96 protein-coding genes and 1 pseudogene (1 of these 97 only partly in view) are annotated in these 113,965 nt (G+C 71.0%); 42 read left to right on the plus strand and 55 right to left on the minus strand.

What is annotated here, in order from left to right; all coding sequences use genetic code 11:
* Positions 1–291: 291 nt before the first annotated feature.
* From ABZ725_RS39900 to aroF, 7 genes are all read right to left on the minus strand, one after another.
* Entirely contained in the window at positions 292–1,524 is a 1,233-nt protein-coding gene (locus ABZ725_RS39900; RefSeq protein WP_358807278.1) for an FAD-dependent oxidoreductase, read from the minus strand.
* On the minus strand, positions 1,521–2,831 hold the full coding sequence (gene larC / locus ABZ725_RS39905; RefSeq protein ID WP_358807279.1) for a nickel pincer cofactor biosynthesis protein LarC: 1,311 nt from the start codon (positions 2,829–2,831) through the stop codon (positions 1,521–1,523). Before larC ends, ABZ725_RS39900 begins: the two co-directional genes overlap by 4 nt.
* Positions 2,828–3,658 (minus strand): nickel pincer cofactor biosynthesis protein LarB, encoded by an 831-nt coding sequence (gene larB / locus ABZ725_RS39910; protein ID WP_358807280.1) that lies wholly within the window; start codon positions 3,656–3,658, stop codon positions 2,828–2,830. Before larB ends, larC begins: the two co-directional genes overlap by 4 nt.
* Positions 3,648–4,517, minus strand: coding sequence for an ATP-dependent sacrificial sulfur transferase LarE (larE, locus tag ABZ725_RS39915; RefSeq protein WP_358807281.1), 870 nt, complete (start codon positions 4,515–4,517; stop codon positions 3,648–3,650). Before larE ends, larB begins: the two co-directional genes overlap by 11 nt.
* A gap of 740 nt (positions 4,518–5,257) precedes the next feature.
* Positions 5,258–6,739, minus strand: coding sequence for an isochorismate synthase (locus tag ABZ725_RS39920; RefSeq protein WP_358807282.1), 1,482 nt, complete (start codon positions 6,737–6,739; stop codon positions 5,258–5,260).
* A 2-nt stretch (positions 6,740–6,741) separates the two neighbouring features.
* Positions 6,742–7,851, minus strand: coding sequence for a phenazine biosynthesis protein (locus ABZ725_RS39925; RefSeq protein WP_358807283.1), 1,110 nt, complete (start codon positions 7,849–7,851; stop codon positions 6,742–6,744).
* Positions 7,852–7,896: 45 nt separating this feature from the next.
* Positions 7,897–8,958: a 3-deoxy-7-phosphoheptulonate synthase gene (gene aroF / locus ABZ725_RS39930; protein ID WP_358807284.1), complete on the minus strand. Its 1,062-nt coding sequence runs from the start codon at positions 8,956–8,958 to the stop codon at positions 7,897–7,899.
* A 289-nt stretch (positions 8,959–9,247) separates the two neighbouring features.
* On the opposite strand from aroF, the gene ABZ725_RS39935 reads away from it, so the two are divergent.
* The 7 genes from ABZ725_RS39935 to ABZ725_RS39965 all read left to right on the plus strand — a co-directional run bounded on the left by ABZ725_RS39935 (position 9,248) and on the right by ABZ725_RS39965 (position 17,324).
* Positions 9,248–9,913 carry a cyclase family protein gene (locus tag ABZ725_RS39935; protein ID WP_358807380.1) on the plus strand — a complete coding sequence of 222 codons (666 nt, stop codon included), beginning with the start codon at positions 9,248–9,250 and terminating at the stop codon, positions 9,911–9,913.
* Between the two features lie 70 nt (positions 9,914–9,983).
* Positions 9,984–11,225 (plus strand): DUF362 domain-containing protein, encoded by a 1,242-nt coding sequence (locus ABZ725_RS39940; protein ID WP_358807285.1) that lies wholly within the window; start codon positions 9,984–9,986, stop codon positions 11,223–11,225.
* A gap of 1 nt (position 11,226) precedes the next feature.
* The gene (locus ABZ725_RS39945) at positions 11,227–12,594 is read left to right on the plus strand and encodes an aldehyde dehydrogenase family protein (RefSeq protein WP_358807286.1); all 1,368 of its coding nucleotides are present in this window, start codon (positions 11,227–11,229) and stop codon (positions 12,592–12,594) included.
* 44 nt (positions 12,595–12,638) lie between these two features.
* Entirely contained in the window at positions 12,639–13,754 is a 1,116-nt protein-coding gene (locus ABZ725_RS39950) for a hypothetical protein (protein WP_358807287.1), read from the plus strand.
* A complete protein-coding gene (locus ABZ725_RS39955) occupies positions 13,751–15,010 on the plus strand; it encodes an ATP-grasp domain-containing protein (protein WP_358807288.1) in 1,260 nt (419 codons plus the stop codon). Before ABZ725_RS39950 ends, ABZ725_RS39955 begins: the two co-directional genes overlap by 4 nt.
* A complete protein-coding gene (locus ABZ725_RS39960; RefSeq protein WP_358807289.1) occupies positions 15,007–16,245 on the plus strand; it encodes an ATP-grasp domain-containing protein in 1,239 nt (412 codons plus the stop codon). The genes ABZ725_RS39955 and ABZ725_RS39960 overlap by 4 nt, the downstream gene beginning before the upstream one ends.
* A gap of 23 nt (positions 16,246–16,268) precedes the next feature.
* Complete coding sequence (locus tag ABZ725_RS39965; RefSeq protein ID WP_358807290.1) at positions 16,269–17,324, plus strand: histidinol-phosphate transaminase; 1,056 nt, start codon at positions 16,269–16,271, stop codon at positions 17,322–17,324.
* Here ABZ725_RS39965 and ABZ725_RS39970 read toward each other — a convergent pair.
* Together ABZ725_RS39970 and ABZ725_RS39975 are read right to left on the minus strand one after the other, a co-directional pair.
* A complete protein-coding gene (locus tag ABZ725_RS39970; RefSeq protein ID WP_358807291.1) occupies positions 17,313–17,675 on the minus strand; it encodes a MazG-like family protein in 363 nt (120 codons plus the stop codon). The two genes, ABZ725_RS39965 and ABZ725_RS39970, sit on opposite strands and share 12 nt — an antisense overlap.
* Before the next feature lie 138 nt (positions 17,676–17,813).
* On the minus strand, positions 17,814–18,356 hold the full coding sequence (locus ABZ725_RS39975) for a DoxX family membrane protein (protein WP_358807292.1): 543 nt from the start codon (positions 18,354–18,356) through the stop codon (positions 17,814–17,816).
* Positions 18,357–18,497: 141 nt separating this feature from the next.
* On the opposite strand from ABZ725_RS39975, the gene ABZ725_RS39980 reads away from it, so the two are divergent.
* A complete protein-coding gene (locus ABZ725_RS39980) occupies positions 18,498–18,824 on the plus strand; it encodes a nuclear transport factor 2 family protein (protein WP_351916696.1) in 327 nt (108 codons plus the stop codon).
* 70 nt (positions 18,825–18,894) lie between these two features.
* Here the strand turns inward: ABZ725_RS39980 and ABZ725_RS39985 are convergent, their stop codons facing one another.
* Entirely contained in the window at positions 18,895–19,590 is a 696-nt protein-coding gene (locus ABZ725_RS39985; RefSeq protein WP_358807293.1) for an ABC transporter ATP-binding protein, read from the minus strand.
* 45 nt (positions 19,591–19,635) lie between these two features.
* Complete coding sequence (locus tag ABZ725_RS39990) at positions 19,636–21,132, minus strand: ABC transporter permease (protein WP_351916693.1); 1,497 nt, start codon at positions 21,130–21,132, stop codon at positions 19,636–19,638.
* A 248-nt stretch (positions 21,133–21,380) separates the two neighbouring features.
* On the opposite strand from ABZ725_RS39990, the gene ABZ725_RS39995 reads away from it, so the two are divergent.
* Positions 21,381–22,661: a serine hydrolase gene (locus ABZ725_RS39995; RefSeq protein WP_358807294.1), complete on the plus strand. Its 1,281-nt coding sequence runs from the start codon at positions 21,381–21,383 to the stop codon at positions 22,659–22,661.
* A gap of 241 nt (positions 22,662–22,902) precedes the next feature.
* Here ABZ725_RS39995 and ABZ725_RS40000 read toward each other — a convergent pair whose 3' ends face one another.
* Complete coding sequence (locus ABZ725_RS40000) at positions 22,903–23,673, minus strand: SDR family oxidoreductase (protein ID WP_358807295.1); 771 nt, start codon at positions 23,671–23,673, stop codon at positions 22,903–22,905.
* Between the two features lie 138 nt (positions 23,674–23,811).
* Here ABZ725_RS40000 and ABZ725_RS40005 point away from each other — a divergent pair, with 138 nt between their 5' ends.
* Positions 23,812–25,425 carry an alkaline phosphatase D family protein gene (locus ABZ725_RS40005; RefSeq protein WP_358807296.1) on the plus strand — a complete coding sequence of 538 codons (1,614 nt, stop codon included), beginning with the start codon at positions 23,812–23,814 and terminating at the stop codon, positions 25,423–25,425.
* Positions 25,426–25,581: 156 nt separating this feature from the next.
* Here ABZ725_RS40005 and ABZ725_RS40010 read toward each other — a convergent pair whose 3' ends face one another.
* Genes ABZ725_RS40010 through ABZ725_RS40020 form a run of 3 tightly spaced genes read right to left on the minus strand, consistent with a single transcriptional unit; the run spans position 25,582 to position 29,014 of the window.
* Positions 25,582–26,571 (minus strand): small ribosomal subunit Rsm22 family protein, encoded by a 990-nt coding sequence (locus tag ABZ725_RS40010; RefSeq protein WP_358807297.1) that lies wholly within the window; start codon positions 26,569–26,571, stop codon positions 25,582–25,584.
* Positions 26,572–26,603: 32 nt separating this feature from the next.
* On the minus strand, positions 26,604–27,770 hold the full coding sequence (locus ABZ725_RS40015) for a serine hydrolase domain-containing protein (protein WP_358807298.1): 1,167 nt from the start codon (positions 27,768–27,770) through the stop codon (positions 26,604–26,606).
* Positions 27,725–29,014: a multidrug effflux MFS transporter gene (locus ABZ725_RS40020; RefSeq protein WP_358807381.1), complete on the minus strand. Its 1,290-nt coding sequence runs from the start codon at positions 29,012–29,014 to the stop codon at positions 27,725–27,727. Before ABZ725_RS40020 ends, ABZ725_RS40015 begins: the two co-directional genes overlap by 46 nt.
* Positions 29,015–29,102: 88 nt before the next feature.
* On the opposite strand from ABZ725_RS40020, the gene ABZ725_RS40025 reads away from it, so the two are divergent.
* The 3 genes from ABZ725_RS40025 to ABZ725_RS40035 all read left to right on the plus strand — a co-directional run bounded on the left by ABZ725_RS40025 (position 29,103) and on the right by ABZ725_RS40035 (position 31,689).
* Positions 29,103–30,104, plus strand: a complete 1,002-nt coding sequence (locus ABZ725_RS40025) for a Gfo/Idh/MocA family oxidoreductase (RefSeq protein WP_351916681.1) — start codon at positions 29,103–29,105, stop codon at positions 30,102–30,104.
* Positions 30,105–30,173: 69 nt separating this feature from the next.
* A complete protein-coding gene (locus ABZ725_RS40030; protein WP_358807299.1) occupies positions 30,174–30,806 on the plus strand; it encodes a TetR/AcrR family transcriptional regulator in 633 nt (210 codons plus the stop codon).
* A 151-nt stretch (positions 30,807–30,957) separates the two neighbouring features.
* Complete coding sequence (locus ABZ725_RS40035; RefSeq protein WP_358807300.1) at positions 30,958–31,689, plus strand: bifunctional DNA primase/polymerase; 732 nt, start codon at positions 30,958–30,960, stop codon at positions 31,687–31,689.
* Between the two features lie 60 nt (positions 31,690–31,749).
* Here the strand turns inward: ABZ725_RS40035 and ABZ725_RS40040 are convergent, their stop codons facing one another.
* From ABZ725_RS40040 to ABZ725_RS40065, 6 genes are all read right to left on the minus strand, one after another.
* Positions 31,750–32,772, minus strand: coding sequence for a hypothetical protein (locus ABZ725_RS40040; RefSeq protein ID WP_358807301.1), 1,023 nt, complete (start codon positions 32,770–32,772; stop codon positions 31,750–31,752).
* Entirely contained in the window at positions 32,711–33,604 is an 894-nt protein-coding gene (gene efeU / locus ABZ725_RS40045; protein WP_358807302.1) for an iron uptake transporter permease EfeU, read from the minus strand. Before efeU ends, ABZ725_RS40040 begins: the two co-directional genes overlap by 62 nt.
* 3 nt (positions 33,605–33,607) lie before the next feature.
* On the minus strand, positions 33,608–34,843 hold the full coding sequence (gene efeB, locus ABZ725_RS40050) for an iron uptake transporter deferrochelatase/peroxidase subunit (protein WP_358807303.1): 1,236 nt from the start codon (positions 34,841–34,843) through the stop codon (positions 33,608–33,610).
* A gap of 10 nt (positions 34,844–34,853) precedes the next feature.
* Positions 34,854–35,993, minus strand: coding sequence for an iron uptake system protein EfeO (gene efeO / locus ABZ725_RS40055; RefSeq protein ID WP_358807304.1), 1,140 nt, complete (start codon positions 35,991–35,993; stop codon positions 34,854–34,856).
* A 189-nt stretch (positions 35,994–36,182) separates the two neighbouring features.
* A complete protein-coding gene (locus tag ABZ725_RS40060) occupies positions 36,183–37,001 on the minus strand; it encodes a heme ABC transporter ATP-binding protein (protein ID WP_358807305.1) in 819 nt (272 codons plus the stop codon).
* A 73-nt stretch (positions 37,002–37,074) separates the two neighbouring features.
* The gene (locus ABZ725_RS40065; RefSeq protein WP_358807306.1) at positions 37,075–38,190 is read right to left on the minus strand and encodes an iron ABC transporter permease; all 1,116 of its coding nucleotides are present in this window, start codon (positions 38,188–38,190) and stop codon (positions 37,075–37,077) included.
* A 71-nt stretch (positions 38,191–38,261) separates the two neighbouring features.
* Between ABZ725_RS40065 and ABZ725_RS40070 the strand changes: the two genes are divergently transcribed.
* Together ABZ725_RS40070 and ABZ725_RS40075 are read left to right on the plus strand one after the other, a co-directional pair.
* Positions 38,262–38,906, plus strand: coding sequence for a PhzF family phenazine biosynthesis protein (locus tag ABZ725_RS40070; protein WP_358807307.1), 645 nt, complete (start codon positions 38,262–38,264; stop codon positions 38,904–38,906).
* A gap of 106 nt (positions 38,907–39,012) precedes the next feature.
* Entirely contained in the window at positions 39,013–39,216 is a 204-nt protein-coding gene (locus tag ABZ725_RS40075; RefSeq protein ID WP_358807308.1) for a hypothetical protein, read from the plus strand.
* Between the two features lie 70 nt (positions 39,217–39,286).
* Here ABZ725_RS40075 and ABZ725_RS40080 read toward each other — a convergent pair whose 3' ends face one another.
* The gene (locus tag ABZ725_RS40080) at positions 39,287–39,934 is read right to left on the minus strand and encodes a biliverdin-producing heme oxygenase (RefSeq protein ID WP_358807382.1); all 648 of its coding nucleotides are present in this window, start codon (positions 39,932–39,934) and stop codon (positions 39,287–39,289) included.
* 131 nt (positions 39,935–40,065) lie between these two features.
* Positions 40,066–40,923, minus strand: coding sequence for a type I methionyl aminopeptidase (map, locus tag ABZ725_RS40085; protein ID WP_358807309.1), 858 nt, complete (start codon positions 40,921–40,923; stop codon positions 40,066–40,068).
* 57 nt (positions 40,924–40,980) lie between these two features.
* Here map and ABZ725_RS40090 point away from each other — a divergent pair, with 57 nt between their 5' ends.
* Positions 40,981–41,214, plus strand: coding sequence for a hypothetical protein (locus ABZ725_RS40090; protein WP_358807310.1), 234 nt, complete (start codon positions 40,981–40,983; stop codon positions 41,212–41,214).
* 85 nt (positions 41,215–41,299) lie between these two features.
* On the opposite strand, the gene ABZ725_RS40095 is transcribed toward ABZ725_RS40090, so the two are convergent.
* Entirely contained in the window at positions 41,300–41,902 is a 603-nt protein-coding gene (locus ABZ725_RS40095; RefSeq protein ID WP_351916656.1) for a hypothetical protein, read from the minus strand.
* Between the two features lie 103 nt (positions 41,903–42,005).
* Here ABZ725_RS40095 and npdG point away from each other — a divergent pair, with 103 nt between their 5' ends.
* Entirely contained in the window at positions 42,006–42,734 is a 729-nt protein-coding gene (npdG, locus tag ABZ725_RS40100; protein WP_358807311.1) for an NADPH-dependent F420 reductase, read from the plus strand.
* Positions 42,735–42,738: 4 nt separating this feature from the next.
* On the plus strand, positions 42,739–42,999 hold the full coding sequence (locus tag ABZ725_RS40105; protein ID WP_358807312.1) for a hypothetical protein: 261 nt from the start codon (positions 42,739–42,741) through the stop codon (positions 42,997–42,999).
* Here ABZ725_RS40105 and ABZ725_RS40110 read toward each other — a convergent pair.
* Positions 42,989–43,786, minus strand: a complete 798-nt coding sequence (locus tag ABZ725_RS40110) for a site-2 protease family protein (RefSeq protein WP_358807313.1) — start codon at positions 43,784–43,786, stop codon at positions 42,989–42,991. The two genes, ABZ725_RS40105 and ABZ725_RS40110, sit on opposite strands and share 11 nt — an antisense overlap.
* Positions 43,787–43,982: 196 nt before the next feature.
* Between ABZ725_RS40110 and ABZ725_RS40115 the strand changes: the two genes are divergently transcribed.
* Complete coding sequence (locus ABZ725_RS40115) at positions 43,983–47,543, plus strand: BTAD domain-containing putative transcriptional regulator (RefSeq protein ID WP_358807314.1); 3,561 nt, start codon at positions 43,983–43,985, stop codon at positions 47,541–47,543.
* A gap of 18 nt (positions 47,544–47,561) precedes the next feature.
* On the opposite strand, the gene ABZ725_RS40120 is transcribed toward ABZ725_RS40115, so the two are convergent.
* The 3 genes from ABZ725_RS40120 to panB all read right to left on the minus strand — a co-directional run bounded on the left by ABZ725_RS40120 (position 47,562) and on the right by panB (position 50,436).
* Entirely contained in the window at positions 47,562–48,395 is an 834-nt protein-coding gene (locus ABZ725_RS40120; protein ID WP_358807315.1) for an ABC transporter permease, read from the minus strand.
* Complete coding sequence (locus ABZ725_RS40125; RefSeq protein WP_358807316.1) at positions 48,392–49,417, minus strand: ATP-binding cassette domain-containing protein; 1,026 nt, start codon at positions 49,415–49,417, stop codon at positions 48,392–48,394. The genes ABZ725_RS40120 and ABZ725_RS40125 overlap by 4 nt, the downstream gene beginning before the upstream one ends.
* A 152-nt stretch (positions 49,418–49,569) precedes the next feature.
* On the minus strand, positions 49,570–50,436 hold the full coding sequence (gene panB, locus ABZ725_RS40130; RefSeq protein WP_358807317.1) for a 3-methyl-2-oxobutanoate hydroxymethyltransferase: 867 nt from the start codon (positions 50,434–50,436) through the stop codon (positions 49,570–49,572).
* 184 nt (positions 50,437–50,620) lie between these two features.
* On the opposite strand from panB, the gene ABZ725_RS40135 reads away from it, so the two are divergent.
* From ABZ725_RS40135 to ABZ725_RS40150, 4 genes are all read left to right on the plus strand, one after another.
* Positions 50,621–52,207 (plus strand): MFS transporter, encoded by a 1,587-nt coding sequence (locus tag ABZ725_RS40135; RefSeq protein ID WP_351916642.1) that lies wholly within the window; start codon positions 50,621–50,623, stop codon positions 52,205–52,207.
* Between the two features lie 67 nt (positions 52,208–52,274).
* Positions 52,275–52,913: a TetR/AcrR family transcriptional regulator gene (locus ABZ725_RS40140; protein ID WP_358807318.1), complete on the plus strand. Its 639-nt coding sequence runs from the start codon at positions 52,275–52,277 to the stop codon at positions 52,911–52,913.
* A gap of 181 nt (positions 52,914–53,094) precedes the next feature.
* Positions 53,095–54,168, plus strand: a complete 1,074-nt coding sequence (locus ABZ725_RS40145) for an endonuclease/exonuclease/phosphatase family protein (RefSeq protein WP_358807319.1) — start codon at positions 53,095–53,097, stop codon at positions 54,166–54,168.
* Positions 54,169–54,296: 128 nt separating this feature from the next.
* Positions 54,297–55,550: an MFS transporter gene (locus tag ABZ725_RS40150; protein WP_358807320.1), complete on the plus strand. Its 1,254-nt coding sequence runs from the start codon at positions 54,297–54,299 to the stop codon at positions 55,548–55,550.
* 69 nt (positions 55,551–55,619) lie between these two features.
* Here ABZ725_RS40150 and ABZ725_RS40155 read toward each other — a convergent pair whose 3' ends face one another.
* Positions 55,620–55,883, minus strand: coding sequence for a hypothetical protein (locus ABZ725_RS40155; RefSeq protein ID WP_351916702.1), 264 nt, complete (start codon positions 55,881–55,883; stop codon positions 55,620–55,622).
* Between the two features lie 307 nt (positions 55,884–56,190).
* On the opposite strand from ABZ725_RS40155, the pseudogene ABZ725_RS40160 reads away from it, so the two are divergent.
* Positions 56,191–56,571 (plus strand): annotated as a pseudogene (locus tag ABZ725_RS40160) (VOC family protein); the annotation flags it as partial.
* 318 nt (positions 56,572–56,889) lie between these two features.
* Here the strand turns inward: ABZ725_RS40160 and tgmC are convergent.
* The 6 genes from tgmC to ABZ725_RS40190 form a co-directional block, all read right to left on the minus strand.
* Entirely contained in the window at positions 56,890–58,020 is a 1,131-nt protein-coding gene (tgmC, locus tag ABZ725_RS40165; protein WP_358807321.1) for an ATP-grasp peptide maturase system methyltransferase, read from the minus strand.
* Positions 58,017–58,985, minus strand: coding sequence for an ATP-grasp ribosomal peptide maturase (tgmB, locus tag ABZ725_RS40170; RefSeq protein ID WP_358807322.1), 969 nt, complete (start codon positions 58,983–58,985; stop codon positions 58,017–58,019). Before tgmB ends, tgmC begins: the two co-directional genes overlap by 4 nt.
* Positions 58,985–59,248 (minus strand): putative ATP-grasp-modified RiPP, encoded by a 264-nt coding sequence (gene tgmA / locus ABZ725_RS40175; RefSeq protein ID WP_358807323.1) that lies wholly within the window; start codon positions 59,246–59,248, stop codon positions 58,985–58,987. The genes tgmB and tgmA overlap by 1 nt, the downstream gene beginning before the upstream one ends.
* Before the next feature lie 426 nt (positions 59,249–59,674).
* Positions 59,675–60,163 carry a DUF6415 family natural product biosynthesis protein gene (locus tag ABZ725_RS40180; RefSeq protein WP_358807324.1) on the minus strand — a complete coding sequence of 163 codons (489 nt, stop codon included), beginning with the start codon at positions 60,161–60,163 and terminating at the stop codon, positions 59,675–59,677.
* A 373-nt stretch (positions 60,164–60,536) separates the two neighbouring features.
* Positions 60,537–61,724, minus strand: coding sequence for a helix-turn-helix transcriptional regulator (locus ABZ725_RS40185; protein ID WP_358807325.1), 1,188 nt, complete (start codon positions 61,722–61,724; stop codon positions 60,537–60,539).
* A 79-nt stretch (positions 61,725–61,803) separates the two neighbouring features.
* Complete coding sequence (locus ABZ725_RS40190; protein ID WP_358807383.1) at positions 61,804–62,466, minus strand: HAD family hydrolase; 663 nt, start codon at positions 62,464–62,466, stop codon at positions 61,804–61,806.
* Positions 62,467–62,677: 211 nt separating this feature from the next.
* Here ABZ725_RS40190 and ABZ725_RS40195 point away from each other — a divergent pair, with 211 nt between their 5' ends.
* The gene (locus ABZ725_RS40195; protein ID WP_358807326.1) at positions 62,678–62,998 is read left to right on the plus strand and encodes a hypothetical protein; all 321 of its coding nucleotides are present in this window, start codon (positions 62,678–62,680) and stop codon (positions 62,996–62,998) included.
* Here ABZ725_RS40195 and ABZ725_RS40200 read toward each other — a convergent pair.
* The 6 genes from ABZ725_RS40200 to ABZ725_RS40225 form a co-directional block, all read right to left on the minus strand.
* Positions 62,964–65,177, minus strand: a complete 2,214-nt coding sequence (locus ABZ725_RS40200) for a protein kinase (protein ID WP_358807327.1) — start codon at positions 65,175–65,177, stop codon at positions 62,964–62,966. The genes ABZ725_RS40195 and ABZ725_RS40200 overlap by 35 nt on opposite strands.
* Positions 65,178–65,722: 545 nt before the next feature.
* Positions 65,723–66,661, minus strand: coding sequence for a MerR family transcriptional regulator (locus tag ABZ725_RS40205; RefSeq protein WP_358807328.1), 939 nt, complete (start codon positions 66,659–66,661; stop codon positions 65,723–65,725).
* Positions 66,662–66,856: 195 nt separating this feature from the next.
* Positions 66,857–68,611: an NAD+ synthase gene (locus tag ABZ725_RS40210; RefSeq protein WP_358807329.1), complete on the minus strand. Its 1,755-nt coding sequence runs from the start codon at positions 68,609–68,611 to the stop codon at positions 66,857–66,859.
* A 128-nt stretch (positions 68,612–68,739) separates the two neighbouring features.
* A complete protein-coding gene (locus tag ABZ725_RS40215) occupies positions 68,740–70,689 on the minus strand; it encodes a S53 family peptidase (RefSeq protein WP_358807330.1) in 1,950 nt (649 codons plus the stop codon).
* Between the two features lie 242 nt (positions 70,690–70,931).
* Positions 70,932–71,531 carry a DUF305 domain-containing protein gene (locus ABZ725_RS40220; RefSeq protein ID WP_358807384.1) on the minus strand — a complete coding sequence of 200 codons (600 nt, stop codon included), beginning with the start codon at positions 71,529–71,531 and terminating at the stop codon, positions 70,932–70,934.
* Between the two features lie 88 nt (positions 71,532–71,619).
* Positions 71,620–72,285, minus strand: coding sequence for a DUF3105 domain-containing protein (locus tag ABZ725_RS40225; RefSeq protein ID WP_358807331.1), 666 nt, complete (start codon positions 72,283–72,285; stop codon positions 71,620–71,622).
* Between the two features lie 176 nt (positions 72,286–72,461).
* On the opposite strand from ABZ725_RS40225, the gene ABZ725_RS40230 reads away from it, so the two are divergent.
* Positions 72,462–72,932 (plus strand): Rrf2 family transcriptional regulator, encoded by a 471-nt coding sequence (locus ABZ725_RS40230; protein ID WP_358807332.1) that lies wholly within the window; start codon positions 72,462–72,464, stop codon positions 72,930–72,932.
* Here the strand turns inward: ABZ725_RS40230 and ABZ725_RS40235 are convergent.
* Entirely contained in the window at positions 72,892–73,080 is a 189-nt protein-coding gene (locus ABZ725_RS40235) for a hypothetical protein (RefSeq protein ID WP_358807333.1), read from the minus strand. The two genes, ABZ725_RS40230 and ABZ725_RS40235, sit on opposite strands and share 41 nt — an antisense overlap.
* Positions 73,081–73,142: 62 nt before the next feature.
* On the opposite strand from ABZ725_RS40235, the gene ABZ725_RS40240 reads away from it, so the two are divergent.
* Positions 73,143–73,409 carry a hypothetical protein gene (locus tag ABZ725_RS40240; RefSeq protein WP_358807334.1) on the plus strand — a complete coding sequence of 89 codons (267 nt, stop codon included), beginning with the start codon at positions 73,143–73,145 and terminating at the stop codon, positions 73,407–73,409.
* A 24-nt stretch (positions 73,410–73,433) separates the two neighbouring features.
* On the opposite strand, the gene ABZ725_RS40245 is transcribed toward ABZ725_RS40240, so the two are convergent.
* On the minus strand, positions 73,434–73,868 hold the full coding sequence (locus tag ABZ725_RS40245; RefSeq protein WP_358807335.1) for a VOC family protein: 435 nt from the start codon (positions 73,866–73,868) through the stop codon (positions 73,434–73,436).
* 78 nt (positions 73,869–73,946) lie between these two features.
* On the opposite strand from ABZ725_RS40245, the gene ABZ725_RS40250 reads away from it, so the two are divergent.
* The gene (locus ABZ725_RS40250; RefSeq protein ID WP_358807336.1) at positions 73,947–74,507 is read left to right on the plus strand and encodes a hypothetical protein; all 561 of its coding nucleotides are present in this window, start codon (positions 73,947–73,949) and stop codon (positions 74,505–74,507) included.
* Positions 74,508–74,609: 102 nt separating this feature from the next.
* Here the strand turns inward: ABZ725_RS40250 and ABZ725_RS40255 are convergent, their stop codons facing one another.
* Positions 74,610–75,797 (minus strand): globin domain-containing protein, encoded by a 1,188-nt coding sequence (locus ABZ725_RS40255; protein ID WP_358807337.1) that lies wholly within the window; start codon positions 75,795–75,797, stop codon positions 74,610–74,612.
* Between the two features lie 321 nt (positions 75,798–76,118).
* On the opposite strand from ABZ725_RS40255, the gene ABZ725_RS40260 reads away from it, so the two are divergent.
* On the plus strand, positions 76,119–77,480 hold the full coding sequence (locus ABZ725_RS40260; protein WP_351916609.1) for a glutamine synthetase family protein: 1,362 nt from the start codon (positions 76,119–76,121) through the stop codon (positions 77,478–77,480).
* A gap of 127 nt (positions 77,481–77,607) precedes the next feature.
* Here the strand turns inward: ABZ725_RS40260 and ABZ725_RS40265 are convergent, their stop codons facing one another.
* On the minus strand, positions 77,608–78,042 hold the full coding sequence (locus ABZ725_RS40265; protein ID WP_358807385.1) for a VOC family protein: 435 nt from the start codon (positions 78,040–78,042) through the stop codon (positions 77,608–77,610).
* A 156-nt stretch (positions 78,043–78,198) separates the two neighbouring features.
* Between ABZ725_RS40265 and ABZ725_RS40270 the strand changes: the two genes are divergently transcribed.
* Positions 78,199–81,195 carry a bifunctional [glutamine synthetase] adenylyltransferase/[glutamine synthetase]-adenylyl-L-tyrosine phosphorylase gene (locus ABZ725_RS40270; RefSeq protein ID WP_358807338.1) on the plus strand — a complete coding sequence of 999 codons (2,997 nt, stop codon included), beginning with the start codon at positions 78,199–78,201 and terminating at the stop codon, positions 81,193–81,195.
* Between the two features lie 202 nt (positions 81,196–81,397).
* On the opposite strand, the gene ABZ725_RS40275 is transcribed toward ABZ725_RS40270, so the two are convergent.
* Positions 81,398–82,339, minus strand: coding sequence for a DMT family transporter (locus tag ABZ725_RS40275; protein ID WP_358807339.1), 942 nt, complete (start codon positions 82,337–82,339; stop codon positions 81,398–81,400).
* A gap of 72 nt (positions 82,340–82,411) precedes the next feature.
* On the opposite strand from ABZ725_RS40275, the gene ABZ725_RS40280 reads away from it, so the two are divergent.
* Positions 82,412–83,353, plus strand: a complete 942-nt coding sequence (locus ABZ725_RS40280; RefSeq protein WP_358807340.1) for a LysR family transcriptional regulator — start codon at positions 82,412–82,414, stop codon at positions 83,351–83,353.
* A 33-nt stretch (positions 83,354–83,386) separates the two neighbouring features.
* Here the strand turns inward: ABZ725_RS40280 and ABZ725_RS40285 are convergent, their stop codons facing one another.
* The gene (locus tag ABZ725_RS40285; RefSeq protein ID WP_358807341.1) at positions 83,387–84,007 is read right to left on the minus strand and encodes a TetR/AcrR family transcriptional regulator C-terminal domain-containing protein; all 621 of its coding nucleotides are present in this window, start codon (positions 84,005–84,007) and stop codon (positions 83,387–83,389) included.
* 188 nt (positions 84,008–84,195) lie between these two features.
* On the opposite strand from ABZ725_RS40285, the gene ABZ725_RS40290 reads away from it, so the two are divergent.
* Complete coding sequence (locus ABZ725_RS40290; RefSeq protein ID WP_358807342.1) at positions 84,196–85,713, plus strand: APC family permease; 1,518 nt, start codon at positions 84,196–84,198, stop codon at positions 85,711–85,713.
* Complete coding sequence (locus tag ABZ725_RS40295) at positions 85,710–87,284, plus strand: amidohydrolase (protein ID WP_358807343.1); 1,575 nt, start codon at positions 85,710–85,712, stop codon at positions 87,282–87,284. The genes ABZ725_RS40290 and ABZ725_RS40295 overlap by 4 nt, the downstream gene beginning before the upstream one ends.
* Before the next feature lie 24 nt (positions 87,285–87,308).
* Here the strand turns inward: ABZ725_RS40295 and ABZ725_RS40300 are convergent, their stop codons facing one another.
* Positions 87,309–88,175 (minus strand): phosphatase PAP2 family protein, encoded by an 867-nt coding sequence (locus ABZ725_RS40300; protein ID WP_358807344.1) that lies wholly within the window; start codon positions 88,173–88,175, stop codon positions 87,309–87,311.
* A 131-nt stretch (positions 88,176–88,306) separates the two neighbouring features.
* Positions 88,307–89,341: a LacI family DNA-binding transcriptional regulator gene (locus ABZ725_RS40305; protein ID WP_351914795.1), complete on the minus strand. Its 1,035-nt coding sequence runs from the start codon at positions 89,339–89,341 to the stop codon at positions 88,307–88,309.
* Between the two features lie 401 nt (positions 89,342–89,742).
* Between ABZ725_RS40305 and ABZ725_RS40310 the strand changes: the two genes are divergently transcribed.
* The 4 genes from ABZ725_RS40310 to ABZ725_RS40325 all read left to right on the plus strand — a co-directional run bounded on the left by ABZ725_RS40310 (position 89,743) and on the right by ABZ725_RS40325 (position 95,029).
* Positions 89,743–91,017: an extracellular solute-binding protein gene (locus ABZ725_RS40310; RefSeq protein ID WP_358807345.1), complete on the plus strand. Its 1,275-nt coding sequence runs from the start codon at positions 89,743–89,745 to the stop codon at positions 91,015–91,017.
* 172 nt (positions 91,018–91,189) lie between these two features.
* Entirely contained in the window at positions 91,190–92,194 is a 1,005-nt protein-coding gene (locus ABZ725_RS40315) for a sugar ABC transporter permease (RefSeq protein WP_351914799.1), read from the plus strand.
* A 13-nt stretch (positions 92,195–92,207) separates the two neighbouring features.
* Positions 92,208–93,119 (plus strand): sugar ABC transporter permease, encoded by a 912-nt coding sequence (locus tag ABZ725_RS40320; RefSeq protein WP_351914801.1) that lies wholly within the window; start codon positions 92,208–92,210, stop codon positions 93,117–93,119.
* Between the two features lie 233 nt (positions 93,120–93,352).
* Positions 93,353–95,029: a glycoside hydrolase family 13 protein gene (locus ABZ725_RS40325; RefSeq protein WP_358807346.1), complete on the plus strand. Its 1,677-nt coding sequence runs from the start codon at positions 93,353–93,355 to the stop codon at positions 95,027–95,029.
* Between the two features lie 101 nt (positions 95,030–95,130).
* Here ABZ725_RS40325 and ABZ725_RS40330 read toward each other — a convergent pair whose 3' ends face one another.
* Positions 95,131–96,930, minus strand: a complete 1,800-nt coding sequence (locus ABZ725_RS40330; RefSeq protein WP_358807347.1) for a serine/threonine-protein kinase — start codon at positions 96,928–96,930, stop codon at positions 95,131–95,133.
* A gap of 210 nt (positions 96,931–97,140) precedes the next feature.
* Between ABZ725_RS40330 and ABZ725_RS40335 the strand changes: the two genes are divergently transcribed.
* Both ABZ725_RS40335 and ABZ725_RS40340 read left to right on the plus strand, forming a co-directional pair.
* A complete protein-coding gene (locus tag ABZ725_RS40335) occupies positions 97,141–98,286 on the plus strand; it encodes an FHA domain-containing protein (protein WP_358807348.1) in 1,146 nt (381 codons plus the stop codon).
* A gap of 167 nt (positions 98,287–98,453) precedes the next feature.
* A complete protein-coding gene (locus ABZ725_RS40340; protein WP_358807349.1) occupies positions 98,454–99,830 on the plus strand; it encodes an alpha-amylase family protein in 1,377 nt (458 codons plus the stop codon).
* 7 nt (positions 99,831–99,837) lie between these two features.
* Here ABZ725_RS40340 and ABZ725_RS40345 read toward each other — a convergent pair whose 3' ends face one another.
* Positions 99,838–101,910 carry a carbohydrate-binding module family 20 domain-containing protein gene (locus ABZ725_RS40345; RefSeq protein ID WP_358807350.1) on the minus strand — a complete coding sequence of 691 codons (2,073 nt, stop codon included), beginning with the start codon at positions 101,908–101,910 and terminating at the stop codon, positions 99,838–99,840.
* 188 nt (positions 101,911–102,098) lie between these two features.
* On the opposite strand from ABZ725_RS40345, the gene pulA reads away from it, so the two are divergent.
* The 3 genes from pulA (at position 102,099) to ABZ725_RS40360 (ending at position 109,630) form a co-directional block, all read left to right on the plus strand.
* Positions 102,099–107,516, plus strand: coding sequence for a pullulanase-type alpha-1,6-glucosidase (gene pulA / locus ABZ725_RS40350; protein ID WP_358807351.1), 5,418 nt, complete (start codon positions 102,099–102,101; stop codon positions 107,514–107,516).
* Between the two features lie 85 nt (positions 107,517–107,601).
* Positions 107,602–109,254, plus strand: a complete 1,653-nt coding sequence (locus ABZ725_RS40355; protein ID WP_358807352.1) for a fused response regulator/phosphatase — start codon at positions 107,602–107,604, stop codon at positions 109,252–109,254.
* A gap of 13 nt (positions 109,255–109,267) precedes the next feature.
* Positions 109,268–109,630, plus strand: coding sequence for an isomerase (locus ABZ725_RS40360; RefSeq protein ID WP_358807353.1), 363 nt, complete (start codon positions 109,268–109,270; stop codon positions 109,628–109,630).
* A 6-nt stretch (positions 109,631–109,636) separates the two neighbouring features.
* Here the strand turns inward: ABZ725_RS40360 and ABZ725_RS40365 are convergent, their stop codons facing one another.
* The 4 genes from ABZ725_RS40365 to ABZ725_RS40380 form a co-directional block, all read right to left on the minus strand.
* A complete protein-coding gene (locus ABZ725_RS40365) occupies positions 109,637–110,326 on the minus strand; it encodes a TetR/AcrR family transcriptional regulator (RefSeq protein ID WP_358807354.1) in 690 nt (229 codons plus the stop codon).
* 80 nt (positions 110,327–110,406) lie between these two features.
* On the minus strand, positions 110,407–111,432 hold the full coding sequence (locus tag ABZ725_RS40370) for a PDR/VanB family oxidoreductase (protein WP_358807355.1): 1,026 nt from the start codon (positions 111,430–111,432) through the stop codon (positions 110,407–110,409).
* Entirely contained in the window at positions 111,432–112,361 is a 930-nt protein-coding gene (locus tag ABZ725_RS40375) for a metal-dependent hydrolase (RefSeq protein WP_358807356.1), read from the minus strand. Before ABZ725_RS40375 ends, ABZ725_RS40370 begins: the two co-directional genes overlap by 1 nt.
* A gap of 70 nt (positions 112,362–112,431) precedes the next feature.
* Positions 112,432–113,965: the 3' portion of a hypothetical protein gene (locus ABZ725_RS40380; RefSeq protein ID WP_358807357.1), read on the minus strand. It continues 392 nt past the right edge of the window; the window shows 1,534 of its 1,926 coding nt (coding positions 393–1,926); the start codon falls outside the window, past its right edge; its stop codon occupies positions 112,432–112,434.

Here is a 113,965-nt window from a genome sequence, read left to right on the forward strand (position 1 = left end):
CGGTGGGTTGTGGGTCGGGACCCGTTGGGTGTGGGTCGCGACTGGTGGGTTGTGGGTCGGGACCCGTTGGGTGTGGGTCGCGACTGGTGGGTTGTGGGTCGGGACCCGTTGGGTGTGGGTCGCGACTGGTGGGTTGTGGGCCGGGACCCGTTGGCTGTGGGCCGCTAGCGGTGGGCTGTGGGCCGCAACGTGTGAGCTGCGGGCCGCGACCCGTGGGGTGCGTGGCGCGGTCCATGGGCTCTGGGCCGTACCCCGTGGGGTGCGGGCCGTACCGCCGTGGCTGGGGGTGGGTCATGTGCGTGGGCTGCCGTAGGACGGTGTGTTGCGTGTGGTGCGGGGGTGGGCTGTGTCGCGTAGTGGGACGTCCGGGTCCGGGAGCAGGGTGACGTCGAGGGCGGCGCCGTCGGCGATCAGGCGGCGGCCCTGGACCATGTCGCGGGGACGGTCGACGGTCAGGATCGCCTCCAGCCGGTCCCCGTCCAGCCAGAGGGCCGCCCAGCCGGCGCCGTCGGCGGAGGAGCGGAACACCATCCGGTCCGGCGCCGAGTGATGACCCGCGTACTGCACCGTCCGCCCGAACTGCTGCGACCAGAAGTACGGCGCCGGGTCGTAGACGGCGTCCCCGCCGAGCAGTGAAGCGGCCGCCACCTTGGGGGCGTTGAGCGCCGAGTCCCAGTGCTCGACCAGCAGTCGGCGCCCGTAGCGGTGCGACCACCAGGCCGCGCAGTCGCCCACCGCCACCACCTCGGGCCGGGCCGTCCGCATCGAGCCGTCGACCACCACCCCGCGTTCCACGGGGAGCCCGGACCCGGCCAGCCAGCCGATCTCCGGCCGGACGCCGACCCCGACGACGACCGTGTCGGCCGGCACGAACCGGCCGTCGGCCAGCGTCACTCCGCCGTGGTCCACCGACGCGACCCGCACCCCGCAGTGCAGCTCGACTCCCGCCTCGGCGTACCAGGCGGCCGTCAGCGCGCCGATCTCCGGGCCGACCACCTCGGCCAGCGGGGTGTCCGCGGACTCCAGCACCGTCACCCGGCAGCCCCTCGCGGCCGCCACGGTCGCCACCTCGGCGCCGATCCAGCCGGCCCCGACGACCACCACCCGCGCGCCCTCGCGCAGCGCGGCCCGGACCACCCGTGCGTCGTCCAGGCTGCGGACGACGTGCTGGGGCCCCTCGCCGGGCAGCCGGACCGGCGTCGCGCCCGTCGCGATCACCAGCGCGTCGAACTCCAGGGCGCCGGTCGCCGTCCGGACGACGCCGCCGGGCCGGCCGTCGTGCAGCCGCAGCCCCTCGGCCCGCATCCCGAGCCGCAGCCGGCAGCCGAGCCGTTCCCAGTCGGCGGGCAGCGTCGGGTCGTCGGCGTCGCCCGCCAGGACCTCTTTCGTCAACGGCGGCCGGTCGTACGGCTCGTGGGGCTCGGCCCCCAGCAGGGTCAGTTCGCCCTCGTACCCCTGGGCCCGCAGCGCCTCCACGGTGCTCAGGCCCGCGAGGCCGCCGCCGACCACGATCACATGCCTCATCGACCAGCCGCCCTCTTGTCGTCCTGGACCGGGCCGGTGGCCGGGCCGCTCGCCAGCCCGCTTGCCGGGTCGGGTGCCAGGCCGCTCGCCAGGCCTTCGGCCGCGGCGATCGACCGCGCCAGCGCCGTCTTCAGCGGGACGCCGAGCTGTTGCGCCGCGTCGGCCACGTCCTCGTACTCCGGCTGGACGTTGACGACGTGCCCCCGCAGCCGGGCGATCTTGACCCGGACCGGGACGCCGTCCACGTCGACCTTCCTCGTCTCGCGCGCCAACTCGGTCTTGCCCACCGGGTGTTCGCGGGTGCCGATGGTCGACGTCTCGCGGACCATCGACTCCCGGACGGCCGGCAGGGACGCCGGTGGGCACAGGACGGAGAGCGTGTGGGCGGGCCGTCCCTTCTTCATCAGGATGGGAGTGAGCCAGGCGTCGGACGCCCCCAGTGCCAGCAACCGGGCCAGGACCTGTGGCCACAGCCGTGGGTCCAGATCGTCGACGTTCGCCTCGACGACCACGGCCGCCGTCGCGTGCATCGCGTGCGTCGCGTGCGTCGCGTCCGCCGTGTCCTTCGTGTCTTGTGGGACGGTGCCCAGGACCACCCGCACCACGTTCGCCACGTCGGGAAGGTCGCGTGTGCCGGCCCCCGTTCCGGTGCCGCGTACGTGCAGCGAGGGCATCTGGCCCCAGGCCGAACAGAGCGAGAGGACGAGCGCCGCCCCCGTCGGTGTGCACATCTCCTGGGGGAAACGGCCGGACTCGGCCGGCGCCCCGTGGTCGGCCAGCAGCCGCAGCACGGCCGGCGCGGGCACGGACAGCTCGCCGTGCGCGGCCCGGGTGCGACCGCTGCCCAGCACGAGCGGCGTCGCCGTCGCCGTGGCGATGCCCAGGTCGTGGAAGGCCGCGCAGACGCCGACCACGTCGGCTATCGCGTCGAGCGCGCCCACCTCGTGGAAGTGGACCTCCTCGGCGGCCACCCCGTGCACCGCGGCCTCGGCCCGCGCGAGCGACGCGAAGACGGACTGTGCCCGGTCCCGTACGGGTTCGGGGAGCGAGGCCTTCGTCAGCAGCGCGCGGATCGACCGCCAGGTGCGGTGCGGCGGGTCCGCGACCGTGTCGACGTGCGCCTTCGTGGCCGCGAACCCGCATCGCCGGACGCTCTCCACCCGGAGCCGGACACTGCCGGGCGCGACGGCCTCGACCGCTTCGCGCACCACCGTCAGCGACGCTCCGGCGTCGAGCAGCGCGCCCAGGAGCATGTCCCCGGCGGCGCCCGCCGAGCAGTCGAACCAGGCGTGCGTCGGCGCGCTCACGAAGCCGCCCCGACCGGCAGATCGGCTTCTGCGCATGCCGTTCGCGTCGTGCGGCGGCGGGTCATCCGCGCCGCCGCGACCGCCGCTCCGAAGCCGTTGTCGATATTGCTCACCAGCACGCCGGGACCGCAGGAGTTGAGCATGGTGAGCAGGGGCGCGACGCCGCCGAAGGAAGCGCCGTACCCGACGCTGGTCGGCACCGCGAGCACAGGGCTGCCGACCAGCCCGGCCACCACGCTCGGCAGCGCGCCGTCCATGCCGGCGACGACGATCAGACAGTCCGCGTCGTCCAGTTCGTCCCGTACCGCGAGCAGCCGGTGCAGGCCGGCCACGCCGACGTCCCGCACGATGCCCGTCGCGCAGCCGAACTCGGCTGCCACGAAGGCCGCTTCCCGGGCCACCGGCTCGTCCGACGTGCCCGCCGAGAGCACCAGCACCCGGCCCCCGTGCTCCGGTGTCTCCCCGCCCACGGCGGCGCACCGGGCCTCCCGGTCGACGCGCGCGGCCGGGAACGCGGCGGCGACCGCGTCCAGTGACGCGTCGGGCAGCCGGGTCGCCAGGACGGAACGGCCGCTCGGCTGCCGGGCCAGCTCCGTCAGCAGGGCGACCGTCTGCCCGGCCGTCTTCCCCGCGCCGTAGACCACCTCCGGGTCGCCCGTACGCAGGGCGCGGTGCGTGTCCAGACGGGCGAACCCGAGATCCTTGACGCCGCTCCCGGCGGCGCCGCCCGCGAGCGGGCCCCGCACGAGGGTGCGCAGGGCCTCCTCGGCGGTCTCCGTGCCCGCGGACACGCGCTGCAACAGGGCTCGGACTTCGTCACGATCCATGGCTGGGCCGCTCCCCGGGTTCGTTGTCATGGCTGTCGGCGTTGTTGCTGTCGTCGTGCTTGTTGTCGTCGTCGGGCTCGTTCAGGGAGCCCGAGCGGAATCCGCGCGGGTCCACCTCGACGGAGGCGAACCCGGTCCGCCGTACCGCGTCCAGGGCCTCCCGGCAGGCCGTGACCTCGGGGACGGCCGACCGGTCGACCTGGATCAGCGCGTTGTCGCCGAGGTCGCGGACCCGCAGGTCGTAGCTGTCGACTCCGGCGCGGCGCAGACTCTCGCGCAGCGCCTGCTCGGCGGCGTCCACCCGGGCCAGGCGCTCCCGGGTGATGGTCAGGCCGTAGGCGACCCGGCTGGACAGACAGGGCGAGGCGGGTTTGTCCCAGGTCGGCAGGGACCACTCCCGGCCGGCCGCCCGGACCTGATCCTTGGTCAGACCGGCGTCGGCCAGCGGGGTGACGGCGCCGTGGCCGGCCGCCGCCTGGATGCCGGGCCGGAACCGGTCGGCCAGATCGTCGGCGTTGGTGCCGGTCGCGACATGGGCGAGGCCGCGCGCGGCGGCCAGCTCCAGCAGCCGCCGGACCAGTTCGTCCTTGCAGAACCAGCAGCGGGCCCGGGAGTTCTCGCGATACCCGGCGCTCTCCAGCTCGTGGGTGGCGACGAAGACGTGCTCCGCGCCGAGCTGCCGTGTGATGTCCCGGACGGCGCTCCGCTCCCGCCGCGACAGGCTCGCGGAGTCGCCCGTGGCGGCGAGCACCCGCCCGGGACCGAGCGCGCGGACGGCTGCCGCCAGCAACAGCGAGGAGTCCACACCCCCGGAGAACGCCACCACGACCGACCCCAGTTCGACCAGCCGCCGACGCAACACATCAAGCCGAGCGACGAGGGCCTCGCCAGGGGCGAGCCCCTCGTGGGGGGCAGGCCCCTTGCCCGGGTCAGGCCTCTCGCCCGGGTCGGGCCTCTCGCCCGGGGCAGGCCCCTTGCCCGGGGCAGGCCTCCCGCCCGGGGCGAGCCCCTCGTGTGGCGGGGCCGGAGTGGCCGGGGCTGCCGCCGGGGTCGGGCTCGGTGTGGTCGGTCGGCGGTTCGGTGAGTCGGGTCGCGGGGCAGGCCCCTCGCCCGGGGCAGGCCTCTCGCCGGGGGCAGGCCTCCCGCCCGGGGCGAGCCCCTCGTGTGGCGGGGCCGGAGTGGCGGAGGCTGCCGTCGTGATCGGGCTCGGTGTGGTCGGTCGGCGGTTCGGTGAGTCGGGTCGCGGGGCAGGCCCCTTGCCGGAGGCAGGCCCCTCGCCCGGGTCAGGCCCCTCGTGTGGTGGGGCCGGAGTGGCGGAGGCTGCCGTCGTGATCGGGCTCGGTGCGGTCAGCCGTCGGTTCGATGTGTCGGGTCGCGGGGTGAGCGGCTGGGCCCGGGCGAGCTCCTCGTGCGCGGCGAGGGCTATGTGAGGTGGGGCTGGAGTGGCGGGGATTGCCGCTGGGATCGGGCTCGGCGCGGTCGGTCGGCGGTTCGGCCTGTCGGGTCGCGAGGTGGGCCGCTCGGCCGGGGCGAGAGTCCCTTGCGGCGGGGGCGGAGTCGTGGAGGGCGTTGATGTCGTGGGGGTCGGTGGCATGGGGGTCACTCGATTCCGAGGGCGGACATCATGGGGCGCAACTTCGCGCAGGTCTCCGCGTACTCGGCCTCGGGGTCGGAGTCGGCCACCAGGCCGCAGCCCGCGTACAGCGAGGCGGAGGTGCCGTCGAGCAGGGCGGAGCGGATGGCCACCGCGAACTGGCCCTGGCCGGCGGCATCGGCCCAGCCGACCACGCCCGCGTACCAGCTGCGGTCGAGGCCCTCGTGGTCGGCGAGCCAGCGCAGCGCCTCCTCGCGGGGATGGCCGCCGAGGGCCGGCGTCGGATGGAGCCGCTCGACGAAGTCGAGGATGCCCGCCGTCGAGTCCCGGGCCAGCTCGCCGCGGACCTTCGTGGACAGATGCTGGACGTTGGCCAGCCTGACCACGCGGGGCGGGGTCTCGGCCGTGACGTCGGCGCAGGACGCGCCCAGCGCGGCGCGGAGCATCCGGACGACGACGTCGTGCTCGTGCCGGATCTTGGTGCTGTCGACCAACTCGCGTTCCAGGGCCGCGTCCTGCTCCGCGGTCGTGCCGCGCGGCACGGTGCCGGCCAGGCCCAGCGCGTGCACCGTGCGGTCGGCGACCCGGACGAGGTACTCCGGGGTGGCGCCGAGGAAGGTGTACTCCTCGTGGTCGACCGCGAAGAGCGTCGTGCCGGGGTTGGCGCCGCGCAGCCGGTCCACCGCGGCCGGCACGTCGAAGGGCGCGGAGGCGGCGACCCGTACCTCACGGGCGAGCACGACCTTCTCGAACTCGCCCGCGTGCATCCGGTCGGTGGCCCGGCGGACGAGCCGCTTCCAGTCGGCGGCGGACGGCAGTTCCGTGCTGTCGCAGGTGCGCACGGACGTCTCGTGCGGGCCGCGGGCGTCGGTCTCCGGCGCCAGGCACAGGTCGGCGAGATGCAGCAGGCCGCCCGCCACCTGCTCGGGGTCGCTGTCGTGCAACAGCACGGCGTTCAGGCGCAGTTCGGCCGCGACGGGCCGGTCCTCGGCGCCGGGGGCGGGGACCGCGCTGCGGATCTGCAGCGCGGGCACCCACATCAGCGCGTCGGGGAGCCGCCCCATCTCGTAGGGGCTCTCGGGCCGGAAGGAGAAGCCGCCGATCGCCAGCGGACCGGCGCCGGACGGGAGTCCGGGCACGGTGACGCCGCCGGTGACCAGATCGCGGACGAGGCTCTGCCAGCCCGCCCGGACCGAGGCGATACGGCGCTCGCCGCGACCGCGCAGATCGCGGGCGGACCCGAGCGCGAGGACCGAGCCGTCGTCCCACGGCGACTGCCACAGGAACGAGCGCTGTGTGCTGCGCCGGGCCCGGCTCCAGACCGCGACGGGGTCGGCGAGCTCCAGCGGCCTGGCCCAGCTGGCCAGGACCGGACGGTGCAGCCGGCGGGCCTCGGCGAGCGCCCGGGCGCAGGTGGCGACCAGGCTGCCGAGGTCGGTGCGGCCGAGCCGCTCGACGGGGACCGTGGGCGCGGAGGTCGACGGCATGCTCAGTACACCCCTTCCACCGCGGCCGGGCCGCCCTGGGCGACGAGCGGGCGCACATCGGCCAGTCCGTCCTGCGGGTACGCCGACGTCGGCTCGACGCGGATCACGGAGTCGCGCTCCAGCGTCCACGGCAGCAGCAGGTCCCGGGAGACCAGGCTGACCCTGGCCTGGCCCCGCTCGCCGTACCCGACCGGCGTCACGGTGTCCTCGGGGTCGACGACCTGCACCCGGCTGAAGGGGTGGAACGGCACGAACACACAGGAGTGGGCCTCCCGTTCACCGCCACCGTTCCTCGGGCGCTGGGGGGCGATGCCCATCATCGTGTTCCCGTACAGCCCGACGAGGGCGGCCTGCGGGAACACCTCCTCCTCGAGGACGCGCAGGGTCTCGGGGCTGACGCTGGTGCCGGCCCAGACGATCCCGCGCACCTTGAGCCGGACGAGGTCCAGCAGCCGTTCGTCGGCGGCCAGGGCCTCCAGCACCGGCGGGGTCGCGAACAGCACCGACACGGGCTGCGTGGCCAGGACGTCCCGCGCCTGCGCCAGGATGTGCTTCACATAGCGGCCCGCCTCCTCCCCGCGCCCCTGCTTGACGCAGGCCTTGACCCAGCGCGGGTCGAAGTCGATGAAGTGGCAGAAGGTGCGGCGCAGTTGGGCCAGCAGCCCCACCGAGCGGCCCACGATGTGCGGGCCGGTCGGGCCGAGGTGCAGCCACTGTCCCTCGCCCTCGCCGGGCACCCCGTGCTCGGCGAGGACCTCGCTCACCCAGCGCACACCGCTCCGCCGTGACGTCGACTCCACGATGCGCTTGGGCCGTCCGGTGGTGCCGCCGCTGTCGAACACCTGGAAGTCCCAGGCGTCCTGGCTCGCGCCGACCGGGACGAGGGCGTCCACGGGTATGTCCCGCCATTCCTCGCTGACGTCCGGGAAACGGGCGAGGTCCGCCCAGGTGCGCACGTCGGTCAGCGGATCGAAGTCCAGTTCCGCGGCCCGCTTCACCCAGTACGGGGACCCGGTGGCCGGGGAGAAATGCCAGCGCATCGCCGCGGGGATGAATTCCGCTTCGGAGGTGAGGCCGGTGGTGAACGGGTGATCGACTGCGTGGTGCGCCATGTTCTCTCCAGAAAGAGGCGGTTCGGCCTTGGGCGGGTTCTCGGTTCAGACCTCGGCCAGGGAATGGGAATGCGAACGCGGTGTCGAAAGCGTCCGTTCCACGGCCTCCACGACGGGCTTCAACCGGCGCATGAGGGTGGTGAACTGCTCCTCGTCGAGCGCCTGTGCGCCGTCGCATTTCGCGTTTTCGGCGTCGGTGTGCACATCGATGATCAGACCGTCGGCGCCGCATGAAGCCGCGGCCAGGGACATCGGCCCGACGAGGTGCGGATGTCCGGTGCTGTGGCTCGGGTCGACTATGACCGGCAAATGCGTGAGCCTTTTCGCCACGGCCACCGCACCCAGGTCCAGGGTGAATCGAGTGCTCCGGTCGTAACTGCGAATTCCCCGCTCGCAGAGCACGATGTCGTTGTTTCCCATGTGCATGATGTATTCGGCCGCGAGCAGCCATTCCTCGACCGTGGCGGACATTCCCCGCTTGAGGAGCACCGGCCGCCCCGATTCCCCGGCCGCGCGCAGCAGATCGAAGTTCTGCATGTTCCGCGTGCCGATCTGGAGCATGTCGCTCTCCTCGGCGACCACCTCCACATCGCCCGGGGTGACGACCTCCGTGACCACCGGCAGCCCGGTGCGCCGGCGTTGTTCGGCGAGCAGCGCAAGGCCGGCGACGCCCAGTCCCTGGAAGCTGTAGGGCGAGGTCCGGGGCTTGAACGCGCCGCCGCGCAGCACGACCGCGCCGGCCGCCACCACCGCGTCCGCGACGGCGTCCATCTGCTTCTCGCCCTCGACGGCGCAGGGGCCGGCGATCACCACGAACTCCGGTCCGCCGAACACGGCTTCGCCGGCCGGTCCGACCTTCACCCGGGTGTCCTCCTCGCGGAACACCCGACTGGTGAGGCGCTGCGCGCCGGGGACGATGACCACCCGGTCGACGCCGGGTGAATTCTCGACGGCCGCCGCGAGTTCCGGCGTGCCGCTTTCCTCGGTGATGAGGATCGTGGTACCCGCCGTCGTGGTGGTCACCGGGTTCGGGCCATGGTCCCGGATAATGTCGATGACGGAATCCAGCTGTTCGCGGGTGGCCCGCGGACGCATTGCCACGATCATGTAGCACCTTCCAAGTGGGCTGTCGTGCGGGAAATTCCACCGGTCCGGACTCGAATGCGAGCGGTTTCCGGTCCATGGCCCGCCGATGTGCTGGTGCGGACTCGTCCACCGAAGCGACCTTCGCCGGAAGGCTAGCCATGATCGGGGGAGAGAAGCACGTGAGTGGCAGGATAATGACAAGATCATCGACTTTCATTGCCGCGCACCGACCGCCGATGCTCTGATGACCGAGCCGCCTCAGCCCAGCGGTGAGCGTCCCGCCGGTCGAGCAATGGAGTGGATCGTGAAGATGATTGATATCAGCCAGGGTTGGCACGAGGGCATGCCCTCCTATGACGCCCCCTGGTATCCGGACTTCGGAATCCGGAAGGCCATGTCTCCGGAAACCGACCCGGCCGGCGTGGGCCGGACCTTCTCGGATCTTCAGATATTCCCGCACAACGGTTCGCATGTGGAGTCGGGCTACCACTTCTACGCGGACCGCGAGAAGATCGACGAGGTCCCGCTGGAGACGTTCGTGGGCCGCGCCTGCGTGGCCGACCTCTCCGACAAGCGCGACCTCGACCCGGTGACGGGCGAGGACCTCGAGAAGGCGCTGCGCGACGTCTGGCAGCCCGGCGACCGGCTGCTGGTGCGCACCGACCACCCCAACCGCTATCTGGGCCGCGAGGACTACTGGGACAAGCCGCCCTACCTCACGCTCTCCGCGGCCGAGTGGATGGTGGACAACGGCGCCCGCCTCGTCGGCATGGACTGCATCACCGAACGCCCCGACGACCGCAGCGGCCAGGTCCATCTGCGGCTGCTGGGCGCCGGCATCCCGCTGCTGGAGAACATCCAGAACCTGGACCGGATCTCCGGCCCGGTCGTCCAGCTGATGGCCCTGCCGGTCAAGATCGCCGGCGTCGAGGCCGCCCCCGTCCGCGCCGTCGTCTTCGAGGGCTGGCCGTTCTGATCTCCCGTCCGACGGTCCGGGACCCCCATCGGACGCATCGTCGGACGGGGGTCCCGGTTGAGGAGTTGCCATGAGAGCCGAGCCAGTCGCCAGGGAAGCCGGACCCACGCCCGTCGCCCTCGGCACAGTCGGTCCGGCCGCTGCCGCCGCGGCGGTCGACAGCGCGGTCGAAGAGGTGCTGGACCTGCTCGGCGACCCGTTGCGGGACGTCGGCAAGGGCGACCGCGTCGTCGTCAAGCCCAACATGTTCCAGCGCAAACCGGGCTTCCGCACCAGCCCGGAACTGCTGCTCGCGCTGGCCCGCCGGGCGTCCGCGCGCGGCGCCGCGGTCTTCGTCGCGGAACGCACCCATGTGCTCAAGGAGATCCTCGACGGCCATCCCCTCCACCGGTATGCGCAGGTCGTCAGCTTCGACGACCGGCCGCTGCGCATCGTGCAGATACCGGGCGCCACCTCGCTGCGGGTGCCGATCGCCGTCCCCGACCTCGTCGTGGACTGCGACTACTTCATCGGCGCCCCCCAACTGCGCACCCACTCCAGCGTGGTCCTCACCAACGCCATGAAGAACCTGGTCGGCCTGCTCCCGGGCTTCACCACGCGCATCGTGCACATGGCCGGGGTCGAGGAGGCCCTAGTCGACCTCAACCTGCTGCGCCCGCAGCATCTGGTGGTCTGCGACGCCACCACCGTCATCGAGGGCAACTACCCGATGGCGGGCGAGGTCCGCGAGGTCGGTCTGGTCGCGGCCTCGCGCAACGCGGTCGCCCTCGACGTCACGATGGCCGCCGTCGCCCGCGTCGAGCCCTGGGAGCTGGCCTACCTCCGCGACGCCCACCGGCGCGGCATGGGCCCGGCCGACCTCGCCGGCGTCGAGGTCAGGGGCGCCGAGGTCGAGGACGTCGCGTTCACGCTGAGGCGCGCCCCCGTCGACCTGACGCCCCCGCGCGAGGGCATCCATGTGCACGCCGACACCGCCTGCGACGACTGCCGCCGCTGGCTGGCCGCCGCCATGAACCTGCTGCACGACGAACTACTCGCCCACCCGGGCGAGTTGACGATCGTCTCCGGACCCGTGACACGGCTGCCCGAGCTGCGCGGAACGGTCGTCCTGGTCGGCAACGCCCTGTACGAGCACCGAGAGGCCGGCGTGTTCCTGGAGGGCTGCCCGCCGCGGGCGATCCAGACCGCCGGACTGCGCTACGCGATGGGCCGTCCCGTCACGGAGCAGGAACGCACCCAGTTCCGCGTCCCGTCCCGGGACGCGGACCACACCGGACGGGCGTCCTGGCCCGCACCCGAGGAGCTGGTCTGACATGCCGTCGTCCCCCTCCACGACAGCCCTGCCCGCGATACCCGTGCTGCGGGGCGGCGAGCGGCGCACCTCGCGGGACACCCGCGTGCTGCACGGCGTGGACGGCGCCCCGCTCGCCACCGTCCACGAGGCCCCCGCCCTGGTCACCAGGCTCACCGCCCGGGCCATGCGCGAGGCGCCCCGCACGACCCGCGAGGAGCGGCTGACGGTCCTCGCCGCGGCGGGGCGGCTGTTCGCCGAGGCCACGCTCGCCGGACAGAGCCCCGAGGAGTACTGCCGGGCGCAGGCACTGGCCTCCGGCGTCCCCGTCCGGGTGGCCCGCCGCACCCTCGCCCGGGTGCGGGGCGACTCCGCGCTGCTCGGCGAGGTCGTCGGCCGGCAGGCCCCGATCGGCACCGGCCGCACCGCCCGCTGGGCCCGCCGCGGCCGGGTGCTCGGCGTGATCGCGCCGAGCAACCACCCCGGCACCCACGGCGCGTGGCTGCAGGCCCTCGCCCTGGGCTACCGGGTCGCCGTACGGCCCGGCGCCCGCGACCCGTTCACCCCGCTGCGGCTGGTCGAGGCGCTGCTCGCGGCCGGACTGCACCCCGACTGGATCAGCCTGCTGCCCGGGGCGCACGACTCCGCCGACGCCCTGGTCGGCGCGACCGACCTGGCCCTCGTCTACGGCAGCGAGTCCACCGTGGCCCGCCACCGCGGCAACGACCGCGTCCTGGTCCGCGGCCCCGGCCGCAGCAAGATCCTCCTGGACGGCCCCGTAGACGACGAGACCCTGGACCACCTCGTGACGGAGATCGCCGCGGACGGCGGCGTGCGCTGCACCAACACCACCGCGGTCCTCACCTCCGGCGACCACCGGGCGCTCGCCGAGGCGCTGGCCGAACGGCTGGCCCGGCTGCCCGCACACCCCGTCACCGAGGACGCGGCGGTCCTGCCGGTCCGCCCCCTGAAGGAGGCACGGGCGCTGCGCGACACCCTCGACCGCGCCGCACAGGGCGCGCGGGACCTCACCGCCCGCCACCACGCGGGCGAGCCGCTGGCCGTCCTCGACGAGCACGCGGCCGCCCTGCGGCCGGCCGTGCTGTGCGTGGACGGCTGGGACCACCCCGGCCTGCGCACCGAACTGCCCTTCCCCTGCGTCTGGGTGGCGCCCTGGCGGCCGTCCGACGGAGTGGCCCCGCTCGCCGACTCGCTCGCGCTGACCCTCCTCACCGACGACGCCGAACTCGTCGGCGAGGCCATGGACACGCCCGGCATCCGCACCGTCCTGCACGGCCGCGTCCGCGACTGGTGGACGGACCCCCACCTGCCGCACGACGGCTACCTCGGCCAGTTCCTCAAGGAAGCCCGCGGATTCGCCGCACCCTGACGCCGTTTCCACCCACTGCCCATGACATCTCCGAGGTGAGTCACGTGTCTGCCGCATGCCCCGACATCCCGATCGTGGTGCTGCCCGAGAACAACCTCGTGCGGGCCCGCACCCGTCCCGCCGCCGCCGTGGAGAGCGCCCTGAAGGAGGCGACCGCCGCGCTGACGCGCCTGCACGGCGCACTGCTCCACCCCAAGGGCGCGGGCGAGGCCCTCGGCCCCGCGCTGGACGAGGCGGTCGACCAGCTGGGCCGGCTCGCCGTCGAGGCCGCCGTCCCACCGCTGGAGGCCGTCGCGTCCCTGACGCCGATCGTCCCCAACCACGACTACTTCGGCGTCCGGACGGCCGCGATCGACGACGCCCGACTCGTCTCCGAAGTGACGACGATCATCGCGCGGACCCTCGTCGACCTGCGCGAAGCCCGGCTCGACCTCAACGACCGGGCCGCCGAGGTCCGCGCCATGCTCCACGTCCTGGAAGGCCTGGCCCCCGACGACGGCGCGCCCGGCCCGCACCAGGGCGCGAGGGCGATGCCGTACGTGCCGGGCAAGGACGAGCTGACCCGGTGGATCGTCACCCACCACTTCTACTTCGTCCTCAACCTCGCGGCGGCCGACGCGGTCTCCCGTGCGATCACCGCCCTCTCCGGCGCCGACCGCCCCGCCGCGACCGCCGCGCTGCGCGAAGCCGTCGTGTGCGTACGCGGGTTCACCGCGGCCATGATGCACTCCGGCGACATGTCGGCGCCCTGCTACGACGCCGAGGTCCGACCCACCATGGCGCCGCCCGCCGTGCCCGTCGCGCTCACCGGCCGCACCCAGCCCGAGCACCGCGCCTACCGCAAGGCGATGCGCGCCCTCCTCCGGGTCTGCCCCGAACCCTTCGCCGAACTCGCCGCTGCAGACCCCGAGTTGGCCCGCGCCCGGGACGCCCTGCTGGACGCCGACCTGCTCGACATCGAACGGCACGTCATCGTCACCGCCGCGCTCGTCGGCGACGACTCCTCGATCGTCCAGGAGCACGAGTCCGCGGAGAGCGCGATCGCCACGCTGCGCACCATGCGGCACACCCGGGCGGAGACCTACCGGGACCTCATGCGGTTCGGCGACCCGGTCACCCTCACCACGCACCTCCCCACGGAGCGGGTGAAGCCGTCTTGAGCACGGTCGTCATCGTCGACGCGTACGCGAGCGCACGCTGTCTCGCACCGCTGTTCCGGGCCCGGGGCGTCCCTTGCGTCCATGTGCAGAGCACGCCCGAGATCCCCGAGGCGTACGCGGCGAGTTACCGGCCGGCGGACTTCTCCGCGCACATCGTCCACCGGGGAGACGTCTCCGACACGGTCGCCGCCGTCGCCGAGCACGCCCCCGTCGCACTCCTGGCGGGCGTGGAACGCGCGGTCCTGCTCGCCGACGCGATCGGCGAGAAACTCGGCCTGCCCGCCAACGGCACCCTGCTGAGCCGGGCCCGCCGGGACAAGTACCTGATGATCGAGACGGTCCGGGCGGCGGGCGTGCCGGCCGTCGACCAGACCCTCGCCCGCGACCTCGACACCCTCCTCGACTGGTACGCCCGGACCGGCGGCCGCGCCGTCCTCAAGCCGGTCAGCAGCGCGGGCAGCGACGGCATCCACTTCTGCAACGACGCCGACCAGGTCAGGGCCGCCTACCACGCCCTGATCGGCACCGACAGCGCCCTCGGCCAGCGCAACCACGACGTGCTCGCGCAGGAGTACCTCGTCGGCAGCGAGTACATCGTGAACACCGTCAGCCGGGACGGACGTCACCACGTCTGCGACCTCTGGAAGATGCACCACCTCGGCGCCAACGGCGTCCAGGACCTGCCCGCCGGCGCCGAACTGCTCCCGTCGCGCGGCCCCGAACAGGACCTGCTGGTCGAGCACACCCTCCGGGTCCTCGACGCGCTCGGCATCCGCAACGGCCCCGCCCACACCGAGCTGAAACTGACCCCGCACGGCCCCCGGCTGGTCGAGACGGGCGCCCGCGTCTGCGGCGCCGACGTGCATGTGCCCACCGCGGCCGCCCTCGGCGAGAGCCAACTCGACTGGACGGTCGACGCCTGCGTCGACCCCGAACGGTTCCTGGCGCGCTGCGCCACGGACTACGAGGTGATCCGGCACGCCCGCATCGTCAACATGGTCTCGCCCGCCGCCGGCACCCTCACCGGCTACCCGAAGCTGCCCGAACTCCGCTCGCTGGAAAGCTTCCACGACGTCCTGTACCGGGTGCGCCCCGGCGCCGCGATCTCCCGCTCCGTCGACGACTGGACGTTCCCGCTGCGGGTCTACCTGCTCCACGAGACCGCCAGCACCGTGGCCCGCGACGCGCTGACGACGCGCTATCTGGACGGCCAGGGCTTCTACGACATCCGCCTCCCGGAAGGAGACGTCCGTTGACCGCGGACCGCACCATGCTGCTCATCGGCGGCACGGACACCCACATCGAGCGGGCTGCCGCACTCGGCCTGCGCATCGTCCTGTTCCAGCACCCGGAGAAGATCAACTCCTTCCAGACCGGGCTCGTCGACGCCCTCCTCGTGCTCGACTACACCGAGTGGGACACCGTCCGCCCGCTGGCCGAGGCCGCCCGCGAGGTCTGGGGCTTCGACACCGTCGTCTCCCTCACCGAGGGCGGTCTGGACACCGCCGCCCGCCTCAACGACCTGTTCGGCTTCGACGGCACCTCCTACGAGGTCAGCAGGCGACTGCGGGACAAGTGGACGATGCGCAGGCACCTCGCCGCACAGGGCAGCCGGCTCACCGTCACCAGCGAGCGGGTCGCCGACCGCGCCTCGCTCCACGCCTTCGGCGACCGCGTCGGCTACCCGTTCATCGTCAAGCCGACCGACACGACCGCCGGCTTCGGTCTCGTCCGGGTGGACGGCCCCGAGGAACTGCCCGCCGTCTGGGAGCGCCTGGAAGCGCTGCGCGGCACCCGCACCGACCGCGTCACGACGCTGTTCACGGTCACCGAGTTCCTGATGGAGGCCTACGCCGACGGGCCCGAGTTCAGCGTCGAGGCGTTCAGTTTCGCCGGCCGCCATGTCGTCGTCGCCGTCACCGAGAAACTCGTGGACGAGACGCACTTCGCCGAACTCGGCCACGCCCTGCCGGCCCGCATCCCGCCCGGCGACCGGACCGAGATCGTCGACGCGGCGACCGAGTTCCTCACCGTCGTGGGCCTCACCGACGGCCCCAGCCACACCGAGGTCCGGCTCGGCAGCCGCGGCCCGGTGGTGATCGAGTCCCACAACCGGGTCGGCGGCGACTACATCGGCGAGCTGGTCCGGGCCGCCTACGGCATCGACCTCGCCGCCCTGGGCGTCGGCTGGCCGGTGCGCATGGTCGACGAACTCCCCGACGACCCGCAGCCGGTGGCGGCCTCCTGCGTCCGCTTCGTGGTGCGCGACCCCGGCACCGTCACGGAGGTGAAGGGCGTCGACGAGGTCGCGGCCCGCCCCGAGGTCCTCACCGCACGGGTCTCCGTACGCCCGGGGGACACCGTCCGCCCGCTGCGCGACAACTGGGACCGGCTCGGCTTCGTCGCGGTCCGGGCCGCCGACACCGACGCCGCCGTCCGGCTGTGCGAGCGCCTCGCCACCGACGACATCCGCATCGAGACCACCCCCTGACCCCCTCACCGGAAGGAGCATCGGTGTTTCGTTCCGTGCTCGACGCGATCGCCGGCTACCGGCCGAGCAGCCCCGTACGCTCGCCCGACGGCCGCTCCTACCAGCTCGCCGCCAACGAGTCCGCCGACGAGCCGCTGCCCGCCGTGGTCCGGGCGGTCGCCGAGGCGGCCCTGACCGTGAACCGCTACCCGGACAACAGCTGCGCCGAGCTGATCGCCGGGATATCCGGCGCCTTCGGCCTGCCCGAGGACGCCGTCGCCGTCGGCTGCGGCTCGGTCGCCGTCACCCAGATGCTGCTGGCGGCCGTCGCGGAGCCCGGCGTCGAAGTGCTGTACGCCCGACGGTCCTTCGAGGCCTACCCGCTGCTGACGGGCTTCACGGGCGCGACGGCCGTCGAGGTCCCGCTCAGGGACGGCGTCCACGACCTCGAAGCGATGGCCGACGCCCTCACCGACCGCACCCGACTGGTCTTCGTCTGCAACCCGAACAACCCGACCGGCACCGTCGTCGGACGGGCCGCCCTGGAAGCCTTCCTCGACCGCGTCCCCGCCGACTGCCTGGTCGTGCTCGACGAGGCCTACCGCGAGTACGTGCGCGACGCGGACACCCCCGACGGGCTGACCCTGCTCGCCGGACGGCCCAACCTCGTCGTCCTGCGCACCCTCTCCAAGGCATACGGTCTGGCCGGCCTGCGCGTCGGCTTCGTGGCCGGGCGCCCCGAGGTGATCGCGGCCGTCCGCAAGACATACCTGCCCTTCAGCGTGAACGGCGTCGCCCAGACCGCGGCCGTGGCCGCCCTGCGCGCGAAGGACGAGCTGATGGCCCGGGTGGAGGGCACGGTCAAGGAACGCGACCGGGTGCGCACCGTGCTGACGGCCCGGGGCTGGACGGTCCCGGTCAGCGAGGCCAACTTCCTCTGGCTGCCCCTCGGCGACCGCTCCGTCCCGCTCGCCGAGCACCTGGCCGCGGCGGGCGTGGCGGTCCGGCCCTACGCGGGCGACGGAGTACGTCTGTCGATCGGCTCGGCAGCGGAGAACGACGCTTTCCTGGCGGCCGCAGCCGACTTCTCACCGATCTGAGCCACCATGCAACGACCGCTCCGCCACCCGCGCCAGATGCCCCGCGAACACCGCCTCCGGGTCCGGCGTCAGGGTCCGCAGCGCCACCAGCGCCGTGATGACCACGTCGCACAGCTCGGCCTGGACGTCGTCCCAGGTATGGCTGACACCCTTGCGGGGGTTCTGGCCGGTCGCGCCGATGACCGCCTGGGCGACCTCGCCGACCTCCTCCGACAGCTTCAGCACCCGCAACAGCAGCCCCTCGCGCCCCGCATGCGCCCGGTTGGCGTCCAACCAGGCCCACAGGGCGTCGACGGTCGCCCAGAGATCGACGGGGTGTGCGGGTTGCGGCGGCAAGGGCTCAGCGCTCATGCACGCAGCCTGCCAGGTCCGAAGTCGGCTGCGGTGCGGCAGCGCCCTGAAGGGGCGCGGGGAACTGCGCGACCAGCCACGACGGCGCCGCACCGGAACGACGGCACATTGCGGCACCTCCAGCGGAGCGCCTAGCGCTCAGTCGAACAGCACCTCCTGCTCCCCCTCCTCCCGCCTGCGCAGCCGCTGGCTCCGCATCCCCACGACCACCGCTGTGACCGCCGCCGTCACCCCGAGCGCCGTCGGGACCATCCAGCCCCGGTCGACCCGGTGGCCGAGGGCGTGGTCGAGGGAGAGCCGGCCGGGTCCGGCGATGGCGAGGCCCGCGGCGGCCAGGCCCAGGGAGGCCGCGTGCTCGTAGCCGCCGCTGGCCGCGAAGAACCCGTTGGGGGCGTGCACCGAGGACGCGCCGGCCATCGCGCCGGCCGCCGCAGCGCCCGCCGCCGGAGTCGCCAGGCCCAGCGCCAGCAGCGTGCCGCCGCCGGCCTCCGCCAGCCCCGCCGCCGTCGCACTGGCCTTGCCGGGCGCGTAGCCGATCGACTCCATGAACTGGCCGGTGCCCTCCAGGCCGTGCCCGCCGAACCAGCCGAACAGCTTCTGGGTGCCGTGCGCCGCCAGCACTCCGCCGGTGCCCAGCCGGAGCAGCAGCAGTCCGAGATCACGTCGGTCGTAACAGGTCACGGTGACTCCCTGAGCAGAGACGGCGAACACACGGCAACACACCCCCACGGGTCTCCACCGTCGCACTGCGCACACCCGTCCGGCCCGTCCTGGACGCCGTTCGGGTGGCGGGGCCCGGGTGGCGGTGTGAGTCTGGCTGGCATGACGATTCAGACCGCCAAACTCAGCGATCCGGCCGTCCGCGCCTTCGTCACCGCCGTCAACGCCCATGACCGCGAGGCCTTCCTGGCGCTTCTCGCGCCCGGTGCGACCATGGCGGACGACGGCTCCGACCGCGATCTCGACGAGTGGATCGACCGGGAGATCTTCTCCTCCCACGGCCACATGGACGTCGACAACGAGTCCCGGGGCGGGCGCGCCCTGGTGGCCCGCTACAGCAACGACACCTGGGGCGAGATGCGCACCAGGTGGAGTTTCACGGTCGCGGACGACGGCCGTATCTCCCGCTTCGAGACCGGCCAGGCGTAGCGACAGACGACGGCGAAGGGCCGCGCACCGCCGGACAGGCGGTGCACGGCCCTTCGCAGCAGGCCTCGGCTCACCAGGAGGAGCGGGCGACCGCCTGTTCCGTCAGCGTGATCTGGCCGGCCTTGATGGTGGCCAGACGCGGGGAGCGGCGGGCGATCGACGAGTCGTGGGTGACCATGATGAACGTCAGCCCGTACTCGTGCCACAGCCCTTCCAGCAGGGCCATGATCTCGTCGCGCATGCTCTCGTCGAGGTTGCCGGTGGGCTCGTCGGCGAGCAGCACCTTCGGCTTCTTGACCAGCGCGCGGGCGATCGCGACGCGCTGCTGCTGGCCGCCGGACAGCTCGGACGGCGCATGCTTCAGACGCTCGCCGAGACCGACCGAGCGCAGCGCCTCCGCCGCCCGCTCGCGCCGCTCCGCCGCCTTCACGCCGAGCGGGACGAGCGCCGTCTCGACGTTCTCCTGCGCGGTCAGCGTCGGGATGAGGTTGAACGACTGGAAGATGATGCCGATCTTTTCGGCGCGCAGCCGGGTCAGCTTGGCCTCGCTGATGCGCGCGAGGTCGACGCCGTCCAGCTCGACGCTGCCCTCGGTGGGCCGGTCGAGGCCGCCGATCATCTGCAGCAGCGTCGACTTGCCGCCGCCGGTGGGGCCCTGGATGACGAGCTGGTCGCCGTCCGCGATCGTGAGGTCGACGCCGCGCAGCGCCTCGACCGTCTCCTTGCCCCGCGTATAGCGCTTGGTGACGCCGGTGAGGTTGTACATGGATGCTCCGGGTTTTTCGTCAGGCGTGAGGTGGGTGAGGGCGGGTCAGGAGACGCTGCGCAGGGCGTCCGCCGGGCGCATCCGGGAGGCGCGCCAGCCGCCCATCGCACCGGCGATCAGACCGCCGGCGACCGCGAGGCCCACCGCGAGCGCGATCGTGGTGAGGGAGACGGGGGCCGACAGGGCGATCTCCATCGTGTTCGACGCGGACTGTCCGCCCGGACCGCCGCCCCCGCCGGGGCCGCCGCCCATGCCGCCACCGCCGCCACCGCCGCCGGTGCTGCCGAGCTCCGCCGTCAGCTTCGGGCTGATCGCGGTGACCGCGTACGCGGCCGCCAGGCCGATGCCGATGCCGAGGGCGCCGCCGAGCAGACCGTTGACCATGGACTCGCCGACGACCTGCCGGGTGACCCGCCGGCTCGGCCAGCCGAGCGCCTTCAGGGTGCCGAACTCACGCACCCGGCGGGACACGGCCGAGGAGGTGAGCAGCGCGGCCACCAGGAACGCGGCGACGAGCACCGCGATCGACAGCCACTTGCCGACGCTGGTCGCCAGGTTGGAGGCGGTGGAGAGGGAGCCGGAGACCGTCTCGGCCAGGTCGGCGGAGGTGGTGACCGTCGTACCGGAGATGTTCTTCGTGATCGTCGCCTTGACGGTGTCGATCTGCTTGGAGTCGGTCGCCTTGACGTAGATCGTGGTGACCTGGTTCGCCGCGTCGGCGAGGGTCTGCGCCTGCTTCAGCGGCAGGTAGACGTCCGTGGTGGACTCGCTGCTGTCGGGCGTGGCGATACCGATGATCTTGTAGCTGGTGCTGGAGATCTTCAGCGTCGAGCCGACCTTGTACGAGTTCTCCTTGGCGTACGACGCGCTGACGACCGCGACCTTGGCGTTGGTCTGCGCCGAGGTGAAGGTCACCCCCGAGGTGATCTTCGAGGTCGCGAGCGGGCCGAGGTCCTGGTTGGTGACGTCGACGCCGGCCACCGAGTACGAGTTGACGTCGAACGAGGCGCCGCCGCCCTGCACCTGGGGCGCCGCGGTGGAGCCGCTGTTGCCGCCGCCGCCCGGGCCGCCGCCCTGACCGCTGTTGCCGCTGCTGCCGGTGGAGCTCTCCGCCTTGCCCTGGGTGAAGGAGCCGTCGACCTTGGTGACGTTCAGGGTGAGGGCGCCGACCGCGGCCGACACGCCCTTCTGACCGGCGACCTTCGTCACCAGCGTGGACGCCAGGGCCTGACCTCCCTGCGTCATCACCCGGTCGGAGCTCTGCTCCGCGTCCTCGTCGTCCTCGCCCTTCGCGTCGAACTCGAATCTGCCGCCGCCGCCCGCGGAGGCGTTGTCCGTGGGCGCTGTGCGGGCCTTGGTGACGGTCATGTCGGTGCCGAGGCCGTACAGCGACTGCAGAACCTTGTCCTGTGCCTGTGTCATGCCGGCCGACACCGAGTTCACGGTGATGACCAGAGCGATTCCGAGCGCCAGACCCAGTGCGATGACCAGGGCCGCCTTCTTGCGCCGGCCCAGTTCGCGCTTGAGATAGATGCCAAACATCCCGTTCCTCGAAGGTTCTTGGCGCCCGCTGTGGGCGCTGCCACAAACTAGGGAGGAACCTTTGAGTCGCCCTGAGTAAAGGATGTGTAAGGACTGAGAATGCGGAGCGCCGGATCAAAATTCCCTGAGACAGCTGATTCCTAGGCTGTGGAGGGGGTTTTCCCAGGTGGCGGGGGTTGAGTAGCTGGTTCGGCAGCAATTTCGGCAGCGATTTCCCCTTTCGCTGAACTCCCTTGTACGGTCCCGCAGTGCACGCATTCTCGCGCCCCGCCGCGCGCCCCACCCGGCGCTCCCTGCTGGCCCTCGCGGCCACCGCACCCGTGACCGCCGCCTCCCTCGCCGCGGCCCCGGTCGCCGCCGCGTCCGACGTGGCGGTCGGCGGCGCGCGGCTCGTCGCCGACGGCGTCCAGGTGAACGGGGGCGCCGCGCTGCCGAAGAAGCTCACCGCCCGGGCCTGGCTGCTCGCCGATCAGGACAGCGGGGAGGTGCTCGCCTCCTACCGTGCGCATCTGCGCGTCGCGCCCGCCTCCACGCTGAAGATGCTGTTCGCGGACACCCTGTTGGGCAGCTTCGAGCGCACCGAGCGCTACACCGTGACCGATGCCGACCTGGCCGGCATCCCGTCCGGCTCCTCTCTCGTCGGCGTCAAGGCGGGCGTCACCTACACCGTCGAGCAGTTGTGGCAGGGCGTGTTCCTGCGCTCGGGCAACGACGCCGTGCAGGTGCTCGCCCGGATGAACGGCGGGGTGGCGAAGACGGTCGCCCAGATGCAGGCCAGGGCGGTCGACCTCCAGGCGTTGGACACGCGTGTCGTCAGCCCCGACGGCTACGACCACGAGGGCCAGTCGTCCTCCGCCTACGACCTCGCCCTGTTCGCCCGGCACGGTCTGAAGAACGCCGACTTCCGCGCCTACTGCGGCACGAAGACCGCCCGCTTTCCGGCCGGGGGCACAAAGACCTTCGCGATCGAGAACACCGACCGGCTGCTGTCCGGCACCTACGGGGTGACGCCGTACCCGGGCATGATCGGTGTGAAGAACGGCTACACCAGCAACGCGGGCAACACCTTCACGGGTGCCGCGACCCGCGCCGGCCGCACCCTCGTCGTGGTGGTGCTGCATCCGAAGAGCGGCCACAACGCCGTCTACGAGGAGACGGCCGCGCTGCTCGACTGGGGCTTCGCACAAGGGAGTTCGGCGCGACCGGTGGGCACGCTGGTCGAGGCGCTGAGCGAGGGCGGGACGAAGGCGACGCCCTCGGGGGAGGCCCCGCCGGCCGGAGCGCAGGGTGCGGCGGCGAGCGACGGCGGGGGCGGCTGGGGGGTGCTCGGCGGAGCCGCGGGGGTGGTCGCACTGGTCGCGGGCGGCGCGTTCGCGCTACGCAGGCGTCGCACTCGTGAAGCACCTGAAGTGTCTGACGCACCTGACGCACCTGAAGTGCCTGACGCACCTGAAATACCTAACGTGCCTGAAGTGCCTGAGGCACCTGAAGTGTCTGAGGCGCCGGCCCCGGAGAGTGCTCGGGACTGATGGTGCGGCAGCCGTCCCGCGACGCCGGTGCTTTCCTCGCGGTCCCTTGCGAGGTCCACCCCCACCCGTGTCGCGGGACGGCTGCCCCTCCCCCCTCGGTGTGGCCTGTGGCCGTTCCTTGCGGAACTGTCGTGCCTCAAGTGTGAAGTTCTCGTGTAGAAGAGTTGAGCATAAGTCCGCTACCGGCGGCAATGGTGCGGACGGCGAAACTCCGCTTGTGCAGGTTGTGAACCCGCCGGCGTCAGCCGCGCCCCACGTACGGCATCGCCGTCGCCAGCACCGTCGCGAACTGGATGTTCGCCTCCAGCGGCAGCTCCGCCATGTGCCGCACCGTGCGCGCCACATCGGCGACGTCCATCACCGGCTCCGGCGCGATCTCGCCGCTGGCCTGCAGCGCGCCGGTCTGCATCCGCGCCGTCATGTCGGTCGCCGCGTTGCCGATGTCGATCTGCCCGACGGCGATGTCGTACGCCCGCCCGTCCAGCGAGAGGGACTTCGTCAGTCCGGTGAGGGCGTGCTTGGTCGCCGTGTAGGGCGCCGAGAGCGGCCGGGGCGTGTGCGCGGAGATGGAGCCGTTGTTGATGATGCGTCCGCCGCGCGGATCCTGCTCCTTCATCTGCCGGTAGGCCCCCTGCGCGCACAGGAACGCCCCGTTGAGGTTGGTGTCCACCACGTGCCGCCAGGCGTCGTAGGGGAGTTCCTCGAACGGCACGCCGCCCGGCCCGAACGTGCCCGCGTTGTTGAACAGCAGGTCCAGTCGCCCGAACCGCTCGCGCACGGCCTCGAAGAGGGCCGTCACCTCCGCCGGGCGTGAGACGTCCGTCCGCACGGCGAGACTCGGGGCGTCGGGCGCCAGCGCGGCCGTCCCCTCCAGGGTCTCGGCGCGCCGCCCGGCCAGCGCCACCGACCAGCCCGCGCGCAGCAGTTCGACCGCCACCGCCCGCCCGATGCCGGACCCGGCGCCCGTGACGACCGCGATCCTCGTCCGTTCAGCACTCTGCTTGGCATTCATGGCTCCGCAGCATACGGAGCATACGGAAGCCGCCGGTCCGTCATCGGACTGTTGTGTACGCGCCAACCTGGGGATGCTCCCAGGACGTTCCGGACGACTCGAATGCCTGGTGCACCCATTTCTCAGGGGAGGACCGGAATGACGCCCGAACTCCGCGCCACCGCCCGCCACCTAGGCCGCCGCCGCTTCCTCACCACCTCCGCCGCGGCCGCCGCGCTCGCCTTCACGGTGAACCTGCCCGCCGCCGGCGCCGCGGCCGCCGCCGAACTCGACCCGGCCCGGCTCACCGACGACCCCTTCACCCTCGGCGTCGCCTCCGGCGACCCCCTGCCCGGCTCCGTCCTCCTCTGGACGCGCCTCGCGCCCGCCCCCTACCAGGCCGACGGCGGACTGCCCGCCGAACGCGTCACCGTGCACTGGGAACTGGCCCGCGACGAGACCTTCCGCCGGCCCGTCAGGCGCGGCACCGCGCTCGCGCACCCCGAGTTCGGCCACAGCGTGCACGTCCAGGTCGACGGCCTCGACGAGAACCGCGTGTACTACTACCGCTTCAGGGCCGGCGCCTGGATCAGCCGCACCGGCCGCACCCGCACCGCCCCCGGCCCCGGCGCGAAGACGTCCGCCCTCACCTTCGGCCTGGTCTCCTGCCAGCGCTACGACCAGGGTTACTACACCGCTTACCGGCATCTCGCCGAGGACGACGTCGACCTCGTCCTGCACCTCGGCGACTACCTCTACGAGTACGCCGTCAGCGGCGTCGGCGGCGCCCGCGCCTACCCGGCCGGGACCGTGCCGGCCGTCTACAACCACGAGATGACGACCCTCGACGACTACCGCCTCAAGTACGCCCTCTACAAGTCCGACCCCGACCTGCTGGCCGCGCACGCCGCCCACCCCTTCGTCGTCACCTGGGACGACCACGAGACGGAGAACAACTACGCGGGCGCGGTGTCGGAGAACGACGCCCCGGCCGAGGAGTTCCTCGTCCGCCGGGCCGCCGCCTACCGCGCCTACTGGGAGAACCAGCCGCTGCGCCGCCCCCAGCTCCCCGACGGCCCCGACCTGCGGCTCTACCGGCGCCTGAACTGGGGCCGGCTCGCGCAGTTCGACGTCCTCGACACCCGCCAGTACCGCTCCGACCAGGCCTACGGCGACGGCTGGCAGCTGCCCGGACCCGAGTCCCAGGACCCGGCCCGCACCCTCACCGGCGCCGCCCAGGAGCGGTGGCTGATCGACGGCTGGCGCCGCTCGCGCGCCCTGTGGAACGTGGTCCCGCAGCAGGTCACCTTCGCCCAGCGGTACAACTCCACCGCCGTGCCCTCCCCGGTCTCCATGGACTCCTGGGACGGCTACCCGGCCTCCCGGACACGGATCCTGGCGGGTGCGGAGGCGGCAGGCGTGGAGAACCTGATGGTCCTCACCGGGGACGTCCATGTGCACTACGGCTTCGACATCAAGCGGGACTTCGCCGACCAGACGTCGAAGACGCTAGGCACCGAGATCGTCACCTCGTCGATCTCCAGCGGCGGCAACGGCTCGGCGAAGCCCGCCAACTGGGCCACCTTCATGGCCGCCAACCCGCACCTGAAGTTCTACAACGGCCTGCGCGGCTACGCGACGGTCGCCCTCGGCCGCGAAGCCGCCCGCGCCGACTTCAAGACCGTCCCCTACGTCACCACCCAGGGAGCCCCCCTCACCACGGCCGCGTCCTTCGTCACCGAGATCGGCAACCAGGGCCTCGAGCCGGCCTAGCAGCCGGGCGACCCCACGAAAAACGACCGGACCCCGGCCCGCGGGAGGGTGAGAAGCCTGCAGCGGCGTGGAAAGCCGGTTGTCGGGGTCACGGAATGCCTTGCGAGTGGTCGCATGCATGGGGTTCGGCGCCACCTCCGAAGGCCGAGTCCGGACTCATCGGCCGGCCGGCGGCCAGGCGTCGCCCCAGTCGGCGTCCCTGGCCGCCTTGTACAGGTCCCCGTGCTTCTTCGTCACCGTCGTCCGGCTCAGCCGCTGCTCGGTCTCGCACAGGTCGAGCAGCACCTGGCCCTTGCGGATCTGCGGTCGTCGGACCACCCGGGAGGGGGTCGGGGAGACCGGGAAGCGGGCGGCGGCGACATAGCTGAACTTCTCGTCCTCGTAGGGCAGCGAACCGCCCTTGACCTGCCGGTGCAGCGAGGAGCGGCTGACCCGCGCCGAGAAGTGGCACCAGTCCGAGCCGGGCACGATCGGACAGCCCGCGCTGTGCGGACAGGGCGCGGCGATGCGGAAACCGGCGGCGATCAGCCGGTCCCGGGCCTCGATCACCCGCGCGTAGCCGTCCGGAGTGCCCGGCTCGACGATCACCACGGCCTGCGCGGCCGACGCGGCGGCGTCCACCAGGGCGGCCCGGTCGACGGCGGACAGCTCGTTGAGGACATAGGAGACGGTCACCAGGTCGGTGGCCTCCAACGCGAGCGACGAGCCGATCCGGGCACGCTGCCAGCGCGCGTCGCGAAGCTCCGGGTTCGCCGCGGCGACCTCACGGCCGAGCGCGAGGGCGGGCTCCGCCCAGTCGAGGACGGTCACCGGACGCGCCCCGCCCCAGACGGCGTTCACCGCCCAGGTCGCCGCGCCCGTGCCGCCGCCGACGTCCACCTGCCCGCCCGGCGTCCACTCGGGCGCAGTGTCCGCGAACGCCTCCAGCGCGGAACGCACCGCCTCGAACGTCGCCGGCATCCGGTACGCGGCATAGGCGGCCACGTCCGCGCGGTCGCGCAGGATCGGCGCGTCGGTCGGGGTGGCGCCCCGGTAACTGGCGATGAGCCGCTCGACGGCCTGCGCGGCCTGCTTGGGCGGCAGCCCGTCGAGCAGCTCCGTCAGAGCGCCACGGAGAACCTCGGAAACGGATACGGAGACGTTCACCCACCGATTTTCTCAGGTCGCGGCCACTGCCCTCACCGCACCGCCATCGCCATCCGCGTACCCGCCAGCGCCCGGGGCGAGCTGTCCGGCGGCCTGCGCACCGGATGGACCGTGTTCGCCAGCAGGACCACGAACGTGTCCGTCGCCGGGTCCAGCACCAGCGAGGTCCCCGTGAAGCCCGTGTGCCCCGCCGCGCCCTCGCCCGCCAGCTCGCCCATGAACCACGGCTGGTCCACCGCGAAGCCCAGCCCCGGCGGGGTCAGCAGCAGCTCCACGAAGTCGGGGCCGAGGATGCGGGCGGGACCGTACGAGCCGCCCGCCAGCAGGGTCCGGCAGAACACGGCCAGGTCCGGGCCGGTCGAGAACAGGCCCGCGTGACCGGCCACCCCGCCCAGCGCCCAGGCGTTCTCGTCGTGCACCACGCCCCGCAGCATCCCCCGGTCCGTCTTGGCCCACGGCCGCCGCTGGTGCTCGGTGGCCGCCGCGCCCGGGCAGGGCCCGAAGTCGGTCGAGGTCATCCCCAGCGGCCGGGTGATCCCCTCGTGCACGAGGACGTCGAGCGTGCGCGCGGTCAGCCGCTCCAGCAGCTGCTGGAGCAGCAGCATGTTCAGATCGGAGTACACATACGTGCCCGCCTCGCCGACCGGCGTCTCCGCGCGCAGCAGCCGCATCCGCTCCGCGTCGTCCGCGCAGTCGTACAGCGGCAGCTCGGGACGGAGCCCGGAGGTGTGGGTGAGGAGCTGGCGGACCGTGATGTCGTGGGCGGCGGCCGCCCGGAAGTCGGGCAGATAGGCGCCGACCCGCGCATCGATGCCGAGGGTGCCGCGCTCGATCTGCTGCACCGCCGCGACCGACGTGAACAGCTTGGTGAGGGACGCCAGGTCGAACGGCGTGTCGACGGTCATCGGGACCCGCTGCGCCGGCGGCAGCTCCACGCCCGCGTCGGCCGCCGGGTCGTACGCCGAGTACCGCACCGCCCAGCCCACCGCCTCCCGCACGGCGATCACCGCACCGCGCCCGGCCACCACGACGGCGCCCGGCGCCCAGGGCCGGTCGCCGGCGGTGAGGTCCACGACGTCACGTACGAGGAGCCGCGTCTCCTCGGGGTCGAGCCCGGCCCGCTCCGGTGTGTCGACGCGCAGTCTCGGTGCGCTCAGCTCTCTGCTCCCTCCGGCCCCGAATTCGTCCAGGGACGGCACATAACCACGAAGCAGGCCATAGCCACCAGTACGGCGGTCAACTGGACGACGGCCATCGGGACGGCGGTGTGCTCGCCGGCGATCCCGACGAGCGGCGAGGCGATCGCGCCGATGAGGAACGAGGACGTGCCGAGGAGCGCGGAGGCGGAGCCGGCCGAGTGCCGCACCCGCATCAGGGCGAGGGTCTGGGCGTTCGGCATGGTGACGCCCATCGCGGACATCAGCACGAACAGCGCGACGGCCACCGGGGCCAGCCCGACCTCGCCGAACACGCCCGTCGTCATCAGCAGCAGGGCCGTCGCGGCCAGCACGACCACCGTCAGCCCGACGGCCAGCACCTTGTCCAGCCGGACCCGCCCCACAAGCACCTTGCCGTTGATCTGGCCGACCACCACCAGCCCGATCGAGTTCACCCCGAACAGCAGGCCGAACGTCTGCGGGGAGGCGCCGTAGATCTCCTGGACCACGAACGGCGAGGCGGAGATGTACGCGAACAGCGCGGCGAAGGTGAAGCCGCCCGTCAGCATGTAACCGGTGAAGCGCAGATCGGCCAGGAGCCTGCGCATCGAGCGCAGGGCCTCGCCGACCCCGCCCTTGTGCCGCCGCGCGACGGGCAACGTCTCCGGGAGCCTGGTCCACACGACCCCGGCCAGCAGCAGCCCCACCACGGTGAGGAGGACGAAGACGCCCCGCCAGTCCGTGGCCCGCAGGATCTGCGCGCCGATCAGCGGCGCCACGATCGGGGCGACCCCGGAGATCAGCATCAGAGTGGAGAAGAACCGGGCCATCGCCACGCCGTCGTACAGATCGCGCACGATCGCCCGGGCGATCACGATGGCGCCCGCGCCCGCGAGCCCCTGCAGCAGCCGGAACGCGACCAGCAGCTCGATCGTCGGCGCCAGCGCGCACAGCGCGGTCGCCACCACGTACACGGCGAGTCCGGCGAGCAGCGGTCGCCGCCGCCCCCACCGGTCGCTCATCGGGCCGACCACCATCTGCCCCAGCGCCATCCCGGCCAGACAGGCGGTCAGCGTGAGCTGCACGGTCGCGGCGGGCGCGTGCAGGGAGCGGGTGACGTCCGGCAGCGCCGGCAGATACATGTCCATCGACAGCGGGGGAGTGGCGGTCAGCCCGCCGAGGACGAGCGTGACGAGGAGCCCGGCCCGACGCCGGTCGCGCGACGGCGCGGCCACGGCCGACTCCGACGACACCCTGGGTTCGGGTTCGGCCCCACCCTTCGGCAACATGCCGCCCCTCCCTCTCCGACCCATCCGCCACCTATGCTCTCAGCTCGAACACACTGCTGGGACGTATGCGAGGGCGGAGCGGGGTATGACGACGGACACGGTGCGATGGGGGATCCTGGCGACCGGCGGGATCGCCGGAGCGTTCACGGCCGACCTGATCGACCTGCCCGACGCGGAGGTCGTCGCGGTCGCCTCGCGCACCGACGCCTCCGCGAAGGCGTTCGCCGAACGCTTCGGCATATCCCGGGCCTACGGCGACTGGGCCGCCCTCGCGGCCGACGAGGACATCGACGTCGTCTACGTGGCCACCCCGCACGCCGCCCACCGCGAGGCCGCGGGCCTCTGCCTGGAGGCCGGGCGCAACGTCCTGTGCGAGAAGGCGTTCACGCTGAACGTGCGCGAGGCCGAGGAACTCGTCGCGCTGGCCCGCGACAACGGCCGCTTCCTGATGGAGGCCATGTGGATGTACTGCAGCCCGGTCGTCCGCCGCCTCAAGGCCCTCGTCGACGACGGCGCGATCGGCGAGGTCCGCACCGTGCAGGCCGACTTCGGCCTCGAAGGCCCCTTCCCGCCCTCGCACCGGCTGCGCGACCCCGCCCAGGGCGGCGGCGCCCTCCTCGACCTCGGCGTCTACCCGGTCTCCTTCGCCCAGCTCCTGCTCGGCGAACCGTCCGGCATCGCCGCCCAGGCTGTCCTGTCCGCCGAGGGCGTCGACCTCCAGACCGCGCTGGCCCTGTCCTGGGACTCCGGCGCGCTCGCCGCCCTGCACTGCTCCCTCACGGGCGGCACGGGCACCACCGCCTCCGTCACCGGCTCGCGCGGCCGCATCGACATCCCGTCCGGCTTCTTCCACCCCGACCGCTTCGTCCTGCACCGCGCCGGCCGCGACCCCGAGGAGTTCACCGCCGACCCGGCCGACGGACCCCGCACGACCTTCCGCCACGAGGCCCGCGAGGTCATGCGCGCGCTGCGGGCCGGCGAGACGGAGTCCCCGATGATCCCCCTCGACGGCAGCCTCGCGGTCATGCGGACGCTGGACGCCGTCCGGGAGCAGATCGGGGTCCGCTACCCGGGCGAGGACGCGTAACCGCTCCCTCGCCCCCTCACCGGCGAGACGTCCCGTCTCACCCCTCGGCGCCGTTGGTACCGTCGACCCATGGTCACCCAGTCCGGAAAGCCGGCCCCCGACACCACCCGACGCAGCGAGCGGTCGCGGCGCGCCATCTACGCCGCGGCCCTCGCCCTCGTCGCGGAGGCCGGCTACCCGAAGACCACCATCGAGGGCATCGCCGCCCGCGCCGGAGTGGGCAAGCAGACCATCTACCGGTGGTGGGGATCGAAGGCCGACGTCCTCCTGGAGGCCTTCCTCGACCTCAGCGAACAGGCGGCGCGGGACGCCGGCGCCTCGGACGAGGAGCCGTACGTCATCCCCGACACCGGCGACCTCGCCGCCGACATCAAGGCCGTGCTGCGCGCCACCGTCGACCAGCTGACGGACCCCAGATTCGAGGCGCCCTCCCGCGCCCTGGCCGCCGAGGGCGTCGTCAACGAACAGGTCGGCCGCGAGTTCACGGCCAAGCTCATGGAACCGTCCATCCAGCTGTACGTGGACCGGCTGCGCGCCGCCCAGGAGGCCGGCCAGGTCCGCGCCGACCTCGACCCGCGCATCGCCCTCGAGTTCTTCATCTCCCCGCTCGCCCAGCGCTGGCTCCAGTACACGGGCCCGATCACCTACGAGTACACGGACACCCTGGTCGACTACGCCCTGCACGGCCTGGCCCCACGCTGACCCGTGCCGACCTTCGTCGACCGCAGGGCCACATGAACCCCTCTGGCCCCACCCGTCCCACCTGCCCCGATTCACGGCTACGGCCCCCCGATGCGCAGGATGGTGGGACGATGAGGCATGCTGTCCGCACCACAGCGAGGCGAGGGGACAGATGAGCGCGGAGTTCGGCGGCCGGACCGGCCTGTGGGGCAAACTCTCGGACTGGCTGCGCGCGAGCGGCCCGACGGAGGCCGCCGACGACAGCGGCCGTGAGGCCCTGCTGCTGGCCGCCGCGGGAGCGGGACTGCCGCTCTCACCCGCCGCCCACCCGGCCCCCGGCTACCGCTGCTCCTGCGACCGGGTCGGCTGTCCGACCCCCGCCCGGCACCCGGTGTCCTTCGCCTGGCAGACGCAGTCCACCACCGACCGCGCCCAGATCGAACGCTGGGCCCGGCACCAGCCGCAGGCCAACTTCATCACCGCCACCGGCATGACGCACGACGTCCTCGACGTGCCCCTGGAAGCGGGCCGGTCGGCTCTCGAGCGGCTGGTCGACGCCGGTATCGAGGTCGGCCCGGTGGCCGAGAGCGACGACGGCCGCCTGCTCTTCTTCACCCTCACCCGTGGCACCCCCGAGGACGAGGACGAGTGGTGGCCCTGTGAGCTGGACTGCCACCCCGAGACCATGGACGAACACCCCGGCCTGCGCTGGCACTGCCGAGGCTCCTACGTCCTGATCCCCCCGGCCCGCCTCCCGGGAGACGACGGCCGGTCGGTCCGCTGGCTGCGGGGCCCCGAGCACGCTCTCCCGGACCCCCTGACCCTCCTGGAGACCCTGACGGACGCCTGCGCCCGGCACGGAGCCCAACAGGACCACGCAACCTCGGGATGGCAGCGCTTCTAGCGCTCAGGGGCGCGGGGAACCGCGCGACCAGCCCCCACGCACCCGCAGACGAAACGCGACCTACTCGCCCTTCGCCCCGGTCAGCCCCTCCAGCCGGCTCAGCATCGACACCTTGCCGTCCCCCGACCCCTTCGCCGGTGCGAGGGCGACCTCGTTCGCGACGAACTCCATGGTCAGCGACTGCTTCGTCTCACCGGTGGTCAACGCCTGCACGTTCTTGTTCGGCGTAGGCACCGCCGCCCCCGGCGCGGCCGTCTGCTTCATGTAGTGGTGGGTGGTGAAGAACACCACCGCACCCCCGTCGACCGTGCGCAACGCCAGCGGCGCATACTCGCCGTCCGTCAACTCCTCGTCGATGTACTGCGTGACGAGCCCCGGCTTGGTGGCGTTCTTCTCCCGCGCGGCGCGCATCTCGTCGGTGTACGCGCCGTTCGCGAACGCGCCCTGGCCGCTCCGCAGATACGCCGTGTAGTCCTTGCTCAGGTCCTCGGGCGCCAGCGCCAGTTCGGCGGTGTCCGCCGGCACGGCCTCGGCGAGGCCGTCCTTGTCCTTCTTGAACTCCGGCATCGAGCCCGCCGCGACGAACGTCAGATACGTCGCCTGCCACGGCTGCGACAGCTCGCTCCGGGTGAAGACCAGCAGCCAGCGCGAGTCGCCGCCCTTGTTGCCCTTCGCGTCGGCGACGAACCAGCGCGGCCAGCCCGCCTTCTCGGGGATCGTGTACTTCACGTCCGACAGCACCAGCGGCGTGTGCTCCGGGTTGCCGCCCGGGTTGTTGACCCGCCCCGCCTTCAGCCGCGCCCCGTCGATGATCCCTAGGGCGCCGGCGGTGTACTCGGCGTCGAGGGAGGCGTCGAACGCCGCGTCCGCCTTGTTGTATGCGGCCGTGAACTGTTCGACCGCCTTCACGGCCTCTCCCTGGGTGGCCCCCGGGAGCACCTCGAGCTCCCCGTGGACCACCACACAGCCGCTCGCGGTGAGCGAGACGGCGGTGAGCGAGGCCGCTATGAGTGCGTACCGGTCACGCCTGCGGAGCCTTCGACGCTGCGGAACCCCGGTCGTCAGGCTGCGTTCCCTGGTCATCAGGTGACTTCACCCTCCCCTTCCCGGAGGCGAACCCTACCGGGGCGAGGAACAGCGCGAGCGTCGGGACCAGGTACAGCAGCCACACCGTGACCTGGACGACCGTCGGATCCGGCTGGAAGTTGAACACGCCCTTCAGCAGCGTGCCGTACCAGCTGTCCGGCGGGATCGTGTCGCTGATGTCGAACGCCTTGTCCGTCAACCCCGGCACCCAGTCGGCCTCCTGGAGGTCGTGGACGCCGTACGCCAGCACGCCCGCGGCCACGACGACGAGCATGCCGCCGGTCCAGGTGAAGAACTTGGCCAGGTTGATCCGCAGCGCGCCCCGGTAGAACAGCCAGCCCAGCAGGACCGCCGTGGCCAGGCCCAGCGCCACGCCGATCAGCGGGCGCGGGCTGCCGTCGCCGGCCGCGTGCACCGACGCCCACACGAACAGGGCCGTCTCCAGGCCCTCCCGGCCGACGGCGAGGAACGCGGTGGCGACCAGCGCGCCGGTGCCCATCGCCAGGGCCGCGTCCAACTTGCCGTGCAGTTCGGTCTTCAGGTGCCGGGCCGTGCGCCGCATCCAGAAGACCATCCAGGTCACGAGCCCGACCGCGAGGATCGACAGCGAGCCGCCGAGCGCCTCCTGCGCCTCGAACGTCAGCTCCTGGGAGCCGAATTCGAGGACGCAGCCGAAGCCCAGCGCGAGCAGCACCGCGACGGCGATACCGGTCCACACCGGCTTCAGCGCGTCCCGGCGGTCGGTCTTCACCAGATAGGCGATGAGGATGCAGACGACGAGCGAGGCCTCCAGGCCCTCCCGCAGTCCGATCAGGTAGTTGGAGAACACGGGCTACGCCTCCTTGGCGAACAGCGTCCGGCCCCACCAGTCGTCCTTGTCGCGGACGCCCGGCGGGACGGCGAAGACGGCCGAACCCACGTGCTGGATGTACTCGTTGAGCGCGTCGGTGGCGAGATTGCGCTGGACGCGGACGAACCCCTCGCGCACATCACGCTGGTAGGCGAGGAAGAACAGCCCCGCCTCCAGCCGGCCCAGGCCGTCGGTGCCGTCGGTGAAGGAGTAGCCGCGGCGCAGGAGCGTCGCCCCGTGGTTGGAGTCCGGGTGGGCGAGCCGTACGTGCGCGTCGGGCTTCATCGCCTTCAGGAACGGCTCGTCGCGCTCCTTGGCCTTGCCCACGGGAGCGCCCTCGCCCTTGTCCCGGCCGAAGATGTCCTCCTGCTCCTGCAGCGAGGTGCGGTCCCAGGTCTCGATGTGCATGCGGATGCGCCGGGCGACCAGGTAGGACCCGCCGGTCATCCACTGCGGCCCGTCCTTCTCGCCGACCCACACGAACTTCTTCAGCCGGTCGGTCTCGGTGCCCGCGATGTTGCGGGTGCCGTCCTTGAAGCCCATCAGGTTGCGCGGGGTCTGCGCCTCGGGCGTCGTGGACGAGGTCTTGCCGAAGCCGAGCTGCGACCAGCGCACGACGACCTTGCCCATGCCGATCCTGGCCAGGTTGCGGATCGCGTGCACGGCGACCTGGGGGTCGTCCGCGCAGGCCTGGACGCACAGGTCGCCGCCCGAGCGGGCCGCGTCGAGGGCGTCTCCGGCGAACTGGGGCAGGTCGATCAGGGCCGTGGGCCGCTGAGCCGCGAGCCCGAACCTGGTGAACAGCGACGGCCCGAAGCCGACCGTGAGCGTCAGTCGCGAGGGCTTCAGCCCCAGGGCCTCGCCGGTGTCGTCCGGCGGCGCCTCGGCGAGACCGCCGTACGCGCCGTCCCCGACCGTCTTGCCGGCCGTCATCCGCCGTGCCGCCTCGGTCCAGTCCTTCAACAGCTGGACGAACTCGGTGCGGTCGTCGGTCTGCACGTCGAACGCGGCGAAATGCAGCCGGTCCTGCACGGGCGTGGCGATGCCCGCCTGGTAGGCGCCGTGGAACTCGACTGCGGCGCCGGTGTCGGCGGCCGTCGGGTCGACGTCGTCGCCGGAACGGGTCATGGCGACCGCCCCGCCGGCCGCGGCGGCGCCGAGCGCGAGCCCGGCCCCGCCCCAGCCGATCAGCGAGCGCCGGGAGGGAGTGTCCGTCATGGTCGTCCCCTTACTTCGCGACGGCGGCGGCGAGCTTGGACAGCGGCTCGGCGAGCGCGTTGACCGCGTCCGACAGCTTCTTGCGGTCGGCGGCGCTCACCTTGTCGTAGGAGGTGAACTCGTACGACGACGTGTTCGGACGGTAGGTGTCCAGCAGCGCGTTCAGCGCGGCGAACTGCTTGTCCAGTTCGGTGACCAGAGCCGCGTCGTTCTCCTTCGCGACCGGCTTGAGCAGCTCGTACGACTCCTGCGCGCCCTCGACGTTGGCCTTGAAGTCGACGAGGTCGGTGTGCGAGTAGCGGTCCTCCTCACCGGTGATCTTGCCGGTGGCGACCTCGTCGAGGAGTTCCTTGGCGCCGTTGGCCATGGAGGTGGGGGTGATCTCGGCCTTGCCGACCCGCTTCTGCCAGTCGGTCAGGTCGGTGGTGAGCTGGTCGGCGAGGGTCTTGTCCTCGGCGGTGATCTTCTTGTCCTGCCAGAGGGACTTCTCCAGCCGGTGCCAGCCGGTCCACTTCTGGCCGGCCTCCAGGCCGTCGGCGCGGGTGTCGACCAGCGGGTCGATGTCGCCGAACGACTCCGCCACCGGCTCGGTGCGCTCCCAGCCGATGCGGGAGGGGGCGTAGGCCGCCTTCGCGGCCTCTATGTTCCCGGCCTTGATCGCGGCCACGAAGGTCGCGACCCTGGGCAGCGTCTCGTCGGCCTGCTCCTGCGCGTACTTGCGGTAGGCGGCCACGGCCTTGTCCAGGCGGGGGTCGCGCTTGGCGACGGAGCCGCCGGTGACCTTGAGGTCCTGGCGGATGCCGTCGCCCTTCATGCCCGGCTTGCAGGCGATCTCGTAGTCGCCGGCCTTCACCTCGGCGGTGACCCGCTGCTTGGTGCCGGGGCCGATGTTCTCGCGCTCGCTGACGACCCGGTCGTCCGGGAAGAGGATGTAGACCTCGGTGACCTTGGAGCCCTTGTTCTCGATGGCGAGTTCGACGTGCCCGGCGGAGATCTCCTTCTTGGAGGTCTCGCACTTGGCGTCCGTGGCGGTCACGCTGATGACCCGGTCGCCGTCTTTCGAGTCGCTCTTCGAGGTGCAGCCAGTGACGGCGGTCAGTGCGGTCACAGCGGTAACGGCGGTGACGACGGACAGTCTGACGGCTCGCATTCAGGCTCCCAGCGGTGGCTGAAAAATCACGTGACAGGGCTCACACGGATTGGTGAGGCTCGCCTAACTTATCCAAGGCTTACCTGTGTAATACAGGCCCGTGCCGTGATTCAGCTCTCATAAATGCCCTAAGGGCACGAGCCGATCACGGTGACTCAAAACGGACCCCAAGGAAGAGTCAAAGGAGATTCAAAGATTCCGCTTCGGGGTCACGAGAACGGCTCCGGTGCGGGGGTGCGCAAGCACCTCGACGGGCTGGTCGTAGACCTCGGACAGCAGCCCCTCGGTGAACACCTCGCCCGGCGGACCGTCCGCGGCGACCCGCCCGGCGCACAGAATCGCGACCCGGTGCGCGTAGGCGGCCGCAAGCCCCAGATCGTGCAGCACGACGACCACGGCGTCCCCCGCGCCCGCCCGCTCCCGGCACAACCGCAGCACCAGCTCCTGATGCTTCAGGTCCAGGGCGGCGGTCGGCTCGTCCAGCAGCAGCAGCGGGGTGCGCTGCGCGAGCACCCGCGCCAGTGCGACACGGGCCCGCTCGCCGCCGCTCAACGCGGAGAACGGCCGCCCGGCGAACGCGCTCACCTCGGTCACGGCCATCGCCTCCCGCACCACGAGGTCGTCCTCGGCGGGCGAGGAGGCATGCGGCGCCCGACCCATCCGCACGACCTCCTCCACGACGAACGGGAACGACAGCACCGCCGCCTGCGGCAGCACGGCCCGCCGCAGGGCCAATTCCGGCGCACTCCACTCACCGGCGGCCCGCCCCTGGATCCGTACGACCCCCTCGGAGGCGGGCAGATCGGCAGCGAGCGCCCCGAGCAACGTCGATTTCCCGGCCCCGTTGGGCCCGACGAGCGCAAGCACCTCACCGGCCCGGACGCCGACGTCGACGCCCCGCAGGACATCCCGGCCGCCGAGGCGTACGTGCAGCCCGTCGGCCTCGGCGAGAAGGTCGCCGGGGGCGACAGGCGCCAGAGGGGCCGGGCGGGTGCGGAGCAGTCTCATACGGTTCTCCTGAATAGGGGGTGAGGTAGGGGCCTGGTGTTCAGGGGTGCGCACCCGCGGTCGGCAACGAACCTCACGCCCATCCCCCCTGCCGCCGCCGCGTCCGACGCAGCAGCCAGAAGAAGAAGGGGCTGCCCAGCAGGGCGGTGAGAACGCCCAGCGGCAACTCCGCCGGAACGGCGACCGTTCGCGCCGCGAGATCCGCGGCCAACAACACCAGCGCCCCCAGCAGCGCACTCCCCGGCACCAGGAACCGATGCCCCGGCCCGGCGGCCATCCGCAGCAGATGAGGAACGACCAGGCCGACGAAGCTGATGATCCCGGAGACGCTCACCGCCGCCGCCGTGAGCAGCGCCACCACCAGGATCAGCACGATCCGCAGCCGTTCCACCTCCACCCCCAGATGCCGGGCCGGCCGCTCGCCGAGCGCCAGCAGGTCGAGCCGGCGCGAGTACAGCGGCGCCAGCGCCAGCCCGATCGCCGCACAGGGCAGCACGGCAAGCACCTTCGGCCAGGTCGCCTGGGACAGCGAACCGAGCTGCCAGAAGGTGATCTGCTGGATCGCCGCCGCATCGGCGAAGAACAGACACAGCCCGATCAGCGCGCCCGCGAACGCGTTCACGGCGATCCCGGTGAGGATCAGCGTGACCACCTCCGTACGGCCGCCGGACCGCGACATCACATACACCAGCAGGACCGTGGCGAGCCCGGCGGCGAACGCGAACGCCGACACCGTCCAGTTGCCGAGGAAGTTCAGGCCGAACGCGATCGAGGCGACCGCGCCGACCGCCGCGCCCGCGGAGATCCCGATGACGCCGGGCTCGGCGAGCGGGTTGCCGAACACGCCCTGCATCAGCGCGCCCGCGCACCCCAGCGAGGCGCCGACGAGCAGCGCGAGCACGATGCGCGGGAACCGCACGTTCCACAGCACCGACTCCGCGACCCGGTCCGACTCGCCGCCCCCGAGCCCGATCCGGTGCTGCACGGAGGACAGCACGTCTTCGACCGGGATGGGATAGGCGCCCAGCGCACCGGCCACCGGCACGAGCACGAGGAGCGCCAGGACCAGCCCGGCGGTCAACAGCGGCACGGCGCCGCGTTTCTTCGGGCCGGCCGGGGGAGCGGGAGCGGCAGGGCCGGCGGAGCCACCGGTGCCACCGGTGTCGGCGGGCTTCTCCAGGACGGTCATGGCCGAAAGCTTAGGTTAGCCTTACCTTCACCCGCTATAGCGCTCCGCCCGACCGGTGCTTCAATTCCCCGGTGACTGATTACGACGTGCTCCGTGTCTTCTGTGCGCCGAACGGCGGCTACGGCAACGAACTTGGCGTGGTCCGTGAAGGCTCGGTGCTGCCGGACCGCGAGGACCGACAGGGCCTCGCGGCGAAACTCGGCTTCAGCGAGACGGTGTTCGTCGACGACCCCGAGCGCGGGGTCATCGACATCTACACGCCCACCGTCCGTCTGCCCTTCGCGGGCTACCCGTGCGTGGGCGTCGCCTGGCTGCTCGACGTGCCCGAGCTCGTCACCCCGGCCGGCGTCGTGGGCACCCGTCTGGACGGGGAGTTCACCTGGATAGAGGCGCGCGCGGAGTGGGCCCCGCCCCGCACCTTGCGTCAGTACGCCACCGCGGCCGAGGTCGACGACCTGTCCGTGCCGTCTCCGGGCGAGTGGATATACGCCTGGGCCTGGGAGGACGAGTCCGCCGGCCGGATACGGGCCCGCGGCTTCCCGGGCCGCGGCGACGGCATAGAGGAGGACGAGGCGACGGGCGCCGCCGCGCTGCTGCTCACCGAGCGGCTCGGCCGCGCCCTGAACATCACCCAGGGCGCGGGCTCCCAGATCCTGACGGCCCCGCAGCCGTACGGCTGGGTGGAGATCGGCGGACGGGTGTTCCTGGAGCGCTGAGCCCTCCGGGCGAGGGCGGGAGGGCCGTACGGGTGGACTCGTGTGTGCGGGGGAAGGCGAGCGGGGACCACTGGGCGTGATCGCTCAGCTCCGCGAGAGGAACATCATGCGTATCCGATCCGTCCTGGCCGCAACCGTCCTGGGTATCGCCCTGACCGCCGTCGGCGCCGCGACCGCCACCGCCGACGAGGGCCCCCGGCACCACTACGACAAGGACGACGCCGTGTGCAGCCCGTACGTCGGGTTCATCGACACGGTCTCCAGCGACATCTTCTGGGAAGGTGCGCGCTGCCACCGCTCCGGACACTGACGCGGCAGACCGGCGGGGCCCCCTCCCTCACCGGGAAGAGGGGCCCCGCCCGTTCTCGTGCCGGCGATGCTCACGCCGAGAGCCGGAACTCCTCGCCCAGTGCCTGGAAGACGGCCGTGTTCAGCGAGAAGGCGCGCTTGCACTCGCTCACGATCCGCTGCTTCTCCAGGTCGTCCGCGCGCACACCGTCCAGCAGCTCCCGGTAGCCCCGCTTGAAGGCCGCCGGGTTGCCGATCTCCTCGAAGACGTAGAAGCGGACGCCGTCGCCCTTGCGCTCGAAGCCCCAGGTGCGCTCCGCCTTGTCGCGGATGATCTGCCCGCCGCTGAGGTCGCCCAGGTAGCGCGTGTAGTGGTGGGCGATGTACCCGGCCGGCCACCGCTCGGCGCACTCCCGCACCCGGGCCGCGTACGCCTCGGTCGCCGGCAGGGCCGACAGCCCCGCCCGCCATCCGGCGCCCCGCAGATGCGTGAGGTCCCGCTCCAGCGCGGCGAGCCGGAACAGCTCGGGCTGGATGAACGGCCCGGTCACCGGGTCCGAGGCCAGCCGCTCGGCGCCGGCCTCCAGTGCCTCGTACACGAACCAGAGCTGTTCGGTGTACCGGGCGTACGCGTCGACCCCGAGCCTGCCGCCGAGGAGGTCGCTCATGAACGTCGAGGTCTCGGCCTCCACATGCTGCTCGTGGGAGGCGGTGCGGATGACGGTCGAGAAGGAGTCCATGCGGTCCATGCGGCATATCCTCTAAGGTAAGGCTTGCCTAAGTCAATGCTTTTGCCGACGCCTTGTCGGTAAAAGCGTACAAGAAAAGACCCGCCCCGACAGCGGGACGGGTCTGGACGGGGCTCAGGCCGTCACGGCAGGGTGAGGATCTCCACCCCCGTGTCCGTCACCGCCAGCGTGTGCTCGAACTGGGCGGTCCGCCTGCGGTCCTTGGTCACCACGGTCCAGCCGTCGTCCCACATGTCGTAGTCATGGGTGCCGAGCGTCAGCATCGGCTCGATCGTGAAGGTCATCCCGGGCTGGATGACGGTCGTCGCGTGCGGGCTGTCGTAGTGCGGGATGATCAGCCCGGAGTGGAACGACGAGTTGATCCCGTGCCCGGTGAAGTCCCGCACCACCCCGTACCCGAACCGCTTCGCGTACGACTCGATGACCCGCCCGATGATGTTGATCTGCCGGCCGGGCCGGACCGCCTTGATCGCCCGCTCCAGCGACTCCCGGGTCCGCTCCACCAGCAGTCGCGACTCCTCGTCGACGTCCCCGACCAGGTAGGTGGCGTTGTTGTCGCCGTGCACCCCGCCGAAGTACGCGGTCACGTCCAGGTTGACGATGTCGCCGTCGCGCAGGACCGTCGAGTCCGGGATGCCGTGGCAGATGACCTCGTTGACGCTGGTGCACAGGGACTTGGGGAAGCCGCGGTAGCCGAGCGTCGACGGGTAGGCGCCGTGGTCGCACATGTACTCGTGCGCGACCTTGTCCAGCTCGTCGGTGGTGACCCCCGGCGAGATCAGCTTGGCGGCCTCCGCCATCGCCTGCGCGGCGATCCGGCCGGCCCGGCGCATCGCCTCGATCGTCTCGGGCGTCTGCACCTCCGGGCCGGTGTAGGGGGTCGGCGCGGGCTTGCCGACGTACTCCGGGCGACGGATGTTTCCGGGCACGGAACGGATGGGGGACAGCTCCCCTGGGACGAGCAGCGACTGGCCAGACATGGCAGTGAGTCTAACGAGCGGCCATGGGGGAACATGTCGATGGCGAGAGGAGCCGTCATGCCCTTGTTCAAGAAGCGGACCGTCGGCAAACCGGGCGAGTGGTACTACTGCCTGGAGCACAAGAAGGTCGAGGAGGGGCCCGAGTGCCCGGGCAAGGACCGCTTCGGCCCGTACGCGACCCGCGCGGAGGCCGAGCACGCGATGGAGACCGCCCGCGAGCGCAACCTCCAGTGGGAGAACGACCCCAAGTGGCACGACGCCCCGACGGCCGACACCACGAACGACGACTGATCACACGTCCCTGACCGGCGCGGCGGGCGCGGCGGGCGTGCCCGCGCGGCGGGCGCGCAGTCGCGCCGCGTGCTCGTTCGGCGAGTCACCAGGGGGGCGGGGGCGGGGCCGTCAGGCGTTCGGCCAGGTGGGAGAGGCGGTCGGTGAAGCGGCGGCGGCCTCTCGGGGGCGGGAGCGTCTCACCGGCGGCCGCGCTCACCAGGTGCTGCACGGTGTCGAGGTCGAGCTCGGAGCCGTCCGGCACGGGGAGCGTCTCGTGCGCCAGGGACGCCAGGTCCGGGTCTGCCTCGCCGGGGCCGAGGGTCAGGATCGTGACGCCGGCGCGGCGGGCGTCCGACACACGATCCAGGAGCGGCGCGTCCCCCGACGGCGACGCCACCAGCAGCGTCTCGCCCCGGCGCGCCGCCTCGATCCGGCCCAGGCCGACCGCGAGATGCGCCGGATCGGACGGACGGGCGTCGTGCCGTACGAGCGTCGGCGCCAGCTCCGGAGTGCCCGACCACGCGGCCTCGTCCACCAGATGCGCCGCGAGATGCCAGGGCTCGTAGCGGGCGGTGCCCACCAGCAGCAGCCCGCCCCCGTGCGACACGACCGACCCCCGCAGCACCCCGGCGAACCTCCGGGTGGCCCCCAGCCACTCGGTCCCGGCGAGCACTTCACGCAGCAGCGCGACCCGTACGGCGTCCATGCGGCCGGATACTGCACCAACCCGCCGCCGCCGTCCCGGGGTTCGCCCGTCGTTCACCCGACATGACGAAAGGCCGCTGCGCACGCCCGCGTAAAGTCGGCCCATGACCTCTACCGACAGTGCACAGAACGCCTCCGAGAGCGCCCCGGCGAAGGCCCCCGCCAAGGACCCCTGGGACCTCCCCGACGTCTCCGGACTGGTCGTCGGCGTGCTCGGCGGCACCGGCCCGCAGGGCAAGGGCCTCGCCTACCGGCTCGCCAAGGCCGGCCAGAAGGTGATCATCGGCTCGCGTGCCGCGGACCGCGCCCAGACGGCCGCCGACGAGCTCGGCCACGGCGTCGAGGGCGCCGACAACGCCGAGACCGCGCGCCGCAGCGACATCGTGATCGTCGCCGTGCCGTGGGACGGCCACGGCAAGACGCTGGAGTCCCTGCGCGAGGAGCTGGCCGGCAAGCTCGTCGTCGACTGCGTCAACCCGCTCGGCTTCGACAAGCAGGGCGCCTACGCGCTGAAGCCGGAGGAGGGCAGCGCCGCCGAGCAGGCCGCCGCCCTGCTCCCGGACTCCCGGGTCGCCGCCGCCTTCCACCACCTCTCGGCGGTCCTCCTCCAGGACCCGGCGATCGACGAGATCGACACCGATGTGATGGTGCTGGGCGAGGCACGGGCCGACGTCGAGATCGTGCAGGCGCTGGCCGGCCGTATCCCCGGCATGCGCGGCGTGTTCGCCGGGCGGCTGCGCAACGCGCACCAGGTGGAGTCGCTGGTCGCCAACCTGATCTCGGTCAACCGCCGCTACAAGGCCCACGCGGGGCTGCGCGTCACCGACGTATGAGCGCATGGGGGACACTGGACGGAGCCGGCCCAGCAGTGTCCCCCCGACAGGAGAACCTCCACCGATGCCCCGCCTCGCCCTCTACACCCTCGTCGTCTGCGTGCTCGCCGTGGCCGCGGCGGTCGTCTCCTTCGCCCAGGGCAGCTTCCTGGGAGTCGTCTGGGTGCTGCTCGCGGGCCTGTCGTCCAACATGACCTGGTACTACGTGCGCCGGGAGAAGCTCCGCAAGGCGGCCGCGGCCGCGGCCGCCGACGTCACGGGCTGACCGCGCAGAACTCGTTGGCGCCCTCCCAGAAGCGGTACAGCGACTGCCCGCAGTACGTCTCCACATCGTTGATCCCGAGGCCGCGCAGCACCGCGTCGACCGCGTCGAAGAACACGGCGTTCACCGACGGCACCCACAGCAGCGCGAAGACGAACAGCAGACCGAACGGCGCGAAGGGCTCCACCTGCCGCTTGACGTCGTACGACAGCCAGGGCTCGATGACCCCGTAGCCGTCGAGGCCCGGCACCGGCAGGAAGTTCAGGATCGCCGCCGAGACCTGGAGCAGGGCGAGGAACGCGAGCGCGAACCGGAAGTCGGCCGGCACGCCGTCCAGCGCGTCCAGCCAGAACGGCGCCGTGCACACCACCGCGAACAGCACGTTCGTCAGCGGACCGGCCGCCGAGATCAGACTGTGCCGCCACCGCCCCCGGATCCGGTCGCGCTCGATGAAGACGGCGCCGCCCGGCAGACCGATCCCGCCCATGATCACGAACAGCACCGGCAGAATGATGCTGAGCAGGGCGTGCGTGTACTTGAGCGGGTTGAGCGTCAGGTACCCCTTCGACCCGATCGAGATGTCACCGCTGTGCAGGGCGGTACGCGCGTGTGCGTACTCGTGCAGACAGAGGGAGACGATCCAGGCCGCCGTCACGAACAGGAACACCGCCACGCCCGGCTGCTCGGCGAACCCCGTCCACGTCGCCCAGCCGGTGACCGCCGTCACGGCCAGGATCCCGAGGAAGACGGGACTGATGCTCCGCTCGCCGCGGCTGGTGGCGGTGGTCATGGGGCCCCCTGAGTTCGTACGCACGTGTGGAACTGCCCGACCGTACCCGCCCCGGGCTTACAGGGAAAACGTCTTGCACACGAACATCGGTTCCGCCCCCGGCCACAGATCCGCGCCGGATCCCCGCCGGATCCGGGCCGTCCGCTCGCGCCACCCCGCCGAAACCCCGTGACCGCTTCCGATCCGACCGGAGACAATGGACCCCGTGCGCTATCGCATCCTCGGCACCACCCAGGCGATCCGTCCGGACGGCACCCCCGTCGCCGTCGGCGGGGCGCGGCTGCGCGCCCTGCTCACCGTGCTCGCGCTGCGCGCCGGGCGGAGCGTCCCCGCGGGGCTGCTGACCGAGGAGGTGTGGGCCGCGGACCCGCCCGCCGACGCGCCGGGGGCGCTCCAGGCGCTGGTCGGGCGGCTGCGCCGGGCCCTCGGGGCGGGCGCGATCGAATCCGCCGAGGGCGGCTACCGGCTGGCCGCCGCCCCCGAGGACGTCGACCTGCACCGCTTCGAGCGGCTGACCGGCGACGGCGTCCGCGCCCTCGCCGATGACGACCCCGCCAAGGCCGCCGTCCTCCTCGACGACGCCCTCGCCCTGTGGCACGGTCCGGCACTCGCCGACCTGCCCGACCGCACCGCCGAGGCGGCCCGTTGGGAGGCCCGCCGCCTCGACGCGCTGCGCGCCCGGCACACCGCCGCGATCGCCCTGGGCCAGGCCGAGCAGGCGCTGCCCGAACTCACCGCCCTGTGCGACGCCCATCCCCTGGACGAGTCCCTCCAGGTGCTACGGCTGCGCGCCCTGCGCGACGCGGGCCGCACGGCGCAGGCGCTGGTCGCGTACGACGCCGTACGCCGACTGCTGGCCGACCGCCTCGGCACCGACCCCGGCCACGAACTGCGTTCCCTGCACGCGGAGTTGCTCAGCCCGGACGACGCCCCGGGAAGCCCGCCGGAGACGCCCTCGATACCGCGGGCGCCGCACCTCCCGCAGCTTTCGCAGTCCCCGCAGTCCCCGCCCCCCGGCAACCTCCGGGCCCGCCTCACCTCCTTCGTCGGCCGGGAGGACGACATCGAGGCCATCCGCGGCGACCTCGCGAGCGCACGGCTCGTCACGCTGCTCGGGCCCGGCGGGGCGGGCAAGACCCGGCTGTCGCAGGAGGCCGCCGAGGCCGTACGGGACACCGCGAGCGACACCGCGCGGGACGGCGTCTGGCTGGCCGAACTCGCGCCCGTCGCCGACCCGGACGCCGTGCCGCAGGCCGTCCTGACCGCCGTCGGAGCCCGCGAGACCGTGCTGTACGGCGCCGGCGCCGAGGAGATGCGGGTGGGCGCCGACCGCTACGACGACCCCGTGGAACGCCTGGTCGAGCACTGCGCCCGGCGCCGCATGCTGATCATCCTCGACAACTGCGAGCACGTCGTCGAGGCCGCCGCCCGGCTCGTCGAGGAGCTGCTGGCGCGCTGCCCCCAGGTGACGGTGCTGGCCACCAGCCGGGAGCCCCTCGGCGTGCCCGGGGAGTTGCTGCGCCCGCTGGATCCGCTGCCGGAGCCGGTCGCGCTGCGGCTGCTCGCCGACCGGGGCGCGGCCGCCCGCCCCGGCTTCCGCACCGAGGACGACCCCGAGGCCTGCGCCGAGATCTGCAGCCGCCTGGACGGTCTGCCCCTCGCCATCGAGCTGGCCGCCGCCCGGCTGCGGATGCTGACGCCCCGCCAGATCGCCGACCGGCTCGACGACCGCTTCCGCCTCCTCACCAACGGCAGCCGCACGGTCCTGCCCCGCCAGCAGACCCTGCGGGCCGTCGTCGACTGGTCCTGGGACCTGCTCGACGAGGACGAACGCGACGTCCTGGCCCGCCTGTCGGTCTTCGCCCGCGGCTGCGACCTCACCGCCGTCGAGGCCGTGTGCGACCCCCCGGACCAGTACAGCCCCGACGCCCACGACCCCCCCGACCCCACCGACGCCCGCGGCGGCGGGGACGGCGGCGGTGGCGGGGACGCCGGCAGCGGCTGGGACGGTCGCAGTGGCCTAGGCGCCGGCAGTGGCCGGGACGTTCGCAGTGGCTGGGACGCCGACAGTTCCCGGGGCACAGGGAGCGGCCGGGACGTCGGCAGTGTCCTCGGGGCTCGTGGCCGTCTCGGCGCTCGCAGTGCTCTCGACTCCCTTGCCTCGCTGGTCGACAAGTCGCTCGTCGTCGCCGCGCCCGCGCCCGACGGCGACATGCGCTACCGGCTGCTGGAGACCGTCGCCGAGTACGCGGGCGAGCGGCTCGACGAGTCGGGCCGGCGGGAGGCGGCCGAGCGCGCGCATCTCGTCCACTACCGCGAACTCGCCCGTACCACCGAGCCGTTGCTGCGCGGCCCCGGACAGCGCGCCGCCATCGACCGCTTCCAGCTGGAGTACGAGAACCTGCGCACCGCGCTGCGCCGCGCCGTCGCCGCGCGCGACGAACAGGAAGCGCTCAGCCTGACCCTGTCCCTCGTCTGGTACTGGCAGATGCGCGACCTGCGCATCGAGGCCGGATCCTGGTGCCAGGAGGTCATGGCCCTCGGCCCCGACCCCTTCGCCGAGCCCCTGCGGCGGGCCGCCCCGGTGTGGCAGCCCCTCACCGCCGCCCCGCCGCCGCTCACCGGCGAGGCCCTCGCGGAGGCCCGCCGCGGCGTCCACCTGACCCATCTCGCCTGTATGGAAACCGAGTTGGACGCCTGGCAGACTCCGGCCGCGCAAGCCAAGATGCGTCTGATCGCCGAGACGTACGAGCCCGGTCTCCCGCAGACCTGCCGGGTGCCCGGTCTGTATTGGTTCTTCGCCGTGATGATGACCGACCTGGACCGCATCCGCACCATCGTCGACGCCAACGTCGACACCTGCCGCCGGGCGCCCGGCCACGAGTGGGAGCTCGCCGCCTGTCTGCAGATGCGCGCCAACATCCTCGCCAACCGCGCCGACTGGGCGGAGAACGCCTTCCGTGACGCGGACGAGTGCCTGGAGATCTTCCGGCGCCTCGGCGACGAATGGGGCACCGCCGAGGCGCTCTCCGCCCGCGCCGAGGCGCACGAGCGGCTGGGCGCCTACCGCAAGGCCGCCGACGACTACCAGGACGCCATGGAGCACGCCGAACGGCTCGGCGCCCGGGCCCAGTTGGCCGTCCTCGCCGCCCGGCTGGGCAGCGTGCTGCTGGAGGTCGGCGAGGAGGAGCGGGCCGAGCGTCTGCTGCGCGACGTCATCGACGGTCCGGACCACGCCGGAACCGAGGCCGTCCCCGCCGCCCGTCTCTTCCTGGCCAGCTGGCTCGGCATCAGCGGGCACCGGGTCGAGGCACGCGAGCAACTCCGTTTGCTGCGCGCGGACTTCACCCGCGGGCGCGGCATCCTCTTCGACGCCTTCATTTTGAGCGCGGAGGCCTGTCTGGACGCGATCGACGACCGCGACGAGGAGGCGCTGCCCCGCATCCGCGTCGCCCTGGAACGCGCCACGGACCCGCTGCCCATCGCCGTCGCCCCGCACCTGCGGTCCTTCTACCTCTTCATCGCCGCCACCGCCCTCGGCGGTGTGGACGGCGGCAGCCGGGCCGCCGACGGCGCCCGCTGCCTGGGAGCCGCGGACCGTCTGCAGCCGCCGCGTCATGTGTCCCCGCGCATGGAGCGCGAGGTGCGCGACGTGGCCATGGCCAGGATCCGCGCCGCGCTCTCCGAGCGGGACTTCGAGACGGCATACGCCGAGGGCGGCGGCCTCTCCTACGAGGAGGCCGCCGCCCTGGTGTAGAGCGCCATCCGAGCCGGATCAGCTCTTGGTGCGGAACTTGTGGATCGCGATCGGCGCCATCACCGCGGTGATCGCCACCGACCAGCCCAGCGTCACCCACAGATCGTGCGCGACCGGACCGCCCACCATCAGACCGCGCGCCGCGTCCGCGAGCGTGGACAGCGGGTTGTAGTCGGTGAAGGCCTGGAGCCAGCCCGGCATCGAGTTCGTCGGCGCGAAGATCGACGAGCCGAACTGGAGCGGGAACAGCACCAGGAAGCCCATCGCCTGCACGGACTGCGCGTTCTTCAGGACCACGCCCAGGGTGAGGAACACCCACATGATCGACGAGGCGAAGACCGTGGCCAGCCCCACGGCCGCGAACAGACCGGGCCAGTCGTTGATCTCGAACCCGACGAGCACGGCGACGATCATCAGCACGGTCGTCGCGAACAGCATCCGCACGATCTCGACCGAGATCTTCGCGAACAGCACCGAGCCACGCCCGATCGGCAGGGACCGGAAGCGGTCCATGACCCCGGAGTTGAAGTCCTGGCTGAAGCCGGTGCCGACGCCCTGGGACAGCGACATGCTCATCATCGCGATCATGCCCGGGATCACGTACTGCACATACCCGTCCTGTCCGCCGCCCAGGGCCTGCCCGATCGAGCCGCCGAAGACGTACACGAACAGCAGGGTGAAGACGATCGGCATGAGCAGTGCGTCGAACATCGACTCGGGGTCCTGCCGGATCCACAGCAGGTTGCGGCGGACCAGCGCGCCGGTGTGCCGGAGGTGGCTGCGCAACGGGATCCGCGCGTCGGTGAGCGTGCCGGCGTCGATCGTGCCGGTGTCCATCGTGGCCGCGCTCATACGGCGACCTCCTCGCGGGTGTCGGTGGGAAGGGCGTCCTGTGCGGCGTCGGCGCGGTGGCCGGTGAGGGACAGGAACACCTCGTCCAGGCTGGGCAGTTCGGTGGTGAGGGAGGTGAGGGTGATGCCGCGCGCGCTGACCGCGCCGATCACGGCGGTCAGCTGCTCGTCGCTGAGCACCGGCACCAGCACCGAGCCGCGCTCGGCGTCCACGACGGTGGCGGCGAGCCCGGTGATGCCGAGTTCGTCGAGCCAGCCCGCCAGCGGCCGCAGCTGCAGCGGGTCGGCGGGGCGTATGCGCAGCGCCCGGCCGCCGACCCGGGACTTCAGCTCGTCGATGCCGCCGTTCGCGATGACCTTGCCCCGGTCGACGACGGTCAGCTCATGGGCGAGCTGCTCGGCCTCCTCCATGTACTGGGTGGTCAGCAGCACGGTGACCCCCTCCCCGACCATCGTCTTGACCTCGCCCCACACCTCGTTGCGGGTACGGGGGTCCAGACCGGTGGTCGGCTCGTCCAGGAACAGCACGCGCGGCCGCCCGATCAGCGACGCGGCGAGGTCGAGCCGGCGGCGCATACCGCCGGAGTACGTCGAGGCCGGCCGCTTGGCCGCGTCGGTGAGCGAGAACCGCTCCAGCAGTTCGTCGGCCCGCGCCCGGGCCTCCTTGCGGGGCAGGTCGAGCAGCCGTCCGATCATGTACAGGTTCTCCCACCCGGGGAGCTTCTCGTCGACCGAGGCGTACTGCCCGGTGAGCCCGATCACCCGCCGCAGCTGCCGGGGCTGCCGGACGACGTCGAGGCCGACGACGGTCGCGTGCCCGCTGTCGGGAGCCAGCAGGGTGGACAGGATCCGCACGAGGGTGGTCTTCCCGGCGCCGTTGGGCCCGAGCACCCCCATCACGGTCCCCTCGCGTACATCCAGGTCGACGCCGTCCAGTGCCTTGGTCTCGCCGTAGTGCTTGACCAACCCCCGAACGGTCACAGCGCTTCCCGCGCCACTGGGGTTCATGTCGATTCGCGTCATGAGAAGAACGCTGACAGCCCCTGCCGACAAACGACCGACATCCCACCGACAGGGGTATGTCGGTAGGTCGGCAGCCCCCGGGAACGCGACCGCCCGCCGATGGGGGGAACATCGGCGGGCGGTTCGTGGTGCGGAGATGGCTCAGTGGGGGCTCAGTGGACGCTGTGCTCCTCCAGCGGGAACGTCCCGCCGACGACGTCCTCCGCGAACGCCTTGGCCGCGTCGCCCATGATCTCGCGCAGGTTCGCGTACTTCTTGACGAACTTCGGGACCCGCCCGCCGGTCAGCCCGAGCATGTCGGTCCACACCAGCACCTGCGCGTCCGTCTCCGGACCGGCGCCGATACCGACCGTCGGGATGGGCAGCATGCGTGTGACCTCGGCCGCCAGCTCCGCCGGAACCAGCTCGAGGACCACCGCGAACGCGCCCGCGTCCTGCACGGCCTTCGCGTCCCGCAGCAGCTGCTGGGCGGCCTCCTCGCCCCGGCCCTGTACGCGGTAGCCCATCGCGTTCACCGACTGCGGGGTCAGGCCGATGTGCGCCATGACCGGGATGCCGGACTCCACGAGGAGCTCGATCTGCCGGTGCGAGCGCTCGCCGCCCTCCAGCTTCACGGCCCCGACCCCGGCCTCCTTGACCAGCCGGGTGGCGCTGCGCAGCGCCTGCACGGGCCCTTCCTGGTACGACCCGAAGGGCAGGTCGCCGACGATCAGGGCACGGCTGGTGCCCCGGACGACGGCCGCCGCCAGCATGGTCATCTCGTCCAGGGTGACGGGCACGGTGCTCTCGTACCCCAGGTGGCAGTTGCCCGCGGAGTCGCCGACGAGCATCACGGGGATCCCGGACTCGTCGAAGACGGACGCGGTCATCGCGTCGTAGGCGGTGAGCATGGGCCACTTCTCGCCGCGTTCCTTGGCGAGGGCGATGTCGCGGACGGTGATACGGCGTGTGCCCTTGCCCCCGTACAGCGCGTTGCTGCCGTCGGTGGACTTCGTAGGGGCAGCCGGAAGCTGCGTCATTGCAACGGCTCCTTGTTGTCATCTCGAGGCGCCCTCACGGCGTCCCCGGACCACCCCCCATGGTGGCACTTCGTGCCAGGGAGGGCCAGAGCGCCCCCTGTGGGGAAAACCTCGTGGGTAAAAGCTCAGTAAGAGATTCAGATACGAGACGGTCTCGTATCGAAAAGGCTCTACCCTCGACCCCATGACTACTCCTGCCGTCCCCGCCCGTCCCCGGGTGCCGGAAGCCGTCCACCGGCGCCGCTGGGCGATACTCGGCGTGCTGATGTTGAGCCTGCTGATCGTGGTCCTGGACAACTCGATCCTGAACGTCGCGATCAAGACCATCTCCACCCCGGCCCCGGTCGGCCTCGGCGCGACGCAGAGCGAGCTGGAGTGGGCCATCAACTCCTACACGCTCGTCTTCGCGGGACTGCTGTTCACCGCGGGCCTGCTCGGCGACCGCCTCGGCCGCAAGAAGGTCCTGCTCGGCGGGCTCGCCGTGTTCGGCATCGGCTCCGCGCTGGCCGCCGAGTCCGGCTCGCCCGCGCAGCTCATCGTCTTCCGCGGGCTGATGGCCGTCGGCGCCGCGTTCGTGATGCCGGCCACTCTCGCCGTCCTGATGAACGTCTTCGAGCGCGACGAGCAGCCCAAGGCGATCGGGATCTGGGCCGGCGGCGTGGGTCTGGCCATCGCCATAGGGCCGATCACCGGCGGCCTCCTCCTCGACCACTTCTGGTGGGGCTCGGTCTTCCTGGTCAACGTGCCGATCGTGATCATCGCGTTCGCGCTGATGCTGTGGCTGGTCCCCGACTCCCGCGACCCCGACCCCGGGCGGATCGACCCGGTCGGCGTGGTCCTGTCCGTCGTCGGCCTCGTCCTGCTCGTCTACGGCATCATCAAGGGCGGCGAGCTGGCCGACTTCACCGACCCGACGGTGGTGGCGGCCATCGTGTCCGGCCTGGTCGTCCTCACCGCGTTCGTGGTGTTCGAGAAGCGCAGCGACCATCCGTCGATAGACGTCACCTACTTCAAGAACAAGGTGTTCTCGGCCGCCATGGCCGTCATCACCCTGGTGTTCTTCGCGCTGATGGGCGTGACGTTCTTCGCCGTCTTCTACACCCAGAGCGTGCGCGGCTACTCGCCGCTGCAGTCCGGTCTGCTGCTGCTTCCGCTGGCCGCCGCCCAGCTGATCTTCGCGCCGCGCGCCCGGCTCGTCGTCGACCGCTTCGGGGTACGGGCCACGACCACCGGGGCGATGCTCGTCCTCACCGCGACCCTGGTCGCGTTCGCCGCGCTGGACGCGGACACCCCGATCTGGCTCATGGAGATCGTCTTCTTCTTCATGGGCGCCGGCATGGCCCACGTCATGACGCCCACCAGCGTGGTCATCATGCAGTCCCTGCCCCGCGAGAAGGCCGGCTCCGCCTCCGCGCTCAGCAACACCTTCCGCCAGCTCGGCGGCGCGCTCGGCATCGCCGTCCTCGGCTCGGTGCTCTCCACGGCCTACCGCAACGGCATCGAAGGCAGCCTCGGCGGCCTGCCGGCCGGACTGCGGGACACGGCCGGCGAGTCCATCGAGGCGACGCTCGGGGTCGCCGCGAAGCTCGGCGACCGGGACCTCGTCGGCCCCGCCAACGACGCGTTCCTGCACGCCATGCACGTCACCGCGCTGTGCGGGGCCGGGGTGTCGCTGGCCGGCGCGGTCGTGGTGGCCCTGTTCCTGCCGCGCAGACCGAAGACGCCCAAGGAGGGCGCCCCGGAGGAGGAGTTGGTGGGAACGGAGTCGTAACCGCCGTCCTGACCCGCTGACCTAGGGTGGGGAAGTTCCCGGTACGACGGGTACGACGAAAGGATTGATGATCGTGAGCCTGGCCGGCAAGGGGATCGCCGTGGAGCAGCCCGCCCGGGGCCGGCCCCGCAGCGAGGCCGTGGAACGGGCCATCATCGAGGGCGCGATGAAACTCCTGGAGGACGGCGTCCCGCTCGCCGAGATCTCCATCGAGCGCATCGCCCGCACCGCAGGCGTCGGCAAGGCCACCATCTACCGCCGCTGGAGCGGCAAGGAGGAGCTCTTCGTCGACGTCCTGCGTGCCGCCGAACCCGAGGACCCCGAGCAGCTCCCGGGCACGTCCATGCGCGACGACCTCATCGTGCTGCTGGAATCGGTGCGGCAGCGGGGCCTGGCCAACCGGGACTCGGCCATCCTGCACAACGTCCACGCCCAGATGAAGAGCAGCCCGAAGATCTGGGCGGCGTACCACAACTCGGTCATAGCGCCCCGGCGCAGGATGGGCATCGAAGTCCTGCGCCGCGGCCAGCAGAACGGCGAACTCCGCGCCGACCTCGATGTGGAACTGGTGAACGACATAGTCGTCGGCCCCATGCTGGTCCGCGCCATCCTGCACCCGGACGCCGAACTCCCCGACGACCTCGCGGAACGCATAGTCGACACGCTGCTCGCCGGGCTACGTCCCGTCAGTTCGCCCGTCGCGTAGCCCGAATGTGCTCGTTTCGTCACAGACCGGTCCACGTGTCGCGGGCTCGCAACCCCTGAGCAGCACCCGTTCGTCCTCGTGCCCGTACGGTCGTCACGGGACGGCGAGAAGACAGCCGAACATCCCCTAGGGTCGTACTCGGGGGACGGACGGTGAGCACGGCAGGCAGTGAGGCGACGGTATGGCGCAGCAGGCGTACATGACGGAGACGGACGACAACGGAGGTTCGGGACCCGAGCCTCGGGGAGTTCGGCTTCGGCGCCTGATCGGACGTCTGATCGGCCGGCTGACCACAGGCTGGCGCGGTGATCCGCGCGTCTGGCGGCGCGGCCTGGTCGTCGCCGGCCTCGCGCTGGCGCTCGCCCTGGTGATGTCGGTGCACTCGCGCATCCCCAACCGGTACGGCAACCTCGGCAGCCTGACGGAGACGTTCCTGCCCTGGATCGGCGTCTTCGTCCCGGTGCTGCTGGTCCTCGCGCTGGTGCGCAAGTCGGCGACCGCGCTGATCGCCGTCGTCCTGACGGCCGGGGTCTGGCTGAACCTCTTCGGCGGGCTGCTCGGCGACAAGACCGGCAGCGGCGGCGATCTCACCGTCGCCACCCACAACGTCAACGCCGACAACCCCGACCCCGAGGGCACCGCCCGTGATGTGGCGGCGTCCGGCGCGGACGTCGTCGCCCTGGAGGAACTGACCACCTCGGCGGTGCCGGTGTACGAGAAGGCGCTGGCGGCGACGTACAAGTACCACTCGGTGCAGGGCACCGTCGGGCTGTGGAGCAAGTACCCGCTGAGCGCGGTGGCGGCCGTCGACATCAAGCTGGGCTGGACGCGCGCGATGCGAGCGACCGTGGCGACCCCCGAGGGCCAGGTCGCCGTCTACGTCGCCCATCTCCCCTCGGTGCGGGTGAAGCTGCAGGCCGGGTTCACCGCCCGGCAGCGCGACAAGAGCGCGGACGCGCTGGGCGAGGCGATCTCCCACGAGCCGCTGACCCGGGTGATCCTGCTCGGCGACCTCAACGGCACCATGAACGACCGCTCGCTGAACGCCGTGACCTCCCAGATGCGCTCCACACAGGGCGCGGCGGGCAGCGGCTTCGGCTTCAGCTGGCCCGCGTCGTTCCCGATGGCGCGGATCGACCAGATCATGGTGAAGGGCGTGGAGCCGGTCACCTCGTGGACCCTGCCGCAGACGGCCAGCGACCATCTGCCGGTGGCGGCGAGCGTGAAGGTCACCACGCAGGCCACCACGTCTTAATCGACGGTTCACCGCGTTGGAACGCCGGGGAATAACGCCCGGGAGAGACTTTGTTCCGTTCGTGAACATACAAAACGTATGATGAACGAGACTCCGCTCCCCCTCCTCCCCGGAAAGGCAAGTCCTCCATGCCCCTGGCCCTGCTCGCCCTGGCCGTGGGTGCCTTCGGCATCGGCACCACCGAGTTCGTGATGATGGGCCTGCTGCCCGACGTCGCGGCCGACCTGCACGTCTCGATCCCGACGGCGGGACACCTGGTCTCGGCGTACGCGCTGGGCGTGGTCATCGGCGCACCGCTGCTGGCCGCCGTGACGGCACGGATGCCGCGCAGAACCGTGCTGATGCTGTTGATGGCCCTGTTCATCGTCGGCAACGCCCTCTCCGCCTTCGCCCCCGGCTACGACTCGCTCCTGGCCGCCCGCTTCCTCAGCGGCCTCCCGCACGGCGCGTTCTTCGGCGTCGGCGCGGTGGTGGCCACGAGCCTGGTCGCGCCGGAGCGCAAGGCCCGCTCGGTGTCGCTGATGTTCCTCGGCCTGACCGTCGCCAACATCGCGGGCGTCCCGGCGGCCACGCTGATGGGCCAGAACCTGGGCTGGCGAGCCACCTTCCTCGGCGTGAGCGTGATCGGCCTCGCCGCGATCGCGTCGCTCGCGCTCCTCATCCCGCGGACCCTGCCGGGCGCGACGCCCGCCACCGGCCTGCGCGGCGAACTCGCGGCGCTGCGCTCGCTTCCGGTCTGGCTGGCACTGGGGACGACGGTCGCGGGCTTCGGCGCGCTCTTCTCGGCGTACAGCTACATCACGTCGATGCTGACGGACGCGGCGGGCTACGCCGACTCCAGCGTGACGCTGCTGCTGGCGCTGTTCGGCGTAGGGGCCACGATCGGCAACCTGCTGGGCGGCCGCCTCGCCGACCATGCGATGCGACGCACCCTGTTCGGCGGCCTGACCTCCCTGGCGGTGGTCCTGGCGCTCTTCCCGCTCCTGATGCGCACCCAGTGGAGCGGGGCCCTGGCGGTCGTCCTCCTCGGCATCGCGGCGTTCGTCGCGGGCACCCCGCTCAACCTGATGGTCATGGAGAAGGCGTCCACAGCCCCCTCCCTCGCCTCCTCCGCCAACCAGGCCGCCTTCAACCTCGCCAACGCCGGCGGCGCCTGGATCGGCGGCCTGGCCCTGGCAGCCGGCTTCGGCGTGACGTCCCCGGCGGTCGCGGGGGCGGGGCTCGCGGCGCTGGGCCTGGCGGTTGCGGGTGCCGCGTACGCGGTCGACCGGCGGAGGGCTCCGGAGGGCTTCGGCCGGGAACGCGTGGTGGCCGGCCACGTACCGCAGAAGGCGGAGAAGGCGGAGACGGCGGCGACGGCGGCGACGGCGGTGCGCCGCTGAGGCGGTCGCCGTCAGCCGGCGTCGGTGCCGTCAGCCTCTGTCGGTGCCGTCAGCCTCTGCCGGTAGCTGTCAGCCGGCGTCGGGCGCGTCGACGATGTCGCCGTTCTCGTCGAGCGTGTGGGTGGTCCAGTACAGGTCCCACTTGTCGTCGACCTGCTTCGGCACCTTGCCCTCCGGGTACCGCGTCGTACCCGCGGGCGGCTCCTCACCGTCCTTGACGCACGAGCCCCCGGTGCCGCCCACCGCCAGGACGGGATACTCGCCGTTCGAGCAGATGGCCTCCACGTAGGCGAAGGAACAGCCGGTGAGCGCCGCGACTGCGGCCACGCTCATGACGGCGGCAGCGGCGGCGAGCCGGATCCTGCCGGGCCGGGAGGCGGCGGTGGGGCGGTGGTTCCTGCGGTAGGCGGCCACGATGGTCTCCTGTAGTAGGTCGCTCGATGTCGCTCGACGTCGCTTGATGTGTCCCTACTCTCGCCGCGGACGACCGCCGATCCGTGAGTACGCGTACTCAGCCGCGCTTGCGCGCATGCTCAACTCGCCGTATTCCAGGTGGGCTTCACGCGCACCGCTGCCATGCGCCGGTGACGTGAGCGCAACTCGATGGCGTTCGGCGTGGAGATCAGGAAGGCTCGCGCGCATGGTCTCGGTATTGCAGAACGTAGCGATCGACTGTGCGGATGCCTATGAACTGGCTCGGTTCTGGAGCAGCGTGACAGGCCGTCCGCTGGATCCGGAGGCCGGACCGGGCGACCGGGAGACTCAGGTGCTGTCGGCGGAGGGCCCGGTGCTGTACTTCAACCAGGTGCCCGAGGCCAAGACGGTCAAGAACCGGATCCATCTGTGCCTGCGCCCTGAGACCTCGCGCGATCAGGAGGTGGACCGGCTGCTGGGCCTAGGCGCCGCCTTCGTCGCCGATCACCGGAACCTCGACGGTTCAGGCTGGGCAATCCTCGCCGACCCCGAAGGCAACGAATTCTGCGTGCTGCGCAGCGAGTCCGACCGCGCGGCCACCGACAGCGCCGAGCTTCCGGCGGTTCGCGAGCCGGTCGAGGCGAGCAGGGCGGAAGAGGTCGAGACCGTCTGCCGGGTCTGCGGCTACGACGGCGAGGTCTTCTGGGAGGGCGGCTGGCCGACGGGAGCCATCTGCCCCTGCTGCGGCAACGAGTCCGACGTCGGCGACGCCGGCGTCATGGGCCTGCGCAACTACCGTGGCTACTGGGTGGGACGCGGCGCCCCGTGGGACAGCCCCCGGGAGGAGCGCAAGCGGAGGCTCCAGGGCTGGAACCTGCAGCAGCAGCTGGCGAACATTCCACCCGAGTGGCGCTGACCAGCCCGGTCAGACCGGCAGACTCCAAGAGGGTCCAGAGGGGTCTTCGACCCAGACGCGCTGGGTGCCGTCGGTGTCCACGGTCAGGCCGAAGTCGGACTGCGGTGGCGACCCCGCGTCCTGCCAGGCGGTGAGGGCGTCCTCCACGGCATCCCACAGGCGGAGAGGGCCGTCCTGGTGCGCGTGCCAGCCGCCTCCGACGCGCTGCTCCGTCCAGGCCTGTGAGCCGGTGGCGACGTCCACGAGGATCACTCCGTCGCTCGTCGTCATGAGTTCGGCGGAGGGCGCGGCGAGCTGGGCGACGAACTGTCCTGTCCAGTCGTCCAGGAGGCCCGGGTCCAAGCGGGTGGGACGGGTCTGGCCCTGACGCTGGAAGTAGGTGGGGCGAGGCGGCCGTTCGTGAGGTCGGGCGAGCATGTAGCCGATCGGGTCCCCGGTGAACCGGCCCGTGGCGCTGCCGTCGTCGTGGACGGTGAGGCGGATGAGCCCGGAGGCGAGCATCCATCCGCTGACCGTCGTGGTGATGGTTCCGCCGGGACGGACCTGGTGGAGCCAGGCGGGAGGGATGTGCCGGACGGCGCAGGTGGCGACGATCGCGTCGTACTCGGCTGCCTCCTTGTGCCCTGCGAGGCCGTCTCCGGTGACCAGGGTCGGGGAGTGCCCGGCGGTGCGGATGCGGTCGGCGGCGACGGCGGCGAGCCGTGGGTCGTATTCGACGGAGTACACGTGGTCGTCGCCGAGGCGGTGACAGAGGACGGCGGTCGAGTAGCCGGTCCCGGTCCCGATCTCCAGCACGTTCGCGCCCTCGCGGATCGCCGCGAGTTCGAGCATGCGCACGACGAGGGACGGCAGGGTGCTGGACGAGGTGGGACGTCCGCTGAGGGGCCCAGGAGCATCGGCCGCTGCGACGCCGTCGACCTGGGTCACCCAGGTGGCGTCCTCGTAGACGAGGCGCAGCCACGCGTCTTCGCCGACCAAGTCCCGGTGCACGGGCTCCCATCGGCCGTTGGCCGCCCGGAACACACAGTCGCCGAGGAAGAGTTCGCGGGGCACGGCTTCGACCGCGGCCCGCCACGCGGGGTCGGTCGTATCGAGGACGGCGGCCAGGCCGCGGCGGAGTGCGACGGGATCGGCGGTCATACGGGGCCTCCAGGGTGTTGGAGTCGATCGGCGAGAGCGGCGGTGATCGGTGCGGTGATGTGGTTGGGGAACCAGGCCCACTGGCCGTTCGGATTGCACTCGTACCAGTACCAGGAGCCATCGGTTCCCAGGCCGAAATCGAAGGCTCCGAAGACGAGTCCGAAAGCATCGAGGTAGGCACGGACCCCTTCCGCGATCTCGGGCGGGACGGGGACGGGCGTATAGGTGAGGTCGTCGTAGTGGCGACGCCAGTCCACTCCGGGCGAGCCGTCGATGCGTACCGCGAAGAGGACCTCGCCGACGGCGGTCAGGCGGATGTCGGCGGTCTTGGTCACCCGCTGCTGGAAGAGATGGGCGGTGTGGCGCAGACGGCTGTCGATCAGGTCAGGAGGGACGTCGTCGATCCACACCGTGAGTGCGCGGCCGTCCGCACCGGTGTAGTCGGTCTCGCGGAGTGGCTTGTAGATCACCGGTCGGTGGTGGGCCGCGAAGGCGCGGGCCTGGCCGGGGTCGTTGGTGATCAGAGTCGGTGGCACGGAGAAGCCGCAGCGTGCGGCCGCCCTGAGCTGCGCCGGCTTGTACTCGGCATCCCGGTTGCGCCAGGGGTGATTCAGGTAGTGGGCTCCGGGAAGGTCGGCAAGTACGCCGCCGAGTCCGTATCGAGCCTCTTCCACAGCCCAGCGGGCGGTCTGCTCGGGCAGGGCGAGGTCGGCGGTGCAGGGGGTGGGCCGCCGCCAGTACACCGAGCGCACGTCGTCCAGGCAGAGGGTGCGGGTCTCGGTGACGAGGGTGCCGCCGGGCACGGTGCCGCCGAAGGCCGCGTTCATGGTGACCGTCCTGGGAAAGTCCCCGGGGTCCAGCCGTACCACTGGCACGCGGCGCCGATTCAGCTCCGTGATCACTTCGTCGGCCGTCGCATCGTCCAGGCGTGTGACGACCAGGACGGGAGGTCCGTCTCCGGCCATCAGTCGGAGTCTCCCTGCTGATCGCTGCCCTGGTCCGGGCTGCCGTCGAGGCTGGTCTTCGTCGTCGTCTCCTTCGAGGTCTCGGAGCGCTTGTGCCGGTCCAGTGCCGGCATGGGGACGCCGTCGGGGTCGATCCATGCGGTGGTCTGGGTCTCGGGGGCGAGTACGGCAAGGGCAGCCGGGATGACGACGGCAGGAGGGAAGGGCTTCATGCGTCCGATACCCCACGGTGTGAGCCGGTCGTTCGGCGGTGTGGTCTGCATGGGACTCCTTCGCGGGATACCGATGTGGACCCGCCCGCCGGGAGGGGGGTGTTTCCCGTAGCGGGGCGAGCAGGACCGTCGTGCCTGGATCGAAATCCAGGCACGACGGGAAACTGGGCGCGGCCCTGACCCGGAGCGGCCGCCGTGGGAGTGCGTCAGTACGGTGTCCGCGCCAGCACCAAGGCGAGGACCGGGGCGGTCACGGCCATCACATACACGAGAAGGCCGGTGGTCGTCCTCATGAGCGGTCTTCCGGCGGCGGCTGCCGATGGCACGAGCAACGGCAGCGGTGGACGAGCAGTACGTGTGTGGAGTGGGGCAGTGGTACGTCCTTGAGCTGGTGGCACCGGGTGTGTACGTCCTCGTAGCCAGGCTTGCGTGCCAGCGTGCACTCGACGGACCGAGCCTCGCTGTCGGTGACCGTCGTCACGGGCGACCGCCGCCGATCTTCTCGTGGTGGTCGCACAGGGCGTTGAGTACGCGGGCCAGGCGACGCGCGTGACCGATGTTCCCGCCGAGTCTCGGGTCCGGCTCGGCCCGGAGCTTCCCGCGTGCCTCCCCGACGCAGGCAAGTGCGCAGTAGCGGGGGACGCTCTCCTTGCCCAGTCTCCCGGCGGCCTGCTCCACCACGGGGATGAGCAACTCCAGGTGCCCGCACAGGGTCTGCGTCAGCGTGACCACCTCGTCGGCGGGCAGGGACAGCGCCTCCGGTGCGGCATCCGGGTTCAGCACGATCTCCACGGTTTCGCGCATCACCGCGATGTCCACCGACGGTGCCGTTCCGTCGACCTTGCGGGGCACGACGACTGTCGTGCGCGGTGGCGTGACCAAGCCCTCACCAGTGACCCTGTACACCCTGATCGTCATCTTGGCGTCCTGTGTGTCATCCACTGGAGGGGCGGTACCGTTCGTCATGTCGACGCTCCTTCGAAGCGTTGGCCGCTCCCCGGGGCCGTTCGCGCGGTCGCCGGGGTCTTCATGGCAGTTCCCGACGCTGATCACGCCGCCCCTCTGCGCTGGCATCCACAGGTACGGATGTGCCAGATCTGCGAGCAGCCGCGAACAACGACCTGTCCCGCCACGCGCAGGGGCCTGTTGACTGCTCCGCAGTCAAAGCAAGCCTCACCATGCAAACGGACGATGCTGACACCGACGTCTACGATCGTCGGCTTGAGTGGGAGTGTGTTTGGCATCCCCATTCCCATCTGCTGGTTCCTGTGCGTGCAACAGATGCTGGGGCGTGGACCAGGTCACAAGTACCCCGGTGAGGGGTACCTGGGGTAGCGGCTCAGATGGCGGTGCACCACTCGGCAAAGCTCGTCAGCGTCTCCGAGTCGGCCCGCTTCAGCCGCCGGAGGGTAGCCGCGTCCTCTCGGACCCAGGGATGCTCGCGGGTGTGCTGCGGGGCGATACGGCGGGCAACCTTGAGGGACTCGAAAGCGTGGTCCACCTGCCCGGACCACAGTTGGGCCCGGCCTAGTTCGATGTAGAAACCACTGCGCCGCTCAGCCGGAAGATCGACCGGAGGCTTCCATTCGCGAGCGAGGTCCAGAGCCCGGCCGACGTAGGCGTCCCCGAGGCTGACCGCGACAGACACCTCGTGAATGCGCACCGAGTCGGGGCCGAACGCAGTGCCGTAGTAGACGTCCTCGGTCAACTGGTCGGCAAGGGTGCGGGCTTCGTCGAGATGGGTCTGTGCATCCGTGGCGCTGCTCGCTCGGCCCGCGATGACTGCGGCCCTCATGTGGAGGCTGCCCCGCGTCGCGATCTGAGCCGGCTGCGTCGGGGCGGGGGCTGCGTCGAGAGCCTGCTCCAGGGCACGCAGGCCCGGGCTGTGGGCTCGTGCGGCGAAGAAGGTCTCTGTGCGCACGTAGGCGACGGAAGCGGTCAGGAGCGGATCACCGGCTTCGGGGACTGCCCACCTCATGAGATCGACCAAGCGCGCCGAGAGATCGCGAGCACCGAACTTGTAAGCGACTGCGTCCGCCGACCGGTAGGCGCTCACCAGAAGCCGGGCCAGCTCGGCCCGCTCGTGGGCAGAGGCTTGGTGGTAGGCACGGGCGAGTTCTGTAAGCAGATCCGGAAGCCGGCGGACGATACGCGTGTACTGGGCGGCCAGCCGCCACTGGGCCGCTTCCTCGACTGCTGCACGTAGTTCGTGCACGGGACGGACAGGGCCATCGTCAGGACAGTCGTACGTGGCCAGTGCGGCCGACATCCCGGGCAGCGCATCGCGCACCGTCGTATGGGCAGGTTCGCGATCAGAACGCAGACGGTGGGGATCCACACCGAGCGCACCCGCTACGGCTTCGAGAGTGGAGTCGCTGACTCCGCGCTCTCCGCGTTCGATCTTGCGGATGGTGCCCAATGACACACAGGCAGCGTCCGATAGCTGCTGCTGTGTCATCTTCGGACGCATGACGCTGCGGTAGTAGGCGATCCGACCACCTACCCCGCCATGGTTGCCTGCGGGCATGTGTGCTCCAATCGGCCGCCCTCCGAACCGTACCCGCACGGATACGCTGCGTGTGCACGAATGGTCCGTTCGGTCAGGTCTATTGGGATCGTTCGCCCCGTGAGCCGACCTTGGCAATCGCAACGAGTTCGGCGAGGCTGTCGATCCGCCAGTCCGCCACCGCTACAACCTCCGGATCATCGCCCCAGAGGTGCCCCCATGGCCCACGCCGAAGGTGTGCCACGCGCAGTCCCGCCGCCTTCGCCGGGAAGACGTCGTTGGCCGGGTGATCGCCCACATACAGAGTCCGGTCTGCCGGAGTGTTCGCGACCTCCAGCACCCGTTCGAAGAACTCCGGCTGAGGCTTGGCGACTCCCCACTCACCCGAGGTCACGATGACGTCCGCCGGAAGTTCCAGGTTCCGCAGCAACTCACCCGCGCGCGCGGTCTGGTTGCCTGCGACGACGACGCGCAGTCCAGCGGCGCGGAGTGCTGCGAGGGACGGCCGGACGTCGTCGTAGAGGTCGCTTTCCTCGAGACGCTCGCCGCGTCCGGCGGCTTCACGTGCGCGGTATTCGGCTCCTACATCGATTCCGGGCCGCGCAAGCCGCAGGGCATCGGCATTGTCCCGTCCCTCAGCGACAACTGCGCCCACTAGGGCGGAAAGGGTGTGGCGGGGGATGTTCAGCCAGTCGGCCCAGGAGCCCCAGTACCGATCGTCCCGTGTGATCGTCTCGCCGACGTCGAACACAATGGTTTCCATCACATCGGGAGCCTACGGTTTTGCGCCCTATCACGCTCTCGCCGGGAGCAGGCTCTGCGTGATGTGATCCCAGGCTATGACGACTCGTCCCGAGAGCATGCGCAATCACTGACCACGCAGGCCGACGACCTGACTTGGCCATACCCAAACTGCGCTCGGGCAGCTTCTTCCCGAGCCTGCTGGGGGTGCCGCCGCCGCATCGACCAAGCCCGTGGTGATCGCCACCGGCATCACCGAGGACGGCGGTCGAGAGGTGCTCGGCGTGATGGTCACTGCCGCGGATGCAGGCGACCGCAGCACCGCCCAGGTCCTGCTGCACCAAGTCGCCGACGCCCACCACCGCCCGGCCCTCATTTGGGCTGAGGGCGGCTACACCAGCAGCCTCATCGAGTACTGCCTGGCCGCGCTCGCGCTGGTCGTTTCGATCGTCAAACACAGCGACGACATGCGCGGCTTCGTGGAGGCAAGCGGGCACCTCCCCCGGCATCGGGGCTGTGTCATCGGTGCTCGATGCATGCCACGGTCGACCTGATCACGCTGATGACGCGTTCGACGCCTGCGGCATCCGGCGTGACCGCCCCCACTGAAAGACTCGTCAAACAGTTACCGTGACCCGCGCGAATGATCCGGATGCTTCCCATTCCCTTGATCCGGTGGCGAAGCCTCGCGTCGACCGTCTGGCGCTGCTTGGCGGTCACCAGTCCCCCCATCATGCTGCCCACGGCCACGGAGCACTCGATCTCCAGCAAGCCGCGCCCGAGAGCGTCGACACTGAGAAGCCGCACGGTGACATCCGAGTGGCCGGAAGAGCTCTGCAGCCGACACCCGTCCGGGGTCGCCGTGTATCGGTTCGACCCGGCGTACCCTCGGGCGATGCGGTGGTAGAGGATTTCCTCACCGCTGGTCCAGGTGGCGCTCGGCAGGCAGAGGAGTTCCGCGTGCTTCAGCACTGCGGTGAAGGCGGCGACGTCTCGGGGCCATCGTTCCTCAGGATCCTTGGCCGTTGCCCGCTGATAGAGCCGGGTGAGTTCCTCGGCAACGGGATTGTCGAACCACAACCTGGATTCCTGCCTGATGAGCACGGCGTTTCGCACGAAGACCTCTCCACTGGGCGGCTGGCCGGTGATGACGAAGAACATCAGCTGGGCCAGACTGAAGACATCGACCGTCTCGCTTCGGGCACGCTTTCCATTGGGCGTGTGGAGCTGCTCAGGAGCCGCATAACTGATCACGCCGCCGATAGCGCCATTACCCGTCACGGTCCGGTTCGTCTCGTGGTAGGCGAGGTCGAAATCGGTGAGGTATGGAACCTGTCGGCCTTCGGCGTCGTAGCCGACAATGATGTTGTCGGGCTTGATGTCCCGATGTCTCACTCCCTGGGAGTGGGCGTACCCGATCGTGTCACTGATGTCGATCAGGAGACGGAGAACCGCCTCGGGGTCACGCCGGTCGATGTGCGCGTGGCTGAGGTTGTCGCCGGGAATATAGTCCATCAGGAAGCCGAACGGTGCCATCAACATCTCACGCACTCGCACGATGCGGGGATGATCCAGCTTTTTCATGTTTTGGTAGCCGTTTGCAAAGCGGCGGACCTTCACATCCTCGTCCAGTTCGTTCCCGTGAAAGAGCTTCAGGGCGTACGCCTTGCCATCCTCGGCTTCTAACTCCCATACGCTGCCATACCCACCGTGCCCGATGCGGCGAACGATCCGCCCATACCGGGTGGACTCGCCAATGCTGACGTCGGCGATGTTCTTGCGGAAATCGCGGACTCGGATGCCCAGGGCCTCCCAGTCCGAGTTGCGCCTCAGGTCGGGGAGTGCCTTCTCCGTCTCTTCAAACCACAGGACCAGTGACTCCAGTTTGACGGAGCACCGTTGGGAGCCGTTGCGCAGGCGTACGACTCGCTCCGAGAGCTCTCCCAGCTGGAGGTAGTGGTAATCGTCCACCAGGTGGTGGGCCTTCGCCAGGGTTCTGGTGAGCTCACTCGTCGCGATGGGTGGCCCTTTGGGTGCGGGAAAGCCTGAGCCGAGCACCACCGTGCCGGCGACGTCTCCCTTGAAGACGGGCGTCTGGAGCTTCGGCGGGAGAGAGCCTGCCACGTAGTCAGCGACGGCCAACAGGGTGACGTCGCCGGCCCAGTTCACGGCGGCGCCGAGCAGGGCGTCCGTGACGGCATTGGTGAAAACTCCTCGCCTCTTTATCTCTTTCGCCGTCCCTTCGGGCCGGCACGCGGCCAGGATGCAACGGCTCTCGTTGACGGCCGGGATCGCACGTTCGACATCGCCTGCCCGCAGCGGCCTGCTGTTGGTCCAGGTGAAGGCCGATCCGGAGTGGCAGCAGTCGAGAATGCTGATCACATGCCGGAACTTTCCTCCCGCGGATTCCATGATCTGGGCCAACTGCCCAAGGGAGATCCCGGGATCGAATTCCTGCGCATCGTGTGTCACAAGATGGCCGCCTTGCCCGAGCACCACGCCGTGTCCGGCGAAGTAGAAGAGCAGGATGTCTCCCTCCGCACTTCCGTACGCCGGTTCGGAGAGGGCGCGCAGGATACTGGCACGGGTGGCCTGCGAATTGAGCAGCACGTCGCTGTCGAAGTCGTACTGGTCCAGGGATAGACAGGATGCAATGTCCTTGGCGTCGTTGACACACCCGGAAAGCGGTGCACCCACGTACGTATCGATTCCGACGATCACGGCCTTCTTCATTCGAATCCCCCATGCCGCTGTGAGAACTGAGCCGACAGCGGGGTCATCTTAGGCAGGAGAGGGACTGCTACGTGACGGTTTGTCAAAAAAGCAGGGGGCACCGCAAGCCGGACGATCGGCCGTCCAGTAGCCTTCGGAGGCGGTCATGCTCCGCAACTATCGGCCCGGGTTCCGGCATCGGCCGTGATCGGGGCGCAGGGACGGATGATCAGCCTCGAACGCTGCCATTACAACTCGCACGCACGGACCTGGCCGTCCCCGACCGCTACATCTGACCATCGGTGAGATCAAGGAACAGGACGTGTCCCGCCGACGCGGCGAAGCCAGCGCCGCTCAGAGGTGTATCCGAGCAGCGCCGACATGACCGCGAGCGTGATCAGCTCGGCGTCACCGGGCGTGTGCTTCCGACGGCAGGCCGCACGGCGCCAGCTACGGCGAAGCCTTCAACCCGTCAGTCACACATCGGCGTTGGACACCCTCGTCTCATGTCCGCAGGCGATCTCTTGGACTCGTTCAGGGATCTGGGGCGGTGCCCACCGCGGTGACTATGCGGCGCGGTCGCTTCGCAGGGCCTGGATGAGCCAGGGGTACACCGGGATCAGGTTCGGTACTACCTGCCAGCCGTTGACGATCCACACCAGCCGCCAGTACCGGTCCACCCTGCGATCGTGCGCCTCTTCGAACTGCTGCGCCATCCAGTCCCGGAATTCCGTGTCAGGGGTGCGCGCGAACACCTCGGCGAAGCGGCGCATGAGGTCGTCGATGACGGGTGCGCCCCTGTCGCTGAGCGGGTCGATGCCCGCCTTCCTGGCCTCGGCCACCTGCTGACGGGTGAACTCCATCAGTTCCTCGCCGGCATCGCGCTCGATGTCGAGCGGACGCCCGGCGGCCTGGCGTACGGCAGTCCGGCGCATCCGGGCACGGAAATTCTCGTCGCCGACCAGCTCGGCGAGTTCCACCCACGCGGCGACCTGCTCGCCGGTCGGATCGTCGGGGAGGTCGGGAGTGGCAGCGCGCACCATGGCCACTGCGGCCGGGTCGGCATCCACTGTGCCGAAGGTGCCGTCCATGAAATCGTCGATCAAACGTCGGCGTTCCTCGCCGGACAATTGCGTGAGCCTGTGCATGAGCTTGGTCTCCTCGGGACTGGATCCGCGGCTTGCCACGACTTGCAGAACGCTCCGACGCAGTAGCAGCATCCGGATCTGGACGTCCAGGGCGTCGGCGTGCGCCGCGGCGACCTCCGCCACTGAGAGCTCACGGTCCAGTACCCGTTGAATCGTGGGCAGATCCATGCCCAGCTCGCGCAGTGTGCGGACGAGTTCCAGACGAAGCAGTGCGTCGAGGTCATAGAGCCGATAACCGGCGGGACTACGGGTGGTCGGCGCCACCACCCCCGAATCGGAGTAGAACCGGATGGTCCTCACCGACAAGCCGGTCCGCCGGGAAAGCTCCCCGATCGAGCAGAGGGTCGTAACGTCCATGTCCCCCACTCTGCTGTCTCCACTCACTGGAGGCGCAAGGCCGTTCCCCGGCCGCTGAAGCATGCGTCGCGCGATCTCCGCTGACCGCCCGGATGAAACGGACCCGCCTTTCACGTGCTGGGCACCCCGCCCGGGGCGGGGCGGGGCACCTCTTGGCCCACCGAGTCCGGCCGGTGGGTGGGCCAAGAGGGCCGGTCAGACCGACTCGCGCCAGGCGTTGGTGATCGGGAGGCGGCGGTCCTTGCCGAAGCCCTTTGCGGAGATCTTCGTGCCCGGCGGGTACTGGCGGCGCTTGTACTCGGCCGTGTCGACCATGCGCAGGGTCTTGACGACCAGCTCACGGTCGTAGCCCGCCGCGACGATCGCGTCCGCGCCCTGGTCGCGGTCGACGTACAGGTCGAGGATGCCGTCCAGGACGGGGTAGTCCGGGAGCGAGTCCGTGTCGACCTGGCCGGGGCGCAGTTCGGCGCTCGGCGGCTTGGTGATCGAGTTCTCCGGGATCGGCGGGGTCTGGCCCCGTTCGGCAGCGGCCCGGTTGCGCCACTCCGCCAGCCGGAAGATCCACGTCTTGTAGACGTCCTTGATGGGGCCGTAGGCCCCTACCGAGTCGCCGTAGAGAGTGGAGTAGCCGACCGCCAGCTCCGACTTGTTGCCGGGAGCCAGGACGATGTGGCCCTCCTGGTTGGAGATCGCCATCAGCAACGTGCCGCGCAGGCGGGACTGGAGGTTTTCCTCCGCGAGGCCGGTCAGGCCGAGTGAGCCCATGTACGCGTCGAACATCGGCTCGATCGGCACCGTGCGGAAGTTCAGGCCGGTGCGGCGCGCCAGCTCCGCCGCGTCGCCCTTGGAGTGGTCCGAGGAGTACTTCGACGGCATCGACACGCCGTGCACGTTCTGCGCGCCGATCGCGTCGCACGCGAGCGCCGCGACGAGCGCCGAGTCGATACCGCCGGACAGGCCGATCAGGACCGACTTGAAGCCGTTCTTCGCGACATAGGCCCGCAGGCCCACGACCAGCGCCGAGTAGACCTCCTCGGCGTCGTCCAGCCGCTCCGCGTACCCGCCGCTCAGCTCGGGCTCGTAGGCCGGGACGGGCTCCTGCGACAGCACCACCCGGTCGATGCGCAGACCGTCGTCCACGACACCGGTCGGCGCGTTCGCCGAGGCCGCGGGCAGCTCGAGGTCCAGGATCACGCTGCCTTCGGAGAACTGGGGCGCACGGGCGATCACCTCGCCGTCCTTGTCGACGACGATCGAGTCGCCGTCGAACACCAGCTCGTCCTGGCCGCCGATCATCGCGAGGTAGGCGGTGGTGCAGCCGGCCTCCTGGGCCCGCTTGCGGACCAGCTCCAGCCGGGTGTCGTCCTTGTCGCGCTCGTAGGGGGAGGCGTTGATGGAGAGCAGCAGCCCGGCCTCGGCGGAGCGCGCCGCGGGCACCCGGCCGCCGTCCTGCCAGAGGTCCTCGCAGATCGCGAGAGCCACGTCGACGCCGTGCACGCGCAGCACCGGCATGGTGTCGCCGGGCACGAAGTAGCGGAACTCGTCGAAGACGCCGTAGTTCGGCAGGTGGTGCTTGGCGAAGGACAGGACCACCTCGCCGCCGTGCAGTACCGCCGCCGCGTTGCGCGGGGAGCCGGCCGGGCGGCCGAACCTGGGCCGGCCGCTCTCGGACCGGTCGAGGTAGCCGACGACCACGGGCAGCTCGCCGAAGCCCTCCTCGGCGAGGCGCGCGGCGAGCGTGGTCAGGGCCGCGCGGGAGGCGTCGACGAAGGAGGAGCGCAGGGCGAGGTCCTCGACGGGATACCCGGTCAGCGCCATCTCCGGGAACGCCACGAGATGCGCTCCCTGCTCGGCGGAGTGCCGGGTCCAGCGGAGGATCGTTTCGGTGTTGCCGACGAGGTCGCCGACACGCGAGTCGATCTGGTTCAGAGCGAGACGAAGTTGAGGCACGGGCTCAGTGTAATCGTCAGAGCGACGCGATGGGGTGGCGTGCGGTGTCGTCCACCTCACGCTCACCCCATCTGTCGGTAACCGTTTCTCAGCCGGTAACCGCGTTTCAGCGTTTCCCCAGCGTTTCCTCAGTGCTTGCGGTACGACTCGATGTAACCGTTTGCCGGCGTTCCCACGCCGGTGACGTCGTCGTAACCCTTTACCGCGGACAGCGAGCTGTCCTTGCCGAGGCTGCGGACGGAGGTCAGCAGACCGTCCGTCGCGTCGTACCCGTTGGTGAAGTCGACGCGGGCGACCGCGAGCCCGGAGCCCGTGGGGTTGTCCGTGACGTCGTGGTAGACCCGCGAGCCGAACTTCGAGTAGGCGGAGTAGATCGACGGGTTGGCGAAGCCGATCGCGCCGCCGCCGCGCGCCTCCTGGGCCAGCGCCTGCACGGCCGCGATGACCGGCGCGGCCAGCGAGGTGCCGCCGATGCGGTACTCGCTGTACTGCTGCGAGCCGTCCGGGAAGGTCTGGGTCTGACCGACCCGGAAGCCGGTGTTCGGGTCCGCGATCGCCGAGATGTCCGGGACGACGCGGTTGCCGGCCGCGCTGTTGGCCGTGGCCAGCGCGTTCGGGACGACGCCCTTCTGGTAGTACGGCTGCGCCACCGTCTTGCTGGTGCCGCCGCCCGCGCCGGAGGTGAACGCGCCCGGGAAGGCCGTCCAGCTCTTGCCGTCGGCCGACAGCGACGCCTTCTCGGTGCCCCAGCCGGTCTCCCACAGGTACTTGTCGCCCTTGCCGACCGCCAGCGAGGTGCCGCCGACCGCCGTCACCCACGCCGAGTTGGCCGGCGTGTCCACCTGCTTGACGCCGGTGTTCGCGACCTCGTCGCCGTTGTCGCCGGAGGAGAAGTAGAAACCGATTCCCTCGACCGCGCCGAACTGGAAGACCTGGTCGTAGGCGGCTGCGAGATCCGGCGTCTGGTTGGCCTCGATGTCGCCCCAGGAGTTGGAGACGATGTCGGCCAGATGGTTGTCGACGACCTTGCTGAGCGAGTCGAGAAGATCGTCGTCGTAGCAGGACGCCGCGCCCAGGTAGGTGACGTTCGCGTCCGGCGCGACCGCGTGCACGGCCTCGACGTCGAGGGTCTCCTCGCCGTACCAGCCTGCCGCCCCGCACTCCTCGGTCTTCGTGTAGTCCGAGGGCAGCACCTGGGTCAGCTGGCCGGTCTTCCAGCGCGCGTCGCCGTGCGCCTTCGCATAGGTGGCCGCGTCGAAGGCGATCGTCGGCGAGGCGTAGGCGTCGGTGATGGCGATGCGCACGCCCTTGCCGGTGTACTTCCCGGCCCCGTACGCGGCCCGCAGCTGCTTGCCGGTGTAGCCCTGGACCGCGTACGGGATCTTCTTGCCGTACGCGGACGGGAGGGTGCTCGCCGTGGTGGAGCCGTAGTACGAGGAGAACGGCCCCGCGTTCTTGAACACCGCGTCCGGCGGCGGGAGTTGGTCCTTGGAAGCGGCCTTGTGCGGCGCGTTGTCCAGGCCGGTGACGGTCAGCACCGCGCCGTCGAGACTCGCGGGGGCCGAGGCCGTCTGCGCGGGCGCTCGGTAGGTCTTCGTGCCCTTGGCGTAGTTGTGCAGCTGCGTGCCGAACGCCTTCTCGGCGGCGGCCACGTCACCGCTGACGGAGACGTAGTGCGCGGTCGTGCCGGTGACCTTCAGACCGGCTGCCGTCAGCCACGACCTGACCGCCGCGACCTGGGCCTCGGTCGCGCCGAAGCGGGTCTGCGCCTGCTTGGCGGAGAGGTACTTGCCGTAGGCGGCGGAGCTCGGGTCGGAGACCGACTTCGCGTACTGCGCGAGGCCGGCGGCGTCCCGTCCTGCGAGGTAGACCCGGGCGGTGACCTGGGCGTTGTCCGAGGTCGAGCCCTTGTCCGTCTTGGTCGTGGCCCACGCGGGCTTGGTCCCGGCCAGCGTGTCACGGGTGGGGCTCTCCGCGGCGTGCGCCGCGGGTATGCCGAGCGCCAGCGCGCCGGCGATCATGGGCAGTGTCGCTGCCATGCTCGCTCCGGCGCGCAGCGCGGCGCGGTTGGATCTCATAGGACCCCCTGTATGTGGCCTGTATGTGTTTCGAACGCGAGAAGATCACTCGACGTGCTGGCCACTCTTGCGATGAACCGTTCATGCCAGGGGAATGCGAACGCCAAGAAGAGCCCAAGTGACCGCTTGCTGGGCCGATTTGACGGATACGTCCATGAAATCGAGGGAAAACCCTATGGGTTGGCCTCCGGCAGGGTCATGGCTTGGCCTCCGGCGCGGTTATGGCTCGGCCTCGGGCAGGGTTACGGCTTGGCCCCTCGTGCCTTCAACATGCCTGTCATCAGGTCGATTTCCGACTGCTGCGCATCGACCATGCCCTGCGCCAGTCGCTTCTCCACGTCCACCGTGCACTTCTCCACACAGCCCTCGGCCATATGGATGCCGCCCTTGTGGTGTGCGGTCATGAGCTGCAGGTAGAACACCTCGGCCGCCTTGCCGTTCAGCGTCCCGAGCTTCTTCAGTTCGCTGTTGGTGGCCATCCCGGGCATGAGCGCGCCGTCCTCGCCGTCGCTCATTCCGCCCATGCCCATCCAGGTCATGGGCCCGTCGGACGACACCTTCGGCAGCGCCCACAGATCCAGCCACCCGAGCAGCATGCCGCGCTGGTTGGCCTGGGTCTGCGCGATGTCGTAGGCGAGCCGGCGTACCTCCTCGTCGGTCGTGCGGTCCCGCACGATGTACGACATCTCGACGGCCTGCTGGTGGTGCACCGCCATGTCCCGGGCGAACCCGGCGTCGGCGGAGTCGGCGGCGGGGGGCGTGACACCCGTCCCGCCGTCCCCGGCGACCGAGTAGGTGACGGCCCCGGCGGCGACCAGCACTCCGGCGACGGCGACCGCCACTCCCGCGTACCTCACCGGACCGACCTCGACCGGACCGACCTCAAGTGGAGCGACTTCAACCGAACCGACCTCGACAACCGAACCGACCTCACTGCGGCAGACCGCCCGTGCAGGCCGCGCCCGGCTCGGGCGTCTGCTCGCCCTGCACGAACTTCGCGAAGAACGTGTCGACGTTCGCGTCGCTCGCGCTCGTCACCGTGCGCTGGTTGCCCCACGCGGTGAGCATGATGGGGTCGGCCTGGGCGTCGTCCGGGCTCATGAAGGTGTAGGGCGTCTTCTTGACCTTGGCGGCGAGGGCGGTGACGTCCGCCTTGCTCGCCTTGCTGTTGTACGTCACCCAGACCGCGCCGTGCTCGAGCGAGTGCACGGCGTTCATGTTGTTCAGCGCCTTGGTGTAGACGTCGCCGTTGCAGTTCATCCAGACCTGGTTGTGATTGCCGCCGACGGGAGGCTCGGTCGGGTACTTCACCGTCTTGGCGACATGCGTGCGCCCCAGGGTGCCCTTCCATGTCTTGACCCCGTCCGAGCCGGTGACGAACTTCCCGGAGGACTTGGAGTCGGCGGCAGCGGTGTCGTCGTCGCCGGACTGCGCCTTCACGACGAACACGCCACCGGCGACGAGCGCGACGACGGCGACGACGCTGCCGCCGATCGTGAGAAACCGGTTACGCCGCTCACGGGCCTGCTCGGCCCGCCGCATCTCCTCTATTCGCGCCTTGCGTGTCGCGCTGGTGGTCTGGTCGGCGGAACCCATGAGGCCTGTCCTTCTGGGGGAAAGGGGCGGGACGGTGGAGGCGTAAGGGCATACGAGTCCGCTGATCGTAATAGGGGAGGCGGGGGATTTCGTAGACAGGTCACGGCCAAGGGCTGACCGAGGGGTGACTCAGGGATAATTTGAAGTACAGATGCGTATTATCTACCCTTCTTCTCATGCGGCTGCTGAGATCCACCGACCTGGCCCTGCGCGTCCTGATGAGACTCGCGGTGGCGGGCGACTCTCCGGAGACCACCCCGACGACCCGTGACGTGGCCGCCGCGATGGAGGTCCCCTACACGCACGCGGCCAAGGTCGTGGCCGAGCTCCAGCACATGGGTCTGCTGGAGGCCCGCCGCGGCAGGGGCGGCGGCCTGGCGCTCACGGAGAAGGGCCGCACGGCGTCCGTGGGCGGTCTGGTCCGCGCCTTCGAGGGCGACGGCGACGTCGTCGACTGCGAGGGCGCGACCCCCTGCCCCCTGAACTCCGCCTGCCGCCTACGAGGTGCCCTGCGCCGCGCCCAGGAGGCGTTTTTCGCTTCCCTGGACCCGATCACCCTCACGGACATCGTGGCGGAGCCGACGGGACCACTGCTGCTGGGGATCCCTACCGTTTCCGGGCCCGGTAGTGCTTCATCAGGGCGGTGATCCGCTCCGGATCCGCCTGGCCGTTGAGTTCGGCCAGCAGACCGTCCGGGCACAGCTCGTAGAGATCCCCCCACCATCGACGTCCCCGGTTGTCCCAGATCCGGTAACCCCCGGCCACGCCCCTGGCGACGTAACGTCTCCTGCTCATCGCCCCGTTTCCCCCTGACATCGCCATTGATCGCAGCTGGTCATGCCGGATTGGATGCACCCATGGAACGCATCGAAGCAGAGCTGTTCACCGACGGTGGCAACAACGCCGTGGTCCGACTGCCGGATCGGCGGTTTCCCGGGGTTCTGGTGCAGGGGGACTCGCTGCACATCCTCCGCACCGATGTGGCCGAGCTGGTGGAGGCGTGCGAGCGCGGCGACCTGGCCGACGCCCGCGACGGCGCCGGACTGCTCCTGGCCGGCCTGGACGCGCTGCTGGACCGTTACGCGACGGCATTGGCCGAGCATGAGATAGCCCGACCGTACTGACGCGACCGGAGTCGTCGAGACGGCTCAGAGCACCGGCTGGCCGACGCCCAGGAGGTTGCCCTCGCTGTCCCGGAACCAGGCTCCGCGTTCGCCCCGGGCGCCCCTGCTCGGGTAGTTGCCGTCGATCTCGGCGATGCCGCCGACGGTCCGGAAGCCGGGTACGTCGACGTCCTCGAACTCCACCCCGCGCCGCCGGAGTTCCGCCACCGTGGCCTCGATGTCGTCGACCTCGAAGGCCATCTGAGTGAACGCGCCGGATGCGGCTCCCGTCGAGCGGAACAGCACGAACTCCGCGCCCCCGCACCGGTACAGCAGCCCGCCCGGGCGTTCGTCGACGGGGTGCAGGCCGAGTCGCTCCGCGTAGAAACGTCGCGCCCGCTCCAGGTCCTGGGCGGGGAGCCTGGTCGCCACCCGGGACCGGGTCAGCGGGGTGCTGTCGTCCGTCGTGTTCGAGCTCATGCGCCCACTGTGCCGCGAGCGGCGGCCGGAGCTGCGGACGCGGAGGGGGTGTCAGTGGGCCAGGGCATCATCTGGCGGATGCGCTACCTACGTTGGACATCCGACCGCATGTTCGTCTCGTACTGCCAGTACTACCTCCAGGGCGACGAGTTCCTCACCGAGTACGACGACTCCGACACCGTCGAGCGGATCTTCGCGGGCAACAGCCTGGCGGCCGGCGGACCGGAGCACCTCACGCTGTTCGCCGGCACGCACACCGGACGGATCCGGCTGACGACCGAACAGTGCGCGCAGGAGCCGCCGTCGACCGGTGCCGAGGAGTGGGAGACCGTCGTCGACGTGAGCATCTGCAGCACCAGCGGGGTGCTGCGGCTGTTCCGGTGGGGCGGGGACGTCGAGGCGGAGGCCGGGAACTTCGCCACCGCCGGAGCCGGGTGGTACCGGATCCGAGCCAGGGCGCGCGGCCGGGACGCGGGCGCGCGCCCGAGCGAGGACCCGGGTGACGAGCCCGTCGAGGAGCACTTCCTGAGCGTGTGGCCCGCCCCGCCCGAGCCGGACGTCGTCCACCGCGCGGACGACGCCTTCGCCCGCGCCCACTACGATCCCGCCCGGCCCCCGGGCCTGCCCATCGAGCCCTGAGCCCTGAGCCCATGAGCCCTGAGCCCTAAACCCCTGAGCCCTGAACCCTGAGACCTGAACCCTGAGCCCTGAGCCCGGGGCGGCCGTCCTGACGAGCCCGTCTCAGGCCCGCGCCAGCCACAGATCCGGCCCGAACACCTCGTAGTGCACGTCCGCCGGGGCGACCCCCTTCTCGATCAGCTGGGCCCGCACCGCCCGCATGAACGGCAGCGGACCGCACAGGTACGCGCGCGTGCCCGGCGCGACGGGGACGTCGGTGAGGTCGGCCAGCCCCGTGCCGGCGCCCTCGGGGGCCTCCCGCTCGTACCAGAGGTGCAGGGAGGCGTCCGGCAGCTTCGCCGTGTAGGTCTCGTGGTCGGCGCGCAGGGCGTGGGCCGCGGGGGAGCGGTCCGCGTGGACGACCGTGACCGGGGCCCGGTGGCCCGTCGCCGCCAGGTGCGCCAGCATCGCGACCATCGGCGTCACGCCGATGCCGGCCGAGGCCAGCAGCAGAGGCGTCTCCTCGCCGCTGTCGAGCACCAGGTCGCCGTACGGCTCGGAGAGCTCCAGGACGCTGCCCTCGTGCACACGCGCGTGGAGGTGGTTGGAGACCTCGCCCTCCGGGGTCGTCGGGCTGCCGGGCTCCCGCTTGACGCTGATCTGGCGCAGGTTCGAACCCGGTGCGCCGGAGAGGCTGTACTGGCGGGTCTGGCGGGCGCCGTCCGGGAGTTCGGCGCGGACGGACACGTACTGGCCCGCGCGGAAGTCCCGGACCGGTGCGCCGTCGAGCGGGCGCAGCCGGAAGGTGACGACGTCCGGGGTCTCCGGGACGCGTTCCACGACCTGCCACTCCCGCCGGGCACCGCCCCCGCTCTCCTCGTACAGCCGCTTCTCGATCGCGATCAGCGCGTTCGCCATCAGCCAGTAGACCTCGGTCCAGGCGGCCGCCACCTCGGGCGTGACCGCCTCGCCGAGCACCGCGGCGATGGCGCCGAAGAGGTGCTTGTGGACGATCGCGTACTGCTCGGGGGCTATGCCCAGGGAGGCGTGCTTGTGGGCGATGCGGCCGAGCATCGCGTCGGGCCGGTCGTGCGGGTGCTCCACGGTGTGGGCCGCGAAGGCGGCGAAGGATCCCGCCAGGGCCTGGCGCTGGGTGCCGGCGGCCTGGTTGCCGCGGTTGAAGACGTCGCGCAGCAGCTCCGGGTGGGCGGTGAACAGGTCGGCGTAGAAGCGTTCCGTGATCTCGCCGATCGCGGCGCCCACGGCGGGGAGCGTGGCGCGGACGGTGGCTGCGGACTGCTCGGACAGCATCAGGACCTCCTCTGGCATCGCCGGCCTTACCCGGGTCGGCGCTCTGCCCAGCACACTAGCTAAACTTGCATCTGAGATGCAAATTAAGTGGGCGGGGTGAGACGGAGGGGGTCGGGCATTACGGATGTCGGTCCGAGCAGGCAAGATGGGCGGCAGAGCAGTACACCTGCCCGACGTGAGGCGTTCAGACCCCGGTCGCCGAGGCGATCATGGTCGGCAACGCGCACGAAATGGTGTTGTGGTGTGATGCTCAGGTGCCCGACCGCCTCTCCGCGGGACGAGAGACAGGCGGCCTGACCAGCAAGGATGGGGAAGCGGAAGATGGACAAGCAGCAGGAGTTCGTGCTCCGGACGTTGGAGGAGCGCGACATCCGGTTCGTACGGCTGTGGTTCACGGACGTCCTGGGCTTCCTCAAGTCCGTCGCCGTGGCCCCGGCCGAGCTCGAGCAGGCGTTCGACGAGGGCATCGGCTTCGACGGCTCCGCGATCGAGGGCTTCGCCCGGGTCTACGAGTCCGACATGATCGCCAAGCCGGACCCGTCCACCTTCCAGGTGCTGCCCTGGCGCGCGGAGGCCCCCGGCACCGCCCGCATGTTCTGCGACATCCTCATGCCGGACGGCTCCCCGTCCTTCGCGGACCCGCGCTACGTCCTCAAGCGGGCCCTCGCCCGCGCCTCCGACCTGGGCTTCACCTTCTACACCCACCCGGAGATCGAGTTCTTCCTGCTGAAGGACAAGCCGACCGACGGCTCGCGCCCGACCCCGGCCGACAACTCCGGCTACTTCGACCACACCCCGCACAACGTCGGCATGGACTTCCGCCGCCAGGCGATCACCATGCTTGAGTCCATGGGCATCTCGGTCGAGTTCTCCCACCACGAGGGCGCCCCCGGCCAGCAGGAGATCGACCTGCGCTACGCCGACGCGCTCTCCACGGCCGACAACATCATGACGTTCCGCCTGGTCATGAAGCAGGTCGCACTGGAACAGGGCGTCCAGGCGACGTTCATGCCGAAGCCGTTCAGCGAGCACCCCGGCAGCGGAATGCACACCCACCTGTCGCTCTTCGAGGGCGACCGGAACGCGTTCTACGAGTCGGGCTCCGAGTACCAGCTGTCGAAGGTCGGCCGGTCGTTCATCGCCGGTCTGCTGAAGCACGCCGCCGAGATCGCCGCCGTCACCAACCAGTGGGTCAACTCCTACAAGCGCATCTGGGGCGGCTCCGAGCGCACGGCCGGCGCGGGCGGCGAGGCCCCCTCGTACATCTGCTGGGGCCACAACAACCGCTCGGCCCTGGTCCGCGTCCCCATGTACAAGCCCGGCAAGACCGGCTCGGCGCGCATCGAGGTCCGCTCCCTCGACTCCGGCGCCAACCCGTACCTGGCCTACGCCATGCTGCTGGCCGCCGGCCTCAAGGGCGTCGAGGAGGGCTACGAGCTTCCGCCGGGCGCCGAGGACGACGTCTGGGCGCTGTCCGACGCGGAGCGCCGCGCCATGGGCATCGAGCCGCTGCCGCAGAACCTCGGCGAGGCGCTCACGCTGATGGAGCGCAGCGACCTCGTCGCCGAGACGCTCGGCGAACACGTCTTCGACTTCTTCCTGCGCAACAAGCGGGCGGAATGGCACGAGTACCGGAGCGAGGTCACGGCCTTCGAGTTGCGGAAGAATCTGCCGGTGCTGTAGGGACTCGAGGGCTGAAGGCCTCGCCGTAGGGGCGTGGGGCTCGGTGGGACTGTTGCTCGCGGTGGGGGCTGGTTGCGCCCACGCGGTGGAGCCGCATGTCGACACAGCCCCGCGCCCCTGCGGTGCGTTACTGGGCTGCCAGGTTGGCGAGGAGTTGGTGCAGGGGCTCTGTTTCCCTGCGCTTGTACTCCTGGATCGCCCAGCCGTTGCCGTCCGGGTCCTTGAAGTACATGAAGGTCGCACCGTCCCGGGGGGAGAACTGCATGGGTTCGGTGACCTCCAGGCCCCGGGCGGTCAGCTCTTTGTGCGCCGCCTTCGCGTCCGTCACGCAGAGTTGCATGCCGTGGTACGTGCCCGGCTGCGGGGTTCCCGTCGGCACCTGGAGGCCGTCCACCAGGGCGATCGAACAGCCCGATCCCGGCGGGGTGAGCTGCACGATCCGTACGCCCTCCATCACCTCGCCGTCGAGATCGACGTGGAAGCCGACCTTGTCCCGGTAGAACTCCTTGGCGCGGTCCACGTCCGACACCGGCAGCAGGATCACTTCGAGGGTCATGTTCATGGCGTTCTTGGGGCTCATGCGGGACTCCTTCGTGGCGAGCTGCACGTACCCAGCCCACAGAACCCGAAGCCGGGCCGGCGCGCCACCCTGAGGCGCGGGTTACGCTCGACCGGACGACCTTGATCGCACGACCTTGATCGCACGAGGAGGCCTGTGATGATGGCGCCGGGGCGCAGGAGCAGCACCTTCACCCGACTGCTGCGGCACGGCTTCACCGACCCCTCCGCCGCCGAGCGGCTCCTGGACGGGCCCGAGCTGTCCCCGGTGCGCGACGATCCCTTTCTGCTGGAGGCCCTGGGGGGCACCGCCGATCCCGATCTCGCGCTGCACGGCCTGGTCCGGCTGCTGGAAGCGCAGTCGGGGCACACCGCGAGACGGGAACTGCTCGACACCTTGATAGCGGCCAAGCCGCTGCGGGACCGGCTGCTGGGGGTCCTGGGGGCGTCCGCCGCGCTCGCCGATCACCTGGCCCGGCATCCGCGGGACTGGGAGGCGCTGGTCACGTACGAGCCCCGGGATCTGCATCCGGGAGTCGAGGAGTTCGAGCGGGGGCTCGCCGAGGCCACCGATCCGGTGTTGCTGCGGGTCGCCTACCGGCGGTGCCTGCTGTCCATCGCGGCACGTGATGTGTGCGGGACGACCGACCTCGCCGAGACCGCCGCCGAGCTCGCCGACCTCGCCACCGCCACCCTGCGGGCCGCCCTCGGTCTGGCGCAGGCCGAGGCGCCCGCGGATGCCGCGTTGTGCCGGCTTGCCGTCATCGCGATGGGCAAGTGCGGGGGCCATGAGCTCAACTACGTGTCCGACGTCGATGTGATCTTCGTCGGGGAGTCCGTGGACGGGGCCGACGAGGGCAAGGCTCTGCGGGCCGCCACGAAGCTCGCCTCGCACATGATGCGGATCTGCTCCGAGACCACCGTGGAAGGGTCCATCTGGCCCGTCGACGCCAACCTGCGGCCCGAAGGGCGCAACGGCCCGCTCGTGCGGACGCTCAGCAGCCATCTCGCCTACTACCAGCGGTGGGCCAAGACCTGGGAGTTCCAGGCCCTGCTGAAGGCGCGGCCGGTGGCCGGGGACCTGGAGCTGGGGGCCGAGTACGTCGCCGCCGTCGAGCCCCTGGTGTGGAAGGCCGCCGAGCGGGAGAACTTCGTCGTCGACGTGCAGAGGATGCGGCGCCGGGTCGTCGAGAACATCCCGGCCGCCGAGGTCGAGCGGGAACTGAAGCTCGGGCCCGGGGGGTTGCGCGACGTCGAGTTCGCCGTACAGCTGTTGCAGCTGGTGCACGGGCGGGCCGACGTCTCGTTGCGCAGCGGCACCACGCTCGACGCGTTGCAGGCACTCGCCGGGGGCGGGTATGTGGGGCGCTCCGACGCCGAGCAGCTCGACGTCGCCTATCGGTTCCTGCGGTCCATGGAGCACCGGATCCAGCTGTACCGGCTGCGGCGCACCCATCTGGTCCCGGAGAGCGAGGCCGACCTGCGGCGGCTCGGCCGCTCGCTCGGGCTGCGCACCGACCCGGTCGTCGAACTGACCCGTGAGTGGAAGCGACATGCCGCGGTGGTGCGGCGGCTCCACGAGAAGCTGTTCTACCGGCCATTGCTCGACGCGGTCGCCCAACTCGCGCCCGGGGAAGCCCGGTTGAGTCCGGAGGCCGCTCGGGAGCGGCTCGTGGCTCTTGGGTACGCCGATCCGGCTTCTGCATTGCGGCACATCGAGGCGCTGGCCTCCGGCGTCACCCGTAAGGCCGCCATCCAACGCACGCTGCTGCCCGTGCTGTTGGGCTGGTTCGCGGACTCCGCCGATCCGGACGCGGGGCTCCTCAACTTCCGGAAGGTGTCGGACGCGCTCGGCAAGACGCCTTGGTATCTGCGCCTGTTGAGGGACGAAGGGGCCGCGGCGGAGAATCTCGCGCGCGTGCTGTCCGCCGGACGGCTCGCCCCCGATCTGCTCATGCGCGCCCCGGAGGCCGTCGCGCTGCTCGGCGACGGCGACGGCGGGGGGCTCGAGCCCCGCGGGCGGGACCAGTTGGAGCAGGAGACACTCGCCGCGGTGGGGCGGGCCGAGGGCGCCGTGCAGGCGGTCACCGCGGCGCGCGGGGTCCGTCGGCGTGAGCTGTTCCGTACGGCCGCCGCGGACATCGTCGCCTCCTACGGGACCGAGTCGCATCCGGTCGAGGCCGATCAGGGTGCGCTCGTGGATCTGGTGGGGGGCGCGGTCTCCGACCTCACCGCCGCCACGTTGGCCGGCACGCTCCGGGCTGTCGTGCGGGACGGTTGGGGGGACACCCTGCCCACGCGGTTCGCGGTGGTGGGCATGGGTCGCTTCGGCGGGCACGAGCTGGGCTATGGGTCCGATGCGGATGTGCTCTTCGTGCACGAGCCCCGGGACGGGGTCGACGAGCGGGAGGCCTCGGAGGCCGCCAACAAGGTCGTCTCCGAGATGCGGCGGCTGCTGCAGGTTCCCAGCGCCGATCCGCCACTGCTGATCGATGCCGACCTGCGTCCGGAGGGGAAGTCCGGGCCGCTCGTGCGGACGTTGAAGTCCTACGAGGCCTACTACCGGCGGTGGTCGCTGGTCTGGGAGTCGCAGGCGCTGCTGCGGGCCGAAGTCGTCGCCGGTGACGAGGAGTTGGGGCGGCGGTTCATAGCCGTCGTCGATCCGCTGCGGTATCCGGCGGACGGGCTCTCCGAGGACGCCGTCCGGGAGATCCGGCGGCTGAAGGCCCGGATGGAGTCGGAGCGGCTGCCCCGGGGGGCCGATCCCAAGCTGCACACCAAGCTCGGGCCGGGTGGGCTGTCCGATGTGGAGTGGACCGTTCAGTTGGTTCAGATGCGGCACGGTGCCACGCAACCGGGGCTGCGGACCACCCGGACCCGGGACGCGCTGGCCGCCGCGCGCGAGGCCGGGCTCATCGGGGAGGAGGAGGCCGCGACGCTGGACGAGGCCTGGGTGCTGGCCACTCGGGTGCGTAACGCGGTGATGCTGGTGCGGGGGCGGGCCGGGGACACGTTTCCGTCCGGGGCGCGTGAACTGGTCGCGGTGGGGCGGTACTTGGGGTATGGGCCCGGACGGGTGGGGGACATGCTCGACGACTATCGGCGTACCGCTCGGCGGGCTCGGGGGGTTGTCGACGAGCTCTTCTACGGCGGGTAGCCGGCTCTTCTGCGGTGGGTGGCTCGGCTGACGCGGCGAAGGGAGTGGGTGACTTGCTCCTTTGCGGTGCGTGGCTCGGCCCGGCTCGGCGAACGGCGGTGGGTGGGTCGGGGCCGTGGCGGTGCGTCGAGCCCGTCGCGTGTGGGGCGTGCTGCTGTCCGTTGCCACAGTGGGACTCACAGTGGGACTTGGCTGTGACGAGCTAAGCGACGGGCTGCGACGCACCGCCACGGCCCGCTTGCGTCGTCTTGCCTGTGAGCGCCGTAGGGGCACTCCCTTTCGGGCGTGTGGGCTCCTTCGTGCGGGTCAGTGCCACGCCCAGGAGTACCACCGCCATGCCTGCCAGGACTCGGGGGCCGATGTGTTCGTCCAGGATTGCCGCGCCCAGGGCTATGGAGACCACCGGGAGCAGGTAGCCGACCGTTGCCGCTGTCGTGGGGCCCTCGTCCGCTATCAGGCGGTAGTTGAGGTAGAAGGTGACTCCTGTGCCCAGCACGCCCAGGGCCGTGACCGCCAGGAGGGCGGTGACGTCGGGGTGGAAGGCGGTGGCCGTGGGGAGGGCCAGGGTGGTCCAGGCCGTGGCGGCCAGGAGTTGGGCTGCCGACATGGCCAGGGGGGCGTCCTGGGTCGTCAAGTGGCGGGCCATGTAGGCGAAGGCCACCGCGTAGCTGGCCGCCGCGGCCAGCAGGGCCAGGGCGGGCCAGGTGAGCAGGCCCTCGTGGTGCCAGGGGGCGAAGATCAGGACCGTGCCGGCGAAGCCCAGGAAGAGGCCGGTCAGGCGGGCCGGGTGGGTCGTGCGGTCCGTGCCCAGGGTGATGCCGATGAGCAGGGACCAGAGGGGGGTCGTGGCGTTGAGGACGCCGGCCAGGCCCGAGTCGAGGTGCTGTTCTCCCACGGCGAAGAGGGCGAACGGGATCGCGTTGCAGAACAGGGCGGCCACGGCCAGGTGGCGCCAGATGGTTCTGGAGCGGGGGAGTCGTTGGCCTGCGCGGTGGGCGAGGAGGAGGAGTACGGCGGTGCCGAGGGCGCAGCGGATGATCGTGATCTGGGCTGGGGTCAGGCCGTGGGTCAGGGCCAGCTTGATCCAGAGGAAGCCGGAGCCCCAGAAGAGGGCCAGCGCTGCCATGCGGAGGGCGGAGGACATGCTCTCTACGGTCGGCTCTGCGATGTGTGAGGACAAGTGAAATGTTCTTGATGGTTCGTTAAGCTGGGCTGCATGCTTGATGTGCGGCGGATGCAGGTGTTGCGGGCGGTCGTGGGGAGCGGGTCTGTTACGGGGGCCGCGGGTGTGCTGGGGTATACGCCGTCCGCGGTCAGCCAGCAGATCGCCGCCCTGGAGAAGGAGGCGGGGGCTGTGCTGCTGGAGCGGGTGGGGCGGGGGGTTCGGCCCACCGCTGCCGGGTTGTTGCTCACCGAGTACGCGGACTCCATCGGGCGGCAGGTCGCCGAGGCCGAGGCCGCTCTCGCCGATCTGCTGGCCGGGCGTACGGGGCGGCTCTCGGTGCGGTACTTCGCCACGGCGGGGGCCGGGCTGGTCGCGCCGGCCGTGGCCCGGCTGCGGGCGGCGCATCCCGGGGTGCAGATCGATCTGAAGCTGACCGCCGACCCCGGGGACTCGCTGGCCGCGGTACGGGAGGGGCGGGCCGATCTGGCCCTGCTGGTGAAGGGGGCCGGCGGGGCGGGGAGCGGCATGCGGGTCGTTCCGCTGCTGGACGATCCCTACCTCGCCGTGCTGCCTCGCGGGCATCGGCTTGCCGGGCGGCGGAGTCTGCGGCTGGTGGAGTTGGCCGCCGAGGCGTTCGTCGGGAGTGAGTGGCCCGGCCCCTGTCTCGACGCCCAGCTCGATGCCTGTGCCGCCGTCGGGTTCCGGCCCCGGTTCGTCGTCGAGAGCGAGGACTACGTGACCGCCCAGGGGTTTGTCGCCGCGGGGCTGGGTGTGAGTCTGGTGCCCCGGCTGGGGCTGGGGAGTCGGCATCCGGGGGTGGTGGTGCGGGAGGTGCGTGATCCGGTGCCGGTGCGGGGCATCTGTGCGGTGGTTCGGGAGACGGCGCCTGCGCAGCCCGCCCTGGATGCGTTCATCGATGCCTTGCGGGCCGCCGCGTCGCCCGACGCCCGACGCCCGACGCCCGACACCCAACACACGACGCCTGACGCCTGACGCCTGACGCCTGAGGTCGTCAGGCCTGTGTCGTCAGGCCTGTGTGGGGTGCTCGCGCTCCGTTCTCGCCTGGGTCATGAGGCCCCTCAGGCCCACTTCGAACGCCTGGTCCGCTCTGCCCTCCGGCACCGCTGCCAGGGCCTCGGCCAGGTGGGGGGTGGGCGCGTCGTCCGTCAGTTCCCACATCGTCTCGGGGGCCGCCAGGTCCAGGGCCGAGCCCAGGATCAGGTTCTCGAGCGCGATGAGCAGGGGCATCACCGCGCGGGGTGCGAAGCCTGCCTCCAGCAGCAGGGTCACCGCGCGTTCGTACTGTTCCAGGACCCGGGGAGCGCGTACGGGTGAGGTCATGAGGAGCGGGATCGCCCTGGGGTGGGCGGCGAACGCGGCCCGGTAGGAGCGGGCCCAGGCTTCCAGGGCCGTGTCCCAGGGCGCGGCGGCGTCGAGGGTCTTCGGGTCGATCGCGGACGCCACTCGTTCGCGCAACAGTTCGATTATGCCGTCCCGGCCGTCCACGTGGTGGTAGACCGAGCCGGTCTGGACGCCCAGCCGCTTCGCGATCTGCGGGACGCTGAAGTCGCCCTGCTCGTCGACGAGTTGCAGCGCGGTCGTGGTGATGCGCTCGCGGTCGAGGAGCGGTGTGCGCGGCCGTCCCATGTGTGCGGTCTCCCCCTGAAGTCTGAGAAGGGCTTCCCGGATGCCCAGGAGGAGGCTACATTGCCGAAACCGAAAGCCTTTAGATTTACGGGCCCGGGGCGGTCGCAGTGCTTCGTCCGCCCCGGGGAACGCCGGTCATCCCGCACGCCCGGAAACCTCCATTCCCGCCGCGCTCGAAGGGCTTCCCCATGTCCGACACCGCCCGTGAGCAGAGAACGCCGCCCGCCGCGGCGACCCTCCGCTCCGGTTCGCTCGGCACTGCCGACATCGCCTTCTTCGTCGTCTCCGCCGCCGCCCCGCTCACCGTCATGGCCGGCGTCGCCCCGCTCGCCATCCTGCTCGGCGGCGTCGGCGCCCCCGCCGGATACCTCATCGCCGGCATCACCCTCGCCGTCTTCGCCGTCGGCTTCACCACCATGAGCCGGCATGTGAAGAGCGGCGGCGCCTTCTACGCGTACATCACCCGCGGCCTCGGCCGGCCGGTGGGCATCGGCGCCGCCCTGCTCGCGCTGATCGGCTACGTCGGCATGGAGATCGGCGTCTACGGGCTGCTGGGGTCCGCCGGGCGCGACACCTTCCAGGCTCTGTTCGGCGCCGATGTTCCCTGGCTGCCCATCGCGCTGGTGGGGCTGGGCGTCATCTGGTACGGCGGTTATCGATCTATCGACTTCGGCGCGAAGGTGCTGGGCGTCCTGCTCGTCGCCGAGACCGGGATCCTGCTGCTGCTCGCGGCCGGCGTGCTGGTCAAGGGGGGTGCGCACGGGTTGTCCGGGGCGTCCTTCGCGCCGGACAACGTGCTGGTGTCCGGCACGGGCGTCGTGCTCGCCTTCGCCTTCGCCGCCTTCACCGGGTTCGAGTCGACCGTCATCTACCGGCGCGAGGCCCGTGACCCGGGGCGGACGGTGCCCCGCGCCACCTACGCGGCCATCGGGTTCCTCGGGCTCTTCTACGCCTTCGTCGTCTGGATCGTCATCCAGGCCTTCGGGGACGCCGGTGTGATCGCGGCGGCCGCCAAGGATCCCGGTGGGCTCTTCTTCTCCGCCATCACGACCTACGTCGGCGGCTGGGCGGCCGACCTGATGCACGTCTTCATCGTCACCAGCGTTCTCGCTTCGCTGCTCGCCTTTCACAACGCCATCAACCGGTACACCCTCGCCCTCGCCGAGGAGGGGGTGCTGCCCAGGGCGCTGGGACGGATCCATCCGCGGCACCGGTCGCCGTATGTGGCCGGGCTCGCGCAGACCGTCCTCGGCGCGGTGGTCGTGCTCGGGTTCTGGGCGGCGGGCGCCGATCCCTACGGACAGCTCCTGTTGTGGGTCAACACCCCGGGCATGATCGGGCTGTTCGTGCTCCAGATGCTCGCCGCGATCGCCGTGCCCTGCTACTTCCGGCGGGTGTCGCACCAGGAGGGCGTGGCGCGGACGGTGGTCGCCCCCGTCGTCGCCGCGGTGCTGCTGGCCGGTGCGATAGGGCTCGTGGTCACCCACATCGACCTGTTCACCGGGGCTTCCGACGCCGTGAACACCCTGCTGATCGCCCTGGCGCCCGCCGTCTTCGTCGCGGGACTCGGCCTGGCCTGGTGGCTGCGCCGCGAGCGGCCCCTCGTGTACGCGAACTTCGCCGCCGAGCCCGCCGAAGCCGAAGAGCCCGTAGAGCCCGTAGAGCCCGCCGAGCCCGCCGAGCCCGCAGAGGAGTTCACCTCGTGACCGTCCCCGACCTGATCCTCGCCGGCGCCACGGTGCGCACCCTCGACCCCGCCCGGCCGTACGCCACCGCCGTCGCCGTGCGCGACGGGGTGATCGCGGCCGTCGGCGACGAGAGCGACGTACGCGACTGGCGCGGGCCGGGCACCGAGGTCGTGCCCCTGGCGGGCGCCCATCTCGTGCCCGGGCTCGTCGACGCGCACAGCCACCCCGTGTGGGGGCTGGACATGGCGACCGGCGTGGATCTGTCGGGGGTGGCCGATCTTGCGGGGCTGCGGCAGGCCCTGGCGGGCGCCGAGCGGATCGACGGATGGGTGGTCGGGTTCGGGCTCGATCACAACGCGTTCGAGGGGCGGGCCGTCGACCGGGCGCTCGTGGAGGACGTCCTCGGGGGCGCACCGGCCTTTCTGCGGCTGTACGACGGGCACTCCGCGCTCGCCGACGGCGCGGCGCTCGCCGCGGCGGGCGTGACCGGGGCGCGCACCTTCGCGCAGCGGTCGGAGGTGGTCTGCGACGGCGCCGGGCGGCCCACCGGGCATCTCGTCGAGCACGCCGCCATGGAGCTGGTGGCGGCGGTCGCGCCCCGGCCCTCGTACGCCGCCCGGCGGGAGCGCCTCGTCTCGCTGCTCTCCGCGATGGCGGACACCGGGCTGACCGGGGCGCACGTCATGGACGCGGGGGATCCGGAGCTGGTCGCGGAGGTGGCCCGGGAGACCGTGCTGCCGGTGCGGCTGCGGTTCGCGCCCTGGTGCATGCCGGGCGTGGACGGGGCCGGGCTGCGGGAGCTGGTCGCGCAGCAGGGGCGGGGCGGACGGCACTGGGTCGTCGACGGGGTGAAGTTCTTCATGGACGGGACCGTGGAGGGAGGGACCGCATGGCTGGAGCATGCCGACTGCCACGGACAGGGGACCGCCGCCTTCTGGCCGGATCCCGGGGCCTATGCCGAAGCGGTGCGGTCGCTGCACGCGGACGGCGTGCGTACCGTCACCCATGCCATCGGGGACGCGGCCGTACGGCATGTGCTCGATGTGGTGGCCGGGCTGGGGGAGGGGGCCCGGGGGCGGCACCGGGTCGAGCACCTCGAGAGCGTGCCCGACGCTCTGCTGCCTCGGTTCGCCGAGCTGGGGGTGGCGGCGTCCATGCAGCCGCCGCACACCGCCTACACGCGGGCCGACGGCACCGACGAGTGGTCCCGTCGGCTCGGCGCCGACCGGGCCGGGCGCGCCTGGCGGCTACGGGATCTGCGGGACGCCGGCGCGACGGTCGCCCTGGGCTCGGACTGGCCCATCGCCCCCTACGACGTACGCGGTGTGCTGGCCGACGCGCGGGCGCCGCGCGGTGCGGCTTCGGCGCGGGCGGGGCTCACGGGGCTGGAGGCTCTGGAGGGGTGTACCACGCACGCCGCCCGGGCCGCGGGGGAGAGCGACTCGGCGGGCCGTATCGCCGTCGGTCTGCGCGCCGACCTCACGGTGCTGGGACTGGACCCGGTCGAGGCCCCGGCGGACGAACTGGCGCAGGCGCCGGTGCGGCTGACGGTGACCGGCGGGCGGGTGGCGCATCGCGGGGACTGCTGAGCGCATCGCCGGGACGGCTGAGGCTCACGCCTTGGTGGGCAACAGCGGCCTGCCCCGCCGCTTCGTCTTCGGCGGGGCCGGCCGCGGCAGGGAGTACGGCAGCGCTCCGTACCAGACGCGGGCCACCGTGAAGCCGAAGGCCAGGCAGATGACGCCGCCGACCGCGTCCAGCCAGAAGTGGTTGGCGGTGGCGACGATGACCACCAGGGTCGCCGCCGGGTACAGCAGGCCCAGGATCCGTACCCACGGGACCGAGGCGAGCGCGAAGATCGTCAGACCGCACCACAGGGACCAGCCGATGTGCATGGACGGCATCGCCGCGTACTGGTTCGACATGTGTTTGAGGTCGCCGGAGGCCATCGAGCCCCACGTCTGGTGGACCATCACCGTGTCGACGAAGTCGCCGCCCGGCATCAGGCGCGGCGGCGCCAGCGGGTACAGGTAGTAGCCGACCAGGGCCACCGCCGTGGTGGCGAAGAGCACGAGGCGCGTCGCCGCGTAGCGGCCCGGGTGGCTGCGGTAGAGCCAGACCAGGACCGTCAGGGTGACGATGAAGTGCAGGGTCGCGTAGTAGTAGTTCATGCCCACGATGAGCCAGGTCACCGAGTTCACCGCGTGGTTGACGGACTCCTCCACGGCCAGACCGAGGTGGTGCTCCATCCGCCAGATCCAGTCCGCGTTGCGCAGTGCCTCGGCCCGTTGCTCCGGGACCGCGTTGCGCACCAGCGAGTACGTCCAGTAGCTCACACCGACGAGCAGGATCTCAAACCAGAGGCGGGGGCGGCGGGGGGTGCGCAGGCGGTCCAGACGCCGGCGCCGGGTCCCGGCCGTGACGGGGTGCGGAACGGCCTGTTCACGGCCTTCCAGTGGCGTCACAGTCGATTCACCCATGGACATAAAGTCTGCCAGAAAAGCCCCCTTCGCCCGATCATCCCTCGGGCGGGTTCGCCCCGCACGTTCTACGGCGGGAGGACGCCTTCGTCTGCTACTGACGCACTGGGGGAGACCCTGAGGTCTCCGCCTTACGGACGATTCCGGTCCCCGGGGGCCGAAGCGGTCGAACCGCGCACCACCAGTTCCGGCATGAACACGAACTCGCTGTGGGGCGCAGGGGTCCCGCCGATCTCCTCCAGGAGGGTGCGGACGGCGGCCTGGCCCATCGCCGGGACCGGCTTGCGGACGGTCGTCAGCGGCGGGTCGGTGAAGGCGATCAGCGGGGAGTCGTCGAAACCGACCACCGAGACGTCCCGGGGGACCGCGAGGCCGCGCTGGCGGGCCGCCCGTATCGCGCCGAGGGCCATCATGTCGCTCGCGCAGACGACGGCCGTGCAGCCCCGGTCGATCAGGGCCGTGGTCGCCGCCTGACCGCCCTCCAGGGTGTAGAGGGAGTGCTGGACCAGCTCGGTCTCGATCGTCTCCGGGCTCAGCCGCAGCTGCTCCTGCATCGCCCGTACGAAGCCCTCGATCTTGCGCTGGACCGGCACGAACCGCTTCGGGCCGAGGGCCAGCCCGACCCGGGTGTGGCCGAGGGAGACGAGGTGGGTGACCGCCAGGGTCATCGCCGCCCGGTCGTCGGGGGAGATGAACGGCGCCTGGACCTTCGGGGAGAAGCCGTCCACCAGGACGAAGGGCACGCCCTGCGCGCGCAGCTGCTCGTAGCGCTGCATGTCGGCCGTGGTGTCCGCGTGCAGCCCGGAGACGTAGATGATGCCGGCCACCCCGCGGTCGACCAGCATCTCGGTCAGCTCGTCCTCCGTGGAGCCGCCCGGGGTCTGGGTGGCGAGCACCGGGGTGTAGCCCTGGCGGGTCAGCGCCTGGCCGATGACCTGGGCCAGGGCCGGGAATATCGGGTTCTCCAGCTCCGGCGTGATCAGGCCGACCAGACCCGCGCTGCGCTGGCGCAACCGGACCGGGCGCTCGTAGCCCAGGACGTCCAGAGCGGCGAGCACGGACTGACGGGTGGTGGCGGCGACGCCAGGCTTGCCGTTGAGGACGCGGCTGACGGTCGCTTCGCTCACCCCCGCCTGAGCAGCGATGTCGGCAAGCCGTGTGGTCACAGGGGTGGACTGTACCGGTCGGGTGCCGGCTTGCACACCGATGGGACGCCGCGGACGGCCTGGTGAACGACCCGCGCCGGGCTGCTGCGTCATCGAGCTCCCTCGTGAAAGTGATGGCAAGAGCTTGCAGAGTCTTGCACAGCAGCCGTGTGCCCCGCCGTGAGGCCGCTCAACCGCGACAACTACGGTCTCACGGCGGTCGAGGGGAGGTCACGCAGGGGTCACGGGCGGATAACTTCGGAGACCTCTTGCACTTTTTTTCTGCAAGGTCTTTCGTACCGCTTACATCGCTGTTACGTTCACGTCGCCCGACGGCAGCAACGGCGCGGTCGGAGTCGGCAGGGCGGCGGACGGGACCGCCTCCTGTTGCTGAACGGGCTCTCACCCTCAAGGAGAAACTCATGCGGCGTGGCATAGCGGCCACCGCGCTGGTGGCGTCCTTCGCCCTCGCGGCGACGGCCTGCGGCGGGGACGACAGCGGCAGCGACAACTCGTCCGGGCCGGTCACCATCACCTGGTGGGACACCTCCAACGCCACCAATGAGGCGCCGACGTACCAGGCCCTGGTCAAGCAGTTCGAGGCCGCCAACAAGGACGTCAAGGTCAAGTACGTCAACGTGCCCTTCGACCAGGCGCAGAACAAGTTCGACACCGCCGCCGGCGCGTCCGGCGCCCCGGACGTGCTGCGCTCCGAGGTCGGCTGGACCCCCGCCTTCGCCAAGAAGGGCTACTTCCTGCCGCTGGACGGCACCGACGCCCTCAAGGACCAGGCCAAGTTCAAGTCGAACCTGATCGAGCAGGCCAAGTACGAGGGCAAGACGTACGGCGTGCCGATCGTCACCGACACGCTCGCGCTGGTCTACAACAAGGCCCTCTTCGCCAAGGCCGGCATCACCGAGGCCCCCAAGACCTGGGACGACCTGAAGACCGCCGCCGCCACCATCAAGGACAAGACCGGCGTCGACGGCTACTGGGGCTCCACCCAGGCCTACTACGCCCAGTCCTTCCTCTACGGCGAGGGCACCGACACCGTCGACGCCGACGCCAAGAAGATCACCGTGAACTCGGCGGCGGCGAAGAAGGCGTACGGCACCTGGCTCGGCCTCTTCGACGGCAAGGGCCTGCACAAGGCCGACACCACCGCCGACGCCTACGCCCACATCCAGGACGCGTTCGTCAACGGCAAGGTCGCCGCGATCGTCCAGGGCCCGTGGGAGATCACGAACTTCTACAAGGGCAGCGCCTTCACGGACAAGGCCAACCTCGGCATCGCCACCGTCCCGGCCGGCTCCACCGGCAAGGCGGGCGCCCCGACCGGCGGCCACAACCTCTCGGTCTACGCCGGCTCCGACAAGGCCCACCAGGCCGCCGCGCTGAAGTTCGTCAACTTCATGACCTCCGCGACCTCCCAGGCGACCATCGCGCAGAAGAACTCCACGCTGCCGACGCGCGACGACGCCTACACCGCCGCCGTCAAGGCCGACCCGGGCATCGCCGGCTACCAGACCGTTCTGTCCGCCGCCCAGCCGCGCCCGGCGCTGCCGGAGTACAGCTCGCTCTGGGGCCCGCTGGACACCGAACTGCCCAAGATCGCGGGCGGCAAGGAGAGCCTCGACAAGGGCCTGAGCAACGCTGAACTCGCCATCGCCAAGCTGGTGCCGGACTTCAGCAAGTAAGCCCCGCGTGGCCGCCGGATCTCCCACTGCAAGCGGGGGGAGAGATCCGGCGGCCACCGGCCTGTACGCCGTACACCCCGGCCGTACACCACGCCGTACCCCGCCGTACCCCGTAGTGCACCCCGCCCGTGCACCCCGTTGAACTGCAGAGCCTCGAGAGGGTTGTCGAACCATGACAGTCGCCATCGACCGCGCGACCGGCAAGCGCCGCGGTGACCGTGAGCCAGGGCCCGGCCGCGCCGGACGCCTGAAGCGCGGCTATCAGAAACACTGGTACGCCTACGTCATGATCGCCCCGGTGGCGGTCGTCCTCGGCGTCCTCGTGCTCTACCCCCTGGCGTACGGCCTCTACCTCACCCTCACCGACGCCAACAGCCTCAACACCGCGCGCACGATCGGCGTCAACCACATCGACGCCACCTACAAGTTCATCGGCCTCGACAACTACGCCGACATCCTGTGGGGCCCGACCGCCTACGACCGCTTCTGGTCGCACTTCCTCTGGACGATCGTGTGGACGGCGACCTGTGTCGCCCTGCACTACGGCCTCGGCCTCGGCCTCGCCCTCCTCCTCAACCAGAAGCTGCGCGGGCGCACCCTGTACCGGCTGATCCTGGTGCTCCCGTGGGCGGTGCCCACGTTCGTCACCGTCTTCGGCTGGCGTTTCATGCTCGCGGACGGCGGCATCATCAACTCCGCGCTCGACTTCCTCCATCTGCCCACGCCGCTCTGGCTGGAGGACACCTTCTGGCAGCGGTTCGCCGCGATCATGGTCAACACCTGGTGCGGTGTGCCGTTCATGATGATCTCGCTGCTCGGCGGCCTGCAGGCGATCGACGGCTCCCTCTACGAGGCCGCCGAGATGGACGGCGCGAGCGCCTGGCAGCGCTTCCGCCACATCACCCTGCCGGGCCTCAGGTCGGTCAGCTCCACCGTCGTCCTGCTCGGCATCATCTGGACGTTCAACCAGTTCGCCGTGATCTTCCTGTTGTTCGGCAACACCGCCCCGGACGCGCAGATCCTCGTCACCTGGGCGTACTACCTCGGCTTCGGACAGCAGCCGCGTGACTTCGCCCAGTCGGCCGCGTACGGCATCCTGCTGCTGGCCATCCTGATCGTCTTCACCTCGTTCTACCGCCGCTGGCTGAACCGCAACGAGCAGCAGCTCGCGATCTGAGGCAGGAGTTCCCATGAGCACCACCACAGCAGAGACCTCCGCCCAGGTCGCCGGAGAGCGGAGCCGCCCGAAGGCCCCGCGCCGGGTCCGCCGACGAGGCGAGAACAGCCTCGCCGGCTCGCTCGGCTCGCACGCCGTCCTGATCGTCGCGAGCGTGATCGCGCTCTTCCCGATCGGCTGGCTCGTCTATCTGTCCCTCGGCCCGGACAAGGACGACTATCTGCACCCGGGCGGCATCTGGGACAAGATGACGTTCGACAACTACACGTTCGTCCTCGAACACACCAAGTTCTTCGACTGGTTGAAGAGCTCGCTCATCGTCACGCTCGGGACGACCGCCATCGGCGTGCTCATCGCCGCCACCACCGGTTACGCCGTCTCCCGGATGCGCTTTCCCGGCTACAAGAAGTTCATGTGGGTGCTGCTGGTCACCCAGATGTTCCCGGTCGCCGTGCTGATGGTGCCGATGTACCAGATCCTGTCCGACCTGCAGCTCATCGACAACTACTTCGGTCTGATCCTCGTCTACTGCACGACGGTCATCCCGTACAGCGCCTGGCTGCTCAAGGGGTACTTCGACACCATCCCCTTCGAGATCGACGAGGCCGGACGCGTCGACGGACTCACCCCCTTCGGCACCTTCTTCCGGCTGATCCTCCCGCTCGCCAAGCCCGGCCTCGCGGTAGCCGCCTTCTACAACTTCCTCACCGCCTTCAGCGAGGTCGCGTTCGCTTCGACGTTCATGCTGAGCGACGACAAGTACACGCTCGCGGTCGGTCTGCAGTCGTTCGTCAGCGAGCATGACGCCCAGCGCAACCTGATGGCCGCGACGGCCGTACTGATCGCCATACCGGCCGCGGTGTTCTTCTACCTCGTGCAGAAGAACCTCGTCACCGGGCTCACGGCCGGCGGCACCAAGGGCTGACCGCCAGTTGAGCCGCGTGGGGCCGTCGCTCGTCCGCGGCTTCGTCGTGGCTGGTCGCGCCCGCGCGGCGGAGCCGCATATCGATACCGCCCCGCGCCCCTATGGGGCGCTCCTCATCCCCCTGAACTCGAGGCGGTCGCGGTGGCCATCCGACCCCGCTGCCATCGCGGCCGTCTCGTCTCCCATCCCCTACTTCACCTGATCCCATGACCCCGTTAGGTACCAAGGACGCCATGAGCCAGCAGCCCTCCGCAGCCCCGGCCCCCTCCCCCACCTCGGCCGTCGCCACCGTCGCCAAGCGCCGTGACTGGTGGCGGGACGCGGTGATCTACCAGGTGTACCCGCGCAGCTTCGCCGACAGCAACGGCGACGGCATGGGCGACCTGGAAGGCGTACGCTCCCGCCTGCCGTACCTGCGCGACCTCGGCGTGGACGCCGTGTGGCTCAGCCCCTTCTACGCCTCTCCGCAGGCCGACGCAGGCTACGACGTCGCCGACTACCGCGCCGTCGACCCCATGTTCGGCAATCTGCTGGACGCCGACGCGCTCATCCGCGAGGCCCGTGAACTGGGGCTGAGGATCATCGTCGACCTCGTCCCGAACCATTCCTCCGACCAGCACGAGTGGTTCAAGCGGGCGGTGGCGGAGGGCTCCGGCTCGCCGCTGCGCGACCGCTACCACTTCCGCCCGGGGAAGGGCGAGAACGGTGAACTCCCGCCCAACGACTGGGAGTCCATCTTCGGCGGCCCGGCCTGGACGAGGGTCGCCGACGGAGACTGGTACCTCCACCTCTTCGCGCCCGAGCAGCCCGACTTCAACTGGGAACACCCGGCCGTCGGCGACGAGTTCCGCTCGATCCTGCGCTTCTGGCTCGACATGGGCGTCGACGGCTTCCGCATCGACGTCGCCCACGGCCTGGTGAAGGCGGAGGGCCTCCCGGACCTCGGCTCGCACGAGCAACTCAAGCTGCTGGGCAACGATGTCATGCCGTTCTTCGACCAGGACGGCGTCCACGAGATCTACCGCCAGTGGCGGCTGATCCTCGACGAGTACTCCGGTGAGCGCATTTTCGTGGCGGAGGCGTGGACCCCCACGGTCGAGCGCACCGCGAACTACGTCCGCCCCGACGAACTCCACCAGGCCTTCAACTTTCAGTACCTGGGCACCGCATGGGACGCGGAGGAACTGCGCCAGGTCATCGACCGCACCCTGGAGTCGATGCGCCCGGTCGGCGCCCCCGCCACCTGGGTGCTGTCCAACCACGACGTGACCCGGCACGCCACCCGCTTCGCCAACCCGCCCGGCCTCGGCACCCAGATCCGCACCGCCGGCGACCGCGCGCTCGGCCTGCGCCGGGCGCGCGCCGCCACCCTGCTGATGCTGGCGCTCCCCGGCTCGGCGTACGTCTACCAGGGCGAGGAGCTCGGCCTCCCGGACGTCGTCGACCTGCCCGACGAGGTGCGCCAGGACCCGGCGTACTTCCGCGGCGCCGGCCAGGACGGCTTCCGCGACGGCTGCCGGGTGCCGATCCCGTGGACCCGCGAGGGTTCGTCGTACGGCTTCGGCGACGGCGGCAGCTGGCTGCCGCAGCCCGCCGGCTGGGGCGAGTTGAGCGTGGAGGCGCAGACGGGCGTGCCCGGTTCGACGCTGGAGCTCTACCGCCGCGCCCTCGCCGTCCGGCGCTCCCGGTCCGACCTGGGCGCCGGCGACTCGGTGGAGTGGCTGAAGGCCCCGGAGGGTGTACTCGCGTTCCGGCGCGGGGAGTTCGTGTGCGTCGCCAACACGACAGGGGAGTCCGTGACGACCCCGGCATACGGGCGGGTGCTGCTCGCGAGCGGTGAGGTGACCGAGACGAACGACGGCGAGGCCAAGCTCCCGGCGGACACGACGGTGTGGTTCACGACCGCCTGACGGTCGCCCCCCTCACCGGGCCCGCCGCTCCGGCTCTTCGGCGGAGCGGCGGGCCTTCGTGGGTGTGATCAGCCAGCCTTCGTGACAGGGAGGCTTTGTGATCAGGGCGCCTTCCAGAGCGTCAACTCCATCGTGTAGTCACGGGCCTTGTAGCCGTCCGAGTCCTCCTGGACGACGACGTCCTTGATCTTGAGCATCGCCAGGTTGCCCTCGTCGGTGACCGTGCACAGCAGTGTGTCCTTGGTCAGTTCCTTCTCCTGGCTCTCGTCGGCGAGCTCGGAGGGGAGCGCGTTCGTCGCCGCGCCCTCGGCGCACTGCTCGGGGGTGGCGCCCGCGCTCTTGCCCACGGTCGTCACGAAGTGGAGGGTGTGGGTGCCGCCGAACTCCTCGTACTGCAGCTCCGCCCCCTTCGTCGAGCTGGAGGCGTGCGTGTCGATCTCCGGCGCGTCCAGGTCGACGTTGGTGTACGAGCTGCGGCCCGTGGTGAACTGCGCCCGCAGGGTGAGCGGCTTGTCCTTGAAGACCTCCGTGTAGCCGCCGCTCGGCGTGCTCGCGGTGGAGGGGGCGGTGCTGTCCGACGAGGGGCTCGACGGGGCGTCGACGGGGGCCTGGGAGTCGCCGGTCGCGGACGAGGACGCTGTTGCGCCGCCGCCCTGGGCCTCGGATTCCTTGTCGTCGTCCTTGGTGAAGATCCAGGCGGCTGCCGCGATCATCACCACGGCGAGCGCGACGGCGCCGACCGTCAGCGGGGTCCGGCGGCGGGCGCCCGGTGCTGCCGGAGGGGCGGGGGTGGTGGACCCGGTCGGCGGGGCCGGAGCGTACTGCGGCTGCTGCGGCTGCTGCTGCGGTGACTGGGGGTGGTGGGCCGGTTCGTCCGGGCGGGGGACGTAGGTGGGCGGGTGTCCGCCGGGTGCGGCGGTGCCCGGCGGCACGGTCGCCGCGTCCGCTCCGGGCTCGGGGGCGGGTTCGGTCTCGGGCCACTGCTGGGCGAGCTGCTCTCGGCGGGCGATGTCCGCCGCGACCGGCGCGGGCAGCCAGCCGCTGAAGTCCCGCAGCTGCCGCCCGCCCAGTTCCTGGCAGAGTTCCGCCAGTTCGGACGGGGTGGGGCGGGCCGTGGGGTCGGCGGCCAGACAGCGTTCCAGGACGGTGCGCAGCGGCTCCGGATACGTGGTCAGGTCCGGCGGGCGGAACTCGCTGTTGGCGATCTTGGTGGCCAGGGTGATGGCCCCGGAGTCGCCGTAGGGGTGGCGTCCGGTCGCGGCGACGGCGGCGATCAGGCCGAGCGAGAAGATGTCGGTCGCCGGGGTGAGGTCGTCGCCGTTGGCATGCTCCGGGGACATGAACTGAGGGGTGCCGATGAGACCGCCGCTGCGGGTGAGCTGGGTGGCGTCGGCGGCCCGGGCGATGCCGAAGTCGATGATCCAGGGGCCCTCGGAGCCGATGAGGATGTTGCTCGGCTTCATGTCGCGGTGGATCACGCCCGCCTTGTGCACGGCGTGCAGCGCCTCCGCGGCGCAACCGGTGAGCTGGAGCACCGAGGACACCGGAAGCGGCCCGTGCCCGGTCAGGACCTGGTCCAGGGCGAGGCCCGGGACGTAGGCGGTGGCCAGCCACGGCTGGGGACCGGTGGTGTCGTGGTCGACCACGGGCACGATGTGGTAGCCCTGCACCCGGCGGGCGGAGGTCGCCTCCTGCTCGAAGCGGCGACGGAACTCCTGGTCCTGGGCGTACTCCCGGCGGATCACCTTCAGGGCGACCGGCTGGTTGCCGCGCGTCCGGGAGAGGTAGACGGACCCCATGCCGCCCTCGCCGATCCGGGCGAGCAGCCGGTAACCGGCCAGCTCCCGCGGGTCGTCGTCGCTCAGTGGTCTCAGCGGGTCACCGGTTCCAGCACTGTTCAAGACTTCAACCTTCCGCTCGCCGAAGCGCGATCGTACCGGGGCGTCCCAGCCTGCGGGAGGCATCCGGGGAGATCAAGGAAAATCGGCGAAGATCAAGGGGAAACACGGGAGTTGGCGGGATTTTTCCCGATGGCACGGCCCCGGCGGGCGGCCGTATGGTGAGGACCCCTGCCGTCGGACAGCCCGGACAACACGGACAGCGAGGCGTTCATGGAACATCATCTGGCGGCGTCGGCGGAGCGTGCCGACTATCTGGTCGAGCTGTCCAACGTCGTACGCCAGACCTCCATCGGCCCCCGCGGACCCCGGTCCCTGCGCCGCCTGGGGCTCGTTCTGCGGGCCCTGATGGAACTCACCGGCGACCCCGACGTGTCCGTCTACCTGGTCGCCGACACCAGTCTGCTGGGCGGGCACCGGGAGTTCGGCGACCCGGACGAGGTCCGTCGGCTGCGCCGCTGGGTCGCCGACGGCCTGGTGGAGGAGGTGGGCGACGCCGACGAGCGGATCCTCGAACTGGCCCGGATGACCGGAACCCGGGTCGTCACCGGCGACCAGTACGTCGACCATCGCGGCGAACACCCGTGGATCCAGGGCAACACCTGGCAGTTCCTGCGCCCCGAACCCCGCCCCGACCAGAGGGTCGCGCTCGTGCCGATGGACATGGGGGTGCGCACGGAGGCCGAGATCTCCCGTCGGATGGAGCTGTCGGCCCTGAAGAAGCAGGGGCTCCTCGGACCGTCCCGGACCCCGCTGACCGACGTCATCATGCGGGCCTGGAGCTGCCCGGAACCCCGCTGCACGCTCTACGACCTCCACCGGGGCGACCGGATCCTGCTGCCCCGCATCCGGCGCGGCGTCCCCACCTGCGAGCTCCACGGCGTCCGGCTCACGGATGTGGGCGTGCGGCCGGCCGGCGCCCAGCTCAAGGTCGTCATCGACGGCGGCTGCGTGGCCCGTTACACCCTCGACGAGGGCTCCGAGGCGTACGTCGGACGGCTGCCCGGCCCGGAGGGTATCGCCCTGCACAGTCTGCTGTCCCCGGAGATCGCCGCGCGGGTCAGCCGCAGACATGTGGCCGTCTCCGCGCGCGGCGGCACGGTCCTGTGCCGTGACGTCAGCAGCTACGGCACCCGGATGCGGCACGCCGGCCGCCGGGGCGGACCCGGCCCCTGGGAGAAGCTGCCGCCGGGCGCCGACCGGCCGTTCCGCCCCGGTGACGAAGTCGAACTCGCCCCCGGTGTCGTCCTCACCCGCAGCGGCCGGCGCTTCCCCGCCGAACTCGCCGACGCCTGGCGCGCCGAGGCCGCCCGGACACCGGTCCCGCCGACCGCGGCGGCGCCCACCCGCCGGGTCTGACCCCTCCGTACCCCTCTGTACCCCTCCGTGCATTTCCGCTGCCCAAGTTTCCGCATCAACTTCACACGGCCCGCTGCCCTTTCGGGCAGCGGGCCTTTAACATCTGCGTCACCGCAAGTTTGCTGAAATATTTCAGCAAGAGCCTTCAACGGAGAAGGACACCCCACATGGCAAGCAGCAGACCCCTTTCATGCGCCCTCGCCCTGGCCGCCGCGGCCGCCGTCATGGCCCCCACCGCCGCGTCCGCCACCCCGCCCGGCACCAAGGACGTCACCGCCGTCCTCTTCGAGTGGAACTTCGCCTCGGTCGCCAAGGAGTGCACCAACACGCTGGGCCCGGCCGGCTACGGCTACGTGCAGGTCTCCCCGCCCGCCGAGCACATACAGGGCTCGCAGTGGTGGACGTCGTACCAGCCGGTCAGCTACAAGATCGCGGGCCGGCTCGGCGACCGGACCGCCTTCCAGAGCATGGTGAACACCTGCCACACGGCGGGCGTGAAGGTCGTCGTCGACACCGTCATCAACCACATGTCGGCGGGGAGCGGCACGGGCACGGGCGGATCGTCGTACACGAAGTACAACTACCCCGGCCTGTACTCCTCCTACGACTTCGACGACTGCACCTCCTACGTCACCAACTACTCCGACCGCTGGAACGTCCAGCACTGCGAACTCGTCGGCCTCGCCGACCTGGACACCGGCGAGGAGTACGTCCGCAAGGCCATCGCCGGGTACATGAACGACCTCCTCACCCTCGGGGTCGACGGCTTCCGCATCGACGCCGCCAAGCACATCGACACCGCCGACCTGGCCAACATCAAGTCCCGGCTGACGAACCCGAGCGCGTACTGGAAGCAGGAGGTCATCTACGGCTCCGGCGAGGCCGTCCAGCCCACCGAGTACACGGGCAACGGCGACGTCCAGGAGTTCCGCTACGCCTACGACCTCAAGCGCGTCTTCAACAACGAGAACCTCGCCTACCTGAAGAACTACGGCGAGGGCTGGGGGTATCTGAGCAGCTCGGTCGCGGGTGTGTTCGTCGACAACCACGACACCGAGCGCAACGGCTCCACGCTCAACTACAAGGACGGCGCGAACTACACGCTCGCCAACGTCTTCATGCTCGCGTACCCCTACGGCGCGCCGGACGTCAACTCCGGCTACGAGTGGTCGGACACGGACGCGGGACCGCCCAACAGCGGGGCGGTGAGCGCCTGTTGGCAGGACGGCTGGAAGTGCCAGCACGCCTGGCCGGAGATCCTGCGCATGGTCGCCTTCCGCAACGCCACCCGCGGCGAGTCGATGACCGACTGGTGGGACAACGGCGCCGACGCGATCGCCTTCGGGCGGGGCGCGAAGGGCTACGTGGCGATCAACCACGAGTCGAGCAGCCTGAGCCGGACATACCAGACGTCACTGGCCGCGGGCACGTACTGCAACGTCCAGAACAACACGACGGTGACGGTGAACTCCAGCGGGCAGTTCACCGCCACCCTGAGCTCGAACACGGCGCTGGCGATCTACGCCGGCAAGTCGAGCTGCTGAGTCGCGCCTACTTCCAGGTGTCGCTCGCGGAGTATCCGGCCGAACTGCCCGTCGTGTACGAGCGGTTCGTGCCGGATTCCCAGGTCACGTTCCCGGAGCCGTCCTTCTTGATGTACTTGTACTCGAACGTCGTGCTCTTCGGGACGATCACCGACCTGCTCCAGGTCGGGTAGGAGGCCGACGACAGGGGGATCGCGTCGGTCGGGCTCCAGGAGCCGAGGGAGGCGATCGAGCCGACGACGTAGACGTTCGTGCCCAGGGTCGTCGTCGCGTTGACGTTGAAGGTGACGTCGGTGGCGCTCGCGTTCGCGACGTTCCAGGAGTTGTTCAGGGCGAGCGCCGACGTCGTGGTCGCCGCCGCCCTGTTGGCGTTGGACTCCCAGGTCACATTGCCCGAGCTGTCCTTCTTGATGTACTTGAACTCGAAGGACGTGTTGATCGGCAGGCTCACCTGGCCCGACCAGATCGGGTACCCGGTCGACGACAGCTGGACGGCCTTCGAGGTGTCCCAGCCGCCCAGCGCCGCGATGGAGCCGACGACGTGGACGCTCGTGCCGCTGCTGGTGGCCGCGTACTCGTTGAAGGTCGCCGTCACCGTCGAGGCCGGGTCGTCGCCCCCGCCGCCCTCACATGTCGTGCACGGGGTGAACTCGCCGTCGTAGAAGGCGATCGCGCTCTTCGCCGGGACGGTGAGCGTGGCGTTGCCACCGGACACCGTCACCGTCGTCGCGCCGTTGTCGACGACGTTCGCGTACGTGCCGTCGGCCATGCCCGTCGCGAAGGTGTACGTGGCCGCGGAGGAGCCGTTGTTGAGCGCGATGTAGCCGCCCGTGCCGCGGCCGAAGCCGATCACGCTCGACGACTTCGTGGACCAGTTGGCCACGGCCGCCGAGCCCACCGCGTTGTGCCACTTCACCATGCCGGTGATCGCGGTGTCGCGCTGCAGGCAGTACCAGCCGGCGGAGCAGTTCGTGTCCGTCACGAAGCCGCCCGAGTTCGGCGGCGCCTGGTCGGAGGACGACCACTCGAAGCCCGAGTAGATCGTCGGCGTCGACCACTTGTAGGCCAGCTCGAAGACGTTGGCGAGCCGGTAGGTGTCGCCGTCCTTGTAGCTCATGTGCAGGCCGTTGCGCTCGGTGTCGTGATTGGTCACGAAGGACACCGAGTTCGCGGGGGTGAGGATCCCGGACGAGGCCAGGGACTCCAGATCGCTCACGTTCCCCTGGAACGCGGACTTCAGCCTGCTCGCGTAGGTGAAGTCCAGGACGTCGCCCGAGGCGTAGTAGTCGGAGGCGGCCGGGGTCGAGCCCGGGTACACCTCCTGGAAGATGTACGGGTCCGCGCCCGAGGCGGTGTCGGAGAGCTTCGCCCAGATCGCGTTCAGGTCGGCGACCGGGATGTGCTTGGCGGCGTCGATGCGGAAGCCGTCCACGCCCAGCGCGATCTGCTTGTTCAGGAAGGCGGCGATGCCCGAGCGGACGTCGTCGTCCTCGGTCTCCAGGTCGGGCAGGCCCAGCAGTTCGCAGTTCTGGATCTCGTTGAGGTTGGACCAGTCGTCGATGATCAGGTCGGAGTCGCTGCACTCCGCGGACGTGTGGAAGTCGTCCGGGTCCCAGTCGGCCGTGTCGTACTTGTTGGTGAGCGTGGTGCCGTTGTAGCCGACGCCGGTCTGCGCCGCGGTGTGGTTGATCACCGCGTCCGTGTAGACCTTGACGCCGGCCGTGTGGCAGGCCGTGACCATCGCCGCGAACTGGGCCGCTGTCCCGAAGCGGCCGTTCAGGCTGTAGGAGTAGGGCTGGTAGACGTCCCACCAGTAGGAGTTGGACTGCTTCAACGACTCCGACGGCGGGGCGACCCACACCGCGCCGTAGCCGTTCGGGCCGAGCACATCGGTGCACTCGGACGCGACCGAGTTCCAGTTGTACTCCCACAGGTTGGCGATCACATCGCCGGAGGTCGTGGCGTCCGCCCGGGCGGGGGCGGCGGGGAGCGCGATCGCCCCGGCGAGGGCGAGCGCGGCGGCCGCCACGGTACTGGCCGTGCGGCGTAGGACGCCCGGGGGGCGGTGTCTGGCAGTCATCTGCGGCTCCGAAAGGGGGTTGCGGGGTTCAACAACCGGTGAGCGTGGGGGAGTTGAGAAGGGCACGTCAAGGTCTGGGTGAAAGTTCTTTCTGCTAATTGCAAGACTCTTGCTGTAAACCTTTCGTTAGCGATACGGTCGCGCGGGGTCGGACCCAAGAGAGCCGTAAGCGCAAGGAGTTCTTGCCTGTGATATCCAGATGGCCGGCGCCCCCGGCGAGCCGCACCGCGCAGAGCAGACGGATCGCGGCCGTCACCGTGACCGCCTTGGCGGCAGTGCTCGTGCAGCCCCTCGCGGCCCACGCCGACAGCCCGCCCCCGCCTCCGTCCGACGCCAAGCTCGCCGCCGCGTCCGCCCGGCACGACGACACCCGCGAGCAGTTCTACTTCGTCATGCCGGACCGCTTCGCCAACGGCAGCACCGCCAACGACCGCGGCGGGCTCACGGGCTCCCGGCTGAGCACCGGCTACGACCCCACCGACAAGGGCTTCTACCAGGGCGGCGACCTCAAGGGCCTGACCCAGCGCCTCGACTACATCAAGGGCCTCGGCACCACCTCCATCTGGATGGCCCCGATCTTCAAGAACCAGCCCGTGCAGGGGACGGGGAGCAACGCGTCGGCCGGCTACCACGGTTACTGGATCACCGACTTCACCCAGGTCGACCCGCACTTCGGCAGCAACAGGGACCTGGAGACCCTGATCTCCAAGGCGCACGCCAAGGGCATGAAGGTCTTCTTCGACGTCATCACCAACCACACGGCCGACGTCGTCGACTACGAGGAGAAGTCCTACGACTACCTGTCCAAGGGCGCGTTCCCGTACCTGACGAAGGACGGCGAGCCCTTCGACGACGCCGACTACGCGGACGGCACGAAGACCTTCCCGTCCGTCGACGCCGACTCCTTCCCGCGCACGCCGACCGTCACGGCCGCCAAAACGGACGTCAAGGTCCCGTCGTGGCTCAACGACCCGACGATGTACCACAACCGCGGTGACTCCACCTTCGCCGGCGAGAATTCCGAACAGGGCGACTTCTCCGGGCTCGACGACCTGTGGACCGAGCGTCCCGAGGTCGTCAGCGGCATGGAGAAGATCTACGAGAAGTGGGTCCGCGACTTCGACATCGACGGCTTCCGGATCGACACCGTGAAGCACGTCGACATGGAGTTCTGGACCCAGTGGGCGACGGCCCTCGACGCCTACGCGGCCAAGCAGGGCCGGGACGACTTCTTCATGTTCGGCGAGGTCTACTCCGCCGACACGTCGATCACCTCGCCGTACGTCACCCAGGGCCGCCTCGACGCCACGCTCGACTTCCCCTTCCAGGAGGCGGCCCGCCAGTACGCCTCCCAGGGCGGTAGCGCACAGACGCTTTCCAGAGTGTTCGGCGACGACTACAAGTACACGACCGACAAGGCCAACGCCTACGAGCAGGTCACGTTCCTCGGCAACCACGACATGGGCCGCATCGGTTACTTCCTGAACCAGGACAACCCGAAGGCCACCGACGCCGAACTGCTCAAGAAGGACAAGCTCGCCAACGAGCTGATGTTCCTCAGCCGCGGCAACCCGGTCGTCTACTACGGCGACGAGCAGGGCTTCACGGGCTCCGGGGGCGACAAGGACGCCCGCCAGACGATGTTCGCCTCCCGCACCGCCGACTACCTCGACGACGACGAGATCGGCACCGACCGCACCCACGCGAGCGACGCGTACGACACCGACGCACCCCTGTACCGGCAGATCGCCGCGCTGGCCGAGCTCCGCAGGGCGAATCCCGCCCTCACCGACGGCGTCCAGACCGAGCGCTACGCGGCCGACGGCGCCGGCGTCTACGCCTTCTCCCGCAACGGGACCGGCAAGGACACGACCGAGTACGTCGTCGCCTTCAACAACGCCGGCACGGCGAAGTCGGCGACCTTCGCGACCGGCTCGGCGAACATGACCTACCGGGGCGTCTACGGCACCGAAGCCACGTCGAAGTCCGGCGCCGACAAGAAGATCACCGTCACCGTCCCGGCGGGCTCCGCGATCGTGCTGAAGGCGACCGGCAAGCCGGCCGAGCCCGCCGCCCTGCCGACGATCACCCTCAAGGCCCCGGCCGCCGGAGCCACCGGCACCGTCGAGCTCACCGCCGACGTCGAGGGCGGACAGCTGAACCGGGTCGTCTTCGCCGCCCAGGTCGGCAACGGCAAGTGGCAGACCCTCGGCTCCGCCGACCACGCCCCGTACAAGGTCACGCAGATCGTCGGCGAGGACGTACCGGCCGGGACCGCCCTGCGCTACAAGGCGGTCGTCATCGACTCGGCGAGGCGTACGGCGAGTGCGACCGCTGAAAGCGTCAGCGGCGCCCCGCCCGCCGAGGAGGTCCCCACCGCCTCCTCCCGTGACTACGCGGTCGTCCACTACAAGCGCACCGACGGCGACTACGCGAACTGGGGCCTGTACGCCTGGGGCGACCTCGCCGACGGCGAGTCCACGAACTGGCCGGACAGCCACCCCTTCACCGGCCGCGACGCCTACGGCGCCTTCGCCTACGTCAAGTTGAAGCCCGGGGCTTCCGGTGTCGGCTTCCTCGTCATCGACAAGGACGGCAACAAGGACGTCTCCGCCGACCGCTCGATCGACGTCACCAGGACCGGCGAGGTCTGGATCGAGCAGGGCAGGACGGACGTACTCACCGAGAAGCCCGAGTACCCCGCGCAGGACAGGACCAGGGCGGTCATCCACTACCACCGCGCCGACGGGAACTACGACGGCTGGGGCCTGCACGTCTGGACGGGCGCCGCGAACCCCACCGACTGGTCGAACCCGCTGCAGCCCGTGAAGACCGACGCCTATGGCGCGGTCTACGAGGTACCGCTCACCGACGGTGCCACCAGCCTCAGTTACATCCTCCACAAGGGCGACGAGAAGGACCTGCCCAGCGACCAGTCGCTCGACCTCACGGCGAACGGCCACGAGGTGTGGCTGTTGAACGGCCAGGAGGAGTACCTGCTCCCGCAGCCCGCGGGCGCCGCGGCCGCCCTCGACCTGACCACCTCCAAGGCGGTCTGGATCGACCGGAACACGGTCGCCTGGAACGGCTCCGCCGCGGCCGCCTCCACCCAGTTGCTGTACAGCCGCGACGGCTCGATCGCCGCGAAGGACGGCGCGCTGACCAGCGACGACGAACGATGGCTCCGCCTGTCCAGGACGTCCCTCACCGACGCCCAGAAGGAGAAGTTCCCGCACCTGAAGGACTACACCGCCTGGACCGTCGACCCGCGCGACCGCGATCGGATCCGCGAGGCCCTCGCCGGTCAGGTCGTCGCCTCCCAGCGGGCCGTGACCGGCGCCGTGCTCGCCGCGACCGGCGTGCAGATCGCCGGCGTACTCGACGATCTCTACGCCGGAGCCGCCAAGGCCGACCTCGGGCCGACGTTCAGCAAGGGCCGTCCGACGCTGGCCGTCTGGGCGCCGACCGCGCAGAGCGTCGCGCTGGAGCTCGACGGCTCCACGGTGAAGATGAAGCGGAACGCCACCACCGGCGTCTGGTCCGTCACCGGCCCCAAGTCCTGGAAGGGCAAGGAGTACCGGTACATCGTCAAGGTCTGGGCGCCCAGCGTCCGGAAGGTCGTCGTCAACAAGGTCACCGACCCCTACTCCGTCGCCCTGACCACCGACTCCGAGCGCAGTCTCGTCGTCGACCTGGACGACAAGTCCCTTGCCCCGAGCGGCTGGTCCTCGTACCCGAAGCCCAAGGCGGTGGCGCTGAAGGACGCGCAGATCCAGGAGCTGCACATCCGGGACTTCTCCGTCGCCGACAAGACGGCGACCGACCCCGGTACGTATCTCGCCTTCACCGACAAGGACAGCGACGGCTCCAAGCACCTGAAGGAGCTCGCGAAGTCGGGCACCTCCTACGTCCATCTCCTCCCGGCGTTCGACATCGCCACCATTGCCGAGAACAAGTCCGACCAGGCGACCCCCGACTGCGACCTCGCCTCCTACGCGGCCGACTCCGACAAGCAGCAGGAGTGCATCGCGAAGACCGCCGCGAAGGACGCCTACAACTGGGGCTACGACCCGTACCACTACACGGTCCCGGAGGGCTCGTACGCCACCGACCCCGACGGCACCGAGCGCACGGTCGAGTTCCGCAAGATGGTCAAGGCGCTGAACGAGGACGGCCTGCGGGTCGTCATGGACGTCGTCTACAACCACACGGCGGCGAGCGGTCAGGCCGACACCAGCGTCCTCGACAAGGTCGTCCCCGGCTACTACCAGCGGCTCCTCGCCGACGGCTCGGTCGCCAACAGCACCTGCTGCTCCAACACGGCCCCCGAGAACGCCATGATGGGCAAGCTGGTCGTCGACTCGATCGTCACCTGGGCCAAGGAGTACAAGGTCGACGGCTTCCGCTTCGACCTCATGGGCCACCACCCCAAGGCCAACATCCTCGCCGTGCGCAAGGCCCTGGACGCGCTGACCCTCGCCAAGGACGGCGTCGACGGCAAGAAGATCATCCTGTACGGCGAGGGCTGGAACTTCGGCGAGGTCGCCGACGACGCCCGGTTCGTGCAGGCCACGCAGCAGAACATGGCGGGGACGGGCATCGCGACCTTCTCCGACCGTGCGCGGGACGCCGTACGCGGCGGCGGGCCGTTCGACGAGGACCCGGGCGTCCAGGGCTTCGCCTCCGGTCTGTACACCGACCCCAACTCGTCGACGAGCAACGGTACTTCGGCGGAGCAGAAGGCCCGTCTGCTGCACTACCAGGACCTCATCAAGGTCGGCCTGTCCGGGAACCTCGCCGCGTACCGCTTCACCGACACCGGCGGCAACGAGGTCACCGGCGCCGAGGTCGACTACAACGGCGCCCCGGCCGGCTACGCGGACGCGCCCGGCGACGCCCTCGCCTACGTGGACGCGCACGACAACGAGTCGCTGTTCGACGCCCTCGCCTTCAAGCTGCCGGCGGACACCTCCGCCGCCGACCGTTCGCGGATGCAGGTCCTCGCCATGGCCACGGCCGCGCTCTCCCAGGGCCCGGCGCTGTCCCAGGCCGGCACCGACCTGCTGCGTTCCAAGTCCCTGGACCGCAACTCCTTCGACAGCGGCGACTGGTTCAACGCGATCCACTGGAACTGCTCGGCCGGCAACGGCTTCGGGCGCGGACTGCCACCGGCCGCCGACAACACGTCCAAGTGGCCGTACGCCAAGCCCCTGTTGGCCACCGCGACGGTGGGCGTGGGCTGCCCGCAGATCACCGCGGCCACCGCCGCGTACCAGGACCTGCTGAAGATCCGTACGACGGAGAAGGCGTTCTCCCTCGGGACGGCCGCACAGGTGCAGTCGGCGCTGTCCTTCCCGCTGTCCGGCAAGGAGGAGACGCCCGGGGTGATCACCATGGAGCTCGGTGACCTGGTCGTGGTCTTCAACGCGACGCCGACCGCCCAGCGGCAGACGGTCTCCGCGCTCGCGGGGACGGGATACCGGCTGCACCCGGTGCAGGCGGCGGGGAAGGACTCCACCGTGAAGTCCTCCTCCTACGAGTCGGCGTCCGGCACGTTCGCCGTCCCGGGCCGGAGCGTGGCGGTGTTCGCCCGCACGACTCACTGACGGAGACGCTCTGGACAGGGGCATTACCTTGGTGGAGCAGGCCTCGAACTCGGTCTGCTCCACCAGGGAGTCCGAGGGTTGACACATGAGCGTCAACGGCAGACGGACGGACCTGACCGTGTTGGTCGTGGACCGCACGGCAGCCGGCCGGTTCGCCCTGGGCGGTGTGCTGCGGCGCGCCGGTCACCAGGTCGTCGCGGTCGGCACCGGCAACGAGGCACTCGTCGAGCTGGACGTACGGCTGCGCAAGGGCACCCTGCCGGACGTGGCCCTCGTCGACGTGGAGCTGCCGGACATGAGCGGCTTCGAGCTGTGCCGCCGGCTCAAGGCCCGGCCGCACATGTCCGGGCTGCCCGTCGTGCACTTCTCGGCGGGCGAAGCCGCCCCGGGCGACCTCGGCCAGGGGCTGGAAGCGGGCGGCGAGTCCCATCTGGCGCTGCCGGCCGAGCCCGAGGAGATCGACGCGATGGTCCGGGCGGCCGTGCGGGCCGCACGGCTGCGGGCCGACGACCAGGCGGCGGCGCGGCGGCTGACCCTGCTGTCGGAGGCGATCGTCACCATCCAGTCGGCGCGTTCCCCGCAGGAGCTCGCCGCCGCGGCGGCCGAGGGCACCGCACGGCTCACCGGGGTCACCGCCGCCGTCTTCGTCCTCGGACCGGACGACGAGCTCTATCGCTCCACCTCGCGCAACCGCACCTCGCTCGCGCTGCCGGACGCGGGCGCCCATCGGACGGTGACCGCGCTGCTGCGGCGGCTCGCCCACGGTCAGGCCGGGGTGCGGATCACCACCGTGCCCGCGCCGCTGTGGCCCGCCGGGTTCTTCCGGCCCGGTGTGGAGCACGACGCCCGGCTGGTGGTGATGCCCGCCCAGGACGGCCGGGCCGCGGTGTGTCTGGCCACCCCGACCCGCGGTGTCCGCAGGGTGGACCCGGAGAACGAGTCCCTGCTGGCCCGGCTCGCCCAGGCCACCGTGCTCGCCGCCGAGCCGCTGCTGATGTACCAGATCGAGCGGCATGTCGCCCTCACCCTTCAGCACAGCTTCCTGCCGCAGCCGCACCGGCTGCCCGAGCTGCCGGGCGTCGACGTCGTCGTCCGCTATGTGCCCGCGTCCCGGGAGACGGAGATCGGCGGCGACTTCTACGCGGCTCTGCGCACCGGGGAAGGGGTGCTGGCCGTGGTCGGCGACGTCGTCGGGCACTCGCTGGAGGCGGCCACCGTGATGGTCGAGATCCGGCACGCGCTGCGCGCCTACTGCGTCGACGAGAGCGACCCGGCCGTGCTCGCCGGACGCCTCGACCGGATGCTCCAGCTCTACCATCCCGAGGTCACGGCGACGGTCTGCCTGGCCTTGATCGACCCCGGCACCGGACGCACCCGGATCGCCAACGCGGGTCACATCCCGCCGCTGATCGTCCGGGACACGCGCAGCGCCGACTACGTCAAGGCGGCCGGCCCGCTGCTCGGTCTGGGCGTGCCCCACCCCGCGCCGACCGAGCTGTTCCTCGAACCCACCGACCGGCTTCTCATGGTCACCGACGGGCTGATCGAGACCCGGGGCGTCGATCTCGCGGTCTCGATGGAGCACCTTCGCGCGGCGGCCATCGGCGCGATGCCGGGCCTGGACGCCCTGTGCGACACGCTCCTCACCTGCTTCGACCACGACCGGGACGACGACATCGCGATGCTGGCACTGCGGCTGGACGGGGATCCTGCGACTAGGGTGAGCGCTGAGACCTAGAACAGGAGTGCCCATGCCGCAGATCACCGTCGACTACTCGAGCACGATGGCGTCCGCCTTCGACCGGGCCGGATTCGCGCGGGCCCTGCACACCTCGGTGGTCGAGATCGCGGCCGCCAAGCCGGAGGCGTGCAAGACCCTGTTCCGGCCGGCCGAGTTCACCGCGTTCGGCTACGACGACCCCGAGGAACTGGGGCACGCGGTCGTCCACGTCACGCTGGGACTGCTCGCCGGCCGCACCGACGAGACGAAGGCCAAGCTGACCGAGGCCGTGCTGGAGCACCTGCGCGAGCATGTGGCGGCGGACGGATTCGTGCTGCACGCCTCCGCCGAGATCCGCGACCTCGACCCCTCCTACCGCAAGTACGAGAGCTGAGCCGCTTCAGGACGCCAGTGCGATGAGCCGGGTGACCAGGTTGCCGAAGGGGCCGTCGGCCGGCTCGCCGCCCAGCATGGGCCGCAGCAGGGTGCGCAGCTCGTCGTCGTAGGCCGCGCTGACGGCCGTCAGCGCGGCGAAGTCGTGCACGAGCTGGAGCTCCAGCTCCTCGCGCGGGATGCGCCGCCCGTCCAGCCAGATCAGCGCGGTCGACTCGGCGAGCGAGATCCAGGACCGGACGATCAGTTCCAGCCGCGGCGGCGGATCGGTGATGTCCAGATGCGACAGGATCTGTTCGTAGGCGATCTGACGTACGGAGTCGACGAGCGCGTTGGTGGTCGACGAGCCGACCGCCGGGCCGCCGCGCATGAGTGCCGAGAAGCCCGGGCCGTGCGCGTCGACGAAATCGAAGAACCGGTGCATCACGCGCAGCAGCCGGGCGCCCAGCGGACCCTCGTGCGGTTCGGCGAACCGACCCGCGAGATCCTCCGACGCCCGCTTCAACGCGGCCTCGTACAGGCTGAGTTTGCCGGGGAAGTAGTGATAGACGAGGGGGCGTGAGATACCCGCGGCCGCGGCTATCTCGTCGATGGAGACCTCGTCGGGCGAGCGTTGGGCGAACAGTTCGAGGGCGACGCCGATCAACTGCTGCCGACGCTCCTCGACTCCCATTCTGCGACGAACCCCGGTAGTCATACGAACACCTTACCGATCGGATCCGGACTCCAACGGACCGGACCGGACCAGGTGTTCACCTCGATCGAGCGTGGAGTCGATCACATGTCCAGCACCAGTCGCCCACTTCGCGCCCGCGACACACAGATCAGCATCGAGTCACCGCGCTCCGCGTCGGTGAGCAGTTCGTCCCGGTGCTCCACCTCGCCCTCCAACACCCGCTGTCGGCAGGTTCCGCAGAAGCCCTGCTCGCACGAGTAGACGGTGTTCGGCAGCTCGGCGCGCACGGCGGCCAGCACGGTCGAGTCGGCCGGAACCGTCAACACCCGCCCGCTGCGCCGGAGTTCGAGCTCGAACGCGTCGCCTTCGCGGACGGTACGCGCCGTGAACCGTTCCAGCCGGACCTGCGGCGCACGCTCCCGGACGGCCGCCATGAGCCCGTCCGGACCGCACGCGTAGACGGCCGTCCCCTCGGGCAGATCCGCGAGCGGGGCGTCGAGATCCGGCCGCCCCTCGACCACCGTCACCCGGTCCCGGCCGAGCTTCGCGAGCTCCTCCAGGAACGGCATCGAGGCCCGCGTGCGACCGGCGTAAACCAGCCGCAGATCGGCGCCTTCGGGCAGGGCCCGCAGCATGGGCAGGATCGGCGTGATGCCGATGCCTCCGGCGACGAAGAGATAGCCGGGAGCCTCGACGAGCGGGAAGCGGTTGCGCGGCCCCCGCACCTCGATCTCCATGCCCTCCCGCACCTGCTCGTGCACCTCGCGCGAGCCGCCCCGCCCGCCGGGCACGAGCCGCACGGCGACGGTGTAGGAGGAGGCGTCCTGTGGGTCCCCGCACAGCGAGTACTGCCGCACCAGCCCCGACGGCAGCACCAGGTCCACATGGGCACCCGGGCCCCAGCGCGGCAACCGCCCGCCCTCCAGGCGCAGTTGCACGACACCGTCGGCGACCGTCTCGCGCGCGGCCACCGGCAGCCGCAGCGCCCGTGACCGGGGCCGGCCGGAGACCGGTTCCTCCAGCGCGGGCATCGGCCACAGCGGCGAGGCCTCGATCCTGCGCCGCATCGCCCGCCGGACGAGCAGCGCGGCGCCCGCGACCGCCATCAGCGTCCCGGCCCTCGCCATCAGAACTCCCTCTTCGCCACGGCCGGATCCACGGCCGGAACCGCGGCCAGGTCCGCGGCCAACGCGGCGGGGGAGGAGGCGAGATAGGCGACCGCCTGCTCGGTGGAACCCTCCTGCGAGGGGTGGTAGGCGCGGCTCAGATAACGCGGGACCGACCTCAGCAGGTCGCCGGTCGCGGGCAGCGTGCCCCGTCTGCCGCGGACGTAGAAGTCCTTGAAGGAGCCGCGGCCGTCGACGAGGGTCGGGTCGTTCGCCATGAAGAAGCGGACCCCGCGCTGCCACAGGAACACCAGCGCCGTGAACGCCGTCGCCCAGGTCCGCGCCCGCCGCCGGTAGCCGCCGTCCACATGCATGAAGAGATCGAAGGCGACGGACCGGTGCTCGACCTCCTCCGCGCCGTGCCAGCGCAGCAGGTCCAGCATGGTCGGGTCGGCGCCCCGCCGGTCCAGCTCCCCGGCGTTCAGCACCCAGTCGCCGAGGAACGCGGTGTAGTGCTCGATGGCCGCTATCAGCGCCACCCGCTCCATCAGCCACCAGCGCCGGGCCCGCCCCGGCGGCAGGGTGCGGTCGCCGAGCAGCTTCTCGAAGAACCAGTCGACCTGCGCGGTGTACGGCGTCGGGTCGAGCCCCTGCTCCCGCAGATGCGGCAGCACCTCGTCATGGGCCTGGGAGTGCATCGCCTCCTGCCCGATGAACCCGATGACGTCCGCCCGCAGCCGCTCGTCCTCGATGTACGGCAGCACCTGCTTGTACACGTGCACGAACCACCGCTCGCCGGCCGGCAGCAGCAGGTGCAGCACGTTGATGGTGTGCGTGGTGAAGGGGTCCCCGGGCACCCAGTGCAGCGGGGTGCCCTCCCAGGAGAAGGACACCCTGCGGGCCTTGAGCGTGACGCGTTCCTCGGGCCGCCCGTCCGGCTTGTTGGACATGATGTCAATGTACTGACGGGTAGGGCGAGAGTGAACCCCTGTGACGCGCTCAGGGCGAGGAAGGGAAGGATCAGCGCAGGCCGCTGATCGAGCGCCCGTCCGTCAGCTCGCCCTCCAGGCCGGCCTGCGCGCCCTGCTTCGCCGGCACCGTCAGCAGATTGCCCTGCCCGGAGCCGGTCACCCCGCCCGTCGTCCGGATGGACGCCGTCTCCTTGTCGCCGGCCGCGAGGAGGTACCAGTCGCCGCCCTTCGACTTCCACAGCACCCCGGCCAGCACATGCGGATCGCGCGCCCCGCACGCCGGTACGTCCCCGGCCTTCGCCACGGCCGCCCCGAACGGCCCGCCCGGCGTGTGGAACTGGGCCAGCACCCGATTGCCGTCGCCCCGCCAGGTCTCGGCCCGGGTGCACACCCAGGCCGCCGAGCCGCTCGCGTCGGGCAGCTGCTGCCGGGTGTAGCCCCAGGCGTTGACCGTCCGTACGCCCTGTCCGCGCGCGTCGGCCAGCGAGCAGGCGAACGGCGCCCAGGTCCGCAGCGCCTCCGCGCCCGTGGCATCGGCCGGCGAGGTCGGGCGGCCCGCGGTGAGGCGGGCCGGGACGAGTTCGCCGAGGTCGCTGAGGAGCCCGCTGCCCGAGGCGTCGGTGAGCTGGAGGACGTTCCAGCTCGTGCAGGTGCCGGTCTGGGTGGCCGGGCTGGACAGGGGCGAGGTGATCCCGTCGGTCAGGGTCAGCTCCAGCACCCCGGCGCCCGGCTTCGACAGGTCCCGCTCGCCGGCCTTCGTCACCCAGGGGGCCGTCAGATAGCGGACGTTGCCGTCGGACCGGCCGAGCACCAGCGCGCCCGCCTCGGCGCGGGTCGCGCCGTCGACCCGGGCGAAGTCGAGGGCCGCCCCGGCCGTGCCGTCCTTCGGTTCGGCGTAGCGGGCGATGCGCAGACCGTCGTAGAGGATCACCACGCGGGCGGCGTCGACCTCGCCCGCGTAGAGCAGCTGCGGCGGTCCGGCCGGGCCGCCGGTGGGGGTGTCCGGGGTGGCCGAGACCCGGACGCTCTCGCCGGGGCGGGCCCAGACGGCGAGCGCGCGGCGCAGCAGGGCGGTGTCGCGGGTGAGCGGGCCGCGCGCGGGCCAGACCGAGAAGTCGGTGCGGGCGGAGGTCTTCCAGGCGGCTGGGGAGAGCTTCACCAGCCGCCCGGGGTCGAGGGCGGCCTCGGCGGCCGGGTTCTGCGCGTACACCGGGGCGGCCGCGCCGTCGGGTCCCCAGCCGCCGCCGGGCAGCGCGATCAGGACGCCGCACACGGCGAGCGCGGCCGCGGCGGCCAGCGCGGCCCTGGTGTGCTGGCGGCGGCGCATCAGATCGGTGGGCCGGGCCTGCAGCGAGCAGGCGTCGAACTCGGGGGAGTCGAGCAGCGCGTACTGCGCGGCCGGGATCTCACCGGCCTCGCGCAGGGCCGCCGCGACGTCCTCGACGCCCGAGGCGGTCAGCACCTCGCGCACATCGCCGTCGGGGAGCTTCTCCAGACCGCGCAGGACGTAGGCGGCCCGGGCCGGGCCCGAGAGGGCGGCGAGCCGCTGGTCGAGGGCGAGTTCGTCCGCGCCGCCGGAACGG

The sequence above is a fragment of the Streptomyces sp. NPDC006872 genome (assembly GCF_040635845.1).
Taxonomy (GTDB): domain Bacteria; phylum Actinomycetota; class Actinomycetes; order Streptomycetales; family Streptomycetaceae; genus Streptomyces.

What these genes read in the sequence shown, in the direction of transcription:
- ABZ725_RS40030 (WP_358807299.1), top strand. Translation starts at nt 30,174, where the DNA reads ATGGTCACCCAGTCCGGAAAGCCGGCCCCCGACACCACCCGACGCAGC.
- ABZ725_RS40025 (WP_351916681.1), top strand. Translation starts at nt 29,103, where the DNA reads ATGACGACGGACACGGTGCGATGGGGGATCCTGGCGACCGGCGGGATC.
- aroF (WP_358807284.1), bottom strand. Translation starts at nt 8,958, where the DNA reads ATGATCGTGGCAATGCGTCCGCGGGCCACCCGCGAACAGCTGGATTCC.
- ABZ725_RS40005 (WP_358807296.1), top strand. Translation starts at nt 23,812, where the DNA reads ATGACGCCCGAACTCCGCGCCACCGCCCGCCACCTAGGCCGCCGCCGC.
- ABZ725_RS40095 (WP_351916656.1), bottom strand. Translation starts at nt 41,902, where the DNA reads ATGGACGCCGTACGGGTCGCGCTGCTGCGTGAAGTGCTCGCCGGGACC.
- ABZ725_RS40060 (WP_358807305.1), bottom strand. Translation starts at nt 37,001, where the DNA reads ATGAGACTGCTCCGCACCCGCCCGGCCCCTCTGGCGCCTGTCGCCCCC.
- ABZ725_RS40335 (WP_358807348.1), top strand. Translation starts at nt 97,141, where the DNA reads ATGGAACATCATCTGGCGGCGTCGGCGGAGCGTGCCGACTATCTGGTC.
- ABZ725_RS40280 (WP_358807340.1), top strand. Translation starts at nt 82,412, where the DNA reads ATGCTTGATGTGCGGCGGATGCAGGTGTTGCGGGCGGTCGTGGGGAGC.
- ABZ725_RS40245 (WP_358807335.1), bottom strand. Translation starts at nt 73,868, where the DNA reads ATGAGCTCGAACACGACGGACGACAGCACCCCGCTGACCCGGTCCCGG.
- ABZ725_RS39980 (WP_351916696.1), top strand. Translation starts at nt 18,498, where the DNA reads ATGACGATTCAGACCGCCAAACTCAGCGATCCGGCCGTCCGCGCCTTC.
- map (WP_358807309.1), bottom strand. Translation starts at nt 40,923, where the DNA reads ATGTCTGGCCAGTCGCTGCTCGTCCCAGGGGAGCTGTCCCCCATCCGT.
- ABZ725_RS40180 (WP_358807324.1), bottom strand. Translation starts at nt 60,163, where the DNA reads ATGACGAACGGTACCGCCCCTCCAGTGGATGACACACAGGACGCCAAG.
- ABZ725_RS40145 (WP_358807319.1), top strand. Translation starts at nt 53,095, where the DNA reads ATGGCGCAGCAGGCGTACATGACGGAGACGGACGACAACGGAGGTTCG.
- ABZ725_RS40120 (WP_358807315.1), bottom strand. Translation starts at nt 48,395, where the DNA reads ATGAGCGCGGCCACGATGGACACCGGCACGATCGACGCCGGCACGCTC.
- ABZ725_RS40370 (WP_358807355.1), bottom strand. Translation starts at nt 111,432, where the DNA reads ATGGCGAGGGCCGGGACGCTGATGGCGGTCGCGGGCGCCGCGCTGCTC.
- ABZ725_RS40315 (WP_351914799.1), top strand. Translation starts at nt 91,190, where the DNA reads ATGACAGTCGCCATCGACCGCGCGACCGGCAAGCGCCGCGGTGACCGT.
- ABZ725_RS40065 (WP_358807306.1), bottom strand. Translation starts at nt 38,190, where the DNA reads ATGACCGTCCTGGAGAAGCCCGCCGACACCGGTGGCACCGGTGGCTCC.
- ABZ725_RS40125 (WP_358807316.1), bottom strand. Translation starts at nt 49,417, where the DNA reads ATGACGCGAATCGACATGAACCCCAGTGGCGCGGGAAGCGCTGTGACC.
- efeB (WP_358807303.1), bottom strand. Translation starts at nt 34,843, where the DNA reads ATGACGGACACTCCCTCCCGGCGCTCGCTGATCGGCTGGGGCGGGGCC.
- efeO (WP_358807304.1), bottom strand. Translation starts at nt 35,993, where the DNA reads ATGCGAGCCGTCAGACTGTCCGTCGTCACCGCCGTTACCGCTGTGACC.
- ABZ725_RS40290 (WP_358807342.1), top strand. Translation starts at nt 84,196, where the DNA reads ATGTCCGACACCGCCCGTGAGCAGAGAACGCCGCCCGCCGCGGCGACC.
- ABZ725_RS40285 (WP_358807341.1), bottom strand. Translation starts at nt 84,007, where the DNA reads ATGGGACGGCCGCGCACACCGCTCCTCGACCGCGAGCGCATCACCACG.
- tgmA (WP_358807323.1), bottom strand. Translation starts at nt 59,248, where the DNA reads ATGCAGACCACACCGCCGAACGACCGGCTCACACCGTGGGGTATCGGA.
- ABZ725_RS40185 (WP_358807325.1), bottom strand. Translation starts at nt 61,724, where the DNA reads ATGCCCGCAGGCAACCATGGCGGGGTAGGTGGTCGGATCGCCTACTAC.
- ABZ725_RS40040 (WP_358807301.1), bottom strand. Translation starts at nt 32,772, where the DNA reads ATGACCAGGGAACGCAGCCTGACGACCGGGGTTCCGCAGCGTCGAAGG.
- larB (WP_358807280.1), bottom strand. Translation starts at nt 3,658, where the DNA reads ATGGATCGTGACGAAGTCCGAGCCCTGTTGCAGCGCGTGTCCGCGGGC.
- ABZ725_RS40135 (WP_351916642.1), top strand. Translation starts at nt 50,621, where the DNA reads ATGACTACTCCTGCCGTCCCCGCCCGTCCCCGGGTGCCGGAAGCCGTC.
- npdG (WP_358807311.1), top strand. Translation starts at nt 42,006, where the DNA reads ATGACCTCTACCGACAGTGCACAGAACGCCTCCGAGAGCGCCCCGGCG.
- ABZ725_RS40240 (WP_358807334.1), top strand. Translation starts at nt 73,143, where the DNA reads ATGGAACGCATCGAAGCAGAGCTGTTCACCGACGGTGGCAACAACGCC.
- ABZ725_RS39945 (WP_358807286.1), top strand. Translation starts at nt 11,227, where the DNA reads ATGCCGTCGTCCCCCTCCACGACAGCCCTGCCCGCGATACCCGTGCTG.
- ABZ725_RS40275 (WP_358807339.1), bottom strand. Translation starts at nt 82,339, where the DNA reads ATGTCCTCCGCCCTCCGCATGGCAGCGCTGGCCCTCTTCTGGGGCTCC.
- ABZ725_RS40360 (WP_358807353.1), top strand. Translation starts at nt 109,268, where the DNA reads ATGCCGCAGATCACCGTCGACTACTCGAGCACGATGGCGTCCGCCTTC.
- ABZ725_RS40075 (WP_358807308.1), top strand. Translation starts at nt 39,013, where the DNA reads ATGCGTATCCGATCCGTCCTGGCCGCAACCGTCCTGGGTATCGCCCTG.
- ABZ725_RS39970 (WP_358807291.1), bottom strand. Translation starts at nt 17,675, where the DNA reads ATGAGCGCTGAGCCCTTGCCGCCGCAACCCGCACACCCCGTCGATCTC.
- ABZ725_RS40200 (WP_358807327.1), bottom strand. Translation starts at nt 65,177, where the DNA reads ATGAAGAAGGCCGTGATCGTCGGAATCGATACGTACGTGGGTGCACCG.
- tgmC (WP_358807321.1), bottom strand. Translation starts at nt 58,020, where the DNA reads ATGACCGCCGATCCCGTCGCACTCCGCCGCGGCCTGGCCGCCGTCCTC.
- ABZ725_RS40265 (WP_358807385.1), bottom strand. Translation starts at nt 78,042, where the DNA reads ATGAACATGACCCTCGAAGTGATCCTGCTGCCGGTGTCGGACGTGGAC.
- ABZ725_RS40345 (WP_358807350.1), bottom strand. Translation starts at nt 101,910, where the DNA reads ATGACTGCCAGACACCGCCCCCCGGGCGTCCTACGCCGCACGGCCAGT.
- ABZ725_RS40255 (WP_358807337.1), bottom strand. Translation starts at nt 75,797, where the DNA reads ATGCTGTCCGAGCAGTCCGCAGCCACCGTCCGCGCCACGCTCCCCGCC.
- ABZ725_RS40090 (WP_358807310.1), top strand. Translation starts at nt 40,981, where the DNA reads ATGCCCTTGTTCAAGAAGCGGACCGTCGGCAAACCGGGCGAGTGGTAC.
- ABZ725_RS40155 (WP_351916702.1), bottom strand. Translation starts at nt 55,883, where the DNA reads ATGAGCGTGGCCGCAGTCGCGGCGCTCACCGGCTGTTCCTTCGCCTAC.
- ABZ725_RS40190 (WP_358807383.1), bottom strand. Translation starts at nt 62,466, where the DNA reads ATGGAAACCATTGTGTTCGACGTCGGCGAGACGATCACACGGGACGAT.
- ABZ725_RS40080 (WP_358807382.1), bottom strand. Translation starts at nt 39,934, where the DNA reads ATGGACTCCTTCTCGACCGTCATCCGCACCGCCTCCCACGAGCAGCAT.
- ABZ725_RS40300 (WP_358807344.1), bottom strand. Translation starts at nt 88,175, where the DNA reads ATGGGTGAATCGACTGTGACGCCACTGGAAGGCCGTGAACAGGCCGTT.
- ABZ725_RS40000 (WP_358807295.1), bottom strand. Translation starts at nt 23,673, where the DNA reads ATGAATGCCAAGCAGAGTGCTGAACGGACGAGGATCGCGGTCGTCACG.
- ABZ725_RS40320 (WP_351914801.1), top strand. Translation starts at nt 92,208, where the DNA reads ATGAGCACCACCACAGCAGAGACCTCCGCCCAGGTCGCCGGAGAGCGG.
- ABZ725_RS40035 (WP_358807300.1), top strand. Translation starts at nt 30,958, where the DNA reads ATGAGCGCGGAGTTCGGCGGCCGGACCGGCCTGTGGGGCAAACTCTCG.
- ABZ725_RS39925 (WP_358807283.1), bottom strand. Translation starts at nt 7,851, where the DNA reads ATGGCGCACCACGCAGTCGATCACCCGTTCACCACCGGCCTCACCTCC.
- ABZ725_RS40340 (WP_358807349.1), top strand. Translation starts at nt 98,454, where the DNA reads ATGGCAAGCAGCAGACCCCTTTCATGCGCCCTCGCCCTGGCCGCCGCG.
- ABZ725_RS40150 (WP_358807320.1), top strand. Translation starts at nt 54,297, where the DNA reads ATGCCCCTGGCCCTGCTCGCCCTGGCCGTGGGTGCCTTCGGCATCGGC.
- tgmB (WP_358807322.1), bottom strand. Translation starts at nt 58,985, where the DNA reads ATGGCCGGAGACGGACCTCCCGTCCTGGTCGTCACACGCCTGGACGAT.
- ABZ725_RS40115 (WP_358807314.1), top strand. Translation starts at nt 43,983, where the DNA reads ATGGACCCCGTGCGCTATCGCATCCTCGGCACCACCCAGGCGATCCGT.
- ABZ725_RS40105 (WP_358807312.1), top strand. Translation starts at nt 42,739, where the DNA reads ATGGGGGACACTGGACGGAGCCGGCCCAGCAGTGTCCCCCCGACAGGA.
- ABZ725_RS40270 (WP_358807338.1), top strand. Translation starts at nt 78,199, where the DNA reads ATGATGGCGCCGGGGCGCAGGAGCAGCACCTTCACCCGACTGCTGCGG.
- ABZ725_RS39920 (WP_358807282.1), bottom strand. Translation starts at nt 6,739, where the DNA reads ATGCCGTCGACCTCCGCGCCCACGGTCCCCGTCGAGCGGCTCGGCCGC.
- ABZ725_RS40215 (WP_358807330.1), bottom strand. Translation starts at nt 70,689, where the DNA reads ATGAGATCCAACCGCGCCGCGCTGCGCGCCGGAGCGAGCATGGCAGCG.
- ABZ725_RS40375 (WP_358807356.1), bottom strand. Translation starts at nt 112,361, where the DNA reads ATGTCCAACAAGCCGGACGGGCGGCCCGAGGAACGCGTCACGCTCAAG.
- ABZ725_RS40110 (WP_358807313.1), bottom strand. Translation starts at nt 43,786, where the DNA reads ATGACCACCGCCACCAGCCGCGGCGAGCGGAGCATCAGTCCCGTCTTC.
- ABZ725_RS40310 (WP_358807345.1), top strand. Translation starts at nt 89,743, where the DNA reads ATGCGGCGTGGCATAGCGGCCACCGCGCTGGTGGCGTCCTTCGCCCTC.
- ABZ725_RS40140 (WP_358807318.1), top strand. Translation starts at nt 52,275, where the DNA reads ATGATCGTGAGCCTGGCCGGCAAGGGGATCGCCGTGGAGCAGCCCGCC.
- ABZ725_RS40325 (WP_358807346.1), top strand. Translation starts at nt 93,353, where the DNA reads ATGAGCCAGCAGCCCTCCGCAGCCCCGGCCCCCTCCCCCACCTCGGCC.
- ABZ725_RS39900 (WP_358807278.1), bottom strand. Translation starts at nt 1,524, where the DNA reads ATGAGGCATGTGATCGTGGTCGGCGGCGGCCTCGCGGGCCTGAGCACC.
- ABZ725_RS40365 (WP_358807354.1), bottom strand. Translation starts at nt 110,326, where the DNA reads ATGACTACCGGGGTTCGTCGCAGAATGGGAGTCGAGGAGCGTCGGCAG.
- ABZ725_RS39940 (WP_358807285.1), top strand. Translation starts at nt 9,984, where the DNA reads ATGAGAGCCGAGCCAGTCGCCAGGGAAGCCGGACCCACGCCCGTCGCC.
- ABZ725_RS40355 (WP_358807352.1), top strand. Translation starts at nt 107,602, where the DNA reads ATGAGCGTCAACGGCAGACGGACGGACCTGACCGTGTTGGTCGTGGAC.
- ABZ725_RS40225 (WP_358807331.1), bottom strand. Translation starts at nt 72,285, where the DNA reads ATGGGTTCCGCCGACCAGACCACCAGCGCGACACGCAAGGCGCGAATA.
- panB (WP_358807317.1), bottom strand. Translation starts at nt 50,436, where the DNA reads ATGACGCAGCTTCCGGCTGCCCCTACGAAGTCCACCGACGGCAGCAAC.
- ABZ725_RS40205 (WP_358807328.1), bottom strand. Translation starts at nt 66,661, where the DNA reads ATGGACGTTACGACCCTCTGCTCGATCGGGGAGCTTTCCCGGCGGACC.
- ABZ725_RS40235 (WP_358807333.1), bottom strand. Translation starts at nt 73,080, where the DNA reads ATGAGCAGGAGACGTTACGTCGCCAGGGGCGTGGCCGGGGGTTACCGG.
- ABZ725_RS40250 (WP_358807336.1), top strand. Translation starts at nt 73,947, where the DNA reads ATGCGCTACCTACGTTGGACATCCGACCGCATGTTCGTCTCGTACTGC.
- ABZ725_RS39935 (WP_358807380.1), top strand. Translation starts at nt 9,248, where the DNA reads ATGATTGATATCAGCCAGGGTTGGCACGAGGGCATGCCCTCCTATGAC.
- ABZ725_RS39990 (WP_351916693.1), bottom strand. Translation starts at nt 21,132, where the DNA reads ATGTTTGGCATCTATCTCAAGCGCGAACTGGGCCGGCGCAAGAAGGCG.
- ABZ725_RS39985 (WP_358807293.1), bottom strand. Translation starts at nt 19,590, where the DNA reads ATGTACAACCTCACCGGCGTCACCAAGCGCTATACGCGGGGCAAGGAG.
- ABZ725_RS40260 (WP_351916609.1), top strand. Translation starts at nt 76,119, where the DNA reads ATGGACAAGCAGCAGGAGTTCGTGCTCCGGACGTTGGAGGAGCGCGAC.
- ABZ725_RS40230 (WP_358807332.1), top strand. Translation starts at nt 72,462, where the DNA reads ATGCGGCTGCTGAGATCCACCGACCTGGCCCTGCGCGTCCTGATGAGA.